Source organism: Streptomyces sp. NPDC053755, from assembly GCF_040677675.1.
Taxonomy (GTDB): domain Bacteria; phylum Actinomycetota; class Actinomycetes; order Streptomycetales; family Streptomycetaceae; genus Streptomyces.
Genome location: NZ_JBFASK010000028.1, coordinates 1 through 92,260 on the forward strand (window position 1 = coordinate 1; position 92,260 = coordinate 92,260).

Here is a 92,260-nt window from a genome sequence, read left to right on the forward strand (position 1 = left end):
CCCCGCGCGCCGCTACGGGCGGAAGCGCAGGACCTGGGGGTCGTGGTCGCTGTTCTGGTCGGCGAACTCCGCGTTGATGTGGACGCTGTCGTACTCGAAGTGGTGGATCCCCGGGCTGGTCAGGATCTGGTCGAGGACCTGGCTGTTGCCCTGGTAGACGTACGAGTAGCGCTCGCCGCGCGGCAGCGACTTCACGGCGGGGTAGAGCGCCCCGCCGTCCGTCAGCGCCTTCGTGGTCTCGGAGAACTCGAAGTCGTTGATGTCACCGAGGACGAGCACGTCGGCCTGCTTCTCGACGGCGAGGACGTCCTTGACGAAGGCGTTCACGGCCTGCGCCTGGAGCAGGCGCTTGGCCTCGGAGGAGCGGTTCGGGGGCTGGTGGTGCGAGGTGAGGCCCTCGTCGCCGCCCTTCGATCCGAAGTGGTTGGCGATCACGAAGACCGTGCGGCCGCGGAAGGTGAACTCACCCGCCAGCGGCTTGCGGCTGCTCTCCCAGGCCGTGTTCGCCGGGTCGATCCGCCCGGGGGAGAGGGTCAGCGCGGCCCGGCCGCGCTCGCCGCGCACGACACCGGTCGCCGTCGTCGCGTCGCCGCCCGCCCGGTCGGTGAAGGAGACCCGCTCCGGGTTGAAGAGGAAGACCTGACGGATGTTGCCGCCGGGCTCGCCGCCGTCCTTGTTGTTCTCCGGGTCCACGGAGCGCCACTCGTAGGCCGGGCCGCCGGCCGCGACGATCGCGTCCGTGAACTTCTTCAGCGTCTGGCCCGCGGCGACCGTGCCGTCGTTCTTGGCGCCGTTGTCGTCCTGGATCTCCTCCAGGGCGAGGATGTCGGGCGAGGCCAGGTTGTCCACCACGGCCGCGGCCAGCGCGTCGAACTTCTCCTGCGGGTCGGACGGGTCGAGGTTCTCGACGTTGTACGTCGCCACGGCCAGCTCGTTCTTGTGCTGCTTGTCCGTCGTCTCGCGCTCGAGACCGCGGTCGACCACGGTGCCCAGGGTGCGCGCGGTCAGGGTGTAGCCGCCGAACTGGTTGAAGTCCAGGGGGCCCTCGGTGCTGCCGGCGAGGACGTCGCCGACGTTCGCCTTCGGGAAGGGCTTCTCGGCGATCGGGGTCAGCGACTGGATCTGGAGCCGGCCGGTGTTCTGGGCGGTGTACGAGCCGTAGACGGCGCCGCCGCGACGGTTGTCGTTCTCCCAGGGCTTCACCGTCACCCACAGCTCGGCGTACGGGTCGGTGGCGCCGACCACCCGCGAGGTGCCGACGCGGACGTTGGTGCCCTCCAGGGACTCGTAGTAGTCCAGGGCGTACGACTCGGGGGCCAGCGTCAGGCCGTTGATGGACCCGGCGGCGGCCGGGTCGCCCTCGGGGGCGTACGCGTCCGGCACGGAGAAGCCGGAGATCGTCACGGGGGCCGGGACGGCGTTGCCGGAGGAGACCACGGTGACCGTCGGCCGGGTGATCTGGGTGAGCGACTGGTTGCCGGAGTTCAGGCCGCCGGGGACGTACTCGCCGACGGTGCCCGCCACGCTCACCGCGTCGCCGACGGCGACGGTGGGGACGGAGCTGGTGAAGACGAACAGGCCCTCGCTGGTGGCCGGGTCGTCGTCGCCCTGCGGGTCCTGGATCCAGAACCCGCGCGAACCATAGGTGCGCACGCCGGTGACGATGCCCGTGACACCGGTGACCTGGCGGCCGACGAGGGGCGAGATGCGGGTCGTGCCCTGGATGTCGTGGACGCGGACGCCCGCGGCGGTCTGCGCCGGGGTCGTCTCCGCCGAGGCGGAGGAGCCTGCGAGGAGTCCGGCCGCCAGCGCGGCGGACACGACGGCGGCGACGGCCGCGGATCTCGGTATGGAGGAAGGCATCAAGGGGCTCCGGAGGTGCTTGGAGGATCGGTCGATGTATCTACGCGCGTCAATCTCTTGGCTGCGCGCCCCACTTGTCAAGGGTCGACGGGTGTACGAAGGCTGACGGAATCGTGAACCGGATGACCTCGCCGCGATTGCGTCTACCCTGAAGGCCGTCTCTGACCGACTCGGGCCCCCACCCCCCATCGCTTCGAGGAGAAGACCCTTCATGGCATCGGACCGCCCCACCCTGCCGCCCGTTCAGCTGCACTCGGACGCGGAGCTGGCGCGGGACGCCCTGGCCGCCCCCCTGCTCGCCCGCGCCGTGCGGCTCGCCCGCTGGGCCGGGCCGGAGACCAGGGTCGGCGTGGGAGGCGAGCTGCTCGACGAGCAACTGCCCGCGGCCGCCGAGGCGCTGGGGCTGGCGGCGGACGAGAACGGCGCGGCCGAGGCGAGCGAGGCCTGGCGGGTCGCCGTGGACACCGGTCTCGTGGAGACCGACGACGGGGACGCCGCCGGCGACGAGGGCTCCGACGACGGCGCGCACGAAGGGTCCGGCGACGCGGCGGACGACGAGGCGACGGGTGTCGGTACGGTCACCGCGGGCGAGAACCTCGCGCTCCTCACCGGTGGCGGCGCGCCGCTCGACGTCCTCGGCATCTGGCTGGACGCCCTGGACGTGGTCTTCGCCGACGCCACCGCGCCGGTGCTCGAGGACCTCGCGGAGGTCATCGGCGAGGACGGCGAGATCGACTTCGAACTGCTCGACTGGAACCCGGAGGAGGAGGCGGAGTTCCTGGAGGGCGTGCTCGGCAACCTGTACCTGCTGACCGTCAGCGAGGCCGGGGCGGGCGACGGACCCGTACCGCTGCCCGCGCTCGCCGCGTCGATGATCGTGCCGGACGACATGGGCGAACCGACGGACGACGTCCTGGAGCAGGTGTCGGAGGCGATGATGCGTCTCGACGACCAGTTCCGTCTGCTCGAACCGATCGGGCTCGTCGAGTACCAGCCCGTCGACGAGGCGCTGATGGCGGAGGAGGGCGAGGAGCCGGCCCCGCCGGTCGACGAGGAGGACGTCACGCGGTACGGCATGGTGCGCCTGACGCCGCTCGGCCGGTACGGCGTCAGGGCCCGGATGCTGGAGGCGGGCGTGGACGCGCCGGCGGTCGGCGACCTGGCCGACAAGGGCGCCGACGCGCTGCTCGACGGGATCGCGCACTACCCGCTGTCGGCGGCGCGCGCCGAGACGGTGGGATGGCTGGCAGGGAGGGACGCGCTGACGGCGGCGCGCGAGCTGCTCGCGGCCGCGCGGGGCGCGGACGCGGGGTCGCCGCTGCGGCGCCTGCACTGCCAGCAGACCCTGTCCCTGGTCGGCGAGGGGGCCGAGCCCGCGGTCCGCGAGGTGCTGGACGACGCGGAGCTGGGGGGCCTGGCGAGGGTCTGGCTGGCGGAGCGGGGGGCGACCGACATCCCGGCGCCGCCCGAGTCGATGATCTTCTGGCTGGCGATCGACACGATCGCGGCGCAGCTGGAGGCGGACGGCGACCTGGAGGAGCTCCAGGACCTGGCCGAGGGCCTGACCGGCCGTCACAGCGGTTTCTTCGAGGCGGCCTGGCGGGTGGACCACCCGGCGACGGCGGAGGTCCTGGAGGCGCTGGGCCGCCTCCACCGGGACAAGGGCGCGGCGAAGGAGGCCCGCAAGGCCGCCTTCAAGGCGAGGTCCCGCGCGGGGGCATGACGGGGCGAGCGGGCCCGGGCGCCTGACCTGACGGCGCCCCCGGGCGCCCGACGGCGGCCCTGGCCCGGCTCAGGGGCATCGCGCCGGACGACGGTGAGGGCCGGGGCCCGTGGCTCGGGCGCGGGCCCGCTACCGGCGCGCGGGTCAGGTGCGCAGGTGGGAGGCGCCGTTGAGATCGAGGATGGTGCCCGAGGACCACTCCGCGGCCGGGGACGCGAGCCAGAGGACCGCCTCGGCGATCTCGTGGGCCGAGGCGACGCGGTGGAACGGGCTCTGTGCCAGGATGGCCGCCCCCTCCGGGCCCGTGAGGCGGGGGGCGACGCGTTCGGTGGCGAAGAACCCCGGGGCGACGGAGGCGACGCCGATGCCGTGCGGGGCGAGGGAGACCGCGAGCGACTGGCCCAGGGCGTGGACCGCCGCCTTCGTCGCCCCGTACGCCGGGTGGTCGGGCTCTCCCCGGAACGCCCCGCGCGAACCGATGTTGACGATCCGTCCGCCACCGCCCTGCTCGATCATCCGCCGCGCCGCCAGATGACTCAGGTTCGCCGTGGCGAGCAGGTTCACCGAGACGTGTCGCTGCCAGAGTGCCACCCACTCCTCGTACGGCGTCTCCGGCAGCGGGTGCCGGATGTTCACGGCCGCGTTGTTCACCAGCACGTCGATCCCGCCCAGCGCCTCCGCCGCCGAGTCCGCCACCCCCGCCGCCCCCGCCGGCTCCGCCAGGTCGCCGCCCACCAGGGTGTGGCCCGTGCCGTCGAGCGAGTCGAGGGTGGCCCGCGCTTCCTCGGCGCGCGAGCCGTAGTGGACGGCCACCCGGTCGCCGTTGGCGGCGAAGGCCTGGGCCACCGCACGGCCGAGGCCTCGCGACGCACCGCTGATCAGGACCCGTCGACCGGACGCGGGGAAATTCATGGAGGCAGGCCCTTCTGTTCGCCCGGCGTTCGCACGCGCACGGGACCGTGTGCCCCGACGTCCGAGGACCTCGGGGAGACGTACGCCATGCCCCTCCACCGTAGAGAGTCCACCAGGAGGTCCGCCGCCGAGGGTGCCGGTCTCGCGCTCACCGGCACCGCGGGCGCGCTCGCCACCGCCCCGAGGCGGTCGCCGCCGACGAGGCCCCTCCCCGGCCCCGCCGGGGAGTTCGCGGCGGCCCCGTCGACCTGGTCAGGCCCGCTGACTGACACCTAACATGTCAGCCCATGGACGCACTGCGGCCCGTGGGCCGGACGCTTCTGCGTGACCAGGCGTACGAGGCCCTGCGCGACGCCATCGTGCGCGGGGACCTCGCGCCCGGTTCCGTGGTCAAGGACGCCGATCTCGCCGAGCGGCTCGGGCTCTCGCGCGCACCCGTGCGCGAGGCCCTGGCCCGGCTCGCGGACGAAGGGCTCGTGGAGACCAAGCCCCAGAGCTACACCCGGGTCACCCGCCTCGTCAGCCGGGTCGTCCGGGACGCCGCCGCGGTCGTGCGGGTGATGCACGAACTCGCCACCCGCACCGGCGTGCCGCTGCTCGGGCCCGAAGGCATCCGGGCCATGCGCGAGGCCAACGTGCGCTTCGCCGCCGCCGTGCGCTCCGCCGACGTGGAGGCCGCCCTGCGTGCCGACGACGAGCTGCACCAGGTCCTCGTGAGCGCCAGCGGCAACCACGCCGTCGCCGCCACCATCGACCGGTACACCCCGCTGCTGCGCCGCGTCGAGCGCCGCCTCTTCGGCGACACCGGGGCCTGTGGCTCGGCCGCGCTGCACGACCGCCTGATCGCGGCGTGCGCGGCGGGGGACACGGACGAGGCCGTCAGGGTGACGACGGAGATCTGGCGCGCCCTGGAGGAACTCGCCGACGACGCCGCGGACGTGACCGCCGTACGCGGACGCGTACCCCAGCCCCTGTAGTCCGTCCGGCGAAGGTCACGCGCGCCCCGCCCGTCCCACACGCCCCGCAGCGACCTGCCCCGCCCCGCAGCAGCACGTCCCGTCACGCGCAGCACGTCGTACGCCCGCACGTTCCGCACGGCACGTCACGACCCCGGGAGCCGCCATGCCGATCGCCGACTTCGACCGCTATCCCCTGCTGTTCGGTCCTTCCCCGGTCCACCCCCTCGAACGGCTCGGCGACCACCTCGGCGGCGCCACCCTCTGGGCCAAGCGGGAGGACTGCAATTCCGGTGTGGCCTACGGCGGCAACAAGACCCGCAAGTTGGAGTACCTCGTGGCCGACGCCTTGGCGCAGGGCTGCGACACGCTCGTCTCCATCGGCGGGGTGCAGTCCAACCACACCCGCCAGGTCGCCGCCGTCGCCGCCCGCGCCGGGCTGAGGTGCGTGCTGGTCCAGGAGAGCTGGGTGGACTGGCCCGACCCGGTCTACGACAAGGTCGGCAACATCCTCGTCAGCCGCCTCGCGGGCGCCGATGTGCGCCTGGTGAAGGCCGGGTTCGGCATCGGGTTCAAGGAGAGCTGGGAGCTGGCCCTGCGGGAGGTCGAGGAGCGCGGAGGCAAGCCGTACGCCATCCCGGCCGGCGCCTCCGACCATCGCCTCGGCGGGCTCGGCTTCGCCCACTGGGCCTATGAGGTGGCCGAGCAGGAGCGGACGCTGGGGGTCTTCTTCGACACCGTCGTCGTCTGCTCGGTGACCGGCTCCACCCAGGCCGGCATGGTCGCCGGCTTCGCCGCGCTCGCCGAGGAGGGCGGGCCGGCACGCCGGATCATCGGCATCGACGCCTCGGCGAAGCCCGGAGCGACCCACGAGCAGATCACCCGCATCGCCCGGAACACCGCCGCCCTGATCGGTGTCGAGCGGGAGATCACGGCCGCGGACGTCGAGCTGGACGACCGGTATCACGCCGGGGTGTACGGCATCCCCGACGAGGCCACCCTCGACGCGATGCGGCTCGCCGCCCGTACGGAGGGGATGATCACCGACCCCGTCTACGAAGGGAAGTCGATGGCGGGCCTGATCGACCTGGTGACACGGGACGAGATCGGCCGTGACGCGACCGTCCTCTACGCCCACCTCGGCGGTCAGCCCGCCCTCAACGCCTACAGCGCGCTGTTCTGACCGCCGCGCGCACCGTCCACGGCCCGCCGTGGACGGTGCGCGTCGGTTTCCCGGGGGAGCGCGGCGTCTCGTGGTGCTCCGCGGACGGGAGCGTGGTTCAGAGCGCCTGGGCGGCCGGTTTCACCATGCCGCGGACGGTCCGGGACTTCACGAAGTCGCCCAGCGCCGTCATCTCCCACTCACCCGAGAACTGCTTGATGAGCTTGGCCATCATGACGCCGGTCTGCGGCTCGGCGCCGGTCAGGTCGAAGCGGACCAGCTCCTCGCCGGTCGCCGCGTCCATCAGCCGGCAGTACGCCTTGGCGACCTCGGTGAACTTCTGTCCGGAGAACGAGTTCACCGTGAAGACCAGGCCGGTCGCGTCGGCCGGGAGGCGGCCGAGGTCGACGACGATGACCTCGTCGTCGCCGGCTCCCTCACCGGTGAGGTTGTCCCCGGAGTGCTTGATCGAGCCGTTGAGGATGGACAGCTTGCCGAAGTAGCAGCTGTCCAGGTGGTTGCGCTGAGGGCCGTAGGCGATGACCGAGGCGTCGAGGTCGATGTCCTTGCCGCGGTACGCCGGCTCCCAGCCGAGGCCCATCTTGACCTGCGAGAGGAGCGGCCGGCCGCCCTTGACGAGCGAGACGGTCTGGTTCTTCTGGAGGCTGACGCGCCCCTTGTCGAGGTTGATCTTGCCGGGGGCGGCGGGGGGCGCGGGAGGGGCCGCGGCGGCGACGCGGGGGTCGGCGGGGGCGGTCACGGGCGGGGCGACCGGCGGGGCCGGTGGCGCGGCCGGGGCCGCGGCGGCGGGCGCCGCGGGCTCCTCGTCGACGGAGACGCCGAAGTCGGTGGCGATGCCGGCGAGCCCGTCAGCGTAGCCCTGGCCCACGGCCCGCGCCTTCCAGGCGCCGTTGCGCAGATAGATCTCCACGACCACCAGCGCCGTCTCCGTGCCGAGCCGCGGCGGGGTGAAGGTCGCGAGGACGCTGCCGTCGTCGGCGTTGCGGATCGTCGCCGTGGGTTCGATGCCCTGGAAGGACTGGCCCGCCGCGTCGGGGCTCGCGGTGACCACGATCTTCTCGATCCCGGCCGGTACCGCTGCGGTGTCCACGACGATCGCGTCCGGCGCCGCGCCGCCGCCGGAGCGGTATGCCACGCCCGGGCCGGCCGGCTGGTTGTAGAAGATGAAGTCGTCGTCCGAGCGCACCTTGCCCTCGGGAGTGAGCAGCAGGCCCGAGACGTCGAGCCGCACCGGAGCGGCGACGTCCACCGCCACGCGCGCGGCGGAGAGAGGAATGTTCGAGCCGGGGGTCATAGCGGTCATGCCAGGGGTAACGAGCGAGACCGCTTTGCCGTTCCCTTACCTTCCCGCCCTTCGGCCACTTCGGTTACGCGGATGGTCGCGGGCGACGCGTTCGTTGCCGAACTTGTAGGCGCCGGTCCAGCGGGCCATCACCATCTGGGCGTCGCCCGACTCCACCTCCGCCAGGAACCTCTCGGCCCGGCCGCCGCGCAGGGTGCCGGCGGCGCGACCGCGGTGGGTGAGGAGCACCGCGCCGTCCGCGCGCCGCTCGTAGCCGAATCCGAAAGGCTGGGGCATGACGGGCATCCTGCCGGTCGGGGACGGGCCCGTCATGCGCATATCCGTGCGGCTCACCGGTGGGGGTTCCCTACGGCCCGGCCGTACGTGCGGATGCCACCGATGGCGTACGTCCGCGAGGTCCGGCCCCACCGGGTCCACGAGGAGCTGCGGGACGGCGGCCCTGGCGGGCCGGGGCCGGGTGCGCCCTGCATGCCGTGACCGGGGCCCGGCCGGCGCTCCCGCGCATGTCGGACCGGGCCCGCGTGGCCTCCCGCCGTCCGCGTCGGCTCAGGAGGGCCAGCGCGGCGGGTCGGTGCAGAAGTGGCCGCCCAGGTTCGCCTCCGCCGGATCGTCGTCGGCCGGCAGGCCCCGCTCGGCGATGATCCGCTCCGCGAACGGTTCGGAGTCGTCCTGGGGTTCGTACCCGAGCGCCCTGGCGGAGGAGAGGTCCCACCACAGACGGGTGTTGGCGGAGGAGCCGTAGACCACGGTGTGTCCCACCTTCTCTGCGGTGAGGGCCGCGTGCAGCAGTCGGGCGCAGTCCGCCGGGCTCAGCCACATCGACAGCATCCGCACCGAGGTCGGCTCGGGGAAGCACGAGCCGATCCGCACCGAGACGGTCTCGATGCCGTGCGTGTCCCAGTAGAACTGGGCCATGTCCTCGCCGAAGCACTTGGACAGGCCGTAGAAGGTGTCCGGCCGGTGCGGGGTCTCGACCGGGACCAGGGGATCGTCGCCGCGCGGGCGCGGAGTGAACCCCACGGCGTGGTTGCTGGACGCGAAGACGATCCGGCGCACCCCCTCCTCGCGCGCGGCCTCGTAGAGGTGGTGCAGGCCGGTCACGTTGGCGGCCATGACCTTCTCGAAGGTGGACTCCAGGGAGATCCCGGCGAGATGGACGACGGCGTCCACGCCCCGGACGGCCTCCCGCAGCGCCTTGCGGTCGGCGAGGTCGGCGACGATCGCGTCCGGTGCGCCGTCGACGGGCACGACGTCGAGCGGCCGCAGGGTGTATCCGTGGGCGGGCAGCAGCTCCCGCATCAGGGTGCCGACGCCACCGGCGGCGCCGGTGAGCAGGACGGTGCGGGGTGTGGACATGTAGCGGAGTCTCCGTCCATAGATCGCATTCACAACCATGGACACGCTAAGGAGTGCTCCACGGGTCGTCAAGAGTCCATGGCGGACCGTCAAGCGTCCCTGTGGCCAAGGGTCTGCGCCTTGACCGGCGCTCGACGCCTGCCTTAGCGTGAGCTTGTTCATGAATATGGACGATAATCAGAACTGTGCACGACGGTGCACGACGGACTTCCCAGGGAGCGCCCGTGACCTCAGCCCCGCTCGCCGACCGGCTCGACGGCCTGCTGTTCTTCCCCGTCACCGCCTTCGGTCCGGACGGCGCCGTCGACCTCGACCTCTTCCGCGCCCATGTGCGCGCCGGCGTCGAGGCGGGCGCCGCCGCCGTCTTCGCCTGCTGCGGCACCGGCGAGTTCCACGCCCTCACCCCGGAGGAGTTCCGGGCCTGCGTCGCCGCCGCGGTCGAGGAGACCGCGGGCCGGGTCCCCGTCGTGGCCGGCGCCGGCTACGGCACGGCGCTCGCGATCCAGTACGCCCGCCTCGCCGAGGAGGCGGGCGCCGACGGGCTCCTCGCCATGCCCCCGTACCTCGTGGTCGCCGACCAGGAGGGGCTGCTGCGGCACTACTCCGCGCTCGCCGCCGCGACCTCGCTCGACGTCATCGTCTACCAGCGCGACAACGCGATCCTGACCCCGGAGACCGTCGTCGCGCTCGCCCGCCTCGACGGGGTCATCGGCCTCAAGGACGGCCTGGGCGACCTCGACCTCATGCAGCGCATCGTCAGCGCCGTGCGGGCGGAGGGCCTCGACCTGCTCTACTTCAACGGCCTGCCCACCGCCGAACTCACCGGGCTCGCCTACCGGGGCATCGGCGTCACGCTCTACTCCTCCGCCGTCTTCTGCTTCGCCCCCGACATCGCCCTCGCCTTCCATCGCGCCCTCGCGTCCGGCGACGACGCGACCGTGGAACGGCTCATCGACGGCTTCTACCGGCCGCTCGTCGAACTGCGCGCCCAGGGACGCGGCTACGCCGTCTCGCTGGTCAAGGCCGCGGTCCGGATGGGCGGTCTGGACGTGGGGGAGGTGCGGCCGCCGCTGAGCGAGCCGGCGCCCGAGCACCTCAAGGAACTGGCCGCGATCATCGAGCGCGGGCGGGCGCTGCTGGGCGGAGCGTCGTGAGGGCCGGGACGTTCGTCTACCCCTGGGACGTCGTCGGCGACCCGGCGGCGCCGGGCCTGCTCGCGGAGCTGGGCGTCGCGCAGGTGACCCTCGCCTCCGCGTACCACTCCACGCGGGCGCTCACCCCCCGCCACCCGGCGCACCGCGTCGTCACGGCCGAGCACGCCGCCGTGCTCTACCCGCCGGACCCGGCCCGCTGGGCCGGGCGCGACCCGCGGCCGTACCGGGCGGGGGAGTGGGCGCCGGGCGACGCGTACGGAGAGGCCGCCGAGGCGCTCGCGGACGCGGGCCTGGAGGTCCACAGCTGGGTCGTCCTCGCCCACAACTCCCGGCTGGGCGCGGAGCGTCCGGAGACCTCGGTCGTCAACGCGTACGGCGACCGCTACCCCTGGGCGCCGTGCGTCGGCATGCCCGGGGTCCGCGCGTTCCTGGTCGACCTGGCGGCCGAGGCGGCGGTGCGGCCCGGAGCGGCCGGCACCGAGCTGGAGTCCTGCGGCTGGTACGGACTGGCCCACCTCCACGCCCACGACAAGACGGCGGGCGTGCCCCTGGGCGACGCGGAGCAGTACCTCATGTCCCTCTGCTTCTGCGCGTCGTGCAGACAGGGGTACGGGGAGGAGGGCGCGGACCCCGACGCGCTCGCGGCCGCCGTACGGGCGGCCCTGGAGCCGGTGTGGGCCGGGGGGTCCGCCGGGCGGCTCGACCCCGCCGACGCCGACGCCGCCCTGTCGTGGCGCACCCGGACCGCCCGCGCCTTCCAGGAGGCCGCGGTGGACGCCGTCCGGGCGGCCGCCCCGCCCGGCTTCCGCGTCCTGCTCCACGCCGACCCGCTCCCGCACCGCTGCGGAGCCAACGTCGGCACCGACCCGGCCCACGTCCTCGCCCTCGCGGACGGCGTCGTCACCCCGGCCGCCTCGGTCGCGGGCTTCGCCGCGCACGCGGCCCCGGGGACCGTCCTCGCGGCCAACTTCCCGGTCGTCAGGGGCATGGGAGGCTCCCCGGGCACCCTGACCGACGACGCGAAGCGCGCGTCGGACGCCGGGGCCACCGAACTCCGCCTCTACCACGCGGGGCTGGCCTCGGACGCGGACCTCGCGGTGGTACGGGAGGCCCTGCGGGCCCTCGCCTGAGAGGCACGTCCCCGTCCGCGTCACCAAGGGCCGGGGCATCGCGTCCGCCGAGGCGCCCCGTCACCGGCCCGGCGGAGGCCGTCGTCCGTCCCTCCGCCCGCGCCCCGGCCCCGAGGTGCCCGGGGCGCGTCGGACGGAGGCCCGGGCCGTGTCCGGAGCGGTCAGGCCACCGCCTTCTCGCGGCCGCGGTTCTCGTGGCGCAGCGCCGCTCCCGTCACCACGGCGCCCAGGCCCTCCCACAGGCCGACGCCGAGGAAGCCCGCCGGAGCGCGGCCCGCCAGCACCGCCAGGGTGAAGACGGCGCAGGTGAGGAGCCGGAACGGGACCGTCCAGCGGAAGAAGGCCTTCCAGTCGGCGAGGGCGGCCAGGACGTAGTAGACGCCCATGTTCAGCGCCGCCATGGAGGAGGCGGTCATGAAGACCAGGGTGTGGTCCCCGTCCGCGCGTTCCCCGCCGGGTACGGGCGCGAAGCCCATGAGCGTGAGCAGGGCGTCCGGGGAGACGAGACCCACCACCCCCAGGGCCGCGGCGAGCAGCCCGAAGACGGCCATGGTCCAGCCGGACAGGGAACGGGGCAGGCGCATGGGCACGGCGGTGTCCTCCGCGGGATCGAATCTATGCTCGGGTCATGAGTGACCTTGCATATCGTGTCGCGACCCCCGGGGACCAATCGGCCGTGGCCGCGCTCGACGACTCGTTCACGACGGAGCACGTCTACGAAGTCGCCGCCGGAGACGTCGGTTTCGGCCTGCGCATGGTCGCCGTCGACCCGCCGCTGACCAAGGTCTTCCCGGAGGACCCGGAGGACGGGCAGCCCGGCGACGGCGCGGCGGATGAGGCGGACGAGGCGCACGAGATCGTGGCCGTCGACGCCGACGGGACCGTCCGCGGCTGCGTCGCCGTCGCCGTCGAGCGGTGGAACCGCCGCCTCGTCGTCCGGCGGATCACCGTCGACCCCGCCCACCGCGGCTGCGGCATCGGCGGCGAGCTGATGCGCCGCGCCCTGGCGTACGGCCGCGAGCAGGGGGCCCGTACCGCCTGGCTGGAGGTCACCAGCGTCAACGTCCCGGCCGTCCGCGCCTACCGGCGCATGGGGTTCCGGCTCTGCGGTCTGGACACCACGCTCTACACCGGCACCGCGTCCGAGGGCGAGACCGCCCTCTTCATGGCCAGACCGCTGGGCTGAGCGGCCCGCGGGGTCACTTCAGCGCCGCCTTCATCATCTTCTGCGCCACCGGAGCCGCCAGCCCGTTGCCGCTGACCTCCGAGCGCGCCGCGCCCGAATCCTCGATCAGGACGGCGACCGCGACCTCCTTGCCGGTGTCCGCGTCCTTCGCGAAGGACGTGAACCAGGCGTACGGCGTCTTGCTGTTGTTCTCGCCGTGCTGGGCGGTGCCCGTCTTGCCGCCCACCTCCGCGCCGGCGATCGCCGCGTTGGTGCCCGTGCCCTTCTCCACCACGGTCACCATCGCGCTGCGCAGCTGCTCCGCCGTCGACGAGGAGACGATCCGCTCGGTCTTCCCGTCCTCGAAGGACTCCAGGGCGTCCCCGTCGGAGTCGACGACCTCGGAGACCATGTGCGGCGACGCCATGAGCCCGTCGTTGGAGATCGCCGCGGACACCATGGCCATCTGCAGCGGGGTGGCCGTCACGTCGAACTGGCCGATGCCGGTCAACGCCGTCTGCGCCTCGTCCATCCCGGTCGGATACACACTCGGGTAGGCCCGCACGGGCACGTCCTGCTCGGCGTCGCCGAACCCGAACCTCTCCGCCGTCGCCTTCACCTTGTCCTGGCCGAGGTCGACGGCCAGCTTGGCGAAGACGTTGTTGCAGGAGTACCGCAGCGCGGTGCGGATGGTCGCGTTCTCGCACGGCGCGGACGTGTTCTCGTTCTTCAGGACCGTCCGGGTGTCGGGGAGCGTGTACGGGTCGGGGCTCTCGGTCGCCGTGTCCACCGAGCCGTACAGCCCCTCCTCCAGCGCGGCCGCGGCCACGACCAGCTTGAACGTGGATCCGGGCGGAAGCGGCTGCCGCAGGGCACGGTTGACCAGCGGCTTGTCCTCGTCGGTGGTCAGCTCCCGCCAGTCGGAGCCGTCGGTGAGGCCGGCGATCTTGGATGGGTCGTACGAGGGCGTGGACACCAGGCCCAGGATCCGGCCTGTCTCCGGGTCGATGGCGACGGCGGCGCCCTTGTTGTCGCCGAGCGCCTCGTAGCCGGCCTTCTGCACGGCCGGGTCGATCGTGGTCAGGACGTCACCGGGCTCCTGCGCCGTGCCGGTGAGGGCATCCAGCGGATTCTTCAGACGGGTGTCCGTACCGTCCAGGACGTCGGAGTAGATGCCCTCCAGCTGGGTGGAGCCGTACGCCTGCGAGCTGTAGCCGGTCACGGCCGCGTACAGCTCTCCGTCGGTGTAGTCCCGCTTGTACGCGAGGTCGGTGCCCTCCGTCTTCTTCGAACCGGTGACCGGGGATCCGGCCACGATGATGTTGCCGAGCGGCTGCGCGTACTGCGCCATGATGTTCCGCCGGTTGCTCTTGTCGTCCGCGAGGGCCTTGCCTTCGTACGCCTGTATCCAGGTCGCCCGGCCCAGCAGGGCGAGCACCAGGAGCAGCGCGAAGACCGAGGCGCGCCTGATCGTCTTGTTCATCCCATATGCGGGACGAACGAACGGGTGGGGGGCGTTCCGGATGTGTCCGGTTTCTCAGCCAACCTTCATGTGCCCGTCCGGACGGACTCCCCGCCCCCTCGGGGCGCCCCCGAGGCGGGTCGTCACCGTGGTGAGGGGCCCGCTCCCGCCGCCTTCCCCGGGGTGAACCGCCTCCGCCGCGCTGGGAAGCGCCGGCCGCCGGGCTCTCGGAACCGGCGATTGACCGGCCTTTTCGGCCATGGAATGCACCTCCCGCCGGGTCAGTCGGAGACCTAGGGTGATCTTCATGAACGAGATCACCACGCCGAAGCCCTTCGCCCCGCTCCTGACCCGCGCCGCCGACGCCGAGACCACGGCCGACCCGAGCAGCGTGATGACCCTCCTCGCCGACTCCGACACCACCGGCGGCTTGCTCACCAGCTACCGCTCGTCCTTCGCGAAGGGGGCCGTCGGTGCCCCGGCACACTTCCACACCAAGGCCTCGGAGATGTTCTACGTGCTCGGCGGCTCGCTCCAGGTCCTGGTCGGCGAGGAGCTGAGCGTCCTGGAGCGGGGTGACTTCCTCCTCGTGCCGCCGCACACCCCGCACGCCTTCGCGGCGGCGCCGGGCGCCGAGGCCGACGTGCTGTTCGTCTTCACCCCGGGCATGGCCCGCTTCGACTATCTACGGCTGCTCGGCCGGGTGATGCGGGGGGAGGCGGGTTTCGAGGAGATCAGGGAGTCCTCCGAGCGCTTCGACAACCACTACGTCGACAGCCCGGTGTGGCGGAAGGCGCTCGCCGAGCGGTGACGGGCAGCCGAGCCGCGGCCCGCACCGCACCGCACCGCACCTCTCCGCGTCGCCGAGCCGCGGCCCACGGGGCGCCGGGCCCGACCCGCACCGCCGGCCCGGAAGGCAGGCCCGGGGCGGCCCCGGTCAGAGCCTGCGGGTCGCCAGCGTCAGCCGGTCGCGGGCGTCGAACAGCGCGTCCTTGATCATCTGCTCGTGTCCCGGGGTGAGCCGCGCCACCGGAACCGAGCAGCTGATCGCGTCCCGCGCGGGTGTCCGGTACGGGATCGCGATGCCGAAGCAGCGCAGTCCGAGGGTGTTCTCCTCGCGGTCCACCGCGTATCCCTGCTCGCGGATGAGGTGCAGCTCCTCGATCAGCCTCTCGCGGTCGGTGAGGGTGTGTTCGGTCAGCGCCGGCAGCGTCTCCGGCAGCATCTTGCGCACCTGCTCGTCGCTGTGGGTGGCCAGCAGTGCCTTGCCCAGCGAGGTCGAGTGGGCCGGGAGCCGACGGCCGACGCGGGTGAACGGCCGCAGATAGTGCTGGGACTGACGGGTCGCCAGGTAGACGACGTTGGTCCCGTCGAGCCGCGCCAGGTGGATGGTCTCGGTGGTGTCGTCGGAGAGCCGGTCCAGGGTGGGCCGGGCGGCGGCCACCACCTCGTCGCCGTCGATGTACGACGTGCCGACCAGCAGGGCCCGGACGCCGATGCCGTACCGCGTCCCCGTGGAGTCGGTCTCCACCCAGCCGAGCTCGACCAGGGTGCGCAGCAGCATGTAGAGGCTGGACTTGGGGTAGCCGACCGCCTCCTGGACGGCGGCGAGGGAGTGCATCCCGGGCTGCCCGGCGAAATACTCGAGCAGTTCCACCGTCCGTACAGCTGACTTGACCTGTGACCCACCGGTGTCGGCCGTCGACATCACCCTCGCCCCTCTCGCCGCCGCCTCTTGTGGAGACGGCCCGCCCGTCAATAGAGTCCCATTCATCTACAGGAACCGTGTTCAGAATAGCGAACAGGTCGTGAAGAGGGGCGTGTCGGTGGCGGCTGAATCAGTGTGGAGTGTGGACCCCCGGACGGGGAAGCCGCGCGAAGAGGTTGCGGTGGAGGCCACAGCGGCGGAGGTCGACCAGGCGGTACGGGCCGCGCACGCGGTGCGGGACGCGCTCGCCGACCGTACGGCGCGGGCCGCCCTGCTCCGCACCGCCGCGGACCTCCTCGACGAGGCGGCCGCCCACGTCATCGAGGCCGCCGACGCCGAGACCGCCCTCGGGCCGGTCCGGCTGACCGGCGAACTCGCGCGCACCACCGCGCAGTTGCGGTCCTTCGCGGCCGTGGTCGACGAGGGCGCCTTCCTCGACGTGCGGATCGACCTGCCCGATCCGACGACCACCCCGCCCACCCCCGACCTGCGGCGGTGGAAGATCCCGCTCGGCGTCGTCGCCGTCTACGCCGCCAGCAACTTCCCGCTGGCCTTCTCCGTCCCCGGCGGCGACACCGCGAGCGCGCTCGCGGCCGGCTGCCCCGTCGTGGTCAAGGCCCATCCCGACCACCCGGCCACCTCCGAGCTCTGCGCCTCCCTGCTGCGCCGCGCCGCGACCGCGGTCGGGCTGCCGGAGGACGTCGTCGTCCTGGTGCACGGCTTCGACGCCGGAGTGGAGCTGGTCCGCCACCCCCTGGTCGCCGCGGCCGGCTTCACCGGTTCCGTACGGGGCGGGCGGGCGCTCTTCGACGCGGCGGCGGCCCGCCCCGTGCCCATCCCCTTCCACGGCGAACTCGGCTCGCTCAACCCCGTCGTGATCACCGACGCGGCGGCCCGACAGCGGGCCGAGGAGCTCGGAGCGGGCCTCGCCGGCTCCATGACCCTGGGCGCCGGCCAGTTCTGCACCAAGCCCGGCTTCGTCCTGGCTCCCGCGGGCGAGGCCGGCGACGCGATCATCCAAGCGCTCACGGCCGCCGTCAGCGAGACCGAGCCCGGCGTGATGCTCGACCACCGGATGCGCAGCGCCTTCGTCGACGGTGTCCGGGAGCGGGCCGGGCTCCCCGGGGTGGCCGCGCCCCTCACCCCCGGCGCCGGCGGCGAGCACACCGTCAGCGCGGGCGTCCTGACGGTCGAGGCCGGGACCCTGCTGAAGGGCGGGCACGAGCTGCTCCTGGAGGAGTGCTTCGGCCCGGTCACCGTGGTCGCCCGCTACTCCTCCCGCGAGGAGATCAGCGAGATCCTCTCCCGGCTTCCCGGCAACCTCACGGCGACCCTGCAGATGGCGACCGACGACGACCCGGAGGCCCCCGGCCTGCTCGACGAGCTCACGCCGCTGGCCGGACGCGTCCTCGTCAACGGCTGGCCGACGGGCGTGGCGGTGGCGGGCGCCCAGCACCACGGCGGCCCGTACCCGGCCACCACCTCCACCTCCACCTCGGTCGGCGCCACCGCGATCGAACGCTGGCTCCGCCCGGTCACCTACCAGTCGACCCCCCAGCACCTGCTGCCGCCGGAGCTGCGCGACGGCAACCCACTGGGGCTGCCGCGCCGCTGAGGTCCCGGCGGGGCCCGGCGCGCACGGTCCGCCCGTGCGCGCCGGGCCGTTCCGGCCGGAATGAATCCGGCGGACGGGAACGTTCCGACCTGGGAACATCCCACGACACCACCCGCCACCCCGGAGAGAAGCAAGAACATGCGCGTCGAGATCTGGAGCGACATCGCCTGCCCCTGGTGCTACATCGGCAAGGCCCGCTTCGAGAAGGGGCTGGCGGCCTTCGCCCACCGGGACGACGTCGAGGTGGTGCACCGCTCCTTCGAGCTCGACCCGAACCGGTCCCAGGGCGACACGGCGCCGGTGATCGACATGCTCGCCGCGAAGTACGGCCGCACCCTGGAGGAGGCCCGCGCCATGGAGGCCCACGTCGCCTCCACCGCGCACTCCGAGGGCCTCGCCTACCGCACCGAGGGCCGCGACCACGGCAGCACCTTCGACATCCACCGGCTGCTGCACCTGGCCAAGGTCCGCGGCCGGCAGGACGAGCTGCTCGACCTCGCCTATCGCGCCAACTTCGGCGAGGAGCGGTCCGTCTTCGACGCCGAGACCCTGGTGGCGCTCGCCGTGGAGGCCGGTCTGGACGGGACCGAGGCGCGCGCGGTCCTCGCCGACGCGAGCGCGTACGCCGACGAGGTGCGGGCGGACGAGCGGGAAGCGGCCGAACTCGGCGCGAACGGCGTGCCGTTCTTCGTCCTCGACCGCCGCTACGGCATCTCCGGCGGACAGCCCGCGGAGGTCTTCACCCGGGCCCTGGAGCAGGCGTGGGACGGCCGGGTGCCGCAGCCGGCCGGCGGCCCCGCCGCCGACGGCGCCGCCTGTGACGTCGACGGAGAGTGTGACGTATAAGCGACGCTTGGGTTTTCCCTCCGATCTCTCGTCATTGACGTGAGGTCGGGGGGAATCCAGGCTGGTCCCATGGAAACCCTGGACCCTCTCGGCGGAGCCGAGTTCGCGCCGAAGCAGACCTACCTCAACACCTCCGCCTGCGCGCTGCTGCCCCGGCGGACCATCGAGGCGATCACCGTACTCGCCGAGGAGACCGCGGCCGGGCGCCCCGACGGCGCCGGGAGCTTCGACGTCGTCGACGAGGCCCGGGCCGCCTTCGCCCGCCTGGCCGCCGTCGGGCCGGACCGGGTCGCCGTGGGCAGCTCGGTCTCCGTCCACATCGGCATGATCGCCCAGTCGATGCCGGCCGGCGCGGAGATCCTCTTTCCCGAGGGCGACTTCAGCTCCCTGATCACCCCGTTCACCGTCCGAGGCGACCTCAAGACGCGGTTCGTGCCCCTGGAGCGGCTCGCGGAGTCCGTCCGGCCGGAGACCACGCTCGTCGCCTTCTCCTGCGTGCAGTCGGCGGACGGCCGCACGGCCGACACGGCGGCGATCCGGGCGGCGGCCGCCGCCCACGGCGCCCGCACCCTGCTGGACGCCACCCAGTCGGCCGGCTGGCTGCCGTTGCGGGCGGGGGACTGGGACTACACCGTGGCGGGCGGGTACAAGTACCTGCTCTGCCCGCGCGGGGCGTCCTTCCTCACCGTCACGGAGGAGGCGCAGGACTCGCTGCTGCCGATCCACGCCGGCTGGGTCACCGGCGAGGAGCTGTGGGCCAACAGCTACGGTCCGGTCCGTGAACTGGCCCGCTCCGCCCGGCGGTTCGACGAGCCGGCGGCCTTTCTCTCGTACCACGGCGCCGCCCGTTCGCTGGCGCTGCTCGAGGAGGTCGGCATCGAGCGGATCGAGGCGCACAACAAGGCGCTCGGTGCCCGCTTCCGGGACGGGCTCACCGCTCTCGGGCACACGCCCGTGCCGGACGAATCCGGCATCGTCGCCGTCCCCGGCCTCGGCGAACGGCAGGCCGCACTGAGCGAGGCCGGCGTGCTGACGTCCGCCCGCGCGGGCAACCTGCGCGTCTCCTTCCACCTCTACAACGGCTCGGCGGACGTGGACCGCGCCCTGGAGGTCATCGGCGGCTGACCGCCGGCGGGGCCGGACGCGCGGACGCCCCCGGACGCCAGGCCATGCCTGATGTCCGGGGGCGTCCGCGGTCGTCACCCGGGGCCCGCGCCCGTCACCGTACGGGCGTGAAGTCCCTCGCGCCGATGAACTCCGGTCGTCGCACCGGCGCGGCGAACGGCTCGCCGGCCGTGTTCTCCACGCTGTTGAAGACGATGAAGACGTTGCTGCGCGGATACGGCGTGATGTTGTCGCCCGAGCCGTGCATGGCGTTGCAGTCGAACCACGTCGCCGAGCCCGCGCGGCCGGTGAACAGCCGGATGCCGTGCGCGTCCGCCATGCGGGTCAGCGCCTCGTCGGACGGCGTCCCCGCGTCCTGCATCTGGAGCGAACGCTTGTAGTTGTCCTTCGGGGTGGCGCCCTCGCAGCCGAGGAACGTCCGGTGCGAGCCCGGCATGATCATCAGGCCGCCGTTGGTGTCGTGGTTCTCGGTCAGCGCGATCGACACCGACACGGTCCGCATCCTCGGCAGCCCGTCCTCGGCGTGCCAGGTCTCGAAGTCCGAGTGCCAGTAGAACCCGGAAGCGCCGAAGCCCGGCTTCACGTTGATCCGCGACTGGTGGACGTACACGTCCGAGCCGAGGATCTCACGGGCCCGGCCCACCACGCGCTCGTCCCGCACGAGCCGCGCGAAGACCTCGCTGATCCGGTGGACCTCGAAGACCGACCGGACGGACCCGGACTTCGGCTCCACGATCGAGCGCTCGTCCTCGCGGACGGCCGGGTCGGCGATCAGCCGGTCGAGCTCGCCCTTGTAGACCGCCACCTCGTCGTCGGTCAGCAGGTCCGGCTGGGCGAGGAAGCCGTCCCGCTCGTACGACTCCAGGCCGGGGCCGCCCCGTCCCCACACCACCGGGTCACGCCGGGGCGTGAGGACCTCGGCGGCGCCGCGGGTCGGGTAGAGGTCGGTCGTGTTCGTGCTGTCGGTGAGTACGTCGGTCATGATCAGGCCTCCTCCGTGAGCAGGGGGTACACCCCGTTCTCGTCGTGGTCCTCCCGTCCGGTGACGGGCGGGTTGAAGACGCAGACGCACCGGAAGTCGGTCTTCGGGCGCATCGTGTGGCGCTCGTGGCCGTCGAGCAGGTACATGGTGCCGGGCTCGATCCAGTGCGTCTCGCCGGTCTCGTCGTTCGTCAGCTCGGCCTCGCCCTCCACGCACAGGACGGCCTCGATGTGGTTGGCGTACCACATGGACGTCTCGGTGCCCGCGTACAGAACGGTCTCGTGGAGCGAGAAGCCGACCTTCTCCTTGGCGAGGACGATCCGCTTGCTCTCCCAGGTGCCGGACGCGGCCCTGACATGGCGGTCGGTGTTCTCGATGTCCTTGAACGATCGGACGATCACGGTGGGTGCAACTCCTCAGGGTGTACGGGTGGATCAGGCGGTCTCGTGGACCGCGCGGGACAGCGTGCGCAGCCCCTCGTCCAGCTCGTCGGGCGAGATGGTGAGCGGCGGCAGCAGCTTGACGACCTGGCTGTCGGGGCCCGAGGTCTCCAGCAGCAGCCCCAGCTCGAAGGCGCGCGCGCAGACCTTCGACGCCCGCGTGCGGTCGGCGAACTCCAGGCCCCACACGAGGCCACGGCCGCGGTAGTGGGCGCCGTCGGCGGAGTTCTCCTCGCAGAGGGCGAGGAGCGCCTGCTCGACCTGCTCGCCGCGCGCCGTCGTCTGCTTCTCCATCTGGCCGTCGGCCCAGTAGGCGTTCAGCGCCGCCGTGGCGGTGACGAAGGCGGGGTTGTTGCCGCGGAACGTGCCGTTGTGCTCGCCCGGCTCCCACACGTCCAGCTCCGGCCGGAACAGGCACAGCGACATGGGCAGGCCGTACCCGCTGATCGACTTCGACAGGGTGACGATGTCCGGGGTGATGCCGGCCTCCTCGAAGGAGAAGAACGCGCCGGTCCGCCCGCAGCCCATCTGGATGTCGTCGACGATCAGCAGCATGTCCTGGCGGCGGCACAGGTCGGCGAGCGCCCGCAGCCACTCGGCCCTGGCGACGTTGATGCCGCCCTCGCCCTGCACGGTCTCCACGATCACGGCGGCGGGCTTGTTGAGTCCGGAGCCCTGGTCGTCGAGCAGCCGCTCGAACCAGAGGAAGTCCGGGAGCTGGCCGTCGAGGTAGTTGTCGAACGGCATCGGGGTGCCGTGCACCAGCGGGATACCGGCGCCGGCCCGCTTGAAGGCGTTGCCGGTGACGGCGAGCGAGCCGAGCGACATGCCGTGGAAGGCGTTGGTGAAGGAGACCACGGATTCGCGGCCCTTCACCTTGCGGGCCAGCTTCAGTGCGGATTCCACCGCGTTGGTGCCGGTCGGTCCCGGGAACATCACCTTGTACGGCAGCGAGCGGGGCTCGAGGACGACCTCCTTGAAGGTCTCCAGGAAGCCTCGCTTGGCGGTGGTCGCCATGTCGAGACCGTGCGTGATGCCGTCGCGTTCCAGATAGTCGATGAGGGCCCGTTTCAGCACGGGGTTGTTGTGGCCGTAGTTGAGCGAACCGGCCCCCGCGAAGAAGTCGAGGTAGGTGTGCCCGTCCTCGTCGACGAGGTGGGCGCCCTGGGCGCGGTCGAACACGGTGGGCCAGCCGCGGCAGTAGCTGCGCACCTCCGACTCCAGGCTTTCGAAGACGCTGAGGGCGGAGTCGGCGCCGTCATAGGCCGCTCGGCCGAGGGCGGTGGGGGCCGGGTGCGCGGGCGGGGTGATGGTCACAGCGATTCTCCTGTGGGCTGGAAGGGGCCGATGCGGTACAGGACTTCGGGCTGGTGGGCGGCGCCGTCGGGGAACAGCCCCCCGTCGAAGAGGACCTCGCGCTCCAGGCGGAGCCCGTGGCGCCGGGCGTAGGAGGTGAAGAGCCGGTCGGAGGCCGTGTTGTCCGGGGTGACGGTCGTCTCGACGGCGTCGGGCGCGATCCGCGCGGTCAGCGCGTCGAGGAGCACCCCGGCGAGGCCCCGTCCCTGGTGCCCGTCGCCGACGGCGATCTGCCAGACGACGAGGGTGCCGGGACGGTCGGGCCGCAGGTATCCGGTGACGAAGGCGATCGGCTCCCCGTCGGCGTCGCGTGCGACCAAGGACGTGGCCGCGAAGTCGCGACACCACAGCAGATAGCTGTACGAGGAGTTCAGGTCCAGTACCTCGGAATCGCGGGCGATACGCCAGATCGCGGCTCCGTCCTCTACTCGTGGGCTTTCTACGGTCATGGCTGCTTGTGCGGCGGTCATGCAGAGGGAATTTACCCAGCGAAATTCTCGATTGCACCTCCCGCAGGGGTGGGCAAAGCGCGTGGAGCATGTTATTCGCGCGAGCGCGAGAACGGTCCTATTTGCCCGTAAATACCCCCGCAAATCGGGCGCGATGTGGAGTCCGTCACAACATCAACAACCTCGGGAAAGGCTGATGAAACTCCCGAGTTTGCGGTCGCGGATTTGGGGCATAAGAATCCGGTGACGTAAAGGCGTATTGAAAGGGAATTCGCTTGCGCGGTATGCGCCCGCTTTTCTCTTCGGAAATGCGAAATGCCGCGGCCGGGAACCCGGTCGCGGCATTTCGCGGGCCCGGCCCGCGCTCGGGCCGGACGTGTCGGCTACGCCCAGACCTCCGTGACCGCGCGCAGCGCGGCCCGCGGATCGGCCGTCCGGCCCGTCGCGTCGAGCGCGGTGCCCAGCGCCTCGAGCGAGGAGCGCACCACGTCCCGGTTCGCGGCCGCGCCGTAGTGGTTGACCCGGATCATCTCCTTGGCCAGCGCGCCCCCGCCCGCGATCAGCGGCAGCGACGGATCCACGGCCAGCGCCCGGGCCACCAGCTCGGAGGCGTCCACACCCGCGGGGGACCGCAGCGTCGTCGCGACCGGGGCCGCGTCCGCCGCCTCGTACACATACGGCTCCAGGCCCCCGCCCAGCGCCAGCGCGCCCGCGCGGGTAGCCGCCGCCGCGGCCGCGTGGCGCGCCATGAGGGCGTCCAGGCCCTCGGCCTCGATCCGCTCCAGGCACGCCTCCAGGGCCAGCATCTCCAGCTGCGCCGGCGCGTGCGGCAGCGCCCTGCGGCCGCCGTCGATCCAGCGCTCCTTCCAGTCGAGGAGGGAGAGGTACGAGCGGCGCGGAGCCCGCGGGTTCGCGGCGAACCGCTCCCAGGCCCGCTCGCTGACCGAGACGACCGACACGCCGGCCGGACCGCCCATCGCCTTCTGCGCGCCGATGATGCACATGTCGACGCCCCAGGCGTCGGGCAGCACCGGCTCGGCGCCGATCGACGCCACCGCGTCCAGGTAGAACAGCGCCCCGTGCGCCCGTACGACCTCGCCGATCTCCGCCACCGGGTTGGTGTTGCCGGTGGCCGCCTCCGCGTGGACCAGCGAGACGAAGTCGATCTCCGGGTGCTCGGCGAGCGCCCCTTCCACCTGCGCGGCCGTCACCGCCGTGTGGAAGGGCACCGCCAGGTCCACGACGGTCGCGCCGCAGTCCCGCAGCCAGTCGCCGAAGGTCTGCCCGTAGGGGCCGGTGACGACGTTCAGCGCGGTCGAGCCGGGCCGCGCGCCGCTGCGGATGCAGCCCTCCAGGGGGAGCAGCGCCTCGCCCTGGGTGATCACCACGTCCTGCTCGGTGGAGAGCAGCGCGGCGACCCGCCGCTCGATGGACGCGAAGTGCGCGGCGGTCAGCGGGGCCAGGTCCAGGAACGGGTGTGTCACGGTCACGGCGGTGCCTTCTTCGACTCAGTTCGACGCAGGTGGAGCTTCGGCCCAGCGTACCGAGAGGGCCCCGGGCGCCGGGGTCCGCGCCGGGCCGGCGCGGGGCGGGAGCCCGTTCCGGCCGCTCGCACGCCCCTCGTACAGTGCAGGCATGAGCGATCACGTGGTGGTGCATGTGAAGGGGCGGGTGCTCGTCGGCCCGGAGGACGTGCGGGACGAGCTGTGGGCCGTCGACGGACGGATCACCTTCGCGCGGCCCTCGGGGCGGCCGGACGAGACGCTGACCGTGACCGGCTGGGCCCTGCCCGGCCTCGTCGACGCGCACTGCCATGTCGGCCTCGACCGGCACGGCCCCGTCGACGACGCCACGAGCGAGAAGCAGGCCCTCACCGACCGCGACGCGGGCACGCTCCTCATCCGCGACGCCGGTTCGCCCTCCGACACCCGCTGGATCGACGACCGCGACGACCTCCCGAAGATCATCCGCGCCGGCCGCCACATCGCCCGCACCCGCCGCTACATCCGCAACTACGCGCACGAGATCGAACCGGCGGACCTGGTGGAGTACGTCGGCCGGGAGGCCCGGCGCGGTGACGGCTGGGTCAAGCTCGTCGGGGACTGGATCGACCGCGACGCGGGCGACCTGACCGCCTGCTGGCCGCGCCCCGAGGTCGAGGCGGCGATCGCGGAGGCGCACCGGCTCGGGGCGCGGGTGACCGCGCACTGCTTCGCGGAGGAGTCGCTGCGGGACCTGGTGGAGGCGGGCATCGACTGCGTCGAGCACGCCACCGGCCTCACCGAGGAGACCATCCCGCTCTTCGCCGAGCGGGGTGTCGCGATCGTCCCGACGCTCGTCAACATCGCCACCTTCCCGCGGCTGGCCGACGGTGGCGAGGAGAAGTTCCCGCGCTGGTCGGCGCACATGCGGCGGCTGTACGAGCGCCGCTACGACACCGTCCGCTCGGCGTACGACGCGGGCGTCCCGGTCTTCGTCGGCACGGACGCGGGCGGCTCCCTGGCCCACGGCCTCGTCGCGGCCGAGGTCGAGGAGCTCGTCAAGGCGGGCATCCCGCCGATCGAGGCCCTCTCGGCGACCGCCTGGGGAGCCCGGTCCTGGCTGGGGCGCCCCTCGCTGGAGGAGGGGGCCCCGGCCGACCTGGTGGTCTACGACGACGACCCGCGCGCGGACGTCCGCGTCCTGGCGGCGCCGCGACGGGTGATCGTCAACGGACGGGTGATCGGCTGACACCGGGCCGGACCGGCGGGACGGGCCGGCGACGCCCGGAGTCGTCGGCGCCGGATGCCGGACCGGTCGCGGCCGGAGGGACCGGGGCCGACCGGCGGCTCCGGCCGGTCCTGGCCGGTTCGGCCGCGCTCTTGTCGGTCACGATCCGGCGCGGTTCCCCCGCACCCGCCGGCTGGCGGCGGGAGAAGAACGCGAGGCGCGCCCTCTTCTCCGGCAGGAAGACCTCGGGGAGGTCCACCTCCGGCAGCACGACCTCCGGTCCCAGTTCGAAGCCGGACCGCACCAGCCGGGCGATGGCCTTCTCGTTGGCCGCGTCGGGCTCGGCGACCACGCGGACGTGACGGGCCAGCGTGAAGGCGGTCAGGGCGGTGAGCAACCCGGCCGAGAAACCCCGCTCAGGGGTCGCGCTCGGCGCGATCAGCAGGTGGACGCCGACGTCCCCGGGCAGCACGTCGTAGCACTCGCCGACCCGGTCCGCCGCGGGGTCGTACGTCTGGAACAGGGCGACCGGCACGCCGTCCCGCCGGACCAGGAAGCCGTGGTGCGTGGTCAGGGAGTCCAGGTGCGCGTAGACCTCCCGCACCTGTTCGACGGTCGTGCCGCCCATCCCCCAGAACCGGGCCCGGTCCTCGTTGACCCAGCCGTGGATGAGGACGGCGTCGCGGTCGGGGTCGACGGGGTCGACGCGGACCGTGCCGAAGCCCTCGACCGTCTGGAGGTGGAGGGGGTCAGTGGTCGTCACGGGGGTGCTCCTTGGTGAGGTGGTGCCAGTCGGTGGTGACGGGGGCGAGCTCGCCCCGCAGCCACAGCGGGAGTTGGTCACGGTGGTGGGGGTCGCCCGCGACGCCGGAGGCGCCGAACGGCACCACCCAGAGGCTGTCGGCCCGGTCGGCGAGGTCCCAGACGTAGCGGGCGGCCGAGGCGCGGGCGCTGCGGTCGGTGTAGCCGGGCACGCTGGACGTGGACAGCACGCAGTCGTGGTCCCCGCCGAGACCGGGCCACTGGGCGTCGTCCGGGTCCGGCAGGGCCTGCCAGGGCGCGAGCCGGTGGGTCGCGCCCCAGGCCGCCGGCTCCGGTCCCTCGGCGACCTCTTCGAGCGCCTCCCGGACGCTCGCCGCGATGTCCTCGGCCGGCACGGGTCCGGAGACGAGCAGGGTCTCCAGGGCGAAGGCCACCCGGGGCCCGAGCGCCAGCCACGGCTGGAACAGGGCGGGGTACGGCGCGGGTTCGCGCAGCGGCGCGAAGACGGGGTGCGCGGCCACCCGCCGCACGACGGCACCCCGCACCGCGGCGTACAACGCGGCGTCGGTGCTCCCGGCCTCCATCCGCCGGTCCCAGGCGAGCAACCGCGCCCGTACGGCGGCGGCTGCGGGGGAGAGCGGGGTGGAGCCGGTCGCGCCGGCCGCCGCGGGAGCCTCGTCGCGGGGCGCCCCCTCGGCCGGGGCGACGGTGCCCGGTGCCGTCTCGGCGGGGACACGCGTCCGCGGCTCGGCGCCCGTGGCGCGGATCGCCGCCAGGAGGGGGGCCGCGGAGGGGTTGTCGGTGTCGGTGTGGACGGACGTCATGGCCCGCGGAGTCCAGGCCCGCGACTCCGCGAGCAGCGCGTCGATGCGGGCGGCCCGGTGCGGGGGCGCGAACTCGACGCCGAGGGGGGCGGCCAGGGCCCGGGCGTTGGCCATGACCGCGTGCCCGTCGCGGTCGACGTCGGCGCGCGGCGTCGGCGCCGAGGCGTCCTCCCGCCAGGCGTGTGCGGCATCCCAGGCGGGCACCACCCGCAGCCCGTTGGCGCGGTGGCGGACCGGCACCCGGCCGGCCACCCGGTGCAGCAGGCCGCCGGACGTGTCGGCGGCCTGGACGACGTTGACCGGCTCGCACCATCCGTCGACGGCCCGGTCCACGTCCGCGACGGTCCGCGCGGCGAGCAGCTCGGGCAGGACACCGAAGCCCAGCTCACCGGTCACCCGCGGCGGGTAGCGCAGACTGATCGCCTCCCAGGAGCCGTCGGCGTCCGGGTCCGTGGCGGAGCCCCCGCCCGCGTCGGCGATGATCACCGGCCCCCGTGCCGTCTCGACCACCTCGACCTCGACCGGCGGGCCGTCCGCGACCTCGACCGTCTCGGTGTGCACCGACGCGCGCTGCCAGCCGTCGGGGCCGAGGGCCTCCACCCCGCCGTCGTCCGTCCGGCGCAGGCGCTCCCGGTACAGGTCGTGGTAGTCGGCCATGGCGTTGGTGATCGCCCACGCCACGCCGCCCGTGTGGCCGAAGTGGGCGAGCCCCGGCACGCCCGGCACGGCGAAGCCCACGACGTCGTACTCCGGGCACGCGAGGCGGATCTGCTGGTAGACCCCGGGGGCCTCGATGAAGCGGTGCGGATCGCCCGCCACGATCGGCGACCCGCTCGCGGTGCGGCCACCGGAGACGACCCAGCCGTTGGAGCCCGCGGTCGCGGGGCCGTCCGTGTTGAACAGCTCCGTCCACTCCTCGCCGAGCCGTCGGGCGACCTCCTCCCGCCACAGCTTCGCCGGGAACCCCGCGAACAGGATGTGCGTGCTCAGCCACACCGCCAGCGGCGTCCACGGCTCCCAGCGTCCGGGGGCGAGCCCCGTCGCGGCGAACTCCGGCGCCCGCCGCGCGCCGTCCGCGAGGCCCTCGTTGACGCCGTCCGCGTACGCCCGTACCCACCCCGCCGTCCCGGCGTCGAGCCGGTCGAGCCGCTCGAAGCAGCGCTGTGCGGTGTCGGCGAGGCGTGCCTGCCGCGCGAAGGAGTCCCACACCAGCTCGTCGGCCCCGAGGAACGCCGCCGTGGTGCCGAGTGCCCGGTGCCGCTCGACCTCCAGCTGCCAGGCGCGGTCCCGGGCCGTCACAAGACCCTGCGCGTGGGCGAGTTCGTTCGGATCGGCGGCGCGCAGATGCGGAATGCCCCATGCGTCCCGATAGACCTCGATGCTCACAGCGACTCCGCTCCGATCCGGCATTTCTTAGGTTAGGCTGACCTAAATTACTACAGGACTTCAGGGGAGGAGACCGCGGTGGGGCATGGCTGGGAGGGCGTCGTCCTCAAATTGATGCGCGGCAAGGACTTCACGTTCACCGTGACCGGAGCCGAGCAGGTCACCGAGCACTACCGCCGGGTGCACCTCACGGACGGCGGACTGCTCGCCGCCGCCGGAGTGCACCCGACGATGTGGGTGCGGCTCTGGTTCGAGGACGGCGGCAAACCGCACCAGCGTGCCTACACCCTCGTCGACCCGGACCCCGCGTCCGGCACGTTCAGCCTGGAGTTCGCCCTCCACGACGGCGCCGCGAGCCGCTGGGCCCGCACCTGCGCCCCCGGCGACACCATCGAGGCCACCCTCCAGGGCACCGGCTTCACCGCCCCCGAGCCGCGTCCGGAGCGTCTCCTCGTCATCGGCGACGCCGCCTCGCTGCCGGCCGTCAACTCCCTGCTCGACGCGGTCCCCGGTGTTCCCGCCACCCTCTGGTTCGAGACCGCGCACGACTCCGACGAGGACCTTCCGATCCGGCTCGACCCGGACCTGCACGAGGTGCGCCGGGTCCCGCGCGAGCGCGGGGGAGCGGCGCTCGTCGAGCGCGTCAAGGCCGAGCTGCCCGCGCTGACCGGGAGCGACCCCTACGTGTGGATCGCCTGCGACACGGCCACGACCCGCACGCTGGGTACGTACGTGCGCAAGGAGCTGGCGCTCCCCAAGGAGCGCGTGCACTCCCTCGGCTACTGGCGCGCCGCCTGACGGCTCCCGGCGGGGCGCCGGGTTGACAGGCCGTTACCTCCTGCCGTCGGCCCTCGTTGGAAGGCCTCCCCCGTGCGTCGTGCGCCCTCGGTGCGTGCGACGCGCGGGGCGCGAGGGAACGCGTGTGCCGAAAGAATCGAAAGCGAAAGCGGAAACCCCCCTTTGGAGTGAACTGACGCCAGGTGTCCGCCGGTTCACTCTCCGTGCGTAAAGATTCCGGTGTCTCGAGTCGTCGACTCCGCGCCGGCCACATGTCCCCGTGGTGAGCGGCCGGCGACGCCATGTCTCCTGTGGGGGTTCCACCACCTTGAACAGCAACACCTTCCGCCTGCCCGTACGCCGCACCGCCGCCGCCGCGACCGCCGCCGCGCTGGCCGTCGGCCCCGTGGTCCTCGCGGCCCCCGCCGCCCACGCCACGGGCGGGGAAGGACGCGCCACCGCCGCCGTCCTGCGGACCGGCCTCGACGTCTCCCTGCTCAACAAGGCCGTGCACGTGCCGCTCCGGGCCTCCCTCAACGAGGTCCAGGCGCCGGCGAGCGCGGACCGTACGGCGCTCACCGTGACGCTGGAGGGCGTCGAGAAGGGCAAGCCGGTCGACGTCCTGCGCGCCGACGTGGCCACCGCCAAGGCGACCGTGGAGGGGAAGCGCGCCGAGGGTTACGTCAACCTCGCCAAGGCCCGCGTGCACGTCCCCGGCCTTCCGGCCCTCTCGCTGATCGAGGTCGAGAAGGTCACCTCCAAGGCCGTCTGCGAGGCGGGCAGGAAGCCCGTCGCCGAGTCCAACGTGCTCGGGCACGTGACGGTCCTCGGCAAGAAGACCACGCTCACCAGCGGCGGACGCACGAAGGTCACCGTCCCCGGCATCGGCGAGGTGACCCTCGACCTGTCGAAGACGGCCACGACCTCGCGCACGGCGGCCGCCACCGCCCTGGAGCTGAAGGTCGCCGTGAACCCGCTGAAGCTCAACGTGGCCGAGGTCGACGGCGTGCTGACCCTGGCCGAGGCGACCTGTGAGACCCCGAAGGACACCCGGCCCACGCAGCGGCCGACCGAGCGGCCCGCCCAGGAGCCCTCCGCCGGACCCGCCGACGGCGGTGGCGTGGAGACGCAGAACGGCGGCTCGAACCCGGCCGAACAGAACCTCGCCGAGACCGGCGGCAGCTCGGCCACCCCCTATCTGGCAGGCGGCGCCGCGCTCCTGCTCGGCCTCGGCGGCGCGGGCCTCGTCCTGGCCCGGATCCGCGCCCGGGGCTGACCGGCCGGTCCGCGGCCGGACGACCCGCCGCCCACCTGCCCGAGGGGGGTCTCAGGGGGGACGCACCGGGGGGTGCGGACGGGGCAGCGGGTGAAGGGGGGAGGGGTGGGCGGTGCGACGGCACCACCCACCCCTCCCGCCGTCCTCACGGGCCGCTCCCGCGCTCCGCCCCGCTAGCCCGCCGCGAGCAGCGCCTGGTCGAGCGCCTGCAGGAAACGGTTCGTCGTCGTCCGGTCCCGCACCGCCAGCCGCAGCCAGTTCCGGTCCAGGCCCGGGAAGGTGTCGCCGCGGCGGACCGCGAAGCCCAGGGCGCGCAGCCGCTCCCGCACCGCGTCCGCGCGCTCGATCCGGAGCAGCACGAACGGGCCCTCCGCCGCCGCGACCGCCCGCACCTCGTCGAACTCCGCGAGTCCGGCCAGCAGATGTGCCCGCTCCACCCCGATCCGGTGCGCCGCGTGCTCCGCCTCGGCCAGCGCCAGCCGCGACATGCACGCCTCCGCCGCCACCAGCGCCGGCGTCGACACCGGCCACAACGGCTGCGCCCGCTCCAGGGCGTCGACCGTCTCCGGCTCGGCGAGGACGTAACCGACCCGCAGCCCGGCGAGCCCCCACGTCTTCGTCAGGCTCCGCAGCACCACCAGACCCGGCACGTCCGTCCGCCCCGCCAGCGCCTCCCGCTCGCCCGGCACCGCGTCCATGAACGCCTCGTCCACCACCAGCGTCCGCCCCGGCCGCGCCAACGACGCGATCGTCTCCGCCGGATGGAGCACCGACGTCGGATTCGTCGGGTTCCCGATCACCACCAGGTCGGCGTCCTCCGGGACGGCGGCGGGATCCAGCCGGAAGCCGTCCTTCTCCCGCAGCAGGACCCTGCCCACCTCGTGCCCGGCGTCGCGCAGCGCCGCCTCGGGCTCGGTGAACTGCGGATGCACCACCACCGGCCGCCGCACCGGCAGCGCCCGCGCGAGCAGCACGAACGCCTCCGCCGCACCCGACGTGAGCAGCACCCGCCGGGTCGGCAGGTCGTGCCGCTCGGCGACCGCCGCCCGGGCGGCCCGCCCGTCGGGATAGGCCGCCAGACCCGCCAGGGAGGCCGCGATCCGCTCCCGCAGCCACTCCGGAGGCGTGTGCGTCCGGACATTGACCGCGAGGTCGATCAACTTCTCGTCCCGTACCTCCGCGTCACCGTGATGACGCAGATCATGGGCGTCGGAATGCGTATGCGTATACATGGCCGCCGTGGGGTGGTGAGTGGGGGGAGTGCGGAGCTCGGGGACCGGGTCGAACGCCGCCTTCCCACCGGTGTACCCGTGTCCCCGGGACAACAACCGTGCGCCGGTGGACTCTTCGTTCGCCACAAACGGGAGGGAACGGGCGAGCGCGCACGTAACTCCACGCGATTTCCGCTTCGGAACGAGGAGTTCGGCCCCCGCACCCCCCGGGGCGGCGGTGGCCGCGTCCGCCCCCGCGCCGGACAGCTCCGCCGCTCCCGCCAGCGCCGCCGCCTCCGCCACGGACGCCGTCCCCGTCGCCGCCTCCGCCGCCGACGACGGATGCGGTACGGGTACGGACGCCAGCACCTCGGACCCGAACGCCCGCACCGGCAGCCCCCAGCGCTCCGCCGCGCCCGCGACACCCGGCTCCCCGGCCCGCGCGTCCAGCGTGGCCAGCGCCGCCACGTCGGCGGCCGTCAGCCCCGCCTCCCGCAACACCTGCTCCAGCAGGGCGAGCACCTCGTCCGCCGACGCCCCCGAGCGGGCCCCCACGCCCGCCACGACGGCACCCGCGCGAGCGCGGACGTGCGCGGAGGCCACGCGATCCGATAGCAAGGGCGCATGGCCGTTCTCGTCGCGCTCGGCGCGTTCCTCATGACGCTGTTCGGCGGATGGACGGCCGGGCGCGTCACCGACCGGCGCCACCTGGTCCTCGGCCTCGCCGGCGGACTGATGCTCGGCGTGGTCGGACTCGACCTCCTGCCGGAGGCCCTGGAGGCGGTCGGGACGGAGGTCTTCGGCGTGTCGCAGGCCCTGCTCCTCTTCGTCGGCGGCTTCCTCTTCGCCCACGTGGTGGAACGCCTCCTCGCCGTCCGCCAGGCGGCACACGGGGTCGCCGCCGGTGAACGCGTCCCGCAGGTGGGACTCACCGCGGCCGCCGCCATGGTCGCCCACAGCCTCATGGACGGCGTCGCGCTCGGCGCCGCCTTCCAGGTCGGCGGGGGCATGGGGGCCACCGTCGCGCTCGCCGTCATCACCCACGACTTCGCCGACGGGTTCAACACGTACACGATCACCAGCCTGTACGGGAACGCCCGCCGCAAGGCGGTCCTGATGCTCGTCGCGGACGCGTGCGCACCGATCGTGGGAGCCGCGTCCACCCTGCTGTTCACTCTTCCGGAGGAACTTCTCGGCAGCTACCTCGGCTTCTTCGGCGGAGCCCTGCTCTACCTCGCCGCGGCCGAGATCCTTCCCGAGGCCCACCACGACCACCCCGCCCTCTCCACCCTGCTCTGCACGGTGGGGGGCGTGGCCTTCATCTGGCTCGTGGTGGGCGTCTCCGGCTGATCTCACGCCACGGGACCGTTCGCGCAGTGCTCGACGAACCGTGCGGCCGCTCCGGGCGCACCGGCCCAGTGGGTGTGCACATAGCTCGCGTGCACGCCCCGCTGCACGAAGCCCTCCACCCGCCGCTCCGGCTGCCGCAGCCCCCAGGCCGCCCGGGCGCCCGCGCCCGGCTCGATCACGGTCCGGTGGAACTCGTGCCCGCGCATCCGCGCCCCGGTCGCGGCCAGCGGACTGTCGCTCACGGCCACGGCGTCGCGGTAGCCCAGCGTCAGCCGCTCCGACATCCGCGCGTCCGCGTCGAGCACCCCGCACATCGGCGTCCCGTCGAGCGACCGGGCGAGGTACAGCAGACCCGCGCACTCCGCGGCGACGGGCGCACCGGAGCGCGCCAGCTCGGCGACGGCCTTGCGCAGCGGCTCGTTGGCGGACAGCTCGGAGCCGTACATCTCGGGGAACCCGCCCCCGATCACGAGCCCCGAGGTGCCCTCGGGCAGCGCCTCGTCCCGCAGCGGGTCGAAGGTGACGACCTCCGCCCCGGCCGCCCGCAGGAGTTCGGCGTGCTCGGCGTACGAGAACGTGAACGCGGCGCCCCCGGCCACCGCGATGACCGGCCTGCGGGCGGCCGGCTGTTCCGCGGGGGCGGAACGGGTGGGCACGGTCCGCTCACCGGCGGACGGACGCCCTGCGACGGAGGGATCCCACCCTGCGGCGTACAGTTCGGGGGCGCTGCGCGCGAGAGCCAGCAACCCGTCGAGGTCGCACCCGGCACGTACCTGCTCGGCCTGCGCCGCCACCGCGGCCAGCGCGGCGGCCTGCCGTTCGGCCACCGGCACGAGGCCGAGATGCCGCGAGGGAGTCGCCACCGCGGGCGCCCTCCGCAGCACCCCGAGGACCGGGACCCCCGACTCCCCGAGCGCCTCCCGCAGGAGGTGCTCGTGCCGGTCGGTCGCGACCTTGTTCAGGATCACGCCGCCGATCCGCACCTCCGGGTCCCAGGAGGCGAAGCCGTGCACCAGCGCCGCCACCGAACGGGACTGCGAGGAGGCGTCCACGACCAGCACCACCGGCGCCTTGAGCAATTTCGCGACCTGCGCGGTCGACGCCAGCTCCCCCTGGTCGGCGGCCCCGTCGTACAGGCCCATGACGCCCTCGACGACCGCCAGGTCGCAGCCGCGCGACCCGTGCGCGAAGAGCGGCGCGATCAGGCCCGTACCGCACATGTACGCGTCGAGGTTGCGGCCCGGGCGGCCGGTCGCGAGCGCGTGGTAGCCGGGGTCGATGTAGTCGGGGCCGACCTTGTGCGGCGAGACCGCCAGACCACGGCCCGAGAACGCGGCCATCAGACCGGTGGCGACCGTGGTCTTGCCCGCGCCGGAGGACGGCGCGGCGATGACGAGACGTGCTACCACTCGATGCCCCGCTGGCCCTTCTGGCCGGCGTCCATCGGATGCTTCACCTTCGACATGTCGGTGACGAGATCCGCGAAGTCCACCAGCTCCTGCGGGGCGTTGCGGCCGGTGATGACCACGTGCTGCTGCCCGGGACGGTTCCGCAGCACCTCCACCACCTCGGCGGTGTCGATCCAGCCCCAGTGCAGCAGGTAGGCGAACTCGTCGAGGACGTAGAACTTGTACGCCTCGGCGGCGAGGTCGCGCTTGACCTGCTCCCAGCCCTCGCGCGCCTTGTCCTCGTGCGACTGTTCGCCCTCGGCCACCTCGCGCTGGATCCAGGACCAGCCCTCGCCCATCTTGTTCCAGGTGACGGTGCCGCCCTTGCCGGTCTCGCCGAGCGCCTTGAGGGCGTTCTCCTCGCCGACCCGCCACTTGGCGGACTTGACGAACTGGAACACCCCGACCGGCCAGCCCTGGTTCCAGGCGCGCAGCGCCATGCCGAACGCGGCGGTCGATTTCCCCTTGCCGACGCCGGTGTGCACCATCACGAGCGCGCGGTTGCGGCGCTGACGGGTGGTGAGACCGTCGTCGGGCACGACGGTCGGCTGTCCCTGCGGCATTAGGCGGCCCTTCTCGTAGAGCGGTTGACTTGTACGTCTCTGACCAGCCCGGCGATCGAGTCCGCGCGCAGCTCGTCCAGGGTCACGGCGGTTCCGCCCAGTTGTCGGGCGAGATCCCCGGCGAGGCCGAGCCGCACCGGCCCGCTCTCGCAGTCCACGACCACGGCGGCGGTGCCGTCGGCGGCGTGCAGGCGCGCGGCGCGGGCGGCGAGCGCCACCGGGTCGCGGCCGCCGCCGGTCGCCCGGCCGTCGGTCACCACGACGAGCAGGGGGCGGCGCGAGGGATCGCGCAGCCGCTCGACCCGCAGGACGTCGTGGGCCTTCAGGAGCCCGGCCGACAGGGGCGTACGGCCACCTGTCGGAAGCTGTTCGAGCCGGGCCGCGGCCGCGTCCACGGACGAGGTCGGCGGCAGCGCCACCTCGGCGTCCCGGCCGCGGAAGGTGACCAGGCCGACCTTGTCACGGCGCTGGTAGGCGTCGAGGAGGAGGGAGAGCACGGCGCCCTTGACGGCGCTCATCCGCTGCCGGGCCGCCATGGACCCGGAGGCGTCCACGGCGAAGAGCACCAGATTGCCCTCGCGGCCCTCGCGCACGGCCTGCCGCAGGTCGTCCCGCCGCACCACCAGGCCGGGGCCGGAGCGTCCGCGCGCCTTCTGGTGCGGTGCGGCGGCGTGCACGGTCGCGGCCAGGTGCAGCTTGGTGAGGGCGCCCCGGGGGCGTACGGCCCCGGTCGTCCTGCCGTGCTCGGTACGGGCCCGGGAGCGGCGCCCGGCCGCGCCCTCGCCCAGTCCGGGCACGCTGAGCATCTTCGTACGGAACGGTTCGGCGGCTCGGACGGCGGCACGCTGACCGGTGCCACCGCCGGGCGCGGGGGCCGGTCCGTCCTGGGCCGCCGGCTCGGGCTCGGGCGTCGCCTCCGGCTCCGCCTCGCGGGGCGGCTCGGCCGGGCCGGCGCTCTCAGCGGACCCGTCGGGCCCCTCGCCCTGCGGCGGCACCCCGCCTCCGCCTCCGCCCGGCCCGTCGTCGGGACCCTGACCGTCGGGGCCCGGACCCTCGGGATCCGGATCCGGGTCCTCGTCCTCGGCCTTGAACCGCTCCAGCGTCTCGTCCAGCTTGTCCTCGTCCAGGCCGGGCGCGTCGAAGGGGTTGCGCCGCCTGCGGTGGGGGAGGGCGAGCAGCGCGGCCTGCCGTACGTCGTCGGAGGTGACGTCCGTCCGGCCCGCCCACGCGGCGAGCGCCGTCGCCGTGCGGGCCATGACGATGTCGGCGCGCATGCCGTCGACCTCGAACGCCGCGCAGGTGGCGGCGATCCGCAGGAGCGCCGCGTCGCCGAGCACCACCCGGGGCAGCAGGGCCCGCGCGGCCGTGATCCGGTCCCGCAGCGCGCTCTCCTCGCCCTCCCAGCGGGCGGCGAAGGCGGCGGGGTCGTCGTCGAACGCCAGCCTGCGGCGCACCACCTCGACCCGCTGCTCGGGTTCCCGGGAAGCCGCCACCTCCACGGTCAGACCGAAGCGGTCCAGCAGCTGCGGCCGCAGCTCGCCCTCTTCGGGGTTCATCGTGCCGACGAGCAGGAAGCGGGCCGCGTGCCGCACGGAGACGCCTTCGCGCTCGACGTAGGAGGAGCCCATGGCGGCGGCGTCGAGGAGCAGGTCGATCAGGTGGTCGTGGAGGAGGTTGACCTCGTCGACGTAGAGGATCCCGCGGTGCGCGTCCGCGAGGAGCCCCGGCTCGAAGGCCTTCACGCCTTCGGCGAGGGCCCGTTCGATGTCCAGCGCGCCCACCAGCCGGTCCTCGGAGGCGCCGACGGGCAGTTCGACCATCCGCGCGGGCCGCGCGGCGGCCGGGGCGTCATCGTGCGGCCCGTCGGGGCAGCCGGGGTCGGGAGAGGCCGGGTCGCAGCTGAAGCGGCAGCCCGCGACGACCGGCACCTCAGGCAGCAGGTCTGCCAGCGCACGGACGGCCGTGCTCTTGGCGGTGCCCTTCTCGCCGCGTACGAGGACACCGCCCACCGCCGGGCTGACGGCGTTCAGCAGCAACGCCAGCCGCAGGTCGTCCATGCCGACGACGGCGGTGAACGGATACCGGGTGCTCATCGGGCGGTCACTCCTTCAACTCGTGGGGGTCGGGCGGGGCGGGGCGTCACGGTGCGCCCGGAGGGATGAACGGCAGCCCGGCCGGCGGGCCGTTCTCGATGAGCCGCAGCAGCGCGTCCGTGTCCGCGTGCTCCTCGATCAGGTCGCCGAGGCGGTCCAGCTGCTCCTCGCGCAGGGTTCCGAAGCTCGTGTCCGGCGCCGGTACGAAACGGCGCCCGGCCGCCGCCGCGACCTCTCGCAGGAACGCCCGGCGGAAGCCGTCGCTCTCCAGCGAGCCGTGCCAGTGGGTGCCCCAGACGGAGCCGACCCGGCAGCCGTCCAGAAACGGTTCGCCGCCGTCCACCCGGGCGATGCCGTGGTGGATCTCGTATCCCTCCACCCGCTCGCCCAGCGCCTCCCCGACCGGCCGGGCCAGGGTCTTCTCGGGCGCGAAGCGGACGTGGACGGGCAGCAGCCCGAGCCCGTCCACGGCGCCCGCCTTCGACTCGACGTCGTCCTCGATGCGGACGCCGAGGACCTGGAAGCCGCCGCAGATGCCGAGCACCGGCCGGCCCTCCGCCGCGCGCCGGGCCAGCGCGTCGGCGAGGCCGCGTTCCCGCAGCCAGGCCAGCGCCTTCACGGTCCCGCGCGTGCCCGGCACGACCACCAGGTCCGCGTCGACGAGCTCCTCGGCCCGGTCCACGAACCGCACGACCACGCCCGGTTCGGCCGCCAGCGCGTCCACATCGGTGAAGTTGGACATCAGCGGCACGGCGCAGACCGCGACCCGCAGCACGTCCTCGCCGAGCGGCGGCGCCACGACGGACTCGCGCACCGCGCCCCGCAGGGAGACCCGCAGTCCGTCCTCCTCGTCGATGCCGAGGCCGTGGGCGTAGGGCAGGACGCCGTACGTCCGCCGCCCCGTGAGGCCGAGCAGCATGTCGAGCCCGGGTTCGAGCAGCGAGACGTCCCCCCGGAACTTGTTCACGAGATAGCCCGCGATCAGCTCCTGGTCCTCGGGCGCCAGGAGCGCCGTGGTCCCGAAGAACTGGGCGAACACCCCGCCCCGGTCGATGTCGCCGACCACGAGCACCGGCAGCCGCGCGGCCCGCGCGATGCCCATGTTCACGATGTCCGTGCGCCGCAGGTTGATCTCGGCCGGACTGCCCGCCCCCTCGCAGATCACGGCGTCATACGTGCTCCGCAGCTCCTCCAGGCACGCGAGGACCGGCTCGAAGAGTTCCTGCCGCCGTCCTCCGTGCAGCAGCTTCCCGGGGGACGACCCGCCGGGCCCTCCGAAGAATCCCCGGGCGCTCAGCTCGCCCACCGGCCTGCCCATCAGCACGACCTGGCTGGAGCGGTCGCTGCCCGGCTTGAGCAGCACCGGGTTCATCAGGGCGGTCGGCTCCACCCGCGCGGCCTGCGCCTGCATGGCCTGCGCCCGGCCGATCTCCGCGCCCTGTCTGGTCACGAAGGAGTTCAGGGACATGTTCTGCCCCTTGAACGGCGCGACCTTCACCCCCTTGCGCACCAGCCAGCGGCAGATCCCCGCCGTGACGACGCTCTTGCCCGCGTCGGACGTGGTCCCGGCGACCAGCAGCCCCCCGCCTGTCATGCGTTCCTCCGCTTCATCGCGCCCGCCAGGGCCCGTCCGGTCGCACAGACCGCCAGCGTCAGCCAGGTCACCCGGCGCGACAGCCGTACGGCACGCTCGATGTCCGCCACGTCCACGTCCCGGCCCTCCGCGTTGAGCACCGGCCGGTGTTCCACCCGGCCGCCGTACGACAGCGTCCCTCCCAGCCGCACGCCGAGCGCTCCGGCGAAGGCGGCCTCGACGGGGCCGGCGTTGGGGCTCGGATGCGCGGCCGCGTCGGCGCGCCAGGCCCGCAGCGCCCCGCGGGGATCGCCGCCCGCGGCCGCGGCGAGCACGGCCGTCAGCCGCGCTCCCGGCCAGCCGGCGAGGTCGTCGAGCCGGGCCGAGGCCCAGCCGAAGCGGCGGTAGGCGGGGGACTTGTGGCCGACCATGGCGTCCAGGGTGTTCACGGCCCGGAAGCCGACGAGCCCCGGGACACCGGCCACGGCGCCCCACACCAGGGCGCCGACGACCGCGTCGGAGGTGTTCTCGGCGACGGACTCCACGACCGCGCGGGCCATCGCGGGACCGTCCAGGGCCTGCGGATCGCGGCCGCACAGATGCGGCAGCCGCTCGCGGGCCACGTCCAGGTCTCCGGCGGCCAGCGCCCCGCCGACGGCCCGGGCCTCCCGGCCCAGGGTCGTGCCCCCGACGACGGCCCACACGGCGGCGGCGGTCAGGGCGGCGGACGCGGCGGGCCGGTTCCGTACGGTACGGGCGGCGAGGGCGCCCAGGGCGGCCGTGCCGCCCACGCAGACGGCGGTGTGCAGCGCGCCCCACCCGCGGTGGTCGCGCCGCAGGAGGCTCTCGACGGCTCCGGCGGTCCTGCCGAACGCGGCGACGGGATGGCCGCGGCGCGGATCGCCGAGGAGCAGGTCCACGGCCAGTCCGGCGGAGGCGCCGTACGCGAAGACGTCCGTGGACGCGAATACACCGGTGGCTGCTCTGCGGCCAGGCATGGCGCTGTGTCCTCACTCAGGGTCCGCGCCCTGGCTCGACGTGACCGGCGGTGAGAGTTCCTGGCTCCCGGGGATCAGCTCCCCGGTCACAGTGGCGGGACCGCGCCGGATTCGCACCGGACTTCCTCTTCTGCCGCCGTAAATGGCCCCGGAAGTCCACCACGCGGCGCGAACAGCCGTCAACTCACCCTTGACCTGCGGCGGGAGAGTGTGCGAAGCCCCACAACGACGTCCGGGCGGGCCGCACCTTTCGGTGCGACCCGCCCGGCGGTGGTGTCGTGACGCGTCAGACGACGATCAGGTAGATGCCGTACGCGACGGCCGCCGCGCAGAGTGCGAAGCAGGCGTACGCGCCGGTGCGGGCCAGGGTGGCGGAGCCTCCCCGGGCGGCGGCCTGCTCCTGCTTGGAGAGGCCGACGATGCCGAGGGTGAACAGGCCCACGAGGGCGACGGTCGCCACGAGGCTGACTCCGAAGACGGAGCCGAGAGCTGCCCAGTCGATCTTCATGTGGTTCGTCCTTACACCGCGGCGGCGGGGGCCGCGGGGGCTGCCGGGTCCGTGGGGGCCGGCGAGGGGATGGTGGTCTTGAGGTCCTCGTCCGCGACGGCGGCGACGGAACCGGCCGGCGGCGGGGTGACGGCCGCGATGGCGGTGGTCACGACGCCCGCGGGCTCGTCGGTGTCGTCGTCGGTGACGTTGTGGTGGTCGACCGGCTTGCGGCGCGAGAGCGCCCAGATGACTCCGGAGCCGGCGATCAGCAGGACGGCGACGGCGACGATGCCCCAGGTGCCCTGCTGGGTGAGGAACTCGGCGCCGGCGGCGACCAGGCCCGCCGCGGGAAGGGTCAGGCCCCAGGCGACGAACATCCGGGTGGCGGTCGACCAGCGGACCACGCCGCCCTTGCGGCCGAGGCCCGCGCCCATCACGGCACCCGAGCAGGACTGGGTGGTGGAGAGCGAGAAGCCCAGGTTCGAGGAGGCCAGGATGACCGTGGCGGCGCTGGTCTGGGCGGCGAAGCCCTGCTGCGGCCGCAGGTCGGTGAGGCCCTTGCCCATGGTGCGGATGATGCGCCAGCCGCCGAGGTAGGTGCCGAGAGCGATGGCGACACCGGCGGAGACGACGACCCACATGGGAGGGTTGGAGCCCGGGACGAGGACGCCGCCGGTGACCAGCGCCAGGGTGATGACACCCATCGTCTTCTGCGCGTCGTTGGTGCCGTGGGCGAGGGAGACGAGACCGGCGGAGGCGATCTGGCCGGCGCGGTAGCCCTTGGCCGTGTGCTTCTCGTCGGTCCTGGCGCCGATGCGGTACGTCAGGCGGGTGGCCACCATCGCGGCGAGGCCGGCGACGAGCGGCGCGGCGATCGCGGGGATGAGGACCTTGGTGACGATGGTCGAGCCGTTCACGGCCGACCAGCCGGCCGACATCACGGCCGCGCCGATGAGTCCGCCGAAGAGGGCGTGGGAGGAGCTGGACGGCAGGCCGAGCAGCCAGGTCAGCAGATTCCAGAGGATGGCGCCGACGAGCGCCGCGAAGATCACTTCGGTACGAATGCCCTGTTCGTTGATGATCCCGCCGGAGATCGTCTTGGCGACCTCCACGGACAGGAACGCGCCGACCAGGTTGAGCACGGCGGACATGGCCACCGCCGTCTTGGGCTTGAGGGCACCGGTCGAGATGGTCGTCGCCATCGCGTTGGCGGTGTCGTGGAAACCGTTCGTGAAATCGAACACGAGAGCTGTCACGACCACAATCGCGAGCAGCAGCGTGATGTGTTCCATTTACCCAGGCAATCGTTTGACGTCAGTGGCTCGTCGAACGTAAGCAACCTGGGTGAACGGAAGATGAACTGGGCCGGGCGGTGTGGTGACCCGATCCGGTGTCGGCGCATTCCGCTTACGGTCCCGGAGGCGGTTTCCGTCCACGATGCGGTCACCGCGCAACCCCGGGTAATCCGGGCCGTACCGGGGCACACGCGACTTCCCTCCTTTCCGCTCCGCACGCCCCGTGTCAGCCCGTGGACCGCGCGTGCACCGGTTCAACCGCACGAGGGACCCGCCGGAGTGACCCATGTCACTCTCCCGTGGCCGTTCGCGCGTCCCCTGGGACAACGCGCCGGTCGCACGCGGTCCCCGAGGGGCGACCCGCCGCCAGGGCGCCTCCCGCGCGGCGTCGCGCCCGGCCCGCCGTGCTTCCCGGGTGGCAGTCCGCCGCCCGCGTACCGACACTGGGACGGTGCGCCCGGCTACAGCGACGGCAGCGGCCGTCACCACTCTGATCGGTGTCGGCGCGGCCGCGGTGGCGGTCGGCCGTTACGCGGGCGACGCCGCCCTCAAGGCGGCGTCCGGGCGGCCCATGCCCGGAGACCCACGCCTCACCGTGCACGCCACCGGCCCCGGCACGGTCACCCTGACCCGCAGCCTCGCCTCCCTGCGTCCCGGGACGTACGGCATCGAGGGTCCCGACTTCCACGGCTTCGTCGGCCCCGTCCTCGACCGCGTCCCGCACACCGCCGACACCGTCGTGCGGCGTCTGGAGCGCGTCGAGCTCGGCACCCTCGAACCCGGCGCCCGCGTCCGGCTCACCCCCGAGCTGCACTCCGGCACCCCCCGCACCGCCGTCGGCGTCGTCTACGAGGACGTCGAGATCCCCGGCGAGCTGGGCAGCCTGCCCGGCTGGCTGATCCCCGGCCCCCGCCCCACCTGGGTCATCGCCGTGCACGGCCTCGGAACCAGCCGCCGGCACCCCCTCAACCTCGTCCCCTTCCTCACCCGCCGGCAGATCCCCGTCCTGTGCGTCGCCCACCGCGGCGACGAGGGCGCGCCGGCCTCCCCGGACGGGCTCGCCCACCTCGGCGACTCCGCGTGGCGGGACGTCGACGCGGCCATCCGCTACGCCGTCCGCCGGGGCGCCGTGGACGTCGTGCTGCACGGCTGGGGGACCGGCGCCACCATGGCCCTGCGGGCCGCCGCCGACTCGGGCGTACGGGACAGCGTCCGCGGCCTCGTGCTCGACTCCCCGGTCCTCGACCCGCAGGCCACGCTGCGCCACCTCGCCGCGGCCCGCCGGGTTCCCCGGCCACTGCTGCCGTTCGCCGTCCACGCGGCCCAGAGCAGGTCGGGGCGGCGCGGCGACCGGCTGCCGGACCCCCCGGACCCGGCCGGCCTCCGCGTGCCGACCCTGGTCTTCCACGGCCCCGACGACACCCTCGCCCCCTGGGAAGCCTCCCTCGAACTGGCCGCGCGCCGCCCCGAACTGGTCACCCTTCAGCCGGTCCACCAGGCGCCCCACGCCGCCATGTGGAACGCCGACCCGGTCCGCTACGAGGAGACCCTGCGGCGCTTCCTCACCCCGCTGCTCTAGGGGGCGACGCAAGGCGTGTCCTGCCGGGGTCGCCGATCCGGCCCGCTCGGCAGGACGCCCCCAGGGCGTGTCCCGGGAGTCCCGCCCCGGCCCGCCCGCCGGGCTCGGCCTTCCGGTGGGTGCCCGTACATTCCGGACACGCTCCGGGGCGTGCCCGGCCGCGCCCCGCGTCGCCGCGCCGCCACGTCTGACGATGATCCGCATTCCGATTGGGCTTTCGGGCCGTCAGCGGGAAGACTGCCCTCGTGACGTCTCGAAAGCCTGATGAGCAAATGGCGCGCAACTCCAGACTCCGACTCGTCCGTCCGCGGGCACTGGCCACCGCCCGACGGGCCGTGACGACGCGGCGCACCCGGCCGGCGCCGAGGCCGCCCGAGGGCACTCCGCCCCGCGCGGAACTGGCCCGCCAGGCGCGGACCGTCCTGGCCGACGCCGTACGGATCGCCCGCTGGGCCGCCGTCGACCGCGAGGCCGACTACACCCCTCCGGCCGGCCTCGAGGCCCGCTCCGCGCAGGAACGCGCCGCGGCGGCCCTCGACCTGACGCCCGGCCAGGTGCGCACCGGCTGGGACCGCGCCCGGCTCGCCGGCCTCGTGGAGCTCCACGGCGCCACCGCGCGCCCCGGCTGGCGGCTGCACGCCTGGGACCGCGACGACTCCGCCGTCCTGCGCGGCTGGGTCGCCCTCTTCGACGCCTGGTCCCTCGTCCACCCCGCCCCCGGGGACGTGCCGCCCAGCGCCGTCGCCGAGGTCGTCGAGGCCGTCCCCCAGGTGCTCTCCCTGCTCCAGCTCTCGGCCGGGCCGGTGCTCGTCCCGGCCCTGCTGGACCTGCTCCGGCAGCGCGTCCAGGAGCTGCGCGAGGAGCGCTGCGAGGTCCCCGCCCAGGGGGCCGCCGCCCCCGCGCCCGGCACCGACGCCTCCGCCGACGGCGGAGCGGCCGACTCCGCGGAGGGCGGCACCGACGGCCTCCCCGCCCTGCTCGACTGGGCCCTGGACGGTCTCGCCGCCGTCGGCGCGCTCACCCTGGGCGACGGCCAGGCCACCCTGACCCCCCTGGGCAACTGGGCGGTCTGGGTCAAGCTGGAACAGATCTGCGTCGCGGCCCAGAGCCCGGCCGGCAACATCGAGCAGTCCGCCGAGGACATGCTCCGCGGCTGCGCCCGCCTCACTCCGGGCCCCGCCCGCGACGAGTACCGCGCCTGGCTCGCCGCGCGCACCCTCTCCAGCGCCGTGACCGAACTCCTGGCCGTGGCCCGCGGTGAGGACGCCCTGCTGCGCGGCCTCGCCTTCGAGGCGCTCCGGGTCGTGGGAGCCCCCGCCGAGGCCGAGGTCCGGGCCGCCGTGCAGGAGGCCTCGCTCCGCCCGTACGCCCTGCTCTGGCTGGCCGAGTACGACGGCGCCGACCCCGACGACGCCCCGGACGTGCTCACCCGCGAGGAGGCCACCTGGCTCTGGGTGGACACCGCCGCGGCCGTCGCCGACCACGGCGAGAGCGCGCTGCTGGTGCGCCATCTCGACTCCGCCGTGCAGGGCACGGTTCCGGCCCTCCTCGACGAGGTCCGGGCGGTCGGCCACCCGCGCACGGTCCAGGTCCTCGTCGCCCTCGCCGCCGCGCACCCCGACCCGGCCCTGGCCAAGGCGGTCCGCCGGGCGGCCTTCCAGGTCCACACCGGGGGATCGTGACCCCGGCCGTGTCCCGAGAGGACGCCGCGGGGCCGCGGGCCCGGCGGGCCGGCCCTCATCCGGCGGCGACACCCGGGGTGTACGTCCCGAAGCTCCAGATGTTGCCCTCGGCGTCCCGGGCCATGTAGTCCCGCGAGCCGTACTCCTGGTCCGTGGGCGGCATCAGGATCTCGACCCCGTGCTGCGCCGCACGCGCGTGGTGTTCGTCCACGTCGTCCACGTGGACGAACACCCCGACCGGGCCGGCGTCGGCCATCAGCTTGTCGAACTCGCTCCCGGTGCCCTTGCTGCCGAGCATCACCATGCCGTTGCCGTACGACAGCTCGGCATGCATGACCTTGCCGTCCTCGCCTTCGTACACCGCGGTGTCGGTGAAGCCGAACGCCTCGGTCAGCAGCTTGATCGCGGCCTTCGCGTCCTGGTACGCCAGCGTCGGACAGATATGGGGTGCCTCAGCCATCCCGATCACTCCTTCTCGTCGGTCCACGTCGGAATGTGACCTGGATCTCAGTCTCGCAGTCGCCGCCGACAATCAGCGGAAGGTGTCGCACCGCGCCATGTCGCCGGTCCTGAAGCCGGTGGAGAACCACTGCTGCCGCTGCGCCGCCGAGCCGTGGGTCCAGCTCTCCGGGGTCACCCGGCCCTGGAACCTCTCCTGGATCCGGTCGTCGCCCACCGCGGCCGCCGCGTCGAGCCCGTCCCGGATGTCCGCTTCCGTCACTCCGGTCAGCAGGGGCCGCCCGGTCTTCTCGTCCGGGGTGGTCGTCGCGTGCCGCGCCCACACGCCGGCGTAGCAGTCCGCCTGCAGTTCGACCCGCACGGCCTGGGAGCCGGCGCCCTGCCGGCCGTCCTGGGCGCCGGCCAGCGTGCCCATCATGTTCTGCACGTGGTGGCCGTACTCGTGCGCCACCACGTACGCCTGGGCGAACGGGCCGCCGCTCGCCCCGAAGGTGGTCCGCAGCTCGTCGAAGAAGCCCAGGTCCAGATAGACCTGCCGGTCGCCGGGACAGTAGAACGGCCCGACCGCCGACGTGGCCGTGCCACAGGCCGTGCCGACGCGGTCGCTGAACACCACCGTGCGCGCGTCCCCGTACCGGCCGCCCCGGCGGGCGTACTCCGCCCGCCAGAAGTCCTGCACGCTGTTGACGACCCCGACGATCCGGCAGTCGTCGCGGGCGTTGGCGTCGGCGCCGGTCCGGCAGCTGCGCTCCACCTCGGCCGCGGACGACGAGGTGGCCACGGGCGCCGGGTCGCCGGAGGTCAGGCCCAGCTGCTCGGGCCCCACGCCGAAGAGCATGCCGAGGATGAGCGCGACGAACGCGACGACACCGCCGCCGACGGTGGCCCGGCCGCCGGGGATGCGGCTGCCGCGGACGTCCCGCACCTCCGAGGTGTCCAGATTGGCGTCGTCGTCGAACTGCACGGGCCACCGCCCTCCGCGTCTCTGCCGCGGCGGGGGCCGCCGCCCTGGGCCCGAGTATCGAGCAGCCCGCAGGGGATCGCCCCTTTTGACCGGCATGTGCGGGAACGGTGGGCTGTGACCGTCGCGGGAGCATGGCCGAAAAGCAGTTGCATGGGCCCGTTAGACTGGCCGTATGGCCATTCTCCTCGTGCATTAGCGGCGTCGAACCGCCTTCGAGAGCCCTTCCGCCGTCCAAACCCGCCCTGGAGTCTGTCCGTGATCACCGCTTCCGGCATCGAGCTGCGCGCCGGCGCCCGCATTCTCATCGAGTCCGCTTCCTTCCGCATCGCCAAGGGCGACCGCATCGGCCTCGTGGGCCGCAACGGCGCGGGCAAGACCACCCTCACCAAGTGCCTCGCCGGCGAGGGCATGCCCGCGGGGGGCACCATCACCCGCTCCGGCGAGGTCGGCTACCTCCCGCAGGACCCGCGCACCGGCGACCTCGACGTGCTGGCCCGCGACCGCATCCTCTCCGCGCGCGGCCTCGACGTGCTGCTGCGCAAGATGCGGCAGAACGAGGAGCGCATCGCGACCGGCTCCGGGGCCACCCGCGAGAAGGCCATGAAGCAGTACGAGCGCCAGGAGACCGAGTTCCTCACCAAGGGCGGGTACGCCGCCGAGGCCGAGGCGTCCACCATCGCCGCCGCCCTCGGCCTGCCCGACCGCGTCCTCGGCCAGCCGCTGCACACGCTCTCCGGCGGTCAGCGCCGCCGGATCGAGCTGGCCCGGATCCTCTTCTCGGACGCCGACACCCTCCTCCTCGACGAGCCCACGAACCACCTCGACGCCGACTCGATCGTCTGGCTGCGCGACTACCTCAAGACCTACCGCGGCGGCTTCATCGTCATCTCCCACGACGTCGACCTGGTCGAGACGGTCGTGAACAAGGTCTTCTACCTCGACGCCAACCGCTCGGCGATCGACGTCTACAACATGGGCTGGAAGCTCTACCAGCAGCAGCGCGAGGCCGACGAGAAGCGCCGCAAGCGCGAGCGCCAGAACGCCGAGAAGAAGGCCGCGGCCCTCAACTCCCAGGCCGACAAGATGCGCGCCAAGGCGACCAAGACGGTCGCCGCGCAGAACATGGCCAAGCGTGCCGAGCGCCTCCTGTCCGGCCTGGACGCGGTCCGGGTCTCCGACAAGGTCGCCAAGCTGCGCTTCCCGGACCCGGCGCCCTGCGGCAAGACCCCGTTGACGGCCGAGGGCCTCTCGAAGTCCTACGGCTCGCTCGAGATCTTCACCGATGTGGACCTCGCCATCGACAAGGGCTCGCGCGTCGTCATCCTGGGCCTCAACGGCGCGGGCAAGACGACCCTGCTGCGACTGCTCGGCGGCGTCGAGCAGCCCGACACCGGCGAGGTCACCCCCGGCCACGGCCTGAAGCTCGGCTACTACGCCCAGGAGCACGAGACGCTCGACCCGGAGCGCTCGGTCCTGGAGAACATGCGTTCCTCCGCCCCCGACCTCGACCTGGTCGAGGTGCGCAAGGTGCTCGGCTCCTTCCTCTTCTCCGGCGACGACGTGGACAAGCCGGCCGGCGTGCTCTCCGGCGGTGAGAAGACCCGTCTCGCTCTCGCGACCCTCGTCGTCTCCTCGGCGAACGTGCTGCTCCTGGACGAGCCGACCAACAACCTCGACCCCGCCAGCCGCGAGGAGATCCTGGGCGCGCTGCGCACCTACAAGGGGGCGGTCGTGCTCGTCACCCACGACGAGGGTGCCGTCGAGGCGCTCCAGCCGGAGCGGATCATCCTGCTCCCGGACGGCGTCGAGGACCTGTGGGGTGCGGACTACGCGGACCTGGTGGCCCTCGCCTGATCATCTCGGTATGGATCATTCGGCTCATCGCCGATCCTTCATCTGAGTGAGGGCGTCTCATCCCTCGGGCGCGACCTTGTGCGGAATCCTTCCGTCAGGGCCGCGCCCGCGCGCGTTCCCCCGGCGCGCCGCTGACCTGGCACTTCGCGCCCCGTCGGGCCGTGAGGCGGTGGTCGCGCCCTACGGAATATGGCATTCCGGTCGCTGTGAATCCCTCCCCGTCCACGAACCTCGTGCCACAGACCTTGTCGAATGGGTGGCCAGGACGTCCGGAAGGGGTGATCATGAGAAGTCCAGAGCGCACTTCCCATGAGGAGGCACGGGTGGCCGAGACTCTGAAGAAGGGCAGCCGGGTGACCGGCGCCGCGCGCGACAAGCTCGCGGCAGACCTGAAGAAGAAGTACGACTCCGGTGCGAGCATCCGGGCGCTGGCCGAGGAAACCGGTCGCTCCTACGGATTCGTCCACCGGATGCTCAGCGAGTCCGGAGTCACGCTGCGTGGACGCGGCGGAGCGACACGGGGCAAGAAGGCAGCCTCGGCCTGACATCGGGGCGCGGCTCGTCCGGCCCACCGTCTCTCGCGGTGGCCACCCGGTCGACCGTGTGGTCGGCCGGGTGGTTACTGTGCAGTCACTTAGCAGTGCTGCACCGGAACCGGAGGCGCCCCATGACTTCGCTCGACTCTGTGCTCGTGTTCGACAAGGACGGTGTACGGCTCACCGTCGAGGACGCCGTTGCCACGGTGACCCTGACCAATCCGGCGAAGCGCAACGCCCAGTCTCCCGCTCTGTGGCGGGCGTTGGCGGAGGCCGGCCGGTCGTTGCCGGGCAGCGTGCGGATCGTGGTCCTGCGCGGTGAGGGCGCGTCCTTCTCCGCCGGGCTCGACCGGCAGGCGTTCACGCCCGAGGGCTTCGACGGGGAGCCGTCCTTCCTGGACCTGGCACGCGGGTCGGACGAGGACCTGGACGCGGTCATCGCCGAGTACCAGGAGGCGTTCACCTGGTGGCGCCGCAGCGACATCGTGTCGATCGCGGCCGTCCAGGGACACGCCATCGGAGCCGGGTTCCAGCTCGCCCTCGCCTGCGACCTCCGGGTCGTCGCCGAGGACGTGCAGTTCGCCATGCGCGAGACCAGTCTGGGCCTCGTGCCGGACCTCACCGGCACGCACCCGCTCGTCTCCCTCGTCGGCTACGCCCGCGCGCTCGAGATCTGCGCCACCGGCCGCTTCGTCCAGGCCGACGAGGCCGAGCGGATCGGGCTCGCCAACATCGCCGTGCCCGCCTCCGAACTGGACGACGCGGTACGGGACCTGAGCGGCGCCCTGCTCGCCGCGCCCCGCGACGCCGTCGTCGAGACCAAGGCGCTGCTCCAGGGCGTCTCCGGCCGCTCCTACGAAGAGCAGCGCACCGCCGAACGCGCCGCCCAGGCCCGCCGCCTGCGCGACCTCGCGGGCCTCGGCGACTGAGCGCCCTCCGCACCCACTCGCCCGGCCCGCCCTCGGGTCGTCGGCGAGTTCGTCCACGTGCTGCCGCGGGGCCCGGCCTGCGGCGGCCGTGGTGATGTCACCGGATCCCGGGTCCGTCCGCGTGCTTCCGCGGGGCCCGGCCTCCCGCGGCCGTGGTCACGTCACCGGATCTCCGAGACCAGGACCGTGACCGCGGTCCCCCGCGGGGCGCTCGCGGTCAGGCGCGTGCGGACCGCTCGCGCGACGTCGAGGGCGCGGTGGCCGGCCGTCACCGCCAGCTCCACGCGCAGAGCGCCCTCACTCCGATGGACCGGAGCGCCCAGGACGTCCGTCAGAGCCGCCACGCCGTCGACCGCGAGCGCCTCCAGGGCCGCCGGGTCCTCCGCGGCCGGAGAGGTTCGCCCGGGTGGGGGAGCGGCCGACGGCTCGTCCCGACCGCCGTCCTCCGTCTCCACGAGACCCGTCACCCGGAGGTCCACCTCCGTCACCGCCAGGCCCAGCACCGTCCCCGCGGCGGAGAACAGTGCCTGCCGCACCGCCTCCGCGAGTCCCGGCAGCGGGATCCCGGCCGTCGCCGCGAACTCCGCCGTGATCCGCAGCGGCCCCGGCGGCAACCCGCCCGGCGGAACGGGAAGCGGCTCCTCGCCGCTGGGCGCCACCAGGCCCACCCGCAGCGACCCCGGCGCCGCGCCCCGCACCGCCGCCGCGGCCGAGAGCAGCACCCCTCGCGCCGCGCGCTCCGTCAGCCACGCGCCGTCCGTCGCCTCCCCGAGCGGCAGCAGCCTGCCCGGGCCCAGACGTCTCCGTACCGCCGTCGCCCAACTCTCAGCCGTCGTCATGGGTCCAGCCTGCCGCATTCCCGGCGCGAAATGGGGCAAGCGCACTTAATGTGGGCACGGAAGCCCATAACTGCCCGGAAGGGATGAACGGCCATGAGCGAGACCGCACGCCCTGAGGAACCGTCCATGACCAAGCGCGGCGGCGGCGCCCCGGCCACCCGCGGCCGGACCACGATCGCCGACGGGGTCGTGGAGAAGATCGCCGGCCTCGCCGCCCGAGACGTCGACGGGGTCCACGCCATGGGGAGCGGACTGTCCCGTACCTTCGGCGCCGTGCGCGACAAGGTCCCCGGTGGCGGCACCAAGTCCAACGCCACCCGGGGAGTGAAGGCCGAGGTCGGTGAGGTACAGACCGCTCTCGACCTGGAGATCGTCGTCGTCTACGGCGTCTCGATCTCCGACGTCGCCGGCGAGGTGCGCGAGAACGTCATCGCCGCCGTGGAGCGCATGACCGGCCTGCAGGTCGTCGAAGTGAACATCGCGGTCAGCGATGTGAAGTTGCCCGAGGACGAGGAAGAGGAGCCGGAGCAGCGGCTTCAGTAGCCGCGGGCGCTCGGCGGAAAGGGTCGGTGGTCGGTATGAGCATGACGTTGATCGGCTTGGTGGCCGGTATGGCCCTCGGTTTCGCCGGGTACTTCGGCGGCTTCGGGGCGTTCGTCCTGGTCGCGGCACTGGGGGCGATCGGGTTCATCGGAGGGCGGTTCCTCGACGGGGACCTCGAACCCGGAGAGTTCTTCCGGAGCCGTGAACGCGGCGACCGGCGGAGGTGACGCGGGGTGGCCGTGGACCACGAGGAGACGGCCGGGCGCGGGGCGACGACGATCGCCGACCGGGTCGTCGCGAAGATCGCCGCGCGGGCGGCCCGGGAGGCGCTCGGCACCCTGCCGCCGGGCGGCACGACACCGCACGCCTCCGTCGTCGTGCACCGGGACACGGCACGCGTGTCCATCAGCCTCGAACTCGGCTATCCCACCGATCTGGGCCGGCAGTGCGGCGACGTGCGCCGGCGGGTGACCGAGCGGGTGCGGGAGCTCGCGGGCCTCGACGTGCCCGAGGTGGCCGTCCACGTGGAGCGGCTGCACTCCCCGCGCACCGCCAAGGCGTTCGGAAAGAGGAGTGTGCGATGAACGCCGATGCCCACGCCGAAGACAAGCCGGCAGGCCAGGCCGACGACACGGCCGGGGCCGGGACCGGTGGCGTGCCCGCCCCGGAGCAGCGGCCGGCGACCGCGCCCGCCCCCCGCTTCTGGGCCGTACGGCGGATCCCCGCCGCCCTCCTCGCGGCCGTCGTCCTCGGCGGCGCGGGACTCCTCCTCTACGACATCGCCGCGGTAAGGGCGGAGCGCACGGCCATGCGATGGCGGACCGTCCTCGCCGACGAACTGGCGACCCGCCCCCTGGACGACGTCTGGATCCGGGTCGGAGCCGTCGCGGCCGTGGTCGTCGGCCTGTGGCTGCTCCTGCTCGCCGCCACCCCCGGCCTGCGTGCCGTGCTGCCGATGCGGCGCGAACACGCCGACGTACGGGCGGGACTCGACCGAGACGCCGCCGCGCTCATCCTGCGGGACCGGGCGATGGAGGTCTCCGGCGTGCAGTCCGTCCGGGTCCGCGTGAAGCGCCGGAAGGCCGCGGTGCGGGCGGTCGCGCACTTCCGCGAACTGGACGAGGTGCGCGGCGATCTGGAGCGCGTGGTCACGACGGGCATCGAGGAACTCGGGCTCGCCCAACCACCGGTGCCGACGGTACGGGTGGCTCGTCCGCCGAAGAAGGGATGAGGGGATGACGGTCGTTCTCCGCCGGGTCAACCGGATCGTGCTCGGCCTGGTGGGCCTGCTGCTTGTCGTGATCGGCGGGGCGGTCCTCGCCGCCTCGCTCGACCTGTCCGTGCCGTCCTGGTGGCCGTGGTCCGGCCCGTCCGACGTCCTCCTGACCGAGGCGGACCGGCGACGGTGGGCGGACGAGGGCTGGTGGTGGCCGGTCGTCATCGCCGTCCTCGGCGTCCTGGTGCTCCTGGCCCTGTGGTGGCTGATCGTCCAGTTCCGCCGGGCCCGCCTCGCGGAGATCCTGGTCGAGACCGGCGACGGTGAGGGCGCGGTGGTACGGGGCCGGGCGTTGGTGGACGTCCTGGAGGCGGACGCCGCCGCGCAGGACGGCGTCTCCCGCGCCCGGATCGCCCTGACGGGCCGCCGCACGGCCCCGCGCGCCCGCGTCGCCCTGCTCCTGGAACCGCAGGCATCCCCGGGCGAGACCCTGACCTCCCTCACCGACGAGGCCCTGGCCCACGCCCGTACCTCGGCCGGCCTGGAGTCGCTGCCGGCCGAGGCCCGGCTGCGCGCGGTCAAGCACCGGGCCCGCCGGGTCAGCTGAGCGCATCGTCCGACGGCTGCCGCCTGCGGGCCCGCCGGTCCTCGGCTTCGCCCCGGCGCTCCAGCGGGCCGCCCTGGCCGGCACCGGGCGGGCCGGCCGGGTGACCGCTCCGGCTCCTCCCCAGGGCCGCCGGCCGCCGCCCCGGGCCCGTCCGGCTCAGAAGCCGTGGCGGGCGCCGCCGTCCACCGGCACCATCACGCCCGTCACGTACGAGGCCGCGGGCGACAGCAGGAACGCCGCCGTGCGGCCGTACTCCTCGGGCGTGCCGTAGCGGCGCAGCGGAATCGTCGACTCGCTCGCCGTGCGGGCCGCCTCCGCGTCGCCCGAGAGGGCGTCCAGCGAGCGGATCCGGTCGGTGTCGATGCGCCCGGGCAGGACGCCGACGATGCGGATGCCCCGCGGCCCCAGGTCGTTCGCCAGGGATTTGGCGAAACCGGCGAGCCCCGGGCGGAGGCCGTTGGAGATCGTCAGCCCAGGGATCGGTTCGTGGACCGAGCCCGACAGGACGAAGCCGATGACCCCGCCCTCGGTCAGCGTCTCCGCCGCCGTCCGGGCCATCCGCACCGCGCCGAGGAAGACCGTGTCGAACGCCGACGCCCACTGCTCGTCGCTGTTGTCCGCGCCGAAGCCCGGCGCCGGACCGCCGACGCTGACCAGGATCCCGTCGAACCGCCCGAAGCGGGACCGCGCCTCCGCGATCACCCGTCCGGCCGCCGCGGGGTCGGCGTTGTCGGCGGCGACGCCCGCCGCGCCCGGGCCCAGCTCGTCCACCGCCTCGGCGACCGACGTCTCCTCGCGCCCGGTGATCACCACTTTCGCGCCCTCCGCGAGCAGTGCCTCGGCCGAGGCCCGGCCGAGCCCCCGCGTCGCCCCGGTCACCACGTACACACGGTCCTTCAGTCCAAGATCCATGGACCTATCCTGCCGTCTGCGCCCCGGGCGGCGCGACCTCCTCGCCCGGCGGCGCGGACTCCGCCCCGCTCAGCGCGAACGCGGTGCCCACCAGGCCGACATGGCTGAACGCCTGCGGGAAGTTCCCCAGCTGCCGACGGGCCACCGGGTCGTACTCCTCCGCCAGCAGCCCCACGTCGTTGCACAGCTCCAGGAGCCTCTCGAACAACTCCCTCGCCTCGTCCCGGCGCCCGATCAGCCAGAGCGCGTCCGCCAGCCAGAAGGAGCAGGCGAGGAACGTCCCCTCCTGTCCCGGCAGACCGTCGACCGAGACGCCCTCGGTGTTGTACCGGAGCAGCAGTCCGCCCTGGGTCAGCTCCTTGCGCACCGCGTCCACCGTCCCCACGACCCGCGGGTCGTCCGGGGGCAGGAACCCGACCTGCGGGATGAGCAGGGTCGCCGCGTCCAGCTCCCGCGAGCCGTACGACTGCGTGAAGGTGTTGCGCACGGGGTCGTACCCCTTCTCGCACACCTCGGCGTGGATCGCGTCCCGCATCGTCCGCCACCGCGTGACGTCCCCCGGCAGCGTCGGGTCGGCCTCCAGGGCGCGGACCGCGCGGTCCGCCCCCACCCACGCCATCACCTTCGAGTGGACGAAGTGGCGGCGGGGCCCGCGCACCTCCCACAGCCCTTCGTCCGGCTCCCGCCAGGTCGACTCCAGGAAGCCCAGCAGGCTCAGCTGGAGGTTCCAGGCGTGCCGCTGCGGCGGAATGCCGGCCTCCCTCGCCCGGTGGAGCGAGTCCATGACCTCGCCGTACACGTCGAGCTGGAACTGCTCCACCGCCGCGTTCCCGATCCGGACCGGCGCCGAGTCCGCGTGGCCGCGCAGCCACGGCAGCGTCATCTCGGGCAGCCGTCGCTCCCCGGCGGGCCCGTACATGATCTGCAGGTCGGCCGGATCGCCCGCCACGGCGCGCAGCAGCCAGTCGCGCCATGCCGCCGCCTCGTCCACATAGCCGGCGGAGAGCAGCACTCCGAGGGTGAGGGTGGAATCGCGCAGCCAGCAGGAGCGGTAGTCCCAGTTCCGTACGCCGCCGATCTCCTCCGGCAGTGAGGTGGTGGGCGCGGCCACGATGCCGCCGGTCGGGGCGTAGGTCAGCGCCTTCAGGGTGATGAGGGAGCGCATCACCGCGTCACGGTAGGGGCCCTGGTACGTGCACCGCGACGACCATTCCCGCCACTCCGCCAGGGACTCCTCCAGCGCCTCGTACGGGTCGATCAGCGGGGGGCGGGCCTCGTGCGAGGGGTGCCAGGTGAGGACGAACGCCACCTTCTCGCCCGCCTTCACGGTGAACGCCGAACAGGTGGAGAACTGCTGGCCCCAGGTCTTGACCGGCGGCTCGCTGCGCAGCCAGACCGAGTCCGGTCCCGCGATGGCGACCCGGTGGCCGTCGGTGCGCCGTATCCACGGGACCACCGAGCCGTAGTCGAAGCGCAGCTTCAGCACCGCGCTCATCTCCACCGAACCGCTGACGCCCTCCACGATCCGCATGACGTCGGGCGACGTGTCGCGCTGCGGCATGAAGTCGACGACCTTGACGGTGCCGGTGCGGGTCTCCCAGTAGGTCTCCAGGACGAGCGAGTCGCCCGCGTACGCGCGGCGGGTGCAGTGCGTCGCCCCCGTCGGGGCGATCCGCCAGCGGCCGTTGTCCTCGTCGCCGAGGATCGCGGCGAAGCAGGCGGCCGAGTCGAAGCGCGGCAGGCACAGCCAGTCGATCGATCCGTCGCGTCCGACGAGCGCGGCGGTCTGGAGATCGCCGATGAGGGCGTAGTCGTCGATACGTTGCGTCACGCTCTGGCGTGTTCCCGCGAGAGGCGACGGTCAATCAGATGGCGGCAGTGGGCTACACCGCAGCGGGAGCCGGCTCCGGAGCCGCGGCGCCCCCGTCCGTGCCGCCCGCGGTCTCGCGGTCGTGCTTCTCCCGGCGGACGAGGATCACCCAGCCCACCGGCACGCCCGACGCGAAGAGCCACCACTGCACGGCGTACGCCATGTGCGCGCCGATCGAGTCGTGGTCGGGCTCCGGGATCAGCTCGGGGGAATTCCCCGCCGGTTCCGGTGCCGTCTGCTCCAGATAGCCGCCCAGGACCTCGCGGCCCAGCAGCTCGGCCTGCTGCGCGCTGTTGATCAGCATGACCTGACGGTCCGGCAGCCCGCGCAGGTCCTTGATGCCACTGGCGCCGGTCGTCTCGTCGGCCTTCAGGCGGCCGGTGACGGTGACCTCGCCCCGGGGGGCGGGCGGGACCTCGGGGTAGGCCTTCTGGTCGGGGGCGGCGGGGACCCAGCCGCGGTTGACCAGGACGGTACGGCCGTCCCGGAGGACCAGCGGGGTCAGGACGAGGACGCCGATCCGCTCGTCGGCGGAGGTGCGGCGGCGGACGACGACCTCGTGGGCCGTGTCGAAGGTGCCGGTGGCGGTGACCGCACGCCAGTAGTCGGCCCGCGGGACGGTGTGACCGGGGGAGGTCAGCGACTCGACGGGTACGGGCCGGGCCTTGAGGTTGTCCGCGATCAGGGTGTTCTGGGCCACCCGGCGCTCGTGCCGGTGGAACTGCCAGAAACCCAGCTCGATCATCACGGGGATGAGGACGAGGGCGATGAGGGTGAGGATCACCCACTGCCGGGACAACAGGAAGCGGTACACGCCGTCGACGGTACAACGTCGCGGCGGGCCCGCTCGCGGCGGGTGCCGGAGGCGGCCGGGCCCGCGAGGCGGGCGGGATCCGTCCGGGACCGGGGGGCGGGCGCTCGGGCCCGCCCCCTCGGATCGGACCGGACACCGCCTGGGCGGCGTCCGTGCCGGCCGTGCCGGCACTCCCTAGACGTGGTCGACGATGCCCGCCTTTCCCTCCGCGCGGGCGCAGTGACCGCCGCAGTACCACTTGCCCTGGACCTCGACCCCCTGGCCGATGATCTGGACCCGGCAGTGCTCACAGATGGGCGCCATGCGGTGAATGGCGCAGGAGAAGCAGTCGAAGACGTGCACGGCGCCCTGCGCGTGCACTTCGAAGGACATGCCGTAATCGTTTCCGCAGACCTCACAACGTGCCATGCGCCACAGGGTGCGGTCCGCCGCGCGCGAAGTCCGGGCGGCACGCCCGGCCGTTCACCCGTCTGCCGGGGCGACGTCCCGCAGCAGCTGGGTGAAGGCGGCCTCGTCGACGATCGGGGTGCCGAAGGACTTCGCCTTGACCGTCTTGGACGTGGCCGCGTCCGGGTCGTTCGTCACCAGCAGGCTGGTCAGCCGCGAGACGCTCGACGCCACGTGGAGACCCGCCTCCACCGCGCGGTCCTCGAGGAGTTCCCGGTCGACGGAGGTGTCGCCGGAGAACGCCACCCGCATGCCCTGTTTGAGTAGTTCACCCGATGTGTACCGCCCGGGGTTCGGGTACGGGCACGGCGGACGCTTCCGCGAGGGGCGCCAGCCGTTCGCGCGGTACGAGGACTGGTGGCCGATCCGGGGCGTGGCCGGCGCGGCCGCCCACTCCGTCAGGGGCCGGCACTCCAGCAGCGGCAGCCGGACGTTCCGCTCCGCCGCCGTGTGCAGGCTCGGCCGGAACGCCTCGGCCAGCACGCGCGCGTCGTCCAGCGCGTTGTGCGCCCGCTGCTGGACGACACCGAAGTGCGCGGCGAGCGACTCCAGCTTGTGGTTGGGCAGCGGGAGCGCCAGCTCCTTGGACAGGGCGATGGTGCACAGCCGCTGACGCACGGGGGCGGTGCGCTCGGCGCGGGCGTACTCCCGGGCGATCATCGACCAGTCGAACATGGCGTTGTGAGCGACGAGGACCCGGCCGTCGAGCCGCGCCGAGAACTCGGCGGCGATCTCCGGGAAGAGCGGCGCCCCTTCGAGGACGTCGGTGGTCAGGCCGTGGATCCAGACCGGTCCGGGGTCCCGCTCGGGGTTGACCAGCGTGTACCAGTGGTCCTCGACATCGCCCTGGGCGTCCAGGCGGTAGACGGCAGCGGACACTATCCGGTCGTCGCGGGCGAGTCCGGTGGTCTCCACGTCGACGACCGCGTACCCCTGCGGGTACGCGGCCGGCCACGTCGTCGCTGTCGTGCGGTCGTCGAGCATGGTCACTGAGAATACGGGCCGCCGCTGACAACGCGGTCCCCGGTGTCCTTCCCGTGGCCGAATCCCCCCGCGGGGATGACGGCCGGCGCCCACGGGGAGCGACTGGTACGGCAGTTCGGCGCGCGCTCACCGCGCCGGGCGGTCCGCCGCGCCGCCCGGCCGGTGCGCGGGACGCCCCGCCGGGTGGTCTGCCGCGTGCTCCACCGAGTGGTCCGCCGCCCTCGCCGGCGGGCCGACGGGCCGACGGGCCGGCGACCTCGCGTCGGTACGCGCGGCCCGGTCGGTCCGGTCAGCGGACCGGGCGTACGGTGAAAGGCGTACCGCCGATCGAGAGCAAGGACCGTCCGTCATGCGCGCCACCACCATCCACGCCCCGTTCGACCTGCGCGTGGAGGACGTTCCGGACCCGGTGATCCAGCAGCCCACCGACGTCGTCCTGCGGGTGCTGCGCGCCTGTGTCTGCGGCAGCGACCTGTGGGCCTACCGCGGCGAGGCCGCCCGGCAGCCGGGGCAGCGGATCGGGCACGAGTTCCTCGGCGTCGTCGAGGAGGCCGGCGCCGACGTCACCGGCTTCCGCCCCGGCGACCTGGTCGTGGCCCCCTTCGTCTGGTCCGACGGGACCTGCGCCTACTGCGCGGAAGGGCTGCAGACCTCCTGTCCCCGGGGCGGGTTCTGGGGCTCGGTCGGCTCCGACGGCGGTCAGGGCGAAGCCGTCCGCGTCCCCTTCGCGGACGGCACGCTCGTCGCGCTTCCCGCCGACGCCGCCTCCGACGACCGGCTGCTCACCGCTCTCCTGGCGCTCTCCGACGTCCTCGGCACCGGCCACCACGCCGCCCTCGGCGCGGGCGTGCGGCCCGGCTCCACCGTCGCGGTCGTCGGCGACGGCGCCGTCGGCCTGTGCGGGGTCCTCGCCGCCAGGCGCCTGGGCGCCGAGCGGATCATCGCGCTCGGCCGCCACGCCGCCCGCACCGACATCGCCCGCGCCTTCGGCGCCACCGACGTCGTCGCCGAGCGCGGCGAGGCCGCCGAGGCCGCCGTGCGCGAACTCACCGGCGGTCAGGGCGCCCACGCCGTCATCGAGGCCGTCGGCACCGAGCAGTCCATGCGCACCGCCGTCGCGATCACCCGGGACGGCGGCTCCATCGGCTACGTCGGCGTCCCGCACGGCAGCGGCACCGGACTCGACCTCTCCGTCATGTTCGACCGCAACATCGCGCTCCGCGGCGGTGTGGCGCCGGTCCGCGCGTACATTCCCGAACTGCTCCCGGACGTCCTCGACGGCCGCGTCGACCCGTCCCCGGTCTTCGACCTGACCGTCGGCCTGGAGGGCGTCCCCGACGGCTACCGGGCCATGGACGAGCGCACCGCCCTCAAGGTCCTCGTCAAGCCGTAGGGGACCACCTCCTCGTCCCGGCTCTCACACCTCCCGGTCCCAGACCGGGGCGTCGGCGCCCGCGACGCCCGGCGGGCGCGACCAGTCCGCCGGGCCCCCGTCGTACGTCACCGGAGAGCGCGCGTACCGCAGCAGCCCGAGCGGGCCGTCCGTCTCGGTCAGATACCGCTCCGGTTCGTAGCGGGGGAGCGCGGTCGCCAGCCAGTGCCCCGTCTGCGCGAGCGCCAGGCGTACGAGACGGGTCCCGCCCTCCCGGTCCTGGTCGGTCAGGGCCCGGAGCACCGCGGCCGCCAGCAGATAGCCGGTGCCGTGGTCCAGGGCCTGGGCCGGCAGCGCACCCGGCCGCTCCGGCGAGCCCTCGGTCGTCGCGATCCCCGTCGCCGCCTGCACCAGGCTGTCGAAACCGCGCCGTTCGCCCCACGGGCCGTAGTCGCCCCACGCGGACAGGCGGGCCGTCACCAGTCCCGGGCGGTGGAGACCGAAGCGGTCCAGGGCGCCGGGCCGGTAGCCGGTGACCAGGACGTCGGCGGCGTCGAGGAGGCCGTCGAAGGCACGGCGGCCGGAGGGGCTGTCCAGGTCCAGGGCGGTCGTCCGCTTCCCGACGCCGGTCTCCGCGTGCTGGTCGGGGAGTTCGGGACGGCCCGGCGGGTCGACGCGCAGCACGTCGGCGCCGAGCAGGGCGAGCGTGCGGGTGGCGACCGGGCCGGCGATCACCCGGGTCAGGTCCAGGACCCGCAGGGGGTGCCCGCCGGGCCCGGTGAGCGGGCCACCGGACGGAGCCCGCCGGGCGCCGCCCGCGTACCGCCTCGGGGCCGCGTCGTCGAGCCGTTCACCGGTCAGCAGCGGGCGCGCCGCCACCTCCCGGCCCTGTTCGTGGGCGGCCCACTCCTCGGGCGTGCGCAGGGCGACGGCGAGGCCCCCGGCCGCGTACACCGCCGTCTCGACCTCCACGGCCGCGCGTTCGGCGATCGCCGCCTCCACGGCCTGCACCGACGCGTCGGGGACGCCCAGCGCCGCCGTCAGCGCGGCCCGGTGGTGCGGATAGTTCGCGTGCGTACGGACCCAGCCGTCCCGGGCCCGCCAGAAGCGGGAGAGCGGTGCGAAGGCGACCGGCGCCCGTCCGTCGATCCGGAGGTGACGCTCGCTCACGAACGCGGTGGCGACGGCCCCGTCGTCCACCCGGACCAGCGCGCCGGTGCCGGCCGGGGCCGTTCCCCGCCCGCACTGCCGCTCCACGGCGGCCAGCCCGGCGACCGCGACCGTGGCCCGGGCCAGGTCCATGACGGGCAGCCGGGCCGGCAACAGCCCCGAGGGGCCGCCGTAAGCCACCCGGTCGAGGAGGGCGGGGTCGCCGCCCAGCATCGTCCACAACCGCTCCGTGGCACCGCCCACCGTGAGGTCCATGACCGCATCATGGCACCCGGTGCCATGGCAGAGGGCCCCGGTGCGGCGGACTGCCGCACCGGGGCCCTCGTGTCGACCTGAGTCGTGTCCGGAAGTCCCGCCTGGGTCGCGACCCCCGCCCGCGGGCGGACGCCGGTACCTTCCGGGTGCTCCTTAGCGGCGCACGGCGTCAAGGGCGTCGATCAGCCCCGCGCCGTAGAAACCGTTCTTGTTCTTGCCGCCCTCGCACACCGCGTCGATCTTGCCGTCGCCCTCGATGTCGTAGGGGTTGGTGCAGGCGCGGTCGTCGGCCTGCGCGTACAGCAGGGCCTTGAGCGCCGCCGGGCTCGCGTACGGGTGCGTCGACTTCAGCAGCGCGAGGACACCGGCCGCGTGCGGCGAGGCCATCGACGTGCCGGCCTTGTAGTTGTAGCCGCCCTGGACCGTGGTCGACAGGATGCGCCCGTTGACCGCGGGGGCGTCCGGTGTCTGGTACTCCGTGCGGTCGCCGCCGGGCGCCGCGATGTCGATGATCCCCTGGCCGTAGTTGGAGTACGAGGCCTTGAGGTCCTTGGCGCCCGTCGCGGAGACCGTGACCACGCCCGGCAGCATGGCCGGGTAGTCGAGGCACTCCTGCGGGTCGATGACCCGGGTCACCGGCGTGGTGTCGTTCGGGCTGGTGGCGTCGGTGATCTCGTCCGCCGCCAGGTCCATCTTGGAGTTGCCGGCCGCGGCGACGTTGACGGTGCCCTTGCGCTCCGCGTAGCGGGTGGCGCGCGTGACCGCCTCGATCAGCGCCTTCTGGTCGGCGTCGTTCTTGCAGGCGAACAGCCACGGGTCGGTGTAGTAGCTGTTGTTCGTGATGTCGACGCCGTGCTCGGCCGCCCACACGAAGCCGCAGACGACGGCCTCCGTGTAGAAGAACCCGTCGGGCGTGGAGACCTTGATGCCGGAGACCTTCACGCCCGGGGCGACACCGGTGATGCCGATGCCGTTCTTGGCGGCGGCGATGGTGCCGGCGACGTGGGTGCCGTGGTCGCTCTCGCCCGGGTTGGGGCGCCAGGAGCCCGGCGTGGTGTCCGGGGCGCCGGTGACGCAGTTGGCCGAGGCGGCGGTGTCGAAGTTCGGCGCCAGGTCCGGGTGGGTGTCGTCGACACCGGTGTCGATGACACCGACCGTGACCTTCTTGCTGCCCAGCGTCCGCTGGTGGGCCTTGTCCGCCTTGATGGCGGGCAGGTCCCACTGCAGGGGCTCCAGCGGGTCCTGCGCGTCGGTGGCGCCGGCGGCCGCGACCGTGGCCTCGGCGGCGGTGAGCGCCTGACCGCCCTCGTCGACCGAGGTGTCGGTCTGGACGGAGAGCGGCGCGGTGCGGGTCGAGCCGGCCGACACCACACCCCTGGCCTCGCGGATCGTCTTCGCGAACTCGGGGTTCTGCGAGTGGACGACTATCACGCCTATCTGGTCATAGGAGATGACCACCGTGCCGCCGGCCGCGGCGATCGCCTTCTTCACCGAGGCGGCCGTCCAGCGGCCTCCCTCGATGTTGACGACGTACGACAGCTTGGGGCCGTCCGTCGCCACGGCGGCCGTCGCCGGGGCATCGCTCAGTTCCGCGGCGGATGCGCCGGTCGGAAGGAAGCCGAGCGAGGCCGTGAGCGCGAGACCGACCGGAAGAGCGAGTACTCGACCGCGTCTCGATCCCAGATGAGCCATGGGTTCTCCACATCATCCGTATGTACTGCCCGAACGCCGATTGCGGGCGGGCAGGTGCATGACGAGTGAAGCTATCGCTGATCAACCCGGCCGTTCAATGAGTTGAGAGGACTTGATGAAGATCCCGGAGAAGAAAATCGCCGGCGGTGAACCGAGTCGCCCCGTCCGCCGTGCCGTTGTGCAGGGGAGGAGCTCCGTCCGAAGCTCCGTTTTCACCCGAGTGAGGCCCCTTTGTCCCTGCCCAACGCACCCGCGTCCCGAGGAGAATCCGTGGCCACCGAAGCACCGCCGCCGCCCCGAGGAGGCGGGGACGCCGTCCTCGGCGCCCCCGCCCAGCCGACCACGGAGGCGTTCGTCGAGGTGCAGGAGAGTGCGGAGTTCGGCGAACTGCGCCGCACGTACCGCTCCTTCGCCTTCCCCCTGACCGTCGCCTTCATCGCCTGGTACCTGCTGTACGTGCTGCTCTCCAACTACGCGGGCGGCTTCATGGGGACCCGGCTCTTCGGCAACATCAACGTGGCCCTGGTCCTGGGCCTCGGCCAGTTCCTGACCACCTTCCTCATCGCCTGGCTCTACTCGCGGCACGCGGCCGAACGCCTCGACCCGAAGGCCGAGGCCATCAAGTCCCGTATGGAGGCCGACGCGTGAGCAGCCTGTACCAGACCGTCTCGCTGGCGGCCGAGAACGCCACCGGCGAGCACCGGCCGCTGATCATCACCCTCTTCGGCGCCTTCGTCGTCGCCACCCTGGTCATCACCGTCTGGGCCGGCCGCCAGACCAAGAGCGCCGCCGACTTCTACGCCGGCGGCCGCCAGTTCACCGGCTTCCAGAACGGCCTCGCGATCTCCGGCGACTACATGTCCGCCGCGTCCTTCCTCGGTATCGCGGGCGCCATCGCGCTCTTCGGCTACGACGGCTTCCTCTACTCCATCGGGTTCCTGGTCGCCTGGCTCGTGGCGCTGCTCCTGGTGGCCGAGCCGCTGCGCAACTCGGGCCGCTTCACCATGGGCGACGTGCTGGCCTACCGGATGCGCCAGCGCCCGGTCCGTACCGCCGCGGGCACCTCCACCATCGTCGTCTCGATCTTCTACCTGCTCGCACAGATGGCCGGCGCCGGCGTGCTCGTCTCGCTGCTGCTCGGCATCACCAGCGACGGCGGCAAGGTCGCCATCGTCGCCCTGGTCGGCGTGCTGATGATCGTGTACGTCACCATCGGCGGGATGAAGGGCACCACCTGGGTGCAGATGGTCAAGGCCGTCCTGCTGATCGCGGGCACGCTCCTGATCACCTTCCTCATCCTGCTGAAGTTCGGCTTCAACCTCTCCGACCTGCTCGGCGCGGCCGCCAGCAACAGCGGCAAGGGCCAGGCATTCCTGGAGCCCGGCCTGAAGTACGGGGTCAGCGGCGTCTCGAAGCTGGACTTCCTCTCGCTCGGCATCGCGCTCGTCCTCGGCACGGCCGGCCTGCCGCACATCCTGATCCGCTTCTACACGGTGCCGACCGCCAAGGCCGCCCGTAAGTCGGTCAACTGGGCCATCGGCATCATCGGCGCCTTCTACCTCATGACCATCGTCCTCGGCTTCGGCGCCGCGGCCCTGCTCAAGAACAGCGACATCGTCGCCTCCAACAAGGCGGGCAACACCGCGGCCCCGCTGGCCGCCCTGGAGGTCGGCGGCGGCGCCGGATCCACCGGGGGCGCGATCCTGCTCGCGGTGATCTCGGCCGTCGCCTTCGCCACCATCCTCGCGGTGGTCGCCGGACTGACCCTGGCCTCGTCCTCGTCCTTCGCCCACGACATCTACGCCAACGTCATCCGGCGCGGCAGGGCCACGGAGAAGGAGGAGGTCCGCGCCGCCCGCTGGGCGACGGTCCTCATCGGCATCGTCTCGATCGCGCTCGGCGCGCTCGCCCGCGACCTGAACGTCGCCGGCCTGGTGGCCCTCGCCTTCGCCGTCGCCGCCTCCGCCAACCTGCCGACGATCCTCTACAGCCTCTTCTGGAAGCGGTTCACGACCCAGGGCGCGCTCTGGTCGATCTACGGCGGCCTGGTCTCCTCGGTCGTCCTGGTGCTCTTCTCGCCGGTCGTCTCCGGCAAGCCCACCTCGATGTTCAAGACCGTGGACTTCTACTGGTTCCCGCTGGAGAACCCGGGCCTGGTGTCCATCCCGCTCGGATTCCTGCTCGGCTGGCTCGGCTCCCTCCTCTCCAAGGAGGGCCCGGACAAGGGCAAGTACGCGGAACTGGAGGTCAAGTCCCTCACCGGTGTCGGAGCGCACTGAATCGTATACGGTACGCGACCGGCGGTCGGTCGCGTCGTAGAGTTCTACGACGCGGCCGCGCCGGTCCTGGTGACAATCGTCCATGCGTGTTGTCGGTGCGCTCGCGTAGGCTCGGAACATACCGACGACACCATCCGCGAGACGAAGGGGAGGGGGCCACAGTGCTCATCGACACCTACGGCCGGGTCGCCACCGACCTGCGTGTCTCGCTGACGGACCGGTGCAACCTGCGCTGCACGTACTGCATGCCCGAGGAGGGACTGCAGTGGCTGGCCAAGCCCGACCTCCTCACCGACGACGAGATCGTCCGGCTGGTGCGCGTCGCGGTCACCGACCTCGGCGTCACCGAGGTCCGGTTCACCGGCGGCGAGCCGCTGCTCCGCCCCGGCCTGGTCGGCATCGTCGAGCGGTGCGCGGCCCTGGAGCCCCGCCCCCGGATGTCCCTCACCACCAACGGCATAGGTCTCAAGCGCACGGCCGCCGCCCTGAAGGCGGCCGGTCTCGACCGGGTCAACGTCTCCCTGGACACCCTGCGGCCCGACGTCTTCAAGACCCTGACCCGGCGCGACCGCCACCAGGACGTGCTCGACGGCATGGCCGCCGCCCGCGACGCGGGGCTCACCCCCGTCAAGGTCAACGCCGTCCTGATGCCCGGGCTCAACGCCGACGAGGCTCCCGACCTGCTGGCCTGGGCGGTGGAGAACGCCTACGAACTGCGCTTCATCGAGCAGATGCCGCTCGACGCCCAGCACGGCTGGAAGCGCGACGGCATGATCACCGCCGGGGACATCCTGGAGTCGCTGCGCACCCGCTTCACCCTGACCCCCGAGGGCGACGAGGAGCGTGGATCGGCCCCCGCCGAGCGCTGGGTCGTCGACGGCGGACCGCACACGGTCGGCGTGATCGCCTCCGTCACCCGCCCCTTCTGCCGGGCCTGCGACCGCACCCGGCTCACCGCCGACGGCCAGGTGCGCACCTGCCTGTTCGCGACCGAGGAGACCGACCTGCGCGCCGCGCTGCGCTCCGAGGCGCCGGACGAGGAGATCGCCCGGATCTGGAAGCAGGCGATGTGGGGCAAGAAGGCCGGTTCGGGTCTGGACGACCCGAGCTTCCTGCAGCCCGAGCGCCCGATGTCAGCGATCGGCGGCTGAGCCCCCGGAGCCCGTCTCCCCGGAACCGGCGTCATCGCCACGGGAGTTCTCGGCGCCGGCCTCCCACTCGGCCAGCGGCACGACGTCCTTGAGGAAGCCCCGTACGCCCAGGAACTGGGAGAGGTGCTCGCGGTGCTCCTCGCACGCCAGCCAGGTCTTGCGGCGCTCCGGCGTGTGCAGTTTCGGATTGTTCCAGGCCAGCACCCACACCGCGGCCACGCGGCAGCCCTTGGCGGAGCAGATCGGGGTCTCTTCACTCACCGGATTGATCACCGGGACATTGTCCAACAAGGGCGATGCCGGGCAGCCACGGGGGGAGCTGCCCGGCATCGGTCCGTCGCTCCGACGGGGGATGCGGAGCGCGTAGGAAGTATGTCACGGGACACGGGGTGTGGTGCACCGGAACTTCATGATTGATCTGAGCTTTTCTTGAGCTTTTTGGGGGCGTTACTGATCAACTCTGCCCGTACGAGCGTTCCGTGCGGGGCTCCGTCGGACCCTCCGCGTGCGGAAGCTCGGGCCGGGTCGGCGCCGGTACGAAGGTGGAGGGAAGGGACGGCGCGCTCTCCCGGCCCGCGTTGGCGATCACCACGGAGATGTACGGCAGCACCGCGCCGAGCACCAGCGCCACGACGGCCACGTGCCGTTCGACGTTCCACAGCACGGCGGCGGCGATGACGGCCAGCGTCCGTATGGACATCGAGATCACATAGCGCCGCTGCCGGCCCCGCACATCGTCGGCCAGCCCCTGACGGGCCCCGGTGATGCGGAAGACCTCGGTTCCGCCACGCTTGCGCATCGCACTCACCACCCGGCATTCACGCCGGACGCCGACCGGTCCGGACCTCGTCTCCACGGTACGCCCGCCGTCCGGCCCGCAGGAGACCGGGGCACGTATGGCCCCGTCCGGCATGCGCGGAATCTCCGCCCGGCCGAGACTGGCCCCACATGCGCAGAGCGCGCCGCACGAGGAGGCGACATGAGCTGGCTGTGGGCGATCATCGTGGGTCTGGTGCTCGGTCTGATCGCCAAGGCGATCATTCCGGGAAAGCAGCAGATCCCGCTGTGGCTGACGACGATCTTCGGCATCCTCGGCAGTGTCCTCGGCAATGCCGTCGCGACCTGGATCGGGGTCAACGAGACCAAGGGCATCGACTGGACACGCCACCTGCTCCAGCTCATCGGAGCCATCGCGGTGGTGGGCGTCGGCGACATGCTGTGGGCTTCGATCAAGGGCAACAGACGGCGGGCGTGACCCGTCCGACGGCACCGAGTGACACGACGGCGGCCCGCCACACGCGCACGGCGTAGGGCGGGCCGCCGTCGTGCCGCGGCGCCCGGGGCCTCAGCTCCCGGCGCCGACCTCGATCGCGGCCAGGTTCTTCTTGCCCCGGCGCAGCACCAGCCAGCGGCCGTGCAGCAGCTCGTCCGCCGACACCTCGGCGTCCTCGGCGGTGACCTTCACGTTGTTCACGTAGGCCCCGCCCTCCTTCACCGTCCGGCGCGCGGCCGACCTGCTCGGCGCGAGACCGACCTCGGTGAACAGGTCCACGACCTGCCCGAGCTCCGCCACCCGCGCGTGCGGCAGCTCGGAGAGCGCGGCGGACAGCGTCGCCTCGTCCAGCTCGGCCAGGTCGCCCTGCCCGAACAGCGCCTTGGAGGCGTTGATGACGGCCGCGCACTGCTCGGCCCCGTGCACCAGCGCCGTCAGCTCCTCGGCGAGGGCCCGCTGGGCGGTACGGGCCTGCGGCCGCTCGGCCGTGACCTTCTCCAGCTCCTCCAGCTCCGCGACGGTCTTGAACGACAGGATCCGCAGGTACTTCGAGATGTCCCGGTCGTCCACGTTCAGCCAGAACTGGTAGAACGCGTACGGCGTCGTCATCTCCGGGTCCAGCCAGACGGCCCCGCCCTCGGTCTTGCCGAACTTGGTCCCGTCCGCCTTCGTCATCAGCGGCGTCGCCAGCGCGTGCACGACCGCGTCCGGCTCCAGGCGGTGGATCAGGTCCAGCCCGGCCGTCAGGTTGCCCCACTGGTCGCTGCCGCCCTGCTGCAGCACACAGCCGTAGCGACGGTACAGCTCCAGGAAGTCCATGCCCTGCAGCAGCTGGTAGCTGAACTCGGTGTAGCTGATGCCCTGCTCGGACTCCAGCCGCCGGGCGACCGAGTCCTTCGTCAGCATCTTGTTGACCCGGAAGTGCTTGCCGATGTCCCGCAGGAACTCGATCGCCGACATTCCGGCGGTCCAGTCCAGGTTGTTCACCATGACCGCCGCGTTCTCCCCCTCGAAGGAGAGGAACGGCTCGATCTGCGTACGCAGCCGGTTCACCCAGTTCGCGACCGTCTCCGGGTCGTTCAGGGTGCGCTCGGCCGTCGGCCGCGGGTCCCCGATCTGGCCGGTGGCCCCGCCCACCAGCGCCAGCGGCCGGTGACCGGCCTGCTGGAGCCGGCGGACCGTGAGCACCTGGACCAGGTGACCCACGTGGAGACTGGCCGCGGTCGGGTCGAAGCCGCAATAGAACGTGACGGGACCGTCCGCGAGAGCCTTGCGCAATGCGTCCTCGTCAGTGGACTGGGCGAAGAGCCCGCGCCACTTCAGCTCGTCGACGATGTCCGTCACGGTCGTCCGTCTCCTCGGTTGATGGGGGTCATGCCGTCCCTCAGTCTATGGGGGTCAGACGCCCTTGCTGACCGAGCTCATGTTGAAGTCCGGCACCCGCAGCGCCGGCATCGCGGCCCTGGTGAACCAGTCGCTCCACTCGCGCGGCAGCGTCTTCTCGGTCCGCCCCGCCTCCGAGGCCCGCGACAGCAGGTCCACCGGCGACTCGTTGAACCGGAAGTTGTTTACCTCGCCGACCACCTCACCGTTCTCGACCAGATAGACGCCGTCCCGGGTCAGACCGGTCAGCAGCAGCGTGGCCGGGTCGACCTCGCGGATGTACCAGAGGCAGGTCAGCAGCAGTCCCCGCCCGGTCGACGCGACCATCTCCTCCAGGGAGCGCTCGCCGCCGCCGTCCAGGATCAGGTTCCCGGCACCCGGTGCCAGCGGCAGGCGGGTGAGCGCCGCGGTGTGCCGGGTGGTGATCAGGCTCTCCAGCCGGCCCTCCCGGACCCAGTCCGTCGGCGCCAGCGGCAGGCCGTTGTCGAAGACGGACGAGTCGTCGCTGGAGGAGTGGGCGATGACGAAGGGCGCGGACTCCAGACCGGGCTCGTTGGCGTCACTGCGCAGCGTCAGCGGCAGCGGGGAGAGCGTCTCGCCCAGGCGGGTCCCGCCGCCCGGCTTGGAGAAGACCGTCCGGCCCTCCACCGCGTCACGGGCGGTCGAGGACCACAGCTGGTAGATCAGCAGGTCGGCCACGGCCGTCGGCGGCAGCAGCGTCTCGTACCGCCCGGCCGGCAGCTCGATCCGGCGCTCCGCCCAGCCGAGCCGCCGCGCCAGGTCGGCGTCGAGCGCCGCGGGATCGACGTCCTTGAAGTCGCGCGTGGAGCGTCCGGTCCACGCCGAACGCGAGCGGTCCGGAGATTTGGCGTTCAGCTCCAGCGTCCCGTTGGGCTGGTCATGGCGGAGCCGCAGCCCCGTCGAGGTACCCAGGTAGGTCGACGTCATCTCGTGGTGGGCGAAGCCGTACAGCTCGCGGCCGCCGGCCCGGGCCCGGGCGAAGGCCTCGCCCAGCGCCGGCGCGAAGTCCGTGAAGACCCCCGAACCCGTCTCGGCCGGGGCGTCCGTGAAGTCGGGAGACTCGTCGATGCCCTCGATCAGCGGCTGCGCGTCCTCGGCGGGCCCGGCGGCCCGGGCGGCCGCCTCGGCGGCCCGCACCAGCGGCTCCAGCTCGTCGGCGGTCACGGCGGAACGCGAGACGACACCCGACGCCGTGCCCTGCGCCCCGTCGACCGTCGCGATGACGGTGAGCGTCCGCCCGCGGGTGACGCCGTTGGTGGTCAGCGCGTTGCCCGCCCAGCGCAGATTGGCCGAGGACTCCTCGTCGGCGATGACGACACACCCGTCGGCGCGCGAAAGCCCGAGGGCCCGCTCGACGATCTCGTACGGCTTGCTGACGCGGCTCATCGACCGGCCTCCTGCGTCGTGGTGAGACTGTGCTTGCCCGGGGGACGACTCCCGGACCCCCGGCGGACTGCGTGGTGCGCGTTCATCGACCGGCCTCCTGCGTCGTGTTGAGGATGTTGACACCGCGGAAGAGGGCGGACGGGCAGCCGTGGGAGACCGCCGCGACCTGGCCCGGCTGCGCCTTGCCGCAGTTGAAGGCGCCACCCAGGACGTACGTCTGCGGGCCGCCGACCTGCTCCATCGAGCCCCAGAAGTCCGTCGTCGTCGCCTGGTACGCGACGTCCCGCAGCTGCCCTGCCAGCCTGCCGTTCTCGATGCGGAAGAAGCGCTGGCCGGTGAACTGGAAGTTGTACCGCTGCATGTCGATCGACCACGACCGGTCGCCGACCACGTAGATCCCGCGCTCGACCCCGCCGATCAGGTCCTCCGTCGAGAGGCCGCCCGGGTCCGGCTGGAGCGAGACGTTCGCCATCCGCTGCACCGGGACGTGCCCGGGGGAGTCGGCGAAGGCGCAGCCGTTGGACCGGCCGAGCCCCGTCAGCCTGGCGATCCGCCGGTCCAGCTGGTAGCCGACGAGCGTGCCGTCCTTCACCAGGTCCCAGCTCTGCGCCTCGACGCCCTCGTCGTCGTACCCGATCGTCGCGAGTCCGTGCTCGGCGGTGCGGTCGCCGGTCACGTTCATGATCGACGAGCCGTACGCCAGCTTCCCCAGCTGGTCGAAGGTGGCGAACGAGGTCCCGGCGTACGCCGCCTCGTAGCCGAGCGCCCGGTCCAGCTCGGTGGCGTGGCCGATCGACTCGTGGATGGTCAGCCAGAGGTTCGAGGGGTCGACCACCAGGTCGTACGTCCCCGCCTCCACGCTCGGCGCCCGCATCTTCTCGGCCAGCAGCTCCGGGATCCGCTCCAGCTCCGCGTCCCAGTCCCAGCCGGTGCCGGTGAGGTACTCCCAGCCCCGCCCGGCCGGCGGCGCGATCGTCCGCATCGAGTCGAACTCGCCGGTCGTCTCGTCGACGGCGACGGCGGTGAGCTGCGGGTGCAGCCGCACCCGCTGCTGCGTGGTGACGGTGCCCGCCGTGTCCGCGTAGAACTTGTTCTCGTGGACGGTGAGCAGCGACGCGTCCACGTGCGCCACCCCGTCCGCCCGCAGCAGCCGCGCGCTCCAGTCGGCGAGCACCGCGCTCTTCTCGGCGTCCGGGATGGTGAAGGGGTCGATCTCGTACGACGAGATCCACGTCTTGTCCCCGTGCACCGGCTCCGGGGCCAGCTCCACGCGCTCGTCGGAGCCGGCCGCGGCGATCACCTGGGCGGACAGCTTCGCCATGGCGACCGCCTGCGAGGCGACCCGCGCGGCCCCGTCCATGGTCAGGTCGACCCCGGAGGCGAAGCCCCAGGCCCCGCCGTGCACCACCCGCACCGCGTAGCCGAGGTCCGTGATGTCCGAGGAGCCGGACGGCTTGGCGTCCCGCAGCCGCCACGAGGCGCTGCGCACCCGCTCCAGTCGGAAGTCGGCATGGTCGGAGCCGAGTGCGCGCGCCCGGGCGAGCGCCGCGTCGGCGAGCGCGCGCAGCGGCAGCGCCGTGAAGGCCGCGTCGATGGAATGAGGCACGAATGTCTCCTGTCGTTGAGACCGGTCGCCCCCGATCATGTCGCGCTTTCGGCCGCGATGCCCAGGGCTTTCTGTAGGGACCCGACAGCGGCGTGCGGACGCCACTGTCAGGGCCCGATTCTTCGCGCAAGGGGCGGGACCGATAGGTTTTCGGCGTACCAGACCGCTATTCGAAAGGGTGATCCGTTGAGCCGCTCGGTTCTCGTCACCGGAGGAAACCGGGGCATCGGCCTCGCCATCGCCCGCGCGTTCGCCGAGGCCGGCGACAAGGTCGCGGTCACGTACCGGTCCGGAGAGCCGCCGGCCGGCTTCCTGGCCGTCAAGTGCGACATCACCGACGCCGAGCAGGTGGAGCAGGCGTACAAGGAGATCGAGGAGAAGCACGGCCCGGTGGAGGTGCTGGTGGCCAACGCCGGCGTCACCAAGGACCAGCTGCTCATGCGGATGTCGGAGGAGGACTTCACCTCCGTCCTCGACACCAACCTCACCGGCACGTTCCGGGTCGTCAAGCGCGCCAACCGCGGCATGCTGCGGGCCAAGAAGGGCCGCGTCGTCCTGATCTCCTCGGTCGTCGGACTCCTCGGCTCGGCCGGGCAGGCCAACTACGCCGCCTCCAAGGCCGGCCTGGTCGGCTTCGCCCGCTCCCTCGCCCGGGAACTCGGCTCCCGCAACATCACCTTCAACGTCGTCGCGCCCGGTTTCGTCGACACCGACATGACCAAGGTGCTCACCGAGGAGCAGCGCAAGGGCATCGTGTCCCAGGTGCCGCTGGGCCGCTACGCGCAGCCCGAGGAGATCGCCGCCACGGTGCGCTTCCTCGCCTCCGACGACGCCTCGTACATCACTGGAGCCGTCATCCCGGTTGACGGCGGATTGGGCATGGGTCACTGATCACCATGAGCGGAATTCTCGAGGGCAAGCGCATCCTGATCACCGGTGTGCTGATGGAGTCCTCCATCGCCTTCCACACCGCGAAGCTGGCCCAGGAGCAGGGCGCGGAGATCATCCTCACCGCCTGGCCGCGGCCGTCGCTGACCGAGCGCATCGCCAAGAAGCTCCCCAAGCCCGAGAACGTGAAGGTCCTGGAGCTCGACGTCTCCAACGACGAGCACCTCGCGCGCCTGGAGGGCCAGGTCCGCGAGCACCTGGGCGACCGCCTCGACGGCGTCGTCCACTCGATCGGCTTCGCCCCGCAGGACGCGCTCGGCGGCAACTTCCTCAACACGCCCTTCGAGTCCGTCGCCACGGCCATGCACGTCTCCGCCTTCTCGCTGAAGTCGCTGACGACGGCGCTGCTGCCGCTGATGACCGAGGGCGGCTCGGTCGTCGGTCTGACCTTCGACGCGCAGTACGCCTGGCCGCAGTACGACTGGATGGGCCCCGCCAAGGCGGCCCTGGAGGCCACCAGCCGCTACATGGCCCGCGACCTGGGCAAGCAGAACATCCGCTGCAACCTGATCTCGGCGGGCCCGATCGGCTCGATGGCCGCGAAGTCGATCCCCGGCTTCTCCGAGCTGGCCGCCGTCTGGGACAGCCGCTCCCCGCTGGAGTGGAACCTCGCCGACCCCGAGCCGGCCGGCAAGGGTGTCGTGGCGCTGCTGTCCGACTGGTTCCCGAAGACCACCGGCGAGATCGTGCACGTCGACGGCGGTCTGCACGCGATCGGCGCCTAGGCGCCTCGGATGTGAACCCTCGGCTCCCGGCGGCCACGTGGCCGGGACGCCTGAGCGGCCGCGACACGGCCGGGTGCCCGTCCCTCGGGGGGACGGGCACCCGGCCTTCGTCGTCCGGGGCCTCCCCTCCCGAGTCGAAAAGTACGCCGAATCACCTCAGACTGGGTCAGAGCGTGACGTTCCGGCTACGCGTGGGGAGGAGGTACGGGTATGCGCACGCCGCACCGCAGGGCAGCCGTGTTCGCCTCGGCCGCCGCGCTTCTCACCGGGATCGCCGTGGCCGCCGAGGTCAGCGCGGCCCCCGCTCCCGTCGACGACCCGTTGCCGGCCGCCGAGCAGCCCGACGACTTCGGCGCCTCGTGCCGTACGGTCGTCCAGGGCTCCCGCGTGACCGCGTACTGCCACAACCCCTACCCGGGCACCGACCGCGTCCGGCTGCACGTGGAGTGCGCGAAGTGGTGGGACGTGGACACCGACAGCGCCCCCGTGGAGGTGGCGCCGACCGCCTACGTCCAGGTGACCGGGCGCTGCTGGAAGGAGGTCCGGTCCGCCTGGATCACGCACCAGCCGTCCGAGGACCCTCCCCGGGCGCGGCGCTCCTGAGGCACATGAACGGGTAGCCGGCCGCCTCCGCCCCCGCCGTCTCCGCGTCCCCCGCCCGCACGGCCTCGACCAGGCGCGCGTGGTCCATGTGGTGCTCCGGCCGCAGCTCCTGGCCCACGTCGTCCCGCAGCCACTGGCGCATCACATGCCCCAGGTCCGCGTAGAGCGCGGTCAGGACGTCGTTGTGCGAGGCGACCACCACCGCGTGGTGGAACGCCGCGTCCGCCGTGACGAAGCGCTCGGCATCGCCCGACGCCCACGCCTCCTCCCGCCCGGCCAGCAGCGCGTCCAGCTGCTTCATGTCCCGCTCCGTCCGCCGCTGCGCCGCGAACCGCGCCGCCGCGGACTCCAGCGTGGAACGCAGCTCCGCGATGTGCCGCGGGTCCGACCCGGCGAACCGCCGGTGCATGACCCCCGCCAGCTCGCTGGTGGCCACGACGTAGGTGCCGGACCCCTGCCGGATGTCCAGCAGGCCGTTGTGCGCGAGCGCCCGGACCGCCTCCCGCACGGTGTTGCGGGCCACGCCCAGCTGCTCGACCAGTTCCGGTTCGGTCGGGATCCGCGACCCCACCGGCCACTCGCCGGATGTGATCTGGCTCCGCAGCTCGGTGATCACCTGATCGGAGAGCCCGGACCGCCGGGGAGAGCCGAGCGCCATGGTGCACCTTTCGATTGGTTCCTGATTGGACAATCAATCATCCCATGATTCTATGATGACCCCATGCCTGACGAGCCGCAGACCCTGAAGACCGCTACGCCCCCGGCCCGCGCCTCCTCTCCCGTCACGGCGGCCACGGCCGGGAATCCTGCCGCATCCGCCTCGCAGGCCCGCTGGATCACCCGGCTCGTCGTGGTCGGGCTCGTCCTGGCGGCCCTCAACCTCCGGCCCGCCATCACCAGCCTCGGCGCCCTTCTCGAAGAGGTGCGCGACGGCCTCCACATGAGCGGAAGCGTGGCCGGCGTCCTCACCTCCGTGCCCCCGCTCTGCTTCGCGGTCTTCGGCATCACCGCCCCGCGCCTCGCCCGCCGCTTCGGCCCCGGCGCCGTCGTCTGCGCCGGCATGGCGGCGATCTTCGCCGGCCTGGCCCTCCGCCCCTTCGCCGGCGGCACCGCGGGCTTCCTCGCCGCCAGCGCCCTCGCGCTGATGGGCATCGCCGTCAGCAACGTCCTGATGCCCGTCATCGTCAAGCGGTACTTCCCCGACCGCGTCGGCACCATGACCGGCCTCTACTCCATGGCGCTCGCCCTCGGCACCTCCCTGGCAGCCGCCGCGACCGTGCCCATGACAGCGGCCCTGGGCGGCGGCTGGCGCACCGGCATCGGCGTCTGGGCGGGCCTCGCCGCCCTCGCCGTCCTGCCCTGGATCCCCCTGGTGCGCGACCGGGCCGGGGGAGCTTCGGCCGCCCCCGCCGTGTCGCTCCCGGCCCAGGAGCCGGCCCGCACCGCGGCTCCCCTCCGGATCACGCGCAGCCGCACCGCCTGGGCACTCGGTGTCTTCTTCGGCCTCCAGGCCACCGGCGCGTACATCACCATGGGCTGGATGCCGCAGATCTTCCGGGACGCCGGTGTCCCGGCCGGTACGGCCGGTGTGCTCCTCGCCGTCACCATGGTGATGGGCGTGCCGCTCGCCTTCGTCATCCCGCGTCTCGCCGGACGGCTCAGGAACCAGGGGCCCATCGCCGTCGCCCTGGGCCTGTGCGGCCTCGGCGGCTACACCGGGCTGTACGTCGCGCCGGCCGGCGGCGCCTGGGTCTGGGCCGTGCTCCTCGGCATCTCCAACTGCGCCTTCCCGCTCGCCCTCACCATGATCGGCATGCGTTCGCGCACCGGCGCCGGTGTGGTCCGGCTCTCCGCCTTCGCGCAGAGCGTCGGCTACCTCCTCTCCATTCCCGGACCGCTCCTGGTCGGCGTCCTCTACCAGCACAGCGGGGGCTGGGGCCTGCCCATCGCCCTGATGGCCGGGCTCATGGTGCCCCAAATGGTGGTCGGCACCCTGGCGGGCAGGGACCGGACGGTCGAGGACGAGTGCTGAGATGCGAGACTGGCTCCATGCCAGTGCTCGACCCGAATCCCCAGAACGGCCAGAAGAAGCTCCTCATCGTGCTCGGCGCGATGCTGGGCATCACGGTCGTCATCGCCGTCATCGCCTCGATCGCCTCCCCGTGAACCGAGGGGAGGGTGGGGCTTTCCCCACCGTCCCCTAGGGGGCGGGTCTCAGGGTGAAGTGGGTGGATCACCGGATGGGCCCGACCGCCGCCGATCCGTACGTTGGAGTCATCGCAACGGATCACCCTCGGAGGCGGCCATGCCGGCCCTTACGCACCCCAGCACCCGGAACACGCCGACCGGCGTGGCCACCCGGCTGCCCTGGTGGGCCCTCGCCCTGCCGGTGGCCGCGTTCGCCGCCCTCTTCGTGCTCATCACCGGACCGGGAAAGGCCCACGCCGCCGGCCCCGACCCGGCGGTCGGTCACGTCCTCCGGGAGATCCGGCAAACGCTCTCTCTCTGAGTCGGCGTGAGCCGTTTCGTGGGAAGCTGGAGCGCATGAGCGTCGACACACCCCGCAGGATCGTGCTGCTCCGGCACGCGAAGGCCGACTGGCCGCAGGTGTCCGATCACGAGCGACCGCTCGCCGAGCGCGGCCGCACGGACGCCCCCGTGGCCGGCCGCAGACTGGCCGAGACCGGGATCTCCTTCGATCTGGCCCTCTGCTCGACCGCCGTGAGAACGCGCGAGACCTGGAAACTGGCCGTGCACGAGCTGCCGCACCGCCCCAGGACCGTCTATGAGGAGCGGTTGTACGAGGCCTCGCTCGGCGAGCTCATCGCTCTGGTCAACGAGACGCCGGAGGATGTGGACGACCTCCTCGTCATCGGGCACAACCCCGGGATGCACGCGCTCTCCGACGCCCTCGCGGGCTCGGCCGAGGGGGACACGCTGACCCGGATGAACCGCGGAGGCTTCCCCACCGCCGCCTTCTCCGTCCTCGGCTTCACCGGCTCCTGGAAGTCCGTCGAGCACGGCGTGGCCACCCTCCTCGACTACTGGGCCCCGCACGACTGACTCGCACGACTGACTCGCACGACTGACTCGTACGACTGATCCCGTACGGGGGACACGTACGGGGACTTCGCCAGGCCGATCCCTTACGGGGGACCCGTCAGGACGACCCGCACGGCCGAGCCCCGACGCCGGTGCGGCCGGCCTCCGCACGGCCGAGCGCGTACGCCCGCCGCCTCCCCGTTCCTCACCGCCCCCACGGCCGCGAAAGGGCCCGGTCACCGCTCGGTGACCGGGCCCTCGGCGTGCGCGGTGGGCGGGTGCGGCGCCGTCAGTGGGGCGGCTCCTCGCCGCCGTCCGCCGCCTCGACCTCCTCGCGGGTGATGCCGAGAAGGTAGAGCACGGTGTCCAGGAAGGGCACGTTCACGGCCGTGTGCGCGGCCTCGCGCACGACCGGCTTGGCGTTGAAGGCCACGCCGAGCCCGGCCGCGTTCAGCATGTCCAGGTCGTTGGCCCCGTCGCCGATCGCCACGGTCTGCGCCAGCGGCACGCCCGCCTCGGTGGCGAACCGCCGCAGCAGCCGCGCCTTGCCGGCCCGGTCCACGATCTCGCCCGTCACCCGGCCGGTCAGCCGGCCGTCCACGATCTCCAGCGTGTTGGCCGAGGCGAAGTCCAGCCCCAGCCGCTCCTTGAGGTCGTCCGTGACCTGGGTGAACCCCCCGGAGACGACACCGACCTGATAGCCGAGCCGCTTGAGGGTACGGATGAGGGTGCGGGCACCGGGAGTGAGCCGCACCTCGGCACGGACCTTGTCCACCACGGAGGCGTCCAGCCCCTCCAGCAGCGCCACGCGCGCGTGGAGGGACTGCTCGAAGTCCAGCTCGCCGCGCATCGCCGCCTCGGTGACCTCGGCGACCTTGTCCTCGCAGCCCGCGTGTGCCGCGAACAGCTCGATGACCTCGTCCTGGATGAGCGTGGAGTCGACGTCCATCACCACCAGACGCTGGGCACGGCGGTGCAGCCCCGCCGAGACGACGGCGACGTCCACGCCGATGTGGTGCGACGCGGGCGCGAGGGCGGTTCGCAGGGGCTCGGTCTCACAGCCGGAGACGGCGAACTCCACCGCCGTCACCGGATACTTCGCGAGGCGGAAGATACGGTCGATGTTGCCGCCGGTCCCGGTGATCCTGGCCGCTATGGCGGCGGTCGCCTCGGCGGTCAGCGGGTGGCCGAGCACGGTGACGTGGGACCGGCCGCTGCCCCGCGGACGGTTGTCGCCGGTGCCGGAGATGATCTCGGCCTGGAGCTTCAGCGACTCGGCCCAGCTGTGGACGGTGGCCCGGAGCTCGCCCTGGGAGGCGACGGTCGGCTCGGTCACGAGCGCGCACAGCACGAGGCGGCCGCGGGACACGACCTGCTCGATGTCCACGACGTCGACGGAGTAGGCGGCGAGGGTGTCGAAGAGCCCGGCGGTGATCCCGGGGCGGTCCTTCCCGAAGATCTTGACGAGAAGGGTGGGAACGTCTGAGGTCTGCGATGCGCTCATGGTGCTTCCACCGTATCGGGCACGGGGTGCCACCAGCCTCCCCGTCCCGCGTACCGGACACCCGACTGGTCCCACCCCCTGTCACGGTAACGCCGCCCGGACCGCCGCGCCCCGCGGACGCCCCCGCCACCGCCTCCGCGCCGGAGCCCGCCGGTCCATGTCCCCGCGCCTCCGGTTCGTGGCGGCTTGCCCCATTCGCGAAGACGCCGTCCGTGCCTCTGCGGGGTCTTCACACCGCCCGACTTTCGGATACGGGACCCGGCCTGAAATAGTTCCCCCCGGATGTTCGCCATCCCTGGACTCCCAGCGACGGGGGTACATCGGGGGACAAGTAGTGGGGCATGGAGTGCCAGAACTCGTACTGGAATTGAACGGAAGGACCTGGACTCTCGATCCGTCCAGGTCGTACACCCTCGGACGTGATCCGCAGGGCGACCTGGTGATCGACGACGCCAGGGTCTCGTGGCGGCACGCCACCATCAGCTGGAGCGGGCGGAGTTGGGTCCTCGAGGACCACGGCTCGACCAACGGCACCTTCGTGCAGGGCCGGCAGGTCCACCAGGTGGAGATCGGGCCCGGTTCCACGGTGCACCTCGGCAACGCGACCGACGGCCCCCGGCTGGATCTCGCCGCGGGAGCCGCGGCCCAGCAGGCACCGGCGCAGGCGGCCCCCGCTCACCAGGGCGCGGCGCAGGCCGACTGGGCGACCCATCAGGCGCCGCCGCAGCAGCAGGGCTGGCAGCAGCCGCCGGCCCAGCCGCACCAGCAGGCGCCGCAGCAGCAGTTCCCGCAGCAGGCGGGTCCCGCCGAGCAGTTGGCGCAGAAGGTGGCCGGCCAGGGCGGCGGCAGCGCGGGGGCGCCGCCGGTCTACGGCGACCGCAGCCCCACCACGTTCCACCAGCTGGCCCTCGGCCACGTCATGCGCATCGGTCGTGCCCTCGAGAACGAACTGGTCGTCTCCGACCTCCAGGTCTCGCGCCACCACGCCGAGTTCCACGCCACCCCCGACGGCCGTTTCGAGATCCGTGACCTCGGCTCCCACAACGGCACCTACGTCAACGGTCAGCCGATCGCCAAGGGCGGCTCCGTCCTCATCGGCCCCAACGACATCGTCGGTGTCGGTCACTCGACCTTCCGGATGGTCGGCGGACAGCTCGAGGAGTTCGTCGACACCGGTGAGGTCTCCTTCTCGGCCCGCCACCTCACCGTCACGGTCGACGGCGGCAAGCAGATCCTGAAGGACGTCTCCTTCGGTGTCCCCGAGAAGTCGCTGATCGGGGTCATCGGCCCCTCCGGATCCGGCAAGTCCACCCTCCTCAAGGCGCTGACCGGCTACCGCCCGGCCAACGAGGGCGACGTCCTCTACGACAACCGGAGCCTCTACAAGCAGTTCGCCGAGCTGCGCCAGCGCATCGGTCTGGTCCCGCAGGACGACATCCTGCACAAGGAGCTGACCGTCCAGAAGGCGCTCCGCTACGCCGCCAAGCTCCGCTTTCCCGGCGACACCGCCGAGGCCGAGCGCGAGGCCCGCATCGACGAGGTGCTGCGCGAGCTCAAGCTCGACATCCACAAGGAGAAGAAGGTCACCTCCCTCTCCGGTGGCCAGCGCAAGCGCGTCTCCGTCGCCCTGGAGCTCCTGACCAAGCCGTCGCTGATCTTCCTCGACGAGCCGACCTCCGGCCTCGACCCGGGCATGGACCGTGACGTCATGCAGCTGCTGCGCGGCCTCGCCGACGACGGCCGCACGGTCCTCGTCGTCACCCACTCGGTGGCCGAGCTGGGCCTGTGCGACAAGCTCCTGGTCATGGCGCCGGGCGGCTCGGTGGCCTACTTCGGTCCGCCGGAGGAGGCGCTGAACTTCTTCGGCTACAGCACCTGGGCCGACGTCTTCTCCGCCTTCGAGAACTACCGCGACTACGACTGGGCGGGCCGCTGGAAGGGTTCGCAGCACTACCAGATGTACGCCGCGGACATCGACGCCGTCGCCGCGCAGCCCGTCCAGATGCCGCAGCAGGCGATGGCCAGGCCGCCCAAGCCGCAGGGCTGGGGCTCCCAGCTGTGGACCCTGATCCGCCGCTACTCCTCGGTGATCGCGTCCGACAAGGGCTTCATGGGCCTGATGGTGGTCCTGCCGGCCGTCCTCGGCCTGGTCTCGGTCGTCATCCCCGCCGACTTCGGCCTCGCGCCGCCCAAGCCGCCGTCCCGCTTCAACGGCGACGCCGGCACGATCATGCTCATCCTCGCGGTCGGCATGTGCTTCTCGGGCGCCGCCAACTCCGTACGAGAACTGATCAAGGAGCGGGTCATCTACGAACGGGAGCGGGCCACCGGCCTGTCCCGCTCGGCGTACCTGATGTCCAAGGTCATCGTCCTCGGCGTGATCACCGCCATCCAGGGCGTGATCATCTGCGGCATCGGCTTCGCCACCCGCGAGCTGCCCGCGGAGGGCCTGGTCCTGCCGCCGGCCGTCGAGCTGTGCGTCACGATCATCGCCCTCGGCTTCACCTCGATGATGTTCGGCCTGGTCATCTCCTCGCTGGTGAAGACCGCCGAGAAGACGATGCCGCTGCTCGTCATGTTCGCGATCGTCCAGGTCGTGTTCACCGGCATCCTCTTCCAGGTGTACGGGTCCCCGGGCCTGGAGCAGTTCGCCTGGCTGATGCCCTCGCGCTGGGCCATCGCCGCGGCGGGCTCGACCCTCGACCTCGCCCACCTGATGCCGCCGTGGGACCACAAGGACCCGACCAACCTGGACCCGCTGTGGGACCACACCGTCGGCCAGTGGGGCTTCAACCTCACGGTCCTGCTGCTCATCGGCATCGCCTGCGGCTTCGCGGTGGCGCGTCTGCTCCGCCGCCACGAGCCCGAGGTCATGCGCAAGTAACAGCGCCCGGACGCGCCGAAGGGCGGCACCCCAGCACGGGTGCCGCCCTTTCGGCGTCTGCGCTGCCTACGGTCAGTAGGCGCTGTTCACGTTGTCCATCGAGCCGTAGCGGTCGGCGGCGTAGTTGCACGCGGCGACGATGTTCGCGACCGGGTCGTACTGGTCGAACTTGGTGCCGGGCACGTGGTACGTCTTGAAGGTCGGGTAGATGACCTGGAGCAGGCCCTTCGACGGGACACCGTTGATGGCGTTGATGTCCCAGTTGTTGATCGCCCGCGGGTTACCGCTGGACTCCCGCATGATGTTGCGGTGGATGCCCTCGTAGGTGCCGGGGATGTTGTGCTTGTCCATGATGAACAGGGCCTCGCGGATCCAGCCGTCGAGGTTGTTCGCGAAGACGGGAGTGCGGGCGGCGGCACGGCTCGCGGCCGCCTTCGCCTCGGCGCGCTTCTTCGCGTCCGCCTTGGCCTTGGCCGCGGCCTTCGCCTTGGCGGCGGCCTTCGCCTGAGCGTCGGCCTTGGCCTGCGCGGCGGCCTTGATCTTGGCTTCGGCCTCCTGCTTGGCCTTCAGGCCGATCGCGCTCTGCTGCTCGGTAAGGCTGGCGTGGAGAGCCTTGGCCTGCGGGCTGTTCGCGTCGTACGACCAGGCGACCTGCTGCGTGTTGGTCAGGGCCTGCGGCTCCGTCTCGGCGGAGGCGTTGCCGGGGACCAGGGAGAAGCCGATGGCCGCGGCGCTGAGAGCGGCGACGCCGGCGATGGAAACCTTGTGGGTCTTCTTCAGACGACTGTGGCTGTTCGCAGACATGCGGTAGTACCTCTTCGAATCGCAGGGGGTGTCGCTCAGGCCGGGCGGCGCTGCGCCCTGTTCGGCGGCGACGGCTGCAATTCTTAGCGGCCGCAAAATGCTGTGGCAAAGGTGTGACGTACGATCCCGGGTAGTGGATCAGGGGCCCGTGCACCGCGCACGGACACCGCCCCGAGGCCGGGTCATACCGCCCTCATCTGCTGTTTACGCCTCCACTAAAGTGGTTCGTAAGTGACGTGCGTCCTATGCGGGGGCTCACATCGGCCGCACCGCGAACTCACCGCAGGTTGCGCCAGCAATGCGCACAGTGAGTGGGTTGCCCGCCCCTGCCCCGCCTGGTGTCCGCGCCCGCCCGCCCCTGCCCCGCCTGGTGTCCGCGCCCTGCTCACCCGTGTGTCGCCCGGCGCCCGGGCGCTCGTATGCCCCGCCCGCGCCTCCTGCCCGGTCCCCCCTGTTCCATGCCCCTCTTGCGGGCCTCTGCCCCATGCCCCTCTTCCGGCCCCCGGCCCCACGTCCTCCCCGGGGCCGCAAGGCCCCGCACCGCCCTCGCCCCACCTCCCACGGCCGGGCCGGGCGCGCGGGCGGGCGCCGGCCCCCGTCCGGCGGCTCGTGGACACGGCGACCTAGTCCCCGGGACCTAGGCGACGGCCGTCCCCGGGCCGATACGGACCGTCACACCCCACCGGTACGGTGAATCCATGAGTCACCGACCCGGCTCCGGCCTGGCCGCCGTGAGCACCGCCCTGCTGGCGATGAGCCGCCATCTGGAGGTCCGCGACGTCCTCAAGACGATCGTCGCCTCCGCGCGCGAGCTGCTCGACGCCGAGTACGCGGCCCTGGGCGTCCCCGACGACCACGGTGGCTTCGCCCAGTTCGTCGTCGACGGTGTGAGCGAGGAGCAGTGGCGTGCCATCGGCCCGCTGCCCCGCCAGCACGGCATCCTCGCCGCCATGCTGCACAAGGCGGAGCCCGAGCGGCTCGCCGACGTACGCGAGGACCCCCGCTTCGAGGGCTGGCCGGCCGCGCACCCCGTGATGTCCGACTTCCTCGGTCTGCCCATCCAGGACGGCGACGAGACCATCGGCGCGCTCTTCCTCGCCAACAAGCGCTGCCCCCGGCCGAACGGCGGCTGCGGCTTCACCGCCGAGGACGAGGAGCTGTTGTCGATCCTCGCCCAGCACGCGGCCATCGCCCTGACCAACGCCCGGCTGTACGAGCGCAGCCGCGAGCTCACCATCGCCGAGGAGCGCTCCCGCCTCGCCCACGAGCTGCACGACGCCGTCAGCCAGAAGCTCTTCTCGCTCCGCCTCACCGCCCAGGCCGCCGCCACCCTCGTCGACCGCGACCCGGCCCGCGCCAAGGGCGAACTCCAGCAGGTCGCCTCGCTGGCCGCCGAGGCGGCCGACGAGCTGCGCGCCGCCGTCGTCGAACTCCGCCCGGCCGCTCTCGACGAGGACGGCCTCGTCCACACCCTGCGCACCCACGTCCAGGTCCTCGACCGCGCCCACAGTGCGAGGGTCACCTTCGACAGCGTCGGCGTGCGCGCCCTGCCGGCCGCCCAGGAGGAGGCGATGCTCCGGGTCGCCCAGGAGGCCCTGCACAACGCCCTGCGGCACGCGAAGGCCGAGCTGGTCACCGTCTCCCTGGCCCGACACGGCCAGGGGGCGCTCCTCACCGTCACCGACGACGGCACGGGCTTCGACCCCCGTACGGTCCGCAGGGCCGGCCGCCACCTCGGCCTGGTCTCCATGCGCCACCGCGCCGGCGGCGTCGGCGGACGGCTCACCGTGACATCGGAGCCCGGCCGGGGCACCACGATCGAGATGGAGGTCCCTGGTGGCTGACACCCTCATCCGCGTCCTGCTGGTCGACGACCACCAGGTGGTGCGCCGCGGCCTGCGGACGTTCCTGGAGGTCCAGGACGACATCGAGGTCGTGGGGGAGGCCTCGGACGGCGCGGAAGGCGTCGCCCGCGCCGAGGAGCTGCGCCCCGACGTGGTCCTCATGGACGTGAAGATGCCCGGCATGGACGGCATCGAGGCGCTGCGGAAGCTGCGCGAGCTGGCCAATCCGGCGAAGGTGCTGATCGTCACCAGCTTCACCGAGCAGCGCACGGTCGTCCCGGCCCTCCGGGCGGGCGCGTCGGGGTACGTCTACAAGGACGTGGACCCCGACGCCCTGGCCGGCGCCATCCGCTCCGTGCACGCCGGGCACGTACTGCTCCAGCCGGAGGTCGCCGGAGCGCTCCTCGCCCAGGAGGACGGACATGGCGGCACGGGCCGGGGCTCCACCCTCACCGAGCGGGAGCGCGAGGTGCTCGGCCTGATCGCGGACGGGCGGTCCAACCGGGAGATCGCCCGGGCGCTCGTCCTGTCGGAGAAGACCGTCAAGACGCACGTCTCGAACATCCTCATGAAGCTCGACCTGGCGGACCGCACCCAGGCGGCGCTGTGGGCGGTGCGACACGGCATGACCACGTGAGATGACGGAAGTGACGAGTGGGGCGGAAGAGGCACCTCCGTTCCCCTCTTCATACTGTCGGGTGTATGTCCCCCATTCGGCGCAACCCCCGGGCGGCGCCGGCGTTCTCCATGGCGTGCTGCGGCGGCCGGCCGCGGCGAATACCAGGAGGATCCTGAAGTGAACAACCTCAAGAAGGCCGCTGCCCTCACCATGGTCGCCGGTGGCATCGTCGCCGCGGGTGCGGGCGTCGCCTCCGCCCACGGCGGTGCGCACGCCCACGGGCAGGCCCTCAACTCCCCGGGCGTCGCCTCCGGCAACCTGGTGCAGGCCCCCGTGCACGTCCCCGTGAACGTCTCGGGCAACACGGTCAACGTCATCGGGCTGCTGAACCCGGCCTTCGGCAACGGCGCCCTCAACGGCTGACGCCACCCCTGACAGGCCCGGCCCCCGGAGAACCCCCGGAGGCCGGGCTTCGCCCCGTGCCGGGAGGGCCGCCGAGCGACCGGCGGTCAGCGCTCCCTCTCCCGCTCCTCCACGTACGCGTTGTAGGCCGCCACCTGCGCCCGCCGGGCCACCCGCTCCACCGGCCTCAGCGCCTCGCCCCGCGCCGCCATCTCGGACGCGCTGACCGCGCCCCCGTGCCCGTGGTCGTACGCCAGGTCGATCAGCAGGCCCACCCGCTGGGCCAGCTCCAGGACGCGTACCGCACGCGGCGGATACCCCGGCGCCAGGACCTCGCGGCCCGCCTCCGCCCGCGCCCGGTACGCGTCCCGGGCCGCGTCCGCCACCGGACCCGAGCCCGCCACGTCGAGCCGCGTCAGGACCACCGTCGCCTCCCGCAGCGCCTCCGCCAGCTCCCGCTCGGCCTCGCCCAGCGACGGCACGTCCGCGGGGGGAGCCTCCCGCACCGGCAGACAGTGCCAGACCACCTCCACGTGCACGTCCCCCGCGGGACCCGCCTCCGTGACCTCCGGCACCAGACCGTACGGCGCGCCGAACCCCACCACCGCCTCCTCCGACTCCAGCGCCCGCGCGTTGAAGTCCGGCGGCCCGCTCAGCCCCAGCGGATGCCCCGGCGCCGGCAGCGCCACCCGCCACCCGGTCACCCCCAGCCGCCGCAGCCGGCCGAGCGCCAGGGTCAGCCCGACCCGCCCCGCCTCACCCGGCAGCCCCTCCACGCGGTGCACCGCGTCGTCCCCGACAATCGCCTGCACCGCCTCGTCCGGCGATACCGATCCGGCCAACAGGGCGTTCCCCCAAGCGGCCAGGCGTCCTGAGCGTGGTTCCGAAAGCATGCCCACAGCCTAGGTCGTGCCAGGAAACCCTCGCCCGGGTCGCGGCGTCCGGTGCGCACGCTCGCCGCGTCGTCGTGTCCCGATGCCGCGACCGGCGAAGCCCCGACCGGTCCACGACACCCCGTAGCGGCCCCTCCCGCCACCCCCTGCGGGGCCGGACCGGCCCCAGGCCCCACCTGAGGACCGGCCCGCCCGGCGAGTGGCGTAGGTTTTCCCTGGACGCCGCGCCCACCGGCGCAAGGCGACGACCCGACTCGACCGCAAGGGGAGACAACGCGCTCATGAGCGATGTACTGGAGCTGGTGGACGTATCCGTGGTCCGCGACGGACGGGCTCTGGTGGACGATGTCTCGTGGTCGGTCAAGGAGGGCGAGCGCTGGGTCATCCTCGGTCCCAACGGCGCCGGCAAGACCACCCTCCTCAACCTCGCCTCCAGCTACCTCTTCCCGAGCACCGGCACCGCACGGGTCCTCGGCGAGCAGCTCGGTGGCGTGGGCACCGACGTCTTCGACCTCCGCCCCCGCATCGGCATGGCCGGCATCGCCATGGCGGAGAAGCTCCCCAAGCGCCAGACGGTCCTGCAGACCGTCCTCACCGCCGCCTACGGCATGACCGCCACCTGGCACGAGGACTACGACGCCGTCGACGAGGACCGCGCCCGCGCCTTCCTCGACCGGCTCGGCATGACCGAATACCTGGACCGCAGGTTCGGCACCCTCTCCGAGGGCGAGCGCAAGCGCACCCTCATCGCCCGCGCGATGATGACCGACCCGGAGCTCCTCCTCCTCGACGAGCCCGCCGCCGGACTCGACCTCGGCGGCCGCGAGGACCTGGTCCGCCGCCTCGGCCGCCTCGCCCGCGATCCGTACGCCCCCTCCATGATCATGGTCACCCACCATGTCGAGGAGATCGCCCCGGGCTTCACCCACGTGCTGATGATCCGCCAGGGCAAGGTCCTCGCCGCGGGCCCCATGGAGACCGAGCTCACCTCCCGCAACCTCTCGCTCTGCTTCGGCCTGCCGCTCGTCGTCGAACACGTCGGCGACCGCTACACCGCCCAGGGCCTCCCGCTCAAGTGACCACCGCCCAGCGGTAGTCGGCCGGTCCTCCGGAACAAGGGCGTCGCGTCTCCGCACAGAGCCGCGCCCTGTCCCCGGAGTTCCCGCCGCCCTACCATGACCACGTGGACATCGACGCGTGGGTCTGGTGGCTGATCGGCGCGGTCGGACTCGGCATTCCGCTGGTCCTGACCGCGATGCCCGAATTCGGCATGTTCTCCGTCGGCGCGATCGCCGGAGCCGTGACCGCCGGTCTCGGCTTCGGCATCGTCGCCCAAGTGGTCGTCTTCGTCGTCGTCTCGGTGGCGCTCCTCGCCGTGGTCCGCCCCATCGCGGCCCGGCACCGCAACGGCCCGCCCCGGCACGCCAGCGGCATCGACGCCCTGAAAGGCCGTCAGGCCGTCGTCACCGAACGGGTGGACGGCAGCGGCGGCCGCATCAAGCTCGCCGGCGAGATCTGGTCCGCCCGCGCGCTCGACTCCGGGCAGAGCTTCGAACCGGGCGCGCAGGTCGACGTCGTCGACATCGACGGGGCGACCGCCGTGGTCATGTGACCGAACGTCCCACGCGACGGCCCCCCGTCTGGGAAACTCGATCATCGAACTCAACCCGGCAGTGAACCGGCAGCGAAGGGCACGGGGAACACGATGTCAGCAGTCATCATCGTCCTGATCATTCTGGTGGTGCTTGTCTTCATCGCCCTGATCAAGACGATCCAGGTCATCCCGCAGGCGAGCGCCGCGATCGTGGAACGCTTCGGCCGCTACACCCGAACGCTCAACGCCGGCCTGAACATCGTCGTCCCGTTCATCGACTCCATCCGCAACCGCATCGACCTGCGCGAACAGGTCGTCCCCTTCCCGCCCCAGCCGGTGATCACCCAGGACAACCTGGTCGTCAACATCGACACCGTCATCTACTACCAGGTCACCGACGCCCGGGCCGCCACCTACGAAGTCGCCAGCTACATCCAGGCGATCGAGCAGCTCACCGTCACCACCCTGCGCAACATCATCGGCGGCATGGACCTGGAGCGGACCCTCACCTCCCGCGAGGAGATCAACGCCGCCCTGCGCGGGGTCCTCGACGAGGCCACCGGCAAGTGGGGCATCCGCGTCAACCGCGTCGAGCTCAAGGCCATCGAGCCCCCGACCTCCATCCAGGACTCGATGGAGAAGCAGATGCGCGCCGACCGCGACAAGCGCGCCGCGATCCTCACCGCAGAGGGCATCCGCCAGTCGCAGATCCTCACCGCCGAAGGCGAGAAGCAGTCCGCGATCCTCCGCGCCGAGGGTGAGGCCAAGGCCGCCGCCCTGCGCGCCGAGGGCGAGGCCCAGGCGGTGCGCACGGTCTTCGAGGCCATCCACGCCGGAGACCCGGACCAGAAGCTCCTCTCGTACCAGTACCTCCAGATGCTCCCGAAGATCGCCGAAGGCGACGCCAACAAGCTCTGGATCGTCCCCAGCGAGATCGGCGACGCCCTCAAGGGGCTCTCCGGAGCCTTCGGCAACCTCGGCGGCGGCGTCCCCGGCTTCAACACCGGCACCGTCCCCGGCAGCCGTACCGGCTCCGGCGTGGAGCGCCGCGAAGAACCCCCGGTTGACTGACACCTACACGCAATCGTGCATGATCGGTGTGAGCCCCTCGACCCCGACGACGTCCGGGCGGGGAGGCGACACACCGACCATGTGAGGAGATGGCGTTGTCCATCTGGGAGATCCTGGCGGTCTTCGCCGCCGGTGTCGGCGCCGGCACCATCAACACCATCGTCGGATCGGGAACGCTGATCACGTTCCCGGTCCTCCTCCTCACCGGCCTCCCCCCGGTCACGGCCACCGTCTCCAACGCCCTCGGCCTCATCCCGGGCTCCATCAGCGGCGCCATCGGCTACCGCGCGGAACTCAAGGGCCAGCGCCGCCGGATCCTCCGCCTCGGCACCGTCGCCGCCACCGGCGGCCTCGCCGGCGCCGTCCTGCTGCTGATGCTCCCGCCCCGCGCGTTCGAGACGATCGTCCCCGTCCTCGTCGGCCTGGCCCTGGTCCTCGTCGTCCTCCAGCCGCGGCTCTCCAAGGCCGTCCAGGCCCGCCGCGCACGCACCGGCACCCACGGAGACCCCGACGGCGGCCCCCTCCTGCTGACCGGCCTGCTCCTCGCCAGCGTCTACGGCGGCTACTTCACCGCGGCCCAGGGGATCATCTACCTCTCCCTCATGGGCATGCTCCTCACGGACACCCTCCAGCGCCTCAACGCCGTCAAGAACGTCCTCGCCGCGATCGTCAACAGCATCGCCGCGCTCTTCTTCCTCTTCGTCGCCACCTTCGACTGGACCGCCGTCCTCCTCATCGCCGTCGGCTCGGCCATCGGCGGCCAGATCGGAGCCAGGGTCGGCCGCCGCCTCCCGGCACCCGTCCTGCGCGGATTCATCGTGGTCGTCGGCACCGCCGCGATCGTCCAGCTCCTCCTGCGCTGAACGACGCGGGGCCCGCCCCCGAGAAGAGGGGCGGGCCCACACGCGTACATCCGTCAGGAATCAGGCGGCCGTGGTCCCGAGCCACGCCGGAAGTTCCGACCGCTCACCCGCCCGCATCGCCAGCAGCATCGCGTCGGCCGGCGTCGGCACGAACGGTTCGTGCAGCAGCGGCATCCCCGCCTGCTCCGGAGTCCGGTCCGCTTTGCGGTGATTGTCCTCGGCGCAGGACGCCACCGTGTTCAGCCAGCTGTCCGCACCCCCCTGCGCCCGTGGCACCACATGGTCCACGGTCGTCGCGCGCCTCCCGCAGTACGCGCACCGGTGCTGGTCCCGCACCAGCACACCCCGCCTCGACCACGGAGCCTGTCTTCGGAACGGCACCCGGACGTAGCGGCAGAGTCTGATCACCCGGGGAACCGGTATGTCGACGGCGGCGGCACGCATGCGGAGACCGGGATGCTCCTGCTCGACGACGGCCTTGTCCTGAAGGACAAGCACCACCGCACGGTTAAGTGTGACCGTCGACAGCGGCTCGAAGCTCGCGTTCAGTACCAGCGTGTCCCGCACTGTGCCCACCTCCCGTGTGCCGGCCCGGCCCCCTCGCGGGGCGTGGGCTTGGATCAACTCTGGCCGGGCGCGCCGGGTTGGACAACGCAATATCCGTGCACAACGAAAGGTGCCCGCTTCTGATCTCTCCAAGACCAGAAGCGGGCAAACAACAAACGAACGCTCAGCTCTTCGCGGGAGCCGTGTACTCGGAGATCAACTGCGCGCGTCCCAGGGTGTGGAACCGCAGGTTGAAGCCCACCGCGGCCGGAGAGGCGTCCGCGTCGGGACCGAGCTTCTCCGAGTCGACCGCGTACACGGTGAAGACGTAACGGTGGTTCTCACCGGCCGGGGGAGCGGCGCCGCCGAAGTCCCGCGAGCCGTAGTCGTTGCGCACCTGCACGGCACCCGCCGGCAGTCCCTCGAACGACCTCGAGCCCGCGCCCGCCGGCAGTTCGGTGACCGTCGCCGGGATGTCGAACACCACCCAGTGCCAGAAGCCGCTGCCCGTCGGCGCGTCCGGGTCGAAGCAGGTGACGGCGAAGGACTTCGTCTCCGCCGGGAACCCCTCCCAGCTCAGGTGCGGCGAGGTGTTCCCCTCCGCGTACACCTGAGCCGCCTTCAGCACACCGCCCGCCACGATGTCGTCGCTCACCACGGTGAACGCCGGCACCGGCGGATGGAAGTCGTGAGGGAGCGGCGCCCTCTTGCCCTCGGACACGTCTGAACCTCCGTATCGCCTGATGCAGTACGCGGCCGAGCCTAGAGCCAGTTCCGCTTACCGCCGACGTCGGCGAGCCACTGGTTGAGGTAAGCCGCCCAGTCGGTGGTGTGGAAACCGTCCAGGCCCACCTTGAAGGAACGGAACGAGTCGCTGCTCTCGCTGAACAGGCCGGGCTTCTTGTCCATCTCCAGGACGACGTCCATCTCGCGGTCGTCCGCCACGAAGCTGACCTCGACCTGGTTCAGCCCCCGGTACTGCTGCGGCGGGAAGAACTCGATCTCCTGGTAGAACGGCAGCTTCTGCCGGGTCCCGCGGATGTGGCCGCGCTCCATGTCCGCGCTCTTGAAGCGGAAGCCGAGCTGGAGGAAGGCGTCCAGGATCGCCTGCTGCGCCGGCAGCGGGTGGACGTTGATGGGGTCCAGGTCACCGGAGTCCACCGCGCGGGCGATCTCCAGTTCGGTGGTCACACCGATGTTCATCCCCCGCAGCTGCTGTCCGCCGATGGCCGTGACCGGCGTCTCCCACGGGACATCGAAGCCGAACGGGACGACGTGGACCGCGCCCGCCTTCACCTCGAAGGCGCCGCCGAGCCGCACCTTGACGAACTCGATGTCCTGCCTCGTCTCCTGGTCGCCGCCCTCGACCTCGACGCGCGCCTGGAGCCCCACGGACAGGCCCTCGATCTGCTGGTCGACCGAGCCGCCCTGGATCCGCACCTCACCCTGGACGACCCCGCCCGGTACGACGTTCTCCTCGGTGAGCACGGTCTCCACGGACGCACCACCGGCGCCCAGGCTCGCGAGCAGCTTCTTGAAACCCATGTCCACTCCTTCTTGGTCCTGACCCCTACATACGCGCGACGACCGTCGCCGGTTCCCCACCGCTTACCGGTGCTCCCCAGTACGCTCGGACGCCATGAGCGAGAGCCCCGACCGTACGCCGCTCCCGCGGGACTTCTACGACCGCCCCGTCCTGGAGGTCGCCCCCGACCTCCTGGGCCGCACCCTGGTGAGAACGTCGGAGGCCGGCCGCATCGAACTCCGTCTGACGGAGGTGGAGGCGTACGCCGGAGAGATCGACCCCGGTTCGCACGCCTTCCGCGGGCGCACGGCCCGCAACGCGGTCATGTTCGGCCCACCCGGACACGCGTACGTCTACTTCACCTACGGCATGTGGCACTGCCTCAATCTGGTGTGCGGTCCTGAGGGCCGCGCGAGCGGGGTCCTGCTGCGCGCGGGGGAGGTCCTGGTCGGCGCGGAGCAGGCACGGAAGCGTCGACTCTCGGCCCGTTACGACAAGGAACTGGCCAAGGGCCCGGCGCGTCTGGCGACCGCTCTCGACGTGGCCCTCTCCCTGAACGGCACGGACGCCTGCGGCGGCCCGGACTCCCCCCTGACCGTCCTCACCGGTACCCCTCCAGCCCCTGACCTGGTCAGGAGCGGCCCCCGCACCGGAGTGGGCGGCGAGGGAGCCCCGCACCCCTGGCGCTTCTGGATCGACGAGGACCCGACGGTGAGCCCGTACCGCGCCCATGTGCCCCGTAAGAGGTCCTCTTGACGCGACTTGACCCGGGTGCTGGACACGCCTAATGTAGTCCGAGCCGCAGGAACCGGGCCGTGCTTGTTCGAGCACCTCGGAGCGGCCACCCAACTACCTACAGCGAACCCCAGCAGGGGCGGATTTCGGCGTTCCGTAATCCGATCCGAATGGCTCGATTATGAGTCACTGCGGAATTCGGCTAAAGTAGTGAACACGCCGAAAGGCAAGGCCCCAATCGGCCGCCGGAAACACAATCCGAACCGGAAACGGAACGGAAAACGGATCTGGTAAGGTTGGAAACACGAAAGACCGAAGGGAAAAAGCCCGGAGGAAAGCCCGAGAGGGTGAG

90 protein-coding genes and 1 riboswitch are annotated in these 92,260 nt (G+C 72.7%); of the genes, 45 read left to right on the top strand and 45 right to left on the bottom strand.

Annotated features, from left to right (window positions below; genetic code table 11):
• Positions 1 to 12: 12 nt before the first annotated feature.
• The gene (locus tag AB0K65_RS24135; RefSeq protein WP_365719812.1) at positions 13 to 1,863 is read right to left on the bottom strand and encodes an endonuclease/exonuclease/phosphatase family protein; all 1,851 of its coding nucleotides are present in this window, start codon (positions 1,861 to 1,863) and stop codon (positions 13 to 15) included.
• A 211-nt stretch (positions 1,864 to 2,074) separates the two neighbouring features.
• Here AB0K65_RS24135 and AB0K65_RS24140 point away from each other — a divergent pair, with 211 nt between their 5' ends.
• Positions 2,075 to 3,586 (top strand): hypothetical protein, encoded by a 1,512-nt coding sequence (locus AB0K65_RS24140; RefSeq protein WP_365719814.1) that lies wholly within the window; start codon positions 2,075 to 2,077, stop codon positions 3,584 to 3,586.
• A gap of 144 nt (positions 3,587 to 3,730) precedes the next feature.
• Here AB0K65_RS24140 and AB0K65_RS24145 read toward each other — a convergent pair whose 3' ends face one another.
• On the bottom strand, positions 3,731 to 4,498 hold the full coding sequence (locus tag AB0K65_RS24145) for an SDR family oxidoreductase (protein WP_365719816.1): 768 nt from the start codon (positions 4,496 to 4,498) through the stop codon (positions 3,731 to 3,733).
• A gap of 287 nt (positions 4,499 to 4,785) precedes the next feature.
• On the opposite strand from AB0K65_RS24145, the gene AB0K65_RS24150 reads away from it, so the two are divergent.
• Together AB0K65_RS24150 and AB0K65_RS24155 are read left to right on the top strand one after the other, a co-directional pair.
• Positions 4,786 to 5,475, top strand: coding sequence for a GntR family transcriptional regulator (locus tag AB0K65_RS24150; RefSeq protein WP_365719818.1), 690 nt, complete (start codon positions 4,786 to 4,788; stop codon positions 5,473 to 5,475).
• Positions 5,476 to 5,620: 145 nt separating this feature from the next.
• Entirely contained in the window at positions 5,621 to 6,637 is a 1,017-nt protein-coding gene (locus AB0K65_RS24155; protein ID WP_365719820.1) for a 1-aminocyclopropane-1-carboxylate deaminase, read from the top strand.
• A 97-nt stretch (positions 6,638 to 6,734) separates the two neighbouring features.
• Here AB0K65_RS24155 and AB0K65_RS24160 read toward each other — a convergent pair whose 3' ends face one another.
• The 3 genes from AB0K65_RS24160 to AB0K65_RS24170 all read right to left on the bottom strand — a co-directional run bounded on the left by AB0K65_RS24160 (position 6,735) and on the right by AB0K65_RS24170 (position 9,296).
• The gene (locus AB0K65_RS24160; RefSeq protein WP_365719822.1) at positions 6,735 to 7,940 is read right to left on the bottom strand and encodes a TerD family protein; all 1,206 of its coding nucleotides are present in this window, start codon (positions 7,938 to 7,940) and stop codon (positions 6,735 to 6,737) included.
• A 36-nt stretch (positions 7,941 to 7,976) separates the two neighbouring features.
• Complete coding sequence (locus AB0K65_RS24165) at positions 7,977 to 8,216, bottom strand: hypothetical protein (protein ID WP_365719824.1); 240 nt, start codon at positions 8,214 to 8,216, stop codon at positions 7,977 to 7,979.
• Between the two features lie 270 nt (positions 8,217 to 8,486).
• Complete coding sequence (locus AB0K65_RS24170; protein ID WP_365719826.1) at positions 8,487 to 9,296, bottom strand: NAD(P)-dependent oxidoreductase; 810 nt, start codon at positions 9,294 to 9,296, stop codon at positions 8,487 to 8,489.
• Positions 9,297 to 9,520: 224 nt separating this feature from the next.
• Between AB0K65_RS24170 and AB0K65_RS24175 the strand changes: the two genes are divergently transcribed.
• Complete coding sequence (locus tag AB0K65_RS24175; protein WP_365719828.1) at positions 9,521 to 10,450, top strand: 5-dehydro-4-deoxyglucarate dehydratase; 930 nt, start codon at positions 9,521 to 9,523, stop codon at positions 10,448 to 10,450.
• On the top strand, positions 10,447 to 11,580 hold the full coding sequence (locus tag AB0K65_RS24180) for a hypothetical protein (RefSeq protein WP_365719830.1): 1,134 nt from the start codon (positions 10,447 to 10,449) through the stop codon (positions 11,578 to 11,580). The genes AB0K65_RS24175 and AB0K65_RS24180 overlap by 4 nt, the downstream gene beginning before the upstream one ends.
• A gap of 161 nt (positions 11,581 to 11,741) precedes the next feature.
• On the opposite strand, the gene AB0K65_RS24185 is transcribed toward AB0K65_RS24180, so the two are convergent.
• Positions 11,742 to 12,164 carry a hypothetical protein gene (locus AB0K65_RS24185; protein ID WP_365719832.1) on the bottom strand — a complete coding sequence of 141 codons (423 nt, stop codon included), beginning with the start codon at positions 12,162 to 12,164 and terminating at the stop codon, positions 11,742 to 11,744.
• 44 nt (positions 12,165 to 12,208) lie between these two features.
• Between AB0K65_RS24185 and AB0K65_RS24190 the strand changes: the two genes are divergently transcribed.
• Positions 12,209 to 12,766 (top strand): GNAT family N-acetyltransferase, encoded by a 558-nt coding sequence (locus AB0K65_RS24190; RefSeq protein WP_365719834.1) that lies wholly within the window; start codon positions 12,209 to 12,211, stop codon positions 12,764 to 12,766.
• A 13-nt stretch (positions 12,767 to 12,779) separates the two neighbouring features.
• On the opposite strand, the gene AB0K65_RS24195 is transcribed toward AB0K65_RS24190, so the two are convergent.
• Positions 12,780 to 14,228, bottom strand: coding sequence for a penicillin-binding transpeptidase domain-containing protein (locus AB0K65_RS24195; RefSeq protein WP_365719836.1), 1,449 nt, complete (start codon positions 14,226 to 14,228; stop codon positions 12,780 to 12,782).
• 286 nt (positions 14,229 to 14,514) lie between these two features.
• Between AB0K65_RS24195 and AB0K65_RS24200 the strand changes: the two genes are divergently transcribed.
• Positions 14,515 to 15,018, top strand: coding sequence for a cupin domain-containing protein (locus AB0K65_RS24200; protein ID WP_365719838.1), 504 nt, complete (start codon positions 14,515 to 14,517; stop codon positions 15,016 to 15,018).
• 126 nt (positions 15,019 to 15,144) lie between these two features.
• On the opposite strand, the gene AB0K65_RS24205 is transcribed toward AB0K65_RS24200, so the two are convergent.
• Positions 15,145 to 15,915, bottom strand: a complete 771-nt coding sequence (locus AB0K65_RS24205) for an IclR family transcriptional regulator (protein ID WP_365719840.1) — start codon at positions 15,913 to 15,915, stop codon at positions 15,145 to 15,147.
• A 118-nt stretch (positions 15,916 to 16,033) separates the two neighbouring features.
• On the opposite strand from AB0K65_RS24205, the gene AB0K65_RS24210 reads away from it, so the two are divergent.
• The 3 genes from AB0K65_RS24210 (at position 16,034) to AB0K65_RS24220 (ending at position 19,501) form a co-directional block, all read left to right on the top strand.
• Positions 16,034 to 17,530: an aldehyde dehydrogenase (NADP(+)) gene (locus AB0K65_RS24210; protein ID WP_365719842.1), complete on the top strand. Its 1,497-nt coding sequence runs from the start codon at positions 16,034 to 16,036 to the stop codon at positions 17,528 to 17,530.
• Between the two features lie 138 nt (positions 17,531 to 17,668).
• Entirely contained in the window at positions 17,669 to 18,376 is a 708-nt protein-coding gene (locus tag AB0K65_RS24215) for a DsbA family oxidoreductase (protein WP_365719844.1), read from the top strand.
• Between the two features lie 69 nt (positions 18,377 to 18,445).
• On the top strand, positions 18,446 to 19,501 hold the full coding sequence (locus AB0K65_RS24220; RefSeq protein WP_365719846.1) for an aminotransferase class V-fold PLP-dependent enzyme: 1,056 nt from the start codon (positions 18,446 to 18,448) through the stop codon (positions 19,499 to 19,501).
• Between the two features lie 94 nt (positions 19,502 to 19,595).
• Here AB0K65_RS24220 and thpD read toward each other — a convergent pair whose 3' ends face one another.
• The 5 genes from thpD to AB0K65_RS24245 all read right to left on the bottom strand — a co-directional run bounded on the left by thpD (position 19,596) and on the right by AB0K65_RS24245 (position 24,212).
• The gene (gene thpD, locus AB0K65_RS24225; RefSeq protein ID WP_365719848.1) at positions 19,596 to 20,483 is read right to left on the bottom strand and encodes an ectoine hydroxylase; all 888 of its coding nucleotides are present in this window, start codon (positions 20,481 to 20,483) and stop codon (positions 19,596 to 19,598) included.
• A 2-nt stretch (positions 20,484 to 20,485) separates the two neighbouring features.
• Positions 20,486 to 20,884 (bottom strand): ectoine synthase, encoded by a 399-nt coding sequence (locus AB0K65_RS24230; RefSeq protein ID WP_365719850.1) that lies wholly within the window; start codon positions 20,882 to 20,884, stop codon positions 20,486 to 20,488.
• Between the two features lie 33 nt (positions 20,885 to 20,917).
• Positions 20,918 to 22,240: a diaminobutyrate--2-oxoglutarate transaminase gene (gene ectB, locus AB0K65_RS24235; protein WP_365719852.1), complete on the bottom strand. Its 1,323-nt coding sequence runs from the start codon at positions 22,238 to 22,240 to the stop codon at positions 20,918 to 20,920.
• The gene (gene ectA, locus AB0K65_RS24240) at positions 22,237 to 22,728 is read right to left on the bottom strand and encodes a diaminobutyrate acetyltransferase (protein WP_365719854.1); all 492 of its coding nucleotides are present in this window, start codon (positions 22,726 to 22,728) and stop codon (positions 22,237 to 22,239) included. Before ectA ends, ectB begins: the two co-directional genes overlap by 4 nt.
• A 383-nt stretch (positions 22,729 to 23,111) precedes the next feature.
• Positions 23,112 to 24,212: an aminotransferase class V-fold PLP-dependent enzyme gene (locus AB0K65_RS24245; protein ID WP_365719985.1), complete on the bottom strand. Its 1,101-nt coding sequence runs from the start codon at positions 24,210 to 24,212 to the stop codon at positions 23,112 to 23,114.
• A 151-nt stretch (positions 24,213 to 24,363) separates the two neighbouring features.
• Here AB0K65_RS24245 and AB0K65_RS24250 point away from each other — a divergent pair, with 151 nt between their 5' ends.
• Positions 24,364 to 25,458: an amidohydrolase family protein gene (locus tag AB0K65_RS24250; protein ID WP_365719856.1), complete on the top strand. Its 1,095-nt coding sequence runs from the start codon at positions 24,364 to 24,366 to the stop codon at positions 25,456 to 25,458.
• Here AB0K65_RS24250 and AB0K65_RS24255 read toward each other — a convergent pair.
• Together AB0K65_RS24255 and AB0K65_RS24260 are read right to left on the bottom strand one after the other, a co-directional pair.
• On the bottom strand, positions 25,436 to 26,200 hold the full coding sequence (locus tag AB0K65_RS24255) for a GNAT family N-acetyltransferase (protein ID WP_365719858.1): 765 nt from the start codon (positions 26,198 to 26,200) through the stop codon (positions 25,436 to 25,438). The two genes, AB0K65_RS24250 and AB0K65_RS24255, sit on opposite strands and share 23 nt — an antisense overlap.
• Positions 26,187 to 28,409 carry a penicillin acylase family protein gene (locus AB0K65_RS24260; protein WP_365719860.1) on the bottom strand — a complete coding sequence of 741 codons (2,223 nt, stop codon included), beginning with the start codon at positions 28,407 to 28,409 and terminating at the stop codon, positions 26,187 to 26,189. The genes AB0K65_RS24255 and AB0K65_RS24260 overlap by 14 nt, the downstream gene beginning before the upstream one ends.
• A 78-nt stretch (positions 28,410 to 28,487) precedes the next feature.
• Here AB0K65_RS24260 and AB0K65_RS24265 point away from each other — a divergent pair, with 78 nt between their 5' ends.
• Both AB0K65_RS24265 and AB0K65_RS24270 read left to right on the top strand, forming a co-directional pair.
• Entirely contained in the window at positions 28,488 to 29,207 is a 720-nt protein-coding gene (locus AB0K65_RS24265; protein WP_365719862.1) for a siderophore-interacting protein, read from the top strand.
• A 307-nt stretch (positions 29,208 to 29,514) separates the two neighbouring features.
• On the top strand, positions 29,515 to 30,462 hold the full coding sequence (locus tag AB0K65_RS24270) for an SCO1860 family LAETG-anchored protein (RefSeq protein ID WP_365719864.1): 948 nt from the start codon (positions 29,515 to 29,517) through the stop codon (positions 30,460 to 30,462).
• A gap of 173 nt (positions 30,463 to 30,635) precedes the next feature.
• Here AB0K65_RS24270 and cobC read toward each other — a convergent pair whose 3' ends face one another.
• Positions 30,636 to 32,276, bottom strand: coding sequence for an Rv2231c family pyridoxal phosphate-dependent protein CobC (gene cobC, locus AB0K65_RS24275; RefSeq protein WP_365719866.1), 1,641 nt, complete (start codon positions 32,274 to 32,276; stop codon positions 30,636 to 30,638).
• A 21-nt stretch (positions 32,277 to 32,297) separates the two neighbouring features.
• On the opposite strand from cobC, the gene AB0K65_RS24280 reads away from it, so the two are divergent.
• A complete protein-coding gene (locus tag AB0K65_RS24280; protein ID WP_365719868.1) occupies positions 32,298 to 33,023 on the top strand; it encodes a ZIP family metal transporter in 726 nt (241 codons plus the stop codon).
• 2 nt (positions 33,024 to 33,025) lie between these two features.
• Here AB0K65_RS24280 and AB0K65_RS24285 read toward each other — a convergent pair whose 3' ends face one another.
• From AB0K65_RS24285 to AB0K65_RS24315, 7 genes are all read right to left on the bottom strand, one after another.
• Positions 33,026 to 34,432, bottom strand: a complete 1,407-nt coding sequence (locus tag AB0K65_RS24285) for a cobyrinate a,c-diamide synthase (protein WP_365719870.1) — start codon at positions 34,430 to 34,432, stop codon at positions 33,026 to 33,028.
• Positions 34,426 to 35,034 carry a cob(I)yrinic acid a,c-diamide adenosyltransferase gene (cobO, locus tag AB0K65_RS24290; RefSeq protein ID WP_365719872.1) on the bottom strand — a complete coding sequence of 203 codons (609 nt, stop codon included), beginning with the start codon at positions 35,032 to 35,034 and terminating at the stop codon, positions 34,426 to 34,428. The genes AB0K65_RS24285 and cobO overlap by 7 nt, the downstream gene beginning before the upstream one ends.
• Positions 35,034 to 37,127, bottom strand: coding sequence for a putative cobaltochelatase (locus AB0K65_RS24295; protein WP_365719874.1), 2,094 nt, complete (start codon positions 37,125 to 37,127; stop codon positions 35,034 to 35,036). The genes cobO and AB0K65_RS24295 overlap by 1 nt, the downstream gene beginning before the upstream one ends.
• A 46-nt stretch (positions 37,128 to 37,173) precedes the next feature.
• Entirely contained in the window at positions 37,174 to 38,721 is a 1,548-nt protein-coding gene (locus tag AB0K65_RS24300) for a cobyric acid synthase (RefSeq protein ID WP_365719876.1), read from the bottom strand.
• Positions 38,718 to 39,698 (bottom strand): cobalamin biosynthesis protein, encoded by a 981-nt coding sequence (locus AB0K65_RS24305; protein WP_365719878.1) that lies wholly within the window; start codon positions 39,696 to 39,698, stop codon positions 38,718 to 38,720. The genes AB0K65_RS24300 and AB0K65_RS24305 overlap by 4 nt, the downstream gene beginning before the upstream one ends.
• Positions 39,699 to 39,730: 32 nt before the next feature.
• Positions 39,731 to 39,876: riboswitch (cobalamin riboswitch) on the bottom strand.
• 108 nt (positions 39,877 to 39,984) lie between these two features.
• Complete coding sequence (locus AB0K65_RS24310) at positions 39,985 to 40,206, bottom strand: hypothetical protein (protein WP_365719880.1); 222 nt, start codon at positions 40,204 to 40,206, stop codon at positions 39,985 to 39,987.
• 11 nt (positions 40,207 to 40,217) lie between these two features.
• Complete coding sequence (locus tag AB0K65_RS24315) at positions 40,218 to 41,480, bottom strand: inorganic phosphate transporter (protein ID WP_365719882.1); 1,263 nt, start codon at positions 41,478 to 41,480, stop codon at positions 40,218 to 40,220.
• 454 nt (positions 41,481 to 41,934) lie between these two features.
• On the opposite strand from AB0K65_RS24315, the gene AB0K65_RS24320 reads away from it, so the two are divergent.
• Positions 41,935 to 43,062, top strand: coding sequence for a hypothetical protein (locus tag AB0K65_RS24320; protein WP_365719884.1), 1,128 nt, complete (start codon positions 41,935 to 41,937; stop codon positions 43,060 to 43,062).
• 272 nt (positions 43,063 to 43,334) lie between these two features.
• Positions 43,335 to 44,744 (top strand): hypothetical protein, encoded by a 1,410-nt coding sequence (locus AB0K65_RS24325; protein ID WP_365719886.1) that lies wholly within the window; start codon positions 43,335 to 43,337, stop codon positions 44,742 to 44,744.
• Positions 44,745 to 44,799: 55 nt separating this feature from the next.
• Here AB0K65_RS24325 and AB0K65_RS24330 read toward each other — a convergent pair whose 3' ends face one another.
• A complete protein-coding gene (locus tag AB0K65_RS24330; RefSeq protein ID WP_365719888.1) occupies positions 44,800 to 45,204 on the bottom strand; it encodes a VOC family protein in 405 nt (134 codons plus the stop codon).
• Between the two features lie 72 nt (positions 45,205 to 45,276).
• The gene (locus tag AB0K65_RS24335; protein ID WP_365719890.1) at positions 45,277 to 46,167 is read right to left on the bottom strand and encodes a neutral zinc metallopeptidase; all 891 of its coding nucleotides are present in this window, start codon (positions 46,165 to 46,167) and stop codon (positions 45,277 to 45,279) included.
• A 255-nt stretch (positions 46,168 to 46,422) separates the two neighbouring features.
• Between AB0K65_RS24335 and AB0K65_RS24340 the strand changes: the two genes are divergently transcribed.
• The 3 genes from AB0K65_RS24340 to AB0K65_RS24350 all read left to right on the top strand — a co-directional run bounded on the left by AB0K65_RS24340 (position 46,423) and on the right by AB0K65_RS24350 (position 49,486).
• On the top strand, positions 46,423 to 48,021 hold the full coding sequence (locus AB0K65_RS24340; protein WP_365719892.1) for an ABC-F family ATP-binding cassette domain-containing protein: 1,599 nt from the start codon (positions 46,423 to 46,425) through the stop codon (positions 48,019 to 48,021).
• A gap of 323 nt (positions 48,022 to 48,344) precedes the next feature.
• On the top strand, positions 48,345 to 48,566 hold the full coding sequence (locus tag AB0K65_RS24345; protein ID WP_006123601.1) for a helix-turn-helix domain-containing protein: 222 nt from the start codon (positions 48,345 to 48,347) through the stop codon (positions 48,564 to 48,566).
• A 122-nt stretch (positions 48,567 to 48,688) separates the two neighbouring features.
• Positions 48,689 to 49,486, top strand: coding sequence for an enoyl-CoA hydratase/isomerase family protein (locus tag AB0K65_RS24350; protein ID WP_365719894.1), 798 nt, complete (start codon positions 48,689 to 48,691; stop codon positions 49,484 to 49,486).
• A gap of 161 nt (positions 49,487 to 49,647) precedes the next feature.
• Here AB0K65_RS24350 and AB0K65_RS24355 read toward each other — a convergent pair whose 3' ends face one another.
• Positions 49,648 to 50,325 carry a hypothetical protein gene (locus tag AB0K65_RS24355; RefSeq protein ID WP_365719896.1) on the bottom strand — a complete coding sequence of 226 codons (678 nt, stop codon included), beginning with the start codon at positions 50,323 to 50,325 and terminating at the stop codon, positions 49,648 to 49,650.
• A gap of 93 nt (positions 50,326 to 50,418) precedes the next feature.
• On the opposite strand from AB0K65_RS24355, the gene AB0K65_RS24360 reads away from it, so the two are divergent.
• From AB0K65_RS24360 to amaP, 5 genes are read left to right on the top strand one after another with little or no spacing between them, the layout of a single operon-like run.
• Positions 50,419 to 50,868: an Asp23/Gls24 family envelope stress response protein gene (locus AB0K65_RS24360; protein ID WP_365719898.1), complete on the top strand. Its 450-nt coding sequence runs from the start codon at positions 50,419 to 50,421 to the stop codon at positions 50,866 to 50,868.
• Between the two features lie 35 nt (positions 50,869 to 50,903).
• Entirely contained in the window at positions 50,904 to 51,095 is a 192-nt protein-coding gene (locus AB0K65_RS24365; protein WP_365719900.1) for a hypothetical protein, read from the top strand.
• 6 nt (positions 51,096 to 51,101) lie between these two features.
• Positions 51,102 to 51,452 carry an Asp23/Gls24 family envelope stress response protein gene (locus AB0K65_RS24370; RefSeq protein WP_365719902.1) on the top strand — a complete coding sequence of 117 codons (351 nt, stop codon included), beginning with the start codon at positions 51,102 to 51,104 and terminating at the stop codon, positions 51,450 to 51,452.
• Positions 51,449 to 52,099 carry a DUF6286 domain-containing protein gene (locus tag AB0K65_RS24375; RefSeq protein ID WP_365719904.1) on the top strand — a complete coding sequence of 217 codons (651 nt, stop codon included), beginning with the start codon at positions 51,449 to 51,451 and terminating at the stop codon, positions 52,097 to 52,099. Before AB0K65_RS24370 ends, AB0K65_RS24375 begins: the two co-directional genes overlap by 4 nt.
• A 4-nt stretch (positions 52,100 to 52,103) precedes the next feature.
• Entirely contained in the window at positions 52,104 to 52,691 is a 588-nt protein-coding gene (gene amaP / locus AB0K65_RS24380) for an alkaline shock response membrane anchor protein AmaP (RefSeq protein WP_365719906.1), read from the top strand.
• 156 nt (positions 52,692 to 52,847) lie between these two features.
• Here amaP and AB0K65_RS24385 read toward each other — a convergent pair whose 3' ends face one another.
• From AB0K65_RS24385 to AB0K65_RS24405, 5 genes are all read right to left on the bottom strand, one after another.
• Positions 52,848 to 53,603: an SDR family oxidoreductase gene (locus AB0K65_RS24385; protein ID WP_365719908.1), complete on the bottom strand. Its 756-nt coding sequence runs from the start codon at positions 53,601 to 53,603 to the stop codon at positions 52,848 to 52,850.
• A gap of 4 nt (positions 53,604 to 53,607) precedes the next feature.
• Positions 53,608 to 55,434 (bottom strand): glycoside hydrolase family 15 protein, encoded by a 1,827-nt coding sequence (locus AB0K65_RS24390; protein ID WP_365719910.1) that lies wholly within the window; start codon positions 55,432 to 55,434, stop codon positions 53,608 to 53,610.
• 52 nt (positions 55,435 to 55,486) lie between these two features.
• Positions 55,487 to 56,287, bottom strand: coding sequence for an SURF1 family protein (locus tag AB0K65_RS24395; RefSeq protein WP_365719912.1), 801 nt, complete (start codon positions 56,285 to 56,287; stop codon positions 55,487 to 55,489).
• A gap of 174 nt (positions 56,288 to 56,461) precedes the next feature.
• A complete protein-coding gene (locus AB0K65_RS24400) occupies positions 56,462 to 56,695 on the bottom strand; it encodes a hypothetical protein (protein WP_365719914.1) in 234 nt (77 codons plus the stop codon).
• A 54-nt stretch (positions 56,696 to 56,749) separates the two neighbouring features.
• Positions 56,750 to 57,724, bottom strand: a complete 975-nt coding sequence (locus AB0K65_RS24405; protein ID WP_365719916.1) for a DEDDh family exonuclease — start codon at positions 57,722 to 57,724, stop codon at positions 56,750 to 56,752.
• A 343-nt stretch (positions 57,725 to 58,067) separates the two neighbouring features.
• Here AB0K65_RS24405 and AB0K65_RS24410 point away from each other — a divergent pair, with 343 nt between their 5' ends.
• On the top strand, positions 58,068 to 59,111 hold the full coding sequence (locus AB0K65_RS24410; protein WP_365719918.1) for a zinc-dependent alcohol dehydrogenase family protein: 1,044 nt from the start codon (positions 58,068 to 58,070) through the stop codon (positions 59,109 to 59,111).
• 24 nt (positions 59,112 to 59,135) lie between these two features.
• On the opposite strand, the gene AB0K65_RS24415 is transcribed toward AB0K65_RS24410, so the two are convergent.
• Positions 59,136 to 60,515, bottom strand: coding sequence for a CoA transferase (locus AB0K65_RS24415; RefSeq protein ID WP_365719920.1), 1,380 nt, complete (start codon positions 60,513 to 60,515; stop codon positions 59,136 to 59,138).
• Positions 60,516 to 60,668: 153 nt separating this feature from the next.
• The gene (locus AB0K65_RS24420; protein WP_365719922.1) at positions 60,669 to 62,207 is read right to left on the bottom strand and encodes a S8 family serine peptidase; all 1,539 of its coding nucleotides are present in this window, start codon (positions 62,205 to 62,207) and stop codon (positions 60,669 to 60,671) included.
• A gap of 270 nt (positions 62,208 to 62,477) precedes the next feature.
• Between AB0K65_RS24420 and AB0K65_RS24425 the strand changes: the two genes are divergently transcribed.
• The 3 genes from AB0K65_RS24425 (at position 62,478) to moaA (ending at position 65,637) form a co-directional block, all read left to right on the top strand.
• Positions 62,478 to 62,855 (top strand): DUF485 domain-containing protein, encoded by a 378-nt coding sequence (locus tag AB0K65_RS24425; RefSeq protein ID WP_365719924.1) that lies wholly within the window; start codon positions 62,478 to 62,480, stop codon positions 62,853 to 62,855.
• A complete protein-coding gene (locus AB0K65_RS24430; RefSeq protein WP_365719926.1) occupies positions 62,852 to 64,486 on the top strand; it encodes a cation acetate symporter in 1,635 nt (544 codons plus the stop codon). The genes AB0K65_RS24425 and AB0K65_RS24430 overlap by 4 nt, the downstream gene beginning before the upstream one ends.
• Positions 64,487 to 64,647: 161 nt before the next feature.
• Complete coding sequence (gene moaA / locus AB0K65_RS24435; protein WP_365719928.1) at positions 64,648 to 65,637, top strand: GTP 3',8-cyclase MoaA; 990 nt, start codon at positions 64,648 to 64,650, stop codon at positions 65,635 to 65,637.
• On the opposite strand, the gene AB0K65_RS24440 is transcribed toward moaA, so the two are convergent.
• Complete coding sequence (locus tag AB0K65_RS24440) at positions 65,620 to 65,898, bottom strand: hypothetical protein (protein ID WP_365719987.1); 279 nt, start codon at positions 65,896 to 65,898, stop codon at positions 65,620 to 65,622. The two genes, moaA and AB0K65_RS24440, sit on opposite strands and share 18 nt — an antisense overlap.
• Before the next feature lie 193 nt (positions 65,899 to 66,091).
• Positions 66,092 to 66,436, bottom strand: coding sequence for a DUF3099 domain-containing protein (locus AB0K65_RS24445; protein ID WP_365719930.1), 345 nt, complete (start codon positions 66,434 to 66,436; stop codon positions 66,092 to 66,094).
• 180 nt (positions 66,437 to 66,616) lie between these two features.
• Here AB0K65_RS24445 and AB0K65_RS24450 point away from each other — a divergent pair, with 180 nt between their 5' ends.
• Positions 66,617 to 66,892, top strand: a complete 276-nt coding sequence (locus AB0K65_RS24450; protein WP_365719932.1) for a GlsB/YeaQ/YmgE family stress response membrane protein — start codon at positions 66,617 to 66,619, stop codon at positions 66,890 to 66,892.
• Between the two features lie 90 nt (positions 66,893 to 66,982).
• Here the strand turns inward: AB0K65_RS24450 and tyrS are convergent, their stop codons facing one another.
• The 3 genes from tyrS to AB0K65_RS24465 all read right to left on the bottom strand — a co-directional run bounded on the left by tyrS (position 66,983) and on the right by AB0K65_RS24465 (position 71,306).
• Positions 66,983 to 68,254, bottom strand: a complete 1,272-nt coding sequence (gene tyrS / locus AB0K65_RS24455) for a tyrosine--tRNA ligase (protein WP_365719934.1) — start codon at positions 68,252 to 68,254, stop codon at positions 66,983 to 66,985.
• Positions 68,255 to 68,308: 54 nt separating this feature from the next.
• Positions 68,309 to 69,700 carry a metallopeptidase TldD-related protein gene (locus AB0K65_RS24460; RefSeq protein ID WP_365719936.1) on the bottom strand — a complete coding sequence of 464 codons (1,392 nt, stop codon included), beginning with the start codon at positions 69,698 to 69,700 and terminating at the stop codon, positions 68,309 to 68,311.
• Between the two features lie 82 nt (positions 69,701 to 69,782).
• Positions 69,783 to 71,306 carry a TldD/PmbA family protein gene (locus tag AB0K65_RS24465; protein ID WP_365719938.1) on the bottom strand — a complete coding sequence of 508 codons (1,524 nt, stop codon included), beginning with the start codon at positions 71,304 to 71,306 and terminating at the stop codon, positions 69,783 to 69,785.
• 186 nt (positions 71,307 to 71,492) lie between these two features.
• Here AB0K65_RS24465 and fabG point away from each other — a divergent pair, with 186 nt between their 5' ends.
• The 3 genes from fabG to AB0K65_RS24480 all read left to right on the top strand — a co-directional run bounded on the left by fabG (position 71,493) and on the right by AB0K65_RS24480 (position 73,582).
• Complete coding sequence (gene fabG / locus AB0K65_RS24470) at positions 71,493 to 72,197, top strand: 3-oxoacyl-[acyl-carrier-protein] reductase (protein WP_365719940.1); 705 nt, start codon at positions 71,493 to 71,495, stop codon at positions 72,195 to 72,197.
• A gap of 5 nt (positions 72,198 to 72,202) precedes the next feature.
• A complete protein-coding gene (gene fabI / locus AB0K65_RS24475; RefSeq protein ID WP_365719942.1) occupies positions 72,203 to 72,979 on the top strand; it encodes an enoyl-ACP reductase FabI in 777 nt (258 codons plus the stop codon).
• Positions 72,980 to 73,189: 210 nt separating this feature from the next.
• Positions 73,190 to 73,582 carry a hypothetical protein gene (locus AB0K65_RS24480; RefSeq protein ID WP_365719944.1) on the top strand — a complete coding sequence of 131 codons (393 nt, stop codon included), beginning with the start codon at positions 73,190 to 73,192 and terminating at the stop codon, positions 73,580 to 73,582.
• Here the strand turns inward: AB0K65_RS24480 and AB0K65_RS24485 are convergent.
• The gene (locus AB0K65_RS24485) at positions 73,536 to 74,240 is read right to left on the bottom strand and encodes a FadR/GntR family transcriptional regulator (protein WP_365719946.1); all 705 of its coding nucleotides are present in this window, start codon (positions 74,238 to 74,240) and stop codon (positions 73,536 to 73,538) included. The genes AB0K65_RS24480 and AB0K65_RS24485 overlap by 47 nt on opposite strands.
• Positions 74,241 to 74,303: 63 nt before the next feature.
• Between AB0K65_RS24485 and AB0K65_RS24490 the strand changes: the two genes are divergently transcribed.
• The 4 genes from AB0K65_RS24490 to AB0K65_RS24505 all read left to right on the top strand — a co-directional run bounded on the left by AB0K65_RS24490 (position 74,304) and on the right by AB0K65_RS24505 (position 76,645).
• Positions 74,304 to 75,614, top strand: a complete 1,311-nt coding sequence (locus AB0K65_RS24490; protein ID WP_365719948.1) for an MFS transporter — start codon at positions 74,304 to 74,306, stop codon at positions 75,612 to 75,614.
• A gap of 17 nt (positions 75,615 to 75,631) precedes the next feature.
• Positions 75,632 to 75,748: an SGM_5486 family transporter-associated protein gene (locus AB0K65_RS24495; RefSeq protein ID WP_268247900.1), complete on the top strand. Its 117-nt coding sequence runs from the start codon at positions 75,632 to 75,634 to the stop codon at positions 75,746 to 75,748.
• Between the two features lie 139 nt (positions 75,749 to 75,887).
• Entirely contained in the window at positions 75,888 to 76,091 is a 204-nt protein-coding gene (locus tag AB0K65_RS24500) for a hypothetical protein (protein WP_365719951.1), read from the top strand.
• 35 nt (positions 76,092 to 76,126) lie between these two features.
• Complete coding sequence (locus tag AB0K65_RS24505) at positions 76,127 to 76,645, top strand: histidine phosphatase family protein (RefSeq protein WP_365719953.1); 519 nt, start codon at positions 76,127 to 76,129, stop codon at positions 76,643 to 76,645.
• 268 nt (positions 76,646 to 76,913) lie between these two features.
• Here AB0K65_RS24505 and serB read toward each other — a convergent pair whose 3' ends face one another.
• Positions 76,914 to 78,128 (bottom strand): phosphoserine phosphatase SerB, encoded by a 1,215-nt coding sequence (serB, locus tag AB0K65_RS24510; protein ID WP_365719955.1) that lies wholly within the window; start codon positions 78,126 to 78,128, stop codon positions 76,914 to 76,916.
• A gap of 346 nt (positions 78,129 to 78,474) precedes the next feature.
• On the opposite strand from serB, the gene AB0K65_RS24515 reads away from it, so the two are divergent.
• Positions 78,475 to 81,012 (top strand): FHA domain-containing protein, encoded by a 2,538-nt coding sequence (locus tag AB0K65_RS24515; RefSeq protein ID WP_365719957.1) that lies wholly within the window; start codon positions 78,475 to 78,477, stop codon positions 81,010 to 81,012.
• Between the two features lie 72 nt (positions 81,013 to 81,084).
• On the opposite strand, the gene AB0K65_RS24520 is transcribed toward AB0K65_RS24515, so the two are convergent.
• Entirely contained in the window at positions 81,085 to 81,816 is a 732-nt protein-coding gene (locus AB0K65_RS24520; RefSeq protein ID WP_365719959.1) for a transglycosylase SLT domain-containing protein, read from the bottom strand.
• 698 nt (positions 81,817 to 82,514) lie between these two features.
• Between AB0K65_RS24520 and AB0K65_RS24525 the strand changes: the two genes are divergently transcribed.
• The 3 genes from AB0K65_RS24525 to AB0K65_RS24535 all read left to right on the top strand — a co-directional run bounded on the left by AB0K65_RS24525 (position 82,515) and on the right by AB0K65_RS24535 (position 84,702).
• On the top strand, positions 82,515 to 83,660 hold the full coding sequence (locus AB0K65_RS24525; protein ID WP_365719961.1) for a GAF domain-containing sensor histidine kinase: 1,146 nt from the start codon (positions 82,515 to 82,517) through the stop codon (positions 83,658 to 83,660).
• A complete protein-coding gene (locus AB0K65_RS24530; RefSeq protein WP_365719963.1) occupies positions 83,653 to 84,297 on the top strand; it encodes a response regulator transcription factor in 645 nt (214 codons plus the stop codon). Before AB0K65_RS24525 ends, AB0K65_RS24530 begins: the two co-directional genes overlap by 8 nt.
• Positions 84,298 to 84,456: 159 nt before the next feature.
• Positions 84,457 to 84,702, top strand: a complete 246-nt coding sequence (locus AB0K65_RS24535; protein ID WP_365719965.1) for a chaplin — start codon at positions 84,457 to 84,459, stop codon at positions 84,700 to 84,702.
• 86 nt (positions 84,703 to 84,788) lie between these two features.
• Here the strand turns inward: AB0K65_RS24535 and AB0K65_RS24540 are convergent, their stop codons facing one another.
• Positions 84,789 to 85,574 carry a hypothetical protein gene (locus AB0K65_RS24540; RefSeq protein WP_365719967.1) on the bottom strand — a complete coding sequence of 262 codons (786 nt, stop codon included), beginning with the start codon at positions 85,572 to 85,574 and terminating at the stop codon, positions 84,789 to 84,791.
• 281 nt (positions 85,575 to 85,855) lie between these two features.
• Between AB0K65_RS24540 and AB0K65_RS24545 the strand changes: the two genes are divergently transcribed.
• From AB0K65_RS24545 to AB0K65_RS24560, 4 genes are all read left to right on the top strand, one after another.
• Positions 85,856 to 86,653 carry an ABC transporter ATP-binding protein gene (locus tag AB0K65_RS24545; protein ID WP_365719969.1) on the top strand — a complete coding sequence of 266 codons (798 nt, stop codon included), beginning with the start codon at positions 85,856 to 85,858 and terminating at the stop codon, positions 86,651 to 86,653.
• Between the two features lie 104 nt (positions 86,654 to 86,757).
• Positions 86,758 to 87,186 carry an NfeD family protein gene (locus AB0K65_RS24550; RefSeq protein ID WP_365719971.1) on the top strand — a complete coding sequence of 143 codons (429 nt, stop codon included), beginning with the start codon at positions 86,758 to 86,760 and terminating at the stop codon, positions 87,184 to 87,186.
• 93 nt (positions 87,187 to 87,279) lie between these two features.
• Positions 87,280 to 88,239: an SPFH domain-containing protein gene (locus tag AB0K65_RS24555; RefSeq protein ID WP_365719973.1), complete on the top strand. Its 960-nt coding sequence runs from the start codon at positions 87,280 to 87,282 to the stop codon at positions 88,237 to 88,239.
• Between the two features lie 89 nt (positions 88,240 to 88,328).
• Positions 88,329 to 89,102, top strand: a complete 774-nt coding sequence (locus tag AB0K65_RS24560) for a sulfite exporter TauE/SafE family protein (RefSeq protein WP_365719975.1) — start codon at positions 88,329 to 88,331, stop codon at positions 89,100 to 89,102.
• 60 nt (positions 89,103 to 89,162) lie between these two features.
• On the opposite strand, the gene AB0K65_RS24565 is transcribed toward AB0K65_RS24560, so the two are convergent.
• The 3 genes from AB0K65_RS24565 to AB0K65_RS24575 form a co-directional block, all read right to left on the bottom strand.
• A complete protein-coding gene (locus AB0K65_RS24565) occupies positions 89,163 to 89,669 on the bottom strand; it encodes an HNH endonuclease (protein ID WP_365719977.1) in 507 nt (168 codons plus the stop codon).
• 163 nt (positions 89,670 to 89,832) lie between these two features.
• Positions 89,833 to 90,369, bottom strand: coding sequence for a YbhB/YbcL family Raf kinase inhibitor-like protein (locus tag AB0K65_RS24570; RefSeq protein ID WP_365719979.1), 537 nt, complete (start codon positions 90,367 to 90,369; stop codon positions 89,833 to 89,835).
• Between the two features lie 41 nt (positions 90,370 to 90,410).
• Positions 90,411 to 91,193, bottom strand: a complete 783-nt coding sequence (locus AB0K65_RS24575; protein ID WP_365719981.1) for a sporulation protein — start codon at positions 91,191 to 91,193, stop codon at positions 90,411 to 90,413.
• Positions 91,194 to 91,287: 94 nt separating this feature from the next.
• Between AB0K65_RS24575 and AB0K65_RS24580 the strand changes: the two genes are divergently transcribed.
• Complete coding sequence (locus AB0K65_RS24580; protein ID WP_365719983.1) at positions 91,288 to 91,929, top strand: DNA-3-methyladenine glycosylase; 642 nt, start codon at positions 91,288 to 91,290, stop codon at positions 91,927 to 91,929.
• Positions 91,930 to 92,260: the final 331 nt, after the last annotated feature.

Bases quoted from the DNA above. Each gene is read 5' to 3' on its own strand.
- AB0K65_RS24135 (WP_365719812.1), bottom strand. From the start codon at position 1,863: ATGCCTTCCTCCATACCGAGATCCGCGGCCGTCGCCGCCGTCGTGTCC.
- AB0K65_RS24140 (WP_365719814.1), top strand. From the start codon at position 2,075: ATGGCATCGGACCGCCCCACCCTGCCGCCCGTTCAGCTGCACTCGGAC.
- AB0K65_RS24145 (WP_365719816.1), bottom strand. From the start codon at position 4,498: ATGAATTTCCCCGCGTCCGGTCGACGGGTCCTGATCAGCGGTGCGTCG.
- AB0K65_RS24150 (WP_365719818.1), top strand. From the start codon at position 4,786: ATGGACGCACTGCGGCCCGTGGGCCGGACGCTTCTGCGTGACCAGGCG.
- AB0K65_RS24155 (WP_365719820.1), top strand. From the start codon at position 5,621: ATGCCGATCGCCGACTTCGACCGCTATCCCCTGCTGTTCGGTCCTTCC.
- AB0K65_RS24160 (WP_365719822.1), bottom strand. From the start codon at position 7,940: ATGACCGCTATGACCCCCGGCTCGAACATTCCTCTCTCCGCCGCGCGC.
- AB0K65_RS24165 (WP_365719824.1), bottom strand. From the start codon at position 8,216: ATGCCCCAGCCTTTCGGATTCGGCTACGAGCGGCGCGCGGACGGCGCG.
- AB0K65_RS24170 (WP_365719826.1), bottom strand. From the start codon at position 9,296: ATGTCCACACCCCGCACCGTCCTGCTCACCGGCGCCGCCGGTGGCGTC.
- AB0K65_RS24185 (WP_365719832.1), bottom strand. From the start codon at position 12,164: ATGCGCCTGCCCCGTTCCCTGTCCGGCTGGACCATGGCCGTCTTCGGG.
- AB0K65_RS24190 (WP_365719834.1), top strand. From the start codon at position 12,209: ATGAGTGACCTTGCATATCGTGTCGCGACCCCCGGGGACCAATCGGCC.
- AB0K65_RS24195 (WP_365719836.1), bottom strand. From the start codon at position 14,228: ATGAACAAGACGATCAGGCGCGCCTCGGTCTTCGCGCTGCTCCTGGTG.
- AB0K65_RS24200 (WP_365719838.1), top strand. From the start codon at position 14,515: ATGAACGAGATCACCACGCCGAAGCCCTTCGCCCCGCTCCTGACCCGC.
- AB0K65_RS24205 (WP_365719840.1), bottom strand. From the start codon at position 15,915: ATGTCGACGGCCGACACCGGTGGGTCACAGGTCAAGTCAGCTGTACGG.
- AB0K65_RS24215 (WP_365719844.1), top strand. From the start codon at position 17,669: ATGCGCGTCGAGATCTGGAGCGACATCGCCTGCCCCTGGTGCTACATC.
- AB0K65_RS24220 (WP_365719846.1), top strand. From the start codon at position 18,446: ATGGAAACCCTGGACCCTCTCGGCGGAGCCGAGTTCGCGCCGAAGCAG.
- thpD (WP_365719848.1), bottom strand. From the start codon at position 20,483: ATGACCGACGTACTCACCGACAGCACGAACACGACCGACCTCTACCCG.
- ectA (WP_365719854.1), bottom strand. From the start codon at position 22,728: ATGACCGTAGAAAGCCCACGAGTAGAGGACGGAGCCGCGATCTGGCGT.
- AB0K65_RS24250 (WP_365719856.1), top strand. From the start codon at position 24,364: ATGAGCGATCACGTGGTGGTGCATGTGAAGGGGCGGGTGCTCGTCGGC.
- AB0K65_RS24280 (WP_365719868.1), top strand. From the start codon at position 32,298: ATGGCCGTTCTCGTCGCGCTCGGCGCGTTCCTCATGACGCTGTTCGGC.
- cobO (WP_365719872.1), bottom strand. From the start codon at position 35,034: ATGCCGCAGGGACAGCCGACCGTCGTGCCCGACGACGGTCTCACCACC.
- AB0K65_RS24295 (WP_365719874.1), bottom strand. From the start codon at position 37,127: ATGAGCACCCGGTATCCGTTCACCGCCGTCGTCGGCATGGACGACCTG.
- AB0K65_RS24300 (WP_365719876.1), bottom strand. From the start codon at position 38,721: ATGACAGGCGGGGGGCTGCTGGTCGCCGGGACCACGTCCGACGCGGGC.
- AB0K65_RS24305 (WP_365719878.1), bottom strand. From the start codon at position 39,698: ATGCCTGGCCGCAGAGCAGCCACCGGTGTATTCGCGTCCACGGACGTC.
- AB0K65_RS24310 (WP_365719880.1), bottom strand. From the start codon at position 40,206: ATGAAGATCGACTGGGCAGCTCTCGGCTCCGTCTTCGGAGTCAGCCTC.
- AB0K65_RS24315 (WP_365719882.1), bottom strand. From the start codon at position 41,480: ATGGAACACATCACGCTGCTGCTCGCGATTGTGGTCGTGACAGCTCTC.
- AB0K65_RS24325 (WP_365719886.1), top strand. From the start codon at position 43,335: ATGGCGCGCAACTCCAGACTCCGACTCGTCCGTCCGCGGGCACTGGCC.
- AB0K65_RS24330 (WP_365719888.1), bottom strand. From the start codon at position 45,204: ATGGCTGAGGCACCCCATATCTGTCCGACGCTGGCGTACCAGGACGCG.
- AB0K65_RS24350 (WP_365719894.1), top strand. From the start codon at position 48,689: ATGACTTCGCTCGACTCTGTGCTCGTGTTCGACAAGGACGGTGTACGG.
- AB0K65_RS24355 (WP_365719896.1), bottom strand. From the start codon at position 50,325: ATGACGACGGCTGAGAGTTGGGCGACGGCGGTACGGAGACGTCTGGGC.
- AB0K65_RS24360 (WP_365719898.1), top strand. From the start codon at position 50,419: ATGAGCGAGACCGCACGCCCTGAGGAACCGTCCATGACCAAGCGCGGC.
- AB0K65_RS24365 (WP_365719900.1), top strand. From the start codon at position 50,904: ATGAGCATGACGTTGATCGGCTTGGTGGCCGGTATGGCCCTCGGTTTC.
- AB0K65_RS24375 (WP_365719904.1), top strand. From the start codon at position 51,449: ATGAACGCCGATGCCCACGCCGAAGACAAGCCGGCAGGCCAGGCCGAC.
- amaP (WP_365719906.1), top strand. From the start codon at position 52,104: ATGACGGTCGTTCTCCGCCGGGTCAACCGGATCGTGCTCGGCCTGGTG.
- AB0K65_RS24385 (WP_365719908.1), bottom strand. From the start codon at position 53,603: ATGGATCTTGGACTGAAGGACCGTGTGTACGTGGTGACCGGGGCGACG.
- AB0K65_RS24400 (WP_365719914.1), bottom strand. From the start codon at position 56,695: ATGGCACGTTGTGAGGTCTGCGGAAACGATTACGGCATGTCCTTCGAA.
- AB0K65_RS24410 (WP_365719918.1), top strand. From the start codon at position 58,068: ATGCGCGCCACCACCATCCACGCCCCGTTCGACCTGCGCGTGGAGGAC.
- AB0K65_RS24415 (WP_365719920.1), bottom strand. From the start codon at position 60,515: ATGGACCTCACGGTGGGCGGTGCCACGGAGCGGTTGTGGACGATGCTG.
- AB0K65_RS24420 (WP_365719922.1), bottom strand. From the start codon at position 62,207: ATGGCTCATCTGGGATCGAGACGCGGTCGAGTACTCGCTCTTCCGGTC.
- AB0K65_RS24445 (WP_365719930.1), bottom strand. From the start codon at position 66,436: ATGCGCAAGCGTGGCGGAACCGAGGTCTTCCGCATCACCGGGGCCCGT.
- AB0K65_RS24450 (WP_365719932.1), top strand. From the start codon at position 66,617: ATGAGCTGGCTGTGGGCGATCATCGTGGGTCTGGTGCTCGGTCTGATC.
- AB0K65_RS24460 (WP_365719936.1), bottom strand. From the start codon at position 69,700: ATGAGCCGCGTCAGCAAGCCGTACGAGATCGTCGAGCGGGCCCTCGGG.
- fabI (WP_365719942.1), top strand. From the start codon at position 72,203: ATGAGCGGAATTCTCGAGGGCAAGCGCATCCTGATCACCGGTGTGCTG.
- AB0K65_RS24480 (WP_365719944.1), top strand. From the start codon at position 73,190: ATGCGCACGCCGCACCGCAGGGCAGCCGTGTTCGCCTCGGCCGCCGCG.
- AB0K65_RS24485 (WP_365719946.1), bottom strand. From the start codon at position 74,240: ATGGCGCTCGGCTCTCCCCGGCGGTCCGGGCTCTCCGATCAGGTGATC.
- AB0K65_RS24490 (WP_365719948.1), top strand. From the start codon at position 74,304: ATGCCTGACGAGCCGCAGACCCTGAAGACCGCTACGCCCCCGGCCCGC.
- AB0K65_RS24495 (WP_268247900.1), top strand. From the start codon at position 75,632: ATGCCAGTGCTCGACCCGAATCCCCAGAACGGCCAGAAGAAGCTCCTC.
- AB0K65_RS24500 (WP_365719951.1), top strand. From the start codon at position 75,888: ATGCCGGCCCTTACGCACCCCAGCACCCGGAACACGCCGACCGGCGTG.
- AB0K65_RS24505 (WP_365719953.1), top strand. From the start codon at position 76,127: ATGAGCGTCGACACACCCCGCAGGATCGTGCTGCTCCGGCACGCGAAG.
- serB (WP_365719955.1), bottom strand. From the start codon at position 78,128: ATGAGCGCATCGCAGACCTCAGACGTTCCCACCCTTCTCGTCAAGATC.
- AB0K65_RS24520 (WP_365719959.1), bottom strand. From the start codon at position 81,816: ATGTCTGCGAACAGCCACAGTCGTCTGAAGAAGACCCACAAGGTTTCC.
- AB0K65_RS24525 (WP_365719961.1), top strand. From the start codon at position 82,515: ATGAGTCACCGACCCGGCTCCGGCCTGGCCGCCGTGAGCACCGCCCTG.
- AB0K65_RS24540 (WP_365719967.1), bottom strand. From the start codon at position 85,574: ATGCTTTCGGAACCACGCTCAGGACGCCTGGCCGCTTGGGGGAACGCC.
- AB0K65_RS24545 (WP_365719969.1), top strand. From the start codon at position 85,856: ATGAGCGATGTACTGGAGCTGGTGGACGTATCCGTGGTCCGCGACGGA.
- AB0K65_RS24555 (WP_365719973.1), top strand. From the start codon at position 87,280: ATGTCAGCAGTCATCATCGTCCTGATCATTCTGGTGGTGCTTGTCTTC.
- AB0K65_RS24560 (WP_365719975.1), top strand. From the start codon at position 88,329: ATGGCGTTGTCCATCTGGGAGATCCTGGCGGTCTTCGCCGCCGGTGTC.
- AB0K65_RS24575 (WP_365719981.1), bottom strand. From the start codon at position 91,193: ATGGGTTTCAAGAAGCTGCTCGCGAGCCTGGGCGCCGGTGGTGCGTCC.
- AB0K65_RS24580 (WP_365719983.1), top strand. From the start codon at position 91,288: ATGAGCGAGAGCCCCGACCGTACGCCGCTCCCGCGGGACTTCTACGAC.